The organism is Pseudomonas sp. FBCC-B545, assembly GCF_059134095.1.
In genome coordinates this window covers 2,342,799-2,458,141 of sequence record NZ_CP101441.1, presented here as the reverse complement: position 1 = coordinate 2,458,141, position 115,343 = coordinate 2,342,799, and the positions used below count along the sequence as shown (strand labels likewise).

Genomic DNA, 115,343 nt, shown 5'->3' with positions numbered 1-115,343 from the left:
CTTATGACCAAAAACTAAAAGCCTGGAAAGTATATATCTACGATAAAAAAACTAAGAAGATTGCGGCCGATGGATTCGTCGACAATGAAGACTATGCTGCGAGCAAATTCATCCATAAATTCCGCACCTTTCATAGCAACGGCATGGTTTCGAGTTCTATTGAAATGAGTGCGCAGGGGCAACGTGAAGGAAAAAGCATTGTTCGCCACAAAAACGGAAAAATTGAAAAATCCATAAATTACAATAACGGAATTATCACTGACGGCGAGTACATAACTTACGACCTGACAGGAAAAATCAAGATCCGTGAGCATTATGTAAATGGAGTGCTAAATGGCCCAAGAGTCAAACTGTACGCTAACGGAAATCCTGAATCCATGGAAAAATACTTAGACGGCAGTCGCTCAGGAATATCAAATTATTACTATGAAGACGGCACACTAAAAAATATACAAGATTATGACCGTGGGCAGTTGGATGGCTGGGACGTCAAATACTTCGCAAACGGCGAGACCGAATCACAAACACTCTATAAAAATCAGCGCATTAGAATAAGCCACGAATGGAACATTGACGGCATAAAAGTCAGTCAATGGGAACAAGACGAAAATCATAACCGCCAAGGCGACGACATAGAATGGTATGACAACGGACAAAAAAGAAAGCACTCAATCTATAAAGATGGAAAACTTCATGGAAAGATGCAAGGTTGGTCTGAGGATGGAACTCAACTTTATTCTACCGAATACGCACACGGCGAGAGAAACGGACAATCACGGCAGTGGGGCCGAGACGGGACGTTGATAGAAGACTGCCAATACCAAGCAGGAAAAATTTCAGAGCCGTGTTCGGTGAGACCTCCGCTCTGACTATGCAGGTCTTGGACACGAATAGAGGTTTAATTCGAAAAACTTAGCAATATGCAAAAAACGCCCCGAACCAGTCGGGGCGTTTTTTATTCAGCATGCAGCTTTCAACGGTCAGTCAGCCAACCGCCACGTCGTCCCACCCTTCCCGTCTTCCAACACCACACCCATCGCGGTCAGTTGGTCACGGATACGGTCGGATTCCGCCCAGTCTTTACCAGCCCGAGCAGCCAAACGTGCCTGAATCAGCGCATCCACTTGCGCCGCATCCACACGCCCTTCAGCACCGGCTTGCAGGAAGTCATCGGCTTCCATTTGCAACACACCCAGCACGCTCGCCAGTTCTTTCAGGCGCGCCGCCAGGCCCGCCGCTGCGTCGAGATCAGTCTCACGCAAGCGGTTGATCTCACGCACCATCTCGAACAGCACCGCGCAGGCTTCCGGCGTGCCGAAGTCGTCGTTCATGACTTCGGTAAAGCGTGCCACGAACGTTTCGCCACCAGCAGGTGCCACCGCTGGCAAGCCTTTCAACGCGTGGTAGAACCGCTCCAGGGCGCCCTTGGCGTCCTTGAGGTTGTCTTCCGAGTAGTTGATGGCGCTGCGGTAGTGGCTGGACACCAGCAGGTAACGCACCACTTCCGGGTGGTACTTTTCCAGCACGTCGCGGATGGTGAAGAAGTTGTTCAAGGACTTGGACATCTTCTCGCCATTGATGCGGATCATGCCACAGTGCATCCAGGCGTTGGCGTAGGTTTTGCCGGTGGCGGCTTCGCTCTGGGCGATTTCGTTTTCGTGGTGCGGGAACTCCAGGTCGCTGCCGCCGCCATGAATGTCGAAGGTCTCGCCCAGGCAGCAGGTGGACATCACCGAGCACTCGATGTGCCAGCCCGGACGCCCGGCACCCCAAGGCGACTCCCAGCTTGGCTCGCCCGGCTTGGTGGCTTTCCACAGCACGAAATCGAGCGGATCCTGCTTGGCTTCGTCGACTTCGATGCGCGCACCGATGCGCAGGTCTTCGATCTTCTTGCGCGACAGCTTGCCGTAGCCCATGAACTTGGCGACGCGGTAGTACACGTCGCCATTGCCTGGGGCGTAGGCATAGCCCTTGTCGATCAAGGTCTGGATCATCGCGTGCATGCCGGGGATATGGTCCGTGGCACGCGGCTCCATGTCGGGCTTGAGGATGTTGAGGCGCGCCTCGTCCTCGTGCATGGCGGCGATCATGCGCTCGGTCAGCGCGTCGAACGCCTCGCCGTTTTCGTTGGCGCGGTTGATGATCTTGTCGTCGATGTCGGTGATGTTGCGCACATAGGTCAAGTCATAGCCGCTGAAACGCAACCAGCGGGTCACCAGGTCGAAGGCCACCATGCTGCGGCCGTGGCCAATGTGGCAGTAGTCGTACACGGTCATGCCGCACACGTACATGCGCACCTTGTTGCCATCCAGGGGCTTGAAGACTTCTTTGGTCTTGCTGAGCGTGTTGTAGATCGTTAGCACGATGTTTCCCTTAAGACTTAATCACTGGCCCCACGAATCTCGCAAGGTCACGGTACGGTTGAATACCGGAGCACCAGGTTTCGAGTCCTTGATATCCGCGCAGAAGTAACCTTCGCGCTCGAACTGGAAACGGTCTTCCGGCTGTGCGTCGCCAAGCGATGGCTCGGCACGACAACCAGTGAGTACTTGCAGTGAGTCAGGGTTGATGTTGTCGAGGAAACTCGCGCTGTCTTCAGCCTTCTCGGGGTTCGGCGAGCGGAACAGGCGATCGTACAGACGCACTTCGCACTCGATGCTGGCAGCGGCCGGCACCCAGTGGACCACACCCTTGACCTTGCGGCCTTCAGGGTTCTTGCCCAGGGTGTCCGGATCGTACGAGCAGCGCAGCTCAACGATGTTGCCATCGGCGTCCTTGATCGCTTCGTCCGCACGGATCACGTAGCTGCCGCGCAGGCGCACTTCGCCGTTCGGCTCCAGGCGCTTGTAGCCCTTGGGCGGCTCTTCCATGAAGTCATCGCGGTCGATGTAGATTTCGCGGGCGAATGGCAATTTGCGCACGCCCAGCTCTTCTTTCTGTGGGTGACGCGGCAGTTCGAGGTTCTCGACCTGGCCTTCCGGGTAGTTGGTGATCACGACTTTCAACGGGCGCAGTACGCACATGGCGCGTGGGGCGTTAGCGTCGAGGTCCTGGCGGATGCTGAACTCCAGCATGCCGTAGTCGACCACGCCGTCGGAACGGTTGGTGCCGACCATCTCACAGAAATTACGGATCGACGCCGGGGTATAGCCACGACGACGGAAGCCCGACAAGGTCGACATGCGTGGGTCGTCCCAGCCATGCACGTGCTTTTCATCCACCAGTTGCTTGAGCTTGCGCTTGCTGGTGATGGTGTAGTTGAGGTTCAGGCGGCTGAACTCGTACTGGCGCGGGTGCGCCGGCACCGGCAGGCTGTCCAGGAACCACTCGTACAGCGGGCGATGGCTTTCGAACTCCAGGGTGCAGATGGAGTGGGTGATGCCTTCGATGGCGTCCGATTGGCCGTGGGTGAAGTCGTAGTTGGGGTAGATGCACCACTTGTCACCGGTCTGGTGGTGGTGGGCATGGCGAATGCGGTACATGATCGGGTCGCGCAGGTTCATGTTCGGCGAGGCCATGTCGATCTTGGCGCGCAGCACGCGGGCGCCGTCCGGGAACTCACCGGCGCGCATACGGTTGAACCAGTCCAGGTTTTCTTCCACCGAACGGTCGCGGAACGGGCTGTTCTTGCCTGGCTCGGTCAGGGTGCCACGGTACTCCTTGGCCTGCTCCGGAGTCAGGTCGTCCACATAGGCCTTGCCAGCCTTGATCAGCTCGACGGCCCAGTCGAACAACTGGTCGAAATACTTGGAGGCGTAGCGCACTTCACCGGACCACTCGAAGCCCAGCCACTTGATGTCGCTTTCGATGGCGTCGATGTATTCCTGGTCTTCCTTGGCCGGGTTGGTGTCGTCGAAACGCAGGTGCGTGACGCCACCGAACTCCTGGGCCAGGCCGAAGTTCACACAGATCGACTTGGCGTGGCCGATGTGCAGGTAGCCGTTGGGCTCTGGCGGGAAGCGGGTGACGATCTGCGTGTGCTTGCCCGAATCCAGGTCCGCCTGGATGATCGGGCGCAGGAAGTTGACCGGGACGGCAGGTCCGGCCTTGGAGTTCGAGGTAGGGTCGACAGTGGGCTTGCTCATAGGATCCTTGAACAGACAGGTTCGTGGCCGGGTCAGGCCAGATAAAACAAAGGGCTTATCATAGCCGAAGCTGTCAACCACCTGACAGAGCGCGGTCGAAAACTGCTGCTTTAATTGCTGCTTTAATGACAAGCGCGGTAAAAAACCACCTCGAAATTCCTGCAAGGCACGCTAAACTGCGCGTCTTGGCCCAAGTTTCGCCAAACCGGTCGTGGCGCCCAGGCGTCCAAACCCACGAATTCCCTGAAAAGAGTAGTGAACATGACTCAAGTCAAACTGACCACCAACCACGGTGACATCGTCATCGAGCTGAACACCGAGAAAGCGCCGATCACCGTCGCCAACTTCATCGAATACGTGAAAGCCGGCCACTACGAAAACACCGTTTTTCACCGTGTCATCGGTAACTTCATGATCCAGGGCGGCGGTTTCGAGCCTGGCATGAAAGAAAAGAAAGACAAGCGCCCAAGCATCCAGAACGAAGCGGACAACGGCCTTTCCAACGACAAGTACACCGTCGCCATGGCGCGTACCATGGAGCCGCATTCGGCCTCCGCGCAGTTCTTCATCAACGTCGCCGACAACAACTTCCTCAACCACAGCGGCAAGAATGTGCAGGGCTGGGGTTATGCCGTATTCGGTAAAGTCACCGCAGGTACTGACGTTGTCGACAAGATCAAAGGCGTGTCCACCACGTCCAAGGCCGGTCACCAGGACGTTCCAGCAGAAGACGTGATCATCGAGAAAGCCGAGATCATCGAAGCGTGATATTGCTGATTTCAGACTTGCATCTGGAAGAGGAACGCCCGGATATTACCCGGGCGTTTCTGGATCTGCTCCACGGCCGCGCCCGTGGCGCCCAGGCGTTGTACATTCTGGGGGACTTCTTTGAAGCCTGGATTGGCGACGATGGCATGACCCCCTTCCAGCGTTCCATCTGTGCGGCGTTGCGTGAACTGAGCGACAGCGGCACCCCGATTTTCATCATGCATGGCAACCGCGATTTCCTGATCGGCAAGGCGTTCTGCAAAGCGGCAGGCGCCACCTTGCTCAAGGACCCGAGTGTCGTGCAATTGTATGGCGAGCCTGTGCTGCTTATGCACGGCGACAGCCTCTGCACCCGCGACCTTGGCTATATGAAGCTGCGGCGCATCCTGCGTAACCCGATTGTGTTGTTTATCCTGCGTCACCTGCCTTTGGGCACACGCCACAGGCTGGCGCGCAAGCTGCGCAGTGAAAGCTCTGCCCAAGTGCGCATGAAGGCCAACGATATTGTCGATGTCACCCCTGAAGAAGTGCCGCGGGTGATGCAGCAGTTCGGCGTGCACACCCTGGTCCACGGCCACACCCACCGCCCGGCGATCCACAAGTTGCAGATTGGCGACCAGGCGGCCAAGCGTATTGTGCTGGGGGACTGGGACAAACAGGGCTGGGCGTTGCAGGTGGATGAGCAAGGATTTCAACTGGCGGCGTTTGACTTCGTCAACCCGCAGTTGGCCTTGCCTGGCGCCTGATTCTCAAACACCACTGCTCAATGTGAACAGAGATTAAACTGTGGGAGGGGGCTTGCTCCCAATTGCAGTGGGTCAGTATCAGATGTGTTGACTGACCCACCGCCATCGGGGGCAAGCCCCCTCCCACAGTTTGATTGCATTTCAGCCTTGGCTATCAGTGGCCCGAGGCTGCTGGCCCTGCCTTCGCCGTAAATGGCGGTTTGGCCAGCCACACCAGCAACATCAAGCCCATGAACATCCACCCCAGCAACGTGAAGTAATCCACGGTGGACATCATGTACGCCTGGCTGGTGAGGACCTGGTCCAGTTGCGCGTAGGCCTTCTGCCCTGCTCCACCGAGCGCCTGGATGGCATCACGGGTCGCCGAGTCGTAGGGGGTCATGCTCTCGCTCATGTAGGCATGGTGCTGGTCGGCGCGGCGGATCCAGATCCAGGTGGTCAGCGAGGCCGCGAAGCTGCCGCCCAAGGTACGCAGGAAAGTCGCCAGCCCGGCGCCGTCGGCAATCTGGTGCGGCGGCAGGTCGGACATCAGGATGCTCAGGGTCGGCATGAAGAACAGCGCCACGCCGATGCCCATGAACAGCTGAACCAGGGCGATGTGGGTGAAGTCCACTTCGTTGGTGAAGCCTGCGCGCATGAAGCAGCTCAAGCCAATCGCCAAGAATGCCAGGCCCGCCAGCAGGCGCAGGTCGAACTTGTGCGCGTACTTGCCTACGAACGGCGACATCAGCACCGGCAGGATACCGATCGGTGCCACCGCCAGCCCGGCCCAGGTGGCGGTGTAGCCCATCTGGGTCTGCAGCCACTGCGGCAGGATCAGGTTGATACCGAAAAAGCCCGCGTAGCCGAGGATCAACACGATGGTGCCAATGCGGAAGTTACGGTGCGCGAACAGCCGCAGGTTGACCACCGGGTGCTTGTCGGTCATTTCCCAGATGACAAACACCGCCAGGGCAATCACCGAGATCACCGCACCGATGATGATGAAGTTGGATTCGAACCAGTCCAGGTCATTGCCCTTGTCGAGGATGATCTGCAAGGCGCCGACCCCAACGATCAGGCTCAGCAACCCAACGTAGTCCATTGGCTGGTAACTGGTGACTACCGGGCGTTTCTTCAACTGCGCACGCACTACCATCACCGCAAAGATACCGATGGGCACGTTGATAAAGAAGATCCACGGCCAGCTGTAGCTGTCGGTGATCCAGCCACCGAGGATCGGCCCGGCAATCGGCGCCACCACCGTGACCATCGCCAATAACGCCAGGGCCATGCCGCGCTTGGCGGGCGGGTAGACCGCGATCAACAGCGTCTGCGTCATCGGGTACAACGGCCCGGCGACCAAGCCTTGCAGCACCCGAAAGCCAATCAACTCGGGCATCGAGGTGGAGATGCCGCAGAGGAACGACGCCAGCACAAACAGGATGGTCGCCCACAGGAACAGCTTCACCTCGCCGAAGCGTCGGCTCAACCAGCCGGTGAGCGGCAAGGCAATGGCATTGCTCACCGCGAACGAAGTAATGACCCAGGTGCCCTGCTCTGAACTCACGCCCAGGTTGCCGGAAATGGTCGGCAACGCCACGTTGGCGATGGTGGTGTCGAGCACCTGCATGAAGGTCGCCAGCGACAAGCCAATAGTGGCCATCAACAGGCTGGGTGGCGTGAACGAGGCGTTATTGCTCATCAGCGTTGCGCAGCCTTGGGAGCGGCGACGCTGTTGTCATGGATCAACTGATTGATCATGGCATCGGCCTCGGCCAACTGGCGCTCATACACGTTGGTGGTGAACGACGCCTTTTGCGGCGCCTGTTGCGCCAGCACCGGGCCGCTCTGGTCGTGCAGGTCCACATTCACCACGGTACTCAGGCCCACCCGCAGCGGGTGCTTGGCCAACTCTTCGGCGTTGATATGGATGCGCACCGGCACCCGTTGCACGATCTTGATCCAGTTACCAGTGGCGTTCTGCGCCGGCAACAGGGCGAATGCACTGCCGGTGCCGGCACCGAGGCTGTCGACGGTACCGCTGTACTTCACGTCGCTGCCGTAGATGTCCGACTCGATATCCACCGGCTGGCCGATACGCATGTCGCGCAGTTGGGTTTCCTTGAAGTTGGCATCAATCCACAGCTGGTCCAGCGGGATCACCGCCATCAGCGCGGTACCCGGCTGCACGCGTTGGCCCAGTTGCACGGTGCGCTTGGCCACATAGCCGGTGACCGGCGCGATCAAGGTGCTGCGCGCATTGGCCAGGTACGCCTGACGCAATTGCGCGGCGGCAGCTTGCACGTCGGGGTGCGACGAAATCACCGTGTCATCCACTAGGGCATTGGTGGTTTTCAGTTGTTGCTCAAGGTTGGTCAAGGCGTTCTTGGCCGCGGTCAGGCTGTCGCGGGCGTGAGACAGTTCTTCCTGGGAGATCGCGCCGCCCTGGGCCAGGGTCTTGCGCCGGTTGTAGTTGTCCTGGGCAGTTTGCACGTCGGCTTTCTGTGCATTGACCTGGGCTTTCATGCCATCGACGTTGCTGTACAAGCCGCGCACCTGGCGCACGGTGCGGGCCAGATTGGCCTGGGCACTCTGCAGGCCGACGGCGGCGTCGTTGGGATCGAAATTGACCAGCACCTGGCCTTCATGGACAAGGTCGCCATCGTCGGCGCCGATGCTGACCACGGTGCCGGTGACCAGCGGGGTGATTTCCACCACGTTGCCGTTCACATAGGCGTCGTCCGTGCTTTCATTGAAGCGCCCGTAGAACTCGTACCAGCCCCACACACCCAGGGCACCGAGGATGACGATCAGCGCCAGGCCGATCAGCATGACTTTGCGTTTACGTGGGTTGGTGTCTTTGGGTTGTTCAGTTGCGTTGTTGCTGTCGGCAGTGGCCATGACAAATACCTCAAATTATTCCGTGCGTGTAGCTGGGGTGGTCGCGGCCACGTTGTTGGCGTTGTACCCGCCACCCAGGGCCTGCATCAGTTGAATCGACAGATCGATCTGCGCGGCATTCAAGGTCGCCAGCTGACGCTGGGCCTGCAGCAATTGCTGCTCGATGCTGAGCACATCCAGGTAATTACCGATGCCTGAGCTGTAGCGCTGCACCCCGGTGTCGTACGACTGCTGGGCGATGTCGGCGGCATGTTGCTGGGCCTGGATCTGCCGCCCGGTGTCGCGCAGTTGCGAGAGGGTGGTGCCAATATCGCCCAAGGCTTGCACCAGGGTCTTGTTGTACTGGGCCACGGCCAGGTCGTAATCGGCGTCGCGGGCGTCGAGGTCGGCACGCAGGCGGCCGCCGTCGAAGATCGGCAGCGAAATCGTCGGTGCAATGTTGAAGAAACGACTGGCCGAACCGAACATCGCGTCCCCCAGCAACGACTCGGCCCCGGCGCTCGCGCTGAGGTTGAGGTTGGGGTAGAAGCGGGTCTTGCTTGCGTCGATGTTCTTGCTCGCCGCTTCTACCCGCCAACGTGCGGCAACCAGGTCGGGACGACGGCCGAGCAGCTCGGCGGGCAATACCGAAGGCACGGCGACGGCGCTGGGTTTGAGCACCGCCGGACGGGCCAACTCGCTACCCCGATCCGGGCCTTTGCCGAGCAACACCGCCAGGGCGATCTTGGCGCTTTGCAGTTGTTTTTCCGCGTCGATCAGTTGCGACTGGGAGCTGGCTTCCAGGCTCTCGGTCTGCTGGTATTGATATTCACTGTCGATGCCGGAACTCAGGCGGCGCTTGCTCAGGTCGAGCATCTGGCGGGTGCGCTTGAGGTCGTCGACCGCCAGGTCGCGCACGATATGCGCCTGGCCCAGGTCGCTGTAGGCCTTGGCCACGTTGGCGGCCAGGGTCAGGCGTGCGGCCTGTTGGTCGACTTCTGCGGCGCGGGCCTCGCCCAGGGCGGCTTCCCAGGCAGCGCGCTGGCCACCCCACAGGTCAAAGTTGTAATTGAAGCTGGCGCCGATGTTACGCACCGTCGAGTACGCATCGCCCTGCCCGCGAGGGTCCTGGTCCTTGGCCAGGCGTGATCGACTGACGCCGGCGCTGGCATCCAGGGTCGGCATGCGCGCAGCGTTGGCGGCATAGGCGGCGGCCTCGGCCTGATGGGCACGGGCGTCGGCCACTTGCATGTCGGGGCTGTATTGCAGGGCTTCGGCGATCAGGCTGTCGAGCTGTGGGTCGCCAAGGCTTTTCCACCAGTCGGCGGCCGGCCAGGCGGCATTCGACAGCGTCACACCGCCGAGGGATTTACCGGTTTGCAGGGTGTTGGCGTCGAGGCGTTGGCCTTGAGTGTCGAGACCGCTGTAATTGGCGCAACCGGCCAACGTCATCGCCGCCAGCACCAGGCTGAATGCACGTGTGTTCATGATTTACCTACCCGCTGGATAGTGATGGGGTCACCCGCAGCGATGAGCATTTTCTTCAGGATCCGCTCCAGGGTTTCCAGCTCACCCGCCTCGAGTACGCCGGCCAGCTGGTTGAGGGCCTGGGCGCCGATCTGCGGCAGCATGTCCGCCAGGCGCTGGCCGCCGGCGGTCAGCACCAGCTGCACCTGACGGCGGTCCAGTTCGGAGCGCTTGCGGCTGAGTAAGTCTTTTTGCTCCAGCCGGTCGAGCATGCGCGTCATCGAGCCGCTGTCCAGGGACAGGTTGCGGCACAGCTCGGCCGGGGTGTCGACGCCGAACTGGGCCATGATGATCAACACCTTGAACTGCGCGGCGGTGATGCCGTGGGGTTCCATATGGGTGTCGATGATGCGGTCCTTGAGAATCGCGGCGCGGCCCAGCAACAGGCCGAGGTGGCAGTTGTGGAAGTTATCGGGGGTGAAGTGAGGCATCGAAAGTCACCTTATTACTGCCTAGGCAGTGAATGTGTGACGAGATGTTACTGCTTAGGCAGCGAATGTCAAATGGAATTATTAGGTTGCTTGGTAGTTGGCTGAAGGCTGGAGTGAAATGAAAACCAATGTGGGAGGGGGGCTTGCTCCCGATAGCGGTATATCAGTCAACTTGTTTGTAGCTGACCGATCGCTATCGGGAGCAAGTCGAATCGTCGCACCGCCCCTCCCACATTTTTTTACCGCGTACCGATCAGAAATCGCGCTTGTAGAAGATATCCAGGGAACTGGCTACGCCCGTGGCGACTTCCAGGTACACCTTCTTGCTGAGCAAATAACGCAAGGCAATGGTATTGGCCGGCTCGAACACCCCTACCCCATAACGCAAACTGAGCTTCTCGTTGATCTTGCCGCTGGCTACCACGGCGGTGCTGTTACCGGTGCCCTGGGTGTCGAGGTCGAAGTCCTGGATACCCAGTTTGTTGGCAATATCCGTAGTCACGCCGGCGCTGCCCATCAAACCCAGGCCCAGGGCGGCTTCGGCGAGCATGTTGTTGTCTTCGCCGGTGTTGGTGCGCGAGCGCCCCAGTACCAGGTACGACAGCGCGTCTTCCTGGGCCATGGCCGGTTCGGAGAAGATCTGCGTGGTGGGTTGTTCGGCGCTGCCACTGAGACGAATACCTGCGGTGACCGTGCGGCTGGATTCGGTGACGATGCGTACCGCCTCGATATCCAGAAACGGCTGGTCCAGCGGCCCGGCGAACAGCAGCCGCGCACGGCGCACGTTGAGGCGCTGGCCGTAGGCGCGGTAGCGACCGTCGTTGAGCCACAGTTCGCCACGGGTATCCATGTTGTCGCCGATATGCACATGGCCCTGGACCTTGGCGGTGAGGCCGAAGCCGGCGAAGTTGAGCTGGTCTTCACCCACCTCCACGTCGATATCCATGGCCATGGCCATCGGCGGCTTGCCCTCTTCGGTCTGGCTGCCGATGATCACCGTGTCATCGGAGACCTTGACCGTCGACGGCGGCAGTTCCCGCACGGTGATATCGCCACGGGGGATATGGACCTTGCCGGCAATCGCCAGCTTGTCGTGCTTGAGGCTGATCTTCAGGTCGGGCGCCACTTCCAGCTTGGCATAGGGCTCCACCGTCACCGGCAGTTGCGAGCCCTTGAGGTTGAGATCAACCACCAGCGCGCGGCCCCAGTCGATCTGGCCCTTGAGACTGCCCTGCCCGGCCTTGCCGCTGTGCCAGCCACCGTTGAGCTGCACGCTTTCGCCGGCGATCTGCGCCTGCAGGTTCAGGCCCTCGAGGCTGATGGGCAGTTCTGGCCCGGAGACTTCGCCGTCCACCAGGTTGAGGTTGCCGTTGACCAGGGGTGCGAGCAAACCGCCAGAAATGCGACCACTGCCGTTGAGCTTGCCGTTGAGCGTTTCCACCATCGGCACAAAGGGCCGCGCCACGGCGAGGTCCAGGCCCGTGAGGCTGAAATTGCCGGTAATCGGCTTGTTGCTCGGCAGCGGGTTGATCTGCGCCTGCAACAGCAACTCACCGAGCTTGCCGCCATGGAAGTTGAGCTGGGTGTCGATGCGCTTGGGGTTAAGGGTGGTTTCTAGCTTCAAAGTGTCGTAGGGAAAATCCAACCACTGGCCCTTGTCGCGCACGCGCAGGGTGCCGCCGCTGGCATCCACCGACACCACGCCTTTGGGGCCGCTCTGCGGCAAATCGAGTTGTACGTCGGCGTTGAGCTTGCCCTGCCAGGCGAAGTCTTTGGGCAAGAATGCCGCGAGGCTGTCGATGGGGAATTGCTTGAGGTGGTAGCGCAGCTTCGGCTCGGGCATCAGGCGCTGGTCTTCGCCACACAGGCTGGCGGGGCCGGAGACCCAGCAGTGCGCGCCGAAGGTCAGCTTGCCATCGGCCAGGCGCTCGATCTTCGCCGGGGCTTGCAGGCGCCAGTCCTGGCCGCCGGCTTGTACATCACCGCTGGCCAGACGCCCGCGCCAGTTGCCTTTGTCGAGGTTGCCATCCAACGCCAGGGCCAGCTTGAGCAGTGGGCCGGCGAGGTCCAACTGGACCTTCTGGTTCTTGATATCGCCCTGGGCGCTGGCAGTGAGGTTGCCGACCTGGGTTTCGCCGGCCTGAATGCCACTGGCCTTGAGGTCGAGCCTGGCGCGCTGGGCGTTATCGAGGTTGGCGTCGAGGTTGAGGGTTTGCAGGCGGTTGTCGGCAAATGCCAACTGCTGGCCCTTGAGGTCGAGCTTGCCTTGGGGGGCTTTCAAGGTGCCGGCCACATCGACGCGGCCATTGATTTGCCCGCGCAGTTGCGGCCAGAGCTGGGCCAGGCGCGTCAGCTTGATGTCGATCTGCCCGGCCAGGCGTTGTTGCAGGCTGCCGCTGCCGTTGATGCGGTTGTCACCGAGACGGATATCCAGGTTGGCCAGGGTCCATTGTTCCCCGGCACCTTCGGCCTTGGCCGCCAGCACCGCCGTCTGTCCACGCAGACGACCCTTGAGGTCGAGGTCGGCGTTGAGCTTGAGCTGATCATTTTTGAACTCGCCTTTGCTGCGCAGCGGCCCGGCCAGGGTGCCGGGTAACTCGGCGACCCAGTACGCCGGGTTCAGGGCCGACAGGTCCAGCGCCGTATCCCAGGCAATACCGTCGGCAAATTGCAGGTTCAGGTGGCCTTCGGCCTTGCCTTGGCCGGCGGTCAGCTTCAACTCGGGCAGGAAGACTTGCTTGAGGTCGCCACTGAAGGGCGTGACCAGATTGAATTTGCCGGCCGGGCCGTCGAGGTCGGCCTTGAGGTTGCCGAGGTAATTGCCGTCCTTATAAGAGATTTCTCCGTTGAAGGTGCGCAATGCAACCTGCGGCTCGTCGATCACGGGATACAGGCGGTGCCAGGGGAAGTCCAGCCAGTCGATCCTGGCGTCAGCACTAAAGCCTTGTTGCCAGTCGAGGTTGGCACTGAGCTTGAGGCTTTGCTTGTCGCCGGCATTCAAATCCAGGCCGGCGATCTGCGCGCCCTTGGCGTCGACCTTGCCTTGCAGCTGCAAGTCCACCGGGCCTTTTTCCGCCGGCAGCACGGCCTTGCCCACTAACCGGTAGCCGCTTTTCAGGTCGCCCTCGGCACTCAGGTCCAGTTGGTTGAGTTGCAGGGTGTCAGGCAGATCCGCGCTGGGCTTGAAGGCCTCGGAGGTGATGTGCAACTGCGCCGGCAGGTTTTCCACCAGGGGTTGCAGTTCGCCGCTGAGCTTGGCCGGCAGGTAGCCGCTACTGTCGGCGTCGAGCTTGAGGGTCTTGAGCAGGTCGCCGTCGAGCTTGAGCGCAACCGTCCAGAGTGCACCGCCTGGGGCGTAGGGCAGGCTCAGGTTGCCGCTGGCCTTCAGCGGCCAATCGCCGCTGGGTTGCAGCAGACCGGCAAGGTCCAGCACCAGGCCGTCGCGCTGCAAGTGCACCGAGTCGATACGCAGGCCCATGGCAGTCCAGTGCGCCGCCAGCTGCAGGCTGTTGAGTTCTTCATTGCCGTTAAAAATCAGGCTACCGACGCGAACGTCGCCTAACTGTACGGCAACCGGTAATTTCAGTTCGGGCAGTTGAATCGGCTCGCTGCTGCTCTCTTCGGCGCTGGGTGCGAATTCCAGGCTGACTTGCTCCATATCCAGCTGGTTGATGCACAGGGTCATGCGTAACAGACAACCGGGGGACCAGTTGAATTTCGGCGCCTTCAACTCGACGCGGCTGCCATCCTGCTGCCACAACAGATGATCGGCGCTCCACTGCCCGCCCAGGCGGCCTTGGAAATGCTCCACACTCAAGCCCGGCACCTGACCCAAGGCCCAGCGACTGCCCGCCTGGGTACCCAGTACCGACCATAGCACCAGCAACAGCAAAGCGAGGATGGCGACCAGCACCAGCCCGGCTATTTTCAAACCACGCATCACAGCTCAGGCCCCATGGAAAAGTGCAATCGAACGCCGCCCGGATCTTCGAGGGCATGGGCAAGGTCAAGGCGAATCGGCCCGACTGGCGAGACCCAGCGCACACCAACGCCCACACCGGTTTTCAGGCTGGGGAAGTCCAGGTTATTGAAGGAGTTGCCCTGGTCGACAAAGGTCGCGATGCGCCATTTGTCGGTGATGGAATATTGGTACTCGGCGCTCAAGGCCACCATATAGCGGCCGCCGATGCGGTCGCCGCGGTCGTTCTCGGGCGACAGGGTCTGGTACTCGTATCCGCGCACGCTCTGGTCGCCACCGGCAAAGAAGCGTAACGACGGCGGCACGGATTTGTAGCCGTTGGTGGCACTGCCACCCAATTGCGCACGAGCCAGGAAACGATGGTTGTCCCACAAGGTGGTCAGGCCCTTGATCGTGGCCGTGCCGTAAAGCAGGTTGGTGTCGGACCCCAGCCCCTCCTTCGCGACCTTGGTGTCGAACATCAGCCGGTAGCCATGGTGCGGGTCGATGCGGTTGTCGCTGCGCAGGTAGGAATAACTGACCCCCGGCATCACCAGGTTGCTCAAGCCCGAGTCATTGCCCAGGCGGTACTCTTCGCGCTGGTACTTGAGGGAAATCACCCGCGTCCAACCGCTGGGCAATTTGCTGTGCCATTCCGGGCCGATGGTGAGCAGCTTGCTCAAGGTGTCGGTATTGGCGATCTCTTCATTCTGATAGCCGCCGGCAAAGCGCAATTTGTCGGTGAGCGGTGGGTCGAGGGGGATGTCGTACCACAGGCCGACGTTCTGCCGGGGCGCCGACAACTCGGCTTCCCAACCATAACTATGGCCCTGGGGGTTGACCCAATGCCGTGTCCAGTTGGCTTTGCCCCGTGGGCCCACGTCGGTGGAGTAACCCAGGCCCAGGCCCATGGTGCGCGGCTTGCGGGTTTCCAGCTGCACGGCGACCGGGATTACATCATTGGTCGCGGCGGTGGGGCTGGCATCTACCCTCACGCCTTCGAAGAAGCCGCTGGCTTGCAGGTTCTGGTTAAGTTCGGCGATCAGTTCGGAGTCATACGGCGTGCCGCTGTTGAACGGCACCATGCGTTGCAGCAGTTCTTCATCAAAAGGCGTGTCGCCGCTGAAGCTGACCTTGCCCATGCTGTAGCGCGGGCCGCTGTCGTAAATGAGTTCGATATCGGCCACGCCGGCCTGGGGGTCCACCGCCAGCTTCTGGCTGGTAAAGCGCCCGCTGAAAAAACCGTAGCGCGAAGCCTGGTTCTGGATCAGGCGCTTGGCGTCTTCGTAATGGCCGTGGTTGAGCACCGCGCCGGATTTGAGGTCGTCGCTGGCAGGCACGCGAAAAGCCTTGAGGCTCGCGGCCTGGCCATCGACCCGAATGGTCACGTCGCGCAGATGCACCGGTTCGCCGGAGTCGATGGTGAGCGTCAGGCGCGGGTTCTTCCCGCCCCTTACATCACTGGCGATCCGTGGCTGATAGTAGCCCAGGGCCTGGGCCGCTTTACGCGCCTGCTCCTCGGCGCCGCGGCTGAACCGCAGCAAGGCTTCTTCATCACGATCGCCCACCCCGCCGATATAGCCTTCGATGTTGGCTTTCAACGCGTCGTTTGAGGGTTTGACCCGCACGTCCAATTCGCTTTGCGCGAATGCGCCGCAGCTTGTGAACAGCAGAATCAAGCCGCTGGTAAATCTTCCTGGAAACTTCATAGGCGCGGATGCTACACGAGCTGGGGAGAGTCTTTGAACCCGGATTTGTCTGAATAATTCTGTCTAAGCCGTTGCAGCATGTAACGCCTGGGGATTGGGATGGAAAAACACATGTTCCAGCACCGGGCCTACGGCGACTTCGCCGATCTCTTCATAGCCTTGGCGCTTGTAGAAATCCAGGTAGCGGGAGTTGCCAGTGTCGAGCACCACCCCGGAGGAATGCGGGTCGTCGGCGCACCAATTGTGTACCGCTTCCAATAGTTGCTCACCGAAGTGCTTGCCCTGGAACTGTGGGTGAATACCCAACAGCGGCAATACATGCACCGACTCGCTGGGCAGGCATGCCAGGACCGCCTGATGGTATTCCAGGTAACGCCGCGTGCCGCGCACGCCGGTACTCAGCCACATGCGGATCTGCCACGCCCAACTCTCGGTGATGCCAAGGCGCCGCTGGGGCGGTGCAATCAGGGCGATGCCGATCAGCCGGTCGTTGACGAACAGGCCGATGGCGGGAAGCTTCTGGAAAAAGTGCTGCTTGACCAGTTCGCGCACGGTGGCGCGCACCCGTTGCTCATAACCCGGCCGCTCGGCTTCGAAGATGTAGGCGAAGGTCGGCTCGTGGCGATACGCCTGGTAAAGCAGGGATCGCGCCTCGCGGGAGTAACCGCTATTGAGCAGGCGGATGTCGGCAATGGCCGTCGAAGTGTCTGGCATAACAGTCAATCTCCTGGGCGCCACTCAAACATGGCGTTCTTATGGGTACGAACCTGTACAGCTCCAGTCGTTCCCAGACATTAGCAGCGCATTCACCCGACCGCCACGCTGGCCCCCGCCGGACTTGTCGGCTAGCATCGCCCTTTTGCCAGACTGGACTGCCGACCATGAAAATCGTCTCCTTCAATATCAACGGGCTGCGTGCTCGCCCTCATCAGCTGGCGGCGCTGATTGAAAAGCATCAACCGGACGTGATCGGCCTGCAGGAAACCAAGGTCCACGATGACCAGTTCCCCCTGGCCGAAGTGCAGGCCCTGGGGTATCACGTGTATTACCACGGGCAGAAAGGCCACTACGGTGTGGCCCTGCTCTCGCGCAAAGAAGCCCTGAGCGTGCACAAAGGTTTTGCCAGCGATGAAGAGGACGCCCAGCGGCGTTTTATCTGGGGCACCTTCGCCGATGAAAACGGCCACCCGGTGACCATCATGAACGGCTACTTCCCCCAGGGTGAAAGCCGCGACCATCCGACCAAGTTCCCAGCCAAGCAGCGCTTCTACGCAGACTTGCAGCACCTGCTGGAAAGCCAGTTCAGCAATGACCAGGCGCTGGTGGTGATGGGCGACGTGAACATTTCCCCGGAGGACTGTGACATCGGCATCGGCGCCGACAACGCCAAGCGCTGGCTGAAAACCGGCAAGTGCAGCTTCCTGCCGGAAGAACGCGAGTGGATGGCACGCCTGAAGAACTGGGGCCTGGTGGACAGCTTCCGCCACCTCAACCCGGACGTGGCCGACCGCTTCAGCTGGTTCGACTACCGCAGCCGTGGGTTTGAAGACGAGCCCAAGCGTGGGCTGCGCATTGACGTGATCATGGCGTCCACCGGCTTGGTACCGCGGGTCAAGGATGCCGGGGTGGATTACGATCTGCGCGGGCTGGAGAAGCCGTCGGACCATGCGCCGATCTGGTTGGAACTGAGCTGATAGCAAGCCTGGTGAAGATCTAAATGTGGGAGGGGGCTTGCCCCCGATGACAGTGTGTCAGCCAGCTCATCTGTCGCTGATACACCGCTATCGGGGGCAAGCCCCCTCCCACATTTTGACCGGCTGAGTGTCAGTCACATTGCTGCAATCCAACTGACTTAATCTCGCGGCACTCCCTTTGGCTTAAGAAGGTGCCGGCATGAGGCTGCGCGTTCTGTTCCTGTGCTTTGCGATCTCCCTGCCCGCCGTGGCCGCACCCCTTGCCGTCCCCGACCAAGGCCCAGCGCTGCGCATCCAGGGTTCCAATACCATCGGGGCGGCACTCGGCCCGGCGTTGGTCAAGGGTCTGATGGAGCATCAAGGCCTGCAGGGTGTACACAGCGAGCCGGGTGACGGGGCAAACGAACAACGGGTAGTCGGCAAGACGCGCCAGGGCAAGACCGTGACCATCGAAGTGGCTGCCCATGGTTCCAGCACCGGTTTTGCCGCGCTGAAAAACAACCGCGCCGACCTCGCCGCAGCGTCCCGCCCGATCAAGGACAGCGAACTGATAGACCTCGAATCCCTGGGTGACCTGAAAAGCCCCGAAGCCGAACAGGTGATCGCCATCGATGGCCTGGCAATCATCCTCAACCCGCGCAACCCACTCAATACGCTGAACACCGAGCAACTGGCGCAGATCTTCAACGGCGAGGTCAGCACTTGGGAAGCGCTGGGGGGCATTGGCGGGGCCATTCATGTCTACGCCCGGGATGATCAGTCCGGCACCTACGACACCTTCAAGGAACTGGTGTTGAGCCGACGCGGCAAACCGCTTGCGGGGACCGCACAGCGTTTCGAGTCCAGCGAGGCGCTGTCCGATGCGGTCAGCCATGACCCCCAGGGCATCGGTTTTATCGGCTTGCCCTATGTACGCCAGGCCAAGGCAGTGGCGATTGTCGACGGCGACTCACAACCGATGTTGCCCTTGACCAGCTTGATTGCCACCGAGGATTACCCGCTGTCACGGCGACTGTTCTTTTACCTGCCGCCCTCCTCCCGCAACCCCTGGGCCAAGGCGCTGGTGGACTTCACCCAAGGCAGCAAGGGCCAGGCAATAGTCGCCGCCAATGGCTTTATCGCCCAACAGGTGCAGGCGATTGGCGTGGCGCCACGCCCGTCAATGCCCGACGACTACCAGGCCCTCGCCCGTGACGCCCAGCGCTTGACTGTGAATTTTCGTTTCGAGGAAGGTAGCGCCAGCCTCGACAACAAGGCGCGCCAGGATTTGCAGCGGGTGGTGGCTTATATAAGAAGCCACGGCAAGCTCGATAAACAGGTAACCCTGGTGGGGTTTGGCGATGCCAAGAATGATCCGCAACGTGCGGCGTTGCTGTCGAAGCTGCGGGCTATGGCGGTGCGCCGGGAGCTGGTCAAGAGCGGCGTGGTGCCCAGGGATATCCGCGGGTTTGGCGCGCAGATGCCGGTAGCGGCGAATACGGCGGATGAGGGGCGTATCAAGAATCGGCGGGTGGAGGTCTGGGTGTACTGAGCCTTGGAGTTTGAGGTGTTTGGACTGGCCTCATCGGGGGCAAGCCCCCTCCCACATTGGACCGCATTCTCATGTTGGAAATCGGTCTAGTGTGGGAGGGGGCTTGCCCCCGATTGCAGGCGACGCGGTGCTACTGCCCGCTACGCATCAACTCCCGCGGCACATACTTGCCGATCTCAAACTTGCCAATCGCCGCACGATGCACCTCGTCCGGGCCATCGGCCAGGCGCAGGGTACGTTGCATGGCGTACATATAAGCCAGCGGGAAATCATTGGAGACCCCGGCACCGCCATGGATCTGGATCGCACGGTCGATCACCTTCAAGGCGACATTCGGCGCCACCACCTTGATCTGGGCGATTTCGCTTTTCGCCACTTTATTGCCCACGGTGTCCATCATGTACGCCGCTTTCAAGGTCAGCAGGCGCGCCATGTCGATCTCCATGCGCGAGTCGGCGATCTTGTCGATATTGCCCCCCAGACGCGCCAAAGGCTTGCCGAACGCGGTGCGGCTGACCGAACGTTTGCACATCAATTCCAAGGCGCGTTCGGCCATGCCGACGGAGCGCATGCAGTGGTGGATACGGCCCGGGCCAAGGCGGCCCTGGGCGATCTCGAAGCCACGTCCCTCCCCCAGCAGCACGTTTTCGTAGGGCACGCGCACGTTGTCGAACAGCACTTCGGCGTGGCCGTGGGGCGCGTCGTCGTAGCCGAACACCGGCAGCGGACGCAGGATTTTCACCCCGGGGGTGTCCACAGGAACGAGGATCATCGAGTGCTGCTGGTGGCGCGGTGCATCCGGGTTGCTCAGGCCCATGAAGATCAGGATTTTGCAGCGCGGGTCGCAAGCACCTGACGTCCACCATTTCTTGCCGTTGATTACCCACTCGTCGCCCTGGCGTTCGGCGCGGGCAGCCATGTTGGTGGCGTCCGATGAAGCCACATCTGGCTCGGTCATGGCGAAGGCGGAGCGAATCTCGCCGCGCAACAGCGGCTCGAGCCAGCGTTGTTTCTGCTCTTCGTTGGCGTAGCGCACCAGCACTTCCATATTGCCGGTGTCGGGCGCGGAGCAGTTGAACGGCTCCGGGCCGAGCAAGGACCGGCCCATGATTTCCGCCAGCGGTGCGTATTCAAGATTGGTGAGCCCTGCGCCCAGTTCGGATTCGGGCAGGAACAGGTTCCACAAGCCCTCGGCCTTAGCCTTGGCCTTGAGTTCTTCCATGATGGCGGTGGGCTGCCAGCGATCACCTTCGCTGACCTGGCGCTCGAACACCGGCTCGGCCGGGTAGACGTAAGCGTCCATGAACGCGGTGACACGTTCACGCAGTTCCTGAACCTTGGGCGAATAGGCGAAATCCATGGGCAGCTCCCTTCTCTGAGAGGTTGTTTAGGTCATGCAATCGATGCTAGAACAGCGTTGATAATTTACCTAGCCTATTCTCGGCGTGTATTAACATTCATCACCGATATATGATCGGTGTATGGACATCTAACAATAAGAGCGCAACGAAATGAATCTGAGCAAGGTCGACCTCAACCTTTTCATCGTCTTTGATGCGATCTACACCGAAGCCAACCTGACCCGCGCCGGGCAGATCGTCGGCATCACCCAACCGGCGGTGTCGAACGCCCTGGCCCGCCTGCGCGAGACCTTCAACGACCCGTTGTTCGTGCGCACCGCCCAAGGCATGGTGCCCACGCCCATGGCGCAGAACATCATCGGCCCGGTGCGCAATGCGCTGTCGTTGCTACGGGTGTCGGTGCAGGAAAGCCGAATCTTCAACCCGCAGCAGGCGGCCAAGACCTACCGCATCAGCATGACCGACCTCACCGAGGCGGTGATCCTGCCGCAGCTGTTCCAGCGCCTGCGCCGCCTGGCGCCCACGGTGGTGATCGAGAGTTTCCTGTCCAAGCGCCGTGAAACCACCAAGGAGCTGGCGGCCGGGCGCCTGGATTTTGCCGTGGACGCGCCACTCAACACCGACCCACAGGTGCGCCACGTCAAGCTCATGGAAGACCGCTACGTATGCGCCATGCGCAAGGGCCACCCGATGGCAGGCAAGGATAAATTCAGCCTGGATGACTACCTGTCGCTGACCCATATCCATATCTCCAGCCGCCGTAACGGGTTGGGCCATGTGGACCTGGCCCTGGGCAAGATGGGCATCCAGCGCAAGATCGCCCTGCGTTCCCAGCATTACCTGATGGCCTCCCAGGTATTGCAGCAGACCGACATGGTGATGACCGTGCCCGAGCGCTTTGCCCGCCGCCATGAACTGCACTGGTTCAATTTGCCGGTCAACGACGTACCGCTGGTAGAAACCCACCTGTATTGGCATGAAAGCACCGACCAGGACCCGGCGAACCGCTGGATGCGCGAGCAGATGATCGAGCTATGCCAGCAGGTGACGGCCCATGAAAAGAAACTCGATAAACAACAAGCCTAAAGTTGCAGAAGTCCCCCTGTGGGAGGGGGCTTGCCCCCGATGGGGCGCGCAGCGCCCCTTGACGTTTACGTCAACCTCCAATTAGCTTAGTGCCAAGACCTTTTTGAGCACCGCCATGAGCACCACCTACAGCATCTCCGACCTCGCCCGCGAGCTCGACATCACCACCCGCGCCATTCGCTTCTATGAAGAACAAGGCCTGCTGGCCCCGGAACGCCGTGGCCAGGAGCGCATCTACTCGGCGCGGGACAAAGTCAGCCTCAAGCTGATCCTGCGCGGTAAGCGCATCGGCTTTTCCCTGGCCGAATGCCGCGAGCTGATCGAGCTCTACGACCCCACCGGCGGCAACCAGATCCAACTCAACAGCATGCTGGCCAAGATCGCCGAGCGCCGTGAACAGCTTGAGCAACAGTTGCTGGATATCGAGCAAATGAAGCTGGAGCTGGACACCGCAGAAGAGCGTTGCACTCAAGCCCTCGCGCACACCATCAGCCAAGCCGGCCATTGACCAGAAGGTAACTGCCATGTCCCTCCCCTCACACGTACGCCTGGTGGAAGTCGGCCCGCGCGACGGTTTGCAAAATGAAGCCCAGCCCATCAGCGTGGCGGATAAGGTCCAACTGGTGGACGCCTTGAGCGAAGCCGGGCTGAGCTATATCGAAGTCGGCAGTTTTGTCTCGCCCAAGTGGGTGCCGCAGATGGCCGGCTCAGCCGAGGTGTTTGCACAGATCCAGCGCAAGCCCGGCGTGACCTATGGCGCGCTGGCGCCGAACCTGCGCGGGTTCGAGGATGCGCTGGCGGCCGGGGTCAAGGAAGTTGCGGTATTTGCCGCAGCGTCCGAAGCGTTTTCCCAGCGCAATATCAACTGCTCCATCAGCGAAAGCCTGGCGCGGTTCGCGCCGATCATGGCCGCGGCCAGGCAGCATGGCATCAGCGTGCGGGGGTATGTGTCGTGCGTGTTGGGTTGCCCGTATGAAGGCGCTGTCGCCCCAGAGCAAGTGGCGACCGTCGCTCGCGAACTGTATGCCATGGGCTGTTATGAAGTGTCCCTGGGCGACACCATCGGCACCGGCACGGCGGGGGCAACCCGGCGGCTGTTCGAAGTGGTCGGCGCCCAGGTACCGCGGGACAAACTGGCCGGGCATTTCCACGACACCTACGGCCAAGCCATCGCCAATGTCTACGCCGGCCTGCTGGAAGGCATCCAAGTGTTCGACAGCTCTATCGCTGGTCTCGGCGGTTGCCCCTACGCCAAGGGTGCCAGCGGTAACGTCGCCACCGAGGATGTGCTGTACCTGCTCAATGGCCTGGGTATCGATACGGGTATCGACCTGGAGCGCTTGATTGGCGCGGGCCAGCAGATCAGCAGAGTGCTGGGGCGGCCGAGCGGTTCGCGTGTGGCCAAGGCCCGTAGCGCCGGATGAAGTAGCACAGCTGTGACAATGTGTTACCGCGCGCCTGCTCGGCGGGTAACGCGGGAACAGAATTTAGCGCACATACGTAAAGACATTTCCCACGAAAAAACTAACCTATTGATTTTAAAGACTTTTAAAAAGTTGGCACGGCTTCTGCTATCTCTATGGCATAACAAGAATAAAAAGCACCAAATCTAATAAAAATAAGACGAAACGACTCTGACATAACAAAAACAACACGGCAGAGACGCAGCTAACAGATTTTTTTGGAGAAGATGGCTTCACAGGGTACGGCATGCCGCAACCCGCAACCGGATAGAGAAAAATAAAACTACCTCAGGTAGCTACCCACTGGTTGGATCGTTTACGAAGAAGCAGGTCAGCGTTCAAAAAAATACGTTTGCTCTTGACCCCGGATGGGGGTCGCCAAAAACAGCGGTACGGGCCACGGCTACCAAAAACAACAACAGGCCGCCCCTCAATAATAAGAAAAGAGCACGCAACGACAAATTAAAGGGGACCTTCGGGTCCCCTTTGTGCTGTCTGCACGTGCGGTTTGTTACCCGTACCCTCAAAGCGGCGCGACGGGATTGCCCTGTAGATTGACTCGATCCGGGTGCTGTATGGCATAGCCGGGCAAGGTCGTGATCCCATTCGTACGCAGATCGATCCAGGCCAGGTTGCCAGGCACCTCGACACCTGCCGGGAATACCCTGGTGCCGGTATTTTCCAGATAGAGCCGCTGCAGATCACGCAGGTTGCTAAGGTCCGCGGACCACCCCAACTGCCGGTTATGGGAGAGCTTGAGGGTCTTGAGGCCCTGCATATTCTGCAGGCGTTCACGACTCGGCGCAGTCAGGCGAATGTCATTGCTGCTCAGGTCGAGCCAGGTGATTTGCGCGCCCCCATCGACGAACTCCGGCAAGCGCGTGAGGTTACTGTGGCTGATATCCAGCCAACGCAAGCCGCTGAATGACTGCAAGAAAGGTAAAGAGGCGTCCGAAAGTGACATTCTCGCTAAATCCAGACATTCCACATGGCTCATGTTCGCGGTGATCGGCGGCAAATCACCGACTTGCTCGTCGGCCAAGCGCACGACATACAGCCCACCCTCCTCTTCTCGTAGCTCAGAGCGCATCTGCTCAGGACTCATGGGCAAGTGTGGAGGTGAACGCTGCCAGGCATTCTTGAGAGTATTGACGACCCGGCCCCTTGATCGGCGATAAGTCGTGTCTTCGTCATGCCAGGCGTCCAGTGTCGCCTTCAGTTGCGTGAACTCCTCTTCGAGTTGGTCCATGCGGGCCAAAAACACATCATCGCTGGCGTCTTGCAGCTTCAGCGTCCACTCCACCTCTTCGATGGATTGTGACGGATAGAGCGCTGAGGCTGCCTGTTCGCAGGGAGCGGATCGAATGCCCACAGGACTCAACGGATAGCCGATACGTCCCTCCGCAAGGCGCATGGGCGGTTTATACCCAGGCTTGATCGGCTGCATGCGCAACAACCTGCGCAATTGCTCACAAGGCATCAAAGGCATCTGCTCCAGCGCCTGTTTCAGGCTTGCGCCTCCATCCAACTCGGTCAGTTTCATTGCCGTCCAGTCCTCAGTCGGGACCGCTGACTGTACCGCCCCATAGATATCCGCCTGGGTATTGAATACCGCCAGCTTGGCATCCTGTACTTCATAAAGGTTCCTGGGACCAAACTTGATAAGACGCCGCTTGATCGCGGCGTCCTCCGGCCCCAATGAGTCCAGCAGGCGATCCCCCGCAGGCAACCGCTCGATAACGTCGATACGCAAGCCCGATGGCCAGCCGGGCAGCTTGTCCAGGCTGTGCAGCACCAAGCGTTGCGTGTCGTCATTGCCCAGGGTATTGCGGTACAAGCCCTCATACGCCCGCGCCAGGCGCACCTGCTGTTGATAATGGCGGGCCTCTTCAGCCAGGCGCAGTGGCACGCGATCCTGCTCGGTGAGCACCTGCATTTCGGCGGCGCTGGTTTCGTCCAACAGCTCTTCGACAATCGCCTTGGGTAATGACGGGAATAAGCGCCTGATCGGCCATGCGGCCGCGCTTTCTGCGCGCTCGGCAGCGGCATAGCGCTGGGTAAAGCGTTCGAGTTGATCCGCAGCACGCAGTGCGGGGCGTACGCTGGAGCCTTCTTCAGCCACCAAACGGTCAATCTCGAACCGCTTCAAGGTATCGGCCAATAGCCCCGGCAGTGCTGCCTGATGCACATGCATCCGGCGCAGCGCATCCACCTCGATGCCAGACATTTGCATGATGCGTTTGAGCTTGAGCGGCTGATCCGAAAACCCCTCTGCCATCGGCCCCAAGCGGCGCATCAACTGCGCCTCGGTCAGGGTCAGCGGGATCTCGTGCTCATGAGCCCAAGCCCCGGCGCGCGTGCGGCTTACCCTTGGGGTGAAGGCCGCCGGATCATGCGGATGCAAGATCTTGTAGTCATTGCCCGCGCCAACCTGCTCCACTCGGTAATACGCATTGTCTTCGCGCAGGTACAGGCCGCCTTCATGTTCAATCAGCCCGTCACCATTCACCGTAAGCTGCGCGGGCATCGACACGGATTGCTGGTATGGCCTCAGGTCAGGCGCATGCAGGCGTATGTTGCCATCGGGGCAACGCACATGGGCCAGGCTCTCGACAAAGGCGCTCTTGACCAAGGGCAATAACCTGGCGCCTACAACGGCCGTCGCCGCATTGAAAGCAACGGCTGATACGTGAGCCCACACCGCTTGCTTATCCCCCGCCTCCCACGCCTCAATACCCGATGCGACCTCTTGCAACATTTGCGCCGCGCCGATCACTAACATGACTGGCGCCAGCTCTGGAAAGACCAGTACAGCCGCATTCAGGACATTCAACGCCGTGCTGCCCAACTTGACCAGCCAGGCATTACGCCCACGTGCGTCCGCCGCATCGGTGGAGACGGCCATGGCCCGGGCGTTGCTGCGCATCAGGTCGATTTTTTGCCGGGTATGGTCCTGCCACAACAAGGCGTAGCGCGTTCCGTAACTGGCGGTGAGGGTCCTGATATTTTTCTTGCTTGAGTCAAAGTCTTGAGACTCTGTCGACTGCTCAGCGGGGTCGAGATGCTGCTTGAGCCTGGAAAAAAACGCCCCTTGCCGCTCATAGGGGATGAACTGGCTGAAAAACTGCCGGTAGCTGGCCACGCACAGTCGCTCGACCAAATCAAACTTGAGCGCCTCCAGGTTGGCGTATTCCTTCAACATGCAAACAGGGTCGCCGGGTATAAACGCCAGGCAGGGCTCGCTCAAGAACACCACATTGCCACGTACGGGGTAGTGAATACTCACATGCCCGATGACGATAATTTGTTTAAGCGACTGCCCAAGGACGTTCAAACTCGAAAAGGTAACTGTTTTATCGCGCCATTCCAGATCCTGCTGATTGCTCATCAACTGTTGTATCAGTTGATACGCATCCGGCTGGATATCCCCACGCGCCACCGCGACTTCGGCGGCGAATTGCAGCTGATGCCGGGTCGCACTGACCATAAGATTACGCACGGCCCTGGCCCTGCTCCCCCTGGGGGTTCGAGGGGGGTCCAGTGGACTGATGAACGACTCGACGTGGGCCAGGTACTGCGCACCCAGGTCCAACTCCCGACACAGGCTGGCGAATGCATGAGGCGCTATGGTGACTTTACGGCTAAGCACTTGCGACTGATTGAATGGGCTGCCAGGCGGCTGCTGGTGGAAATCGTAGCGCGTGACGAGGCTGGCGTTCTGGTCGTCGGTCTCAATCGTGTCTTCCAAGGCAAAGTTACCCAGCGCCGCTTCGAGCAGGCTCTCTCCCTGGTAGTAGCAATACCCGGAAGCTTCCAAGCCCCCGACCTTTGAACGATCGGCGGGCATGAACGCCTCACGGGCAAAAAACAGCCGTTTTACGTCATAGTCTGCGGCAAACTTCGTCTTCATCGCCGCCACCAGGAGCGGCTCGGCAAACGTGACCACGCCTTGCAGCCCGTTGAAAATAACATCAAGCCTGTTCAGCGAATTAAAGCTGCGTGCATAAGCGGCACTTAGTGCCGATTGTCTGTCCGGCGAAAGCGCTGCGTACCATGGCGGCATTTCGAACTGCGTCTGTGAAAAGGCCTTCTTGCGTTTCAGGGCGGCGGCGTCATACCAGGAGGGCTGCCGGTCCTGTATAACCCGCGCATGCACGCTCTGCGGCGCTACTGATTGATGGCTGGGAGGTTGATCAAGCTCACTCATTTACCGCATCCATTTGATAGAACAAATGATCAATCTGCGATCATTTGCCCTTCAACCAGCGGTATTCACCTACCCCAGGTTGTCGCGGGCAGCCTCCAACTCCTGGATACTGATCTCGCGCATGCGAAATTTCTGGATCTTGCCCGTCACCGTCATCGGAAACTCGTCCACAAACTTGAAGTGCCTGGGCGTCTTGAAATGGGCGATACGGTCCTTGCACCAGCTCAACAGTTCAAGCTCGTTGGCCACATGACCCGGATGGAACTTGATCCAGGCGACGATTTCTTCGCCATAACGCTCATCGGGGATGCCGATGATCTGCACGTCGGCGACCGCCGGATGGGTGAAGAAGAACTCTTCCAACTCCCGCGGATACACGTTTTCGCCACCACGGATGATCATGTCCTTGTTGCGCCCGGCGATGCACACATAGCCGTGCTCATCCATGGTCGCCAGGTCGCCGGTGTGCATCCAGCCGGCGTCGTCGATGGCCTCGCGGGTACCTTCGGGGTGGTTCCAGTAACCGAGCATCACACTGTAGCCACGGGTGCACAGCTCACCTATCACGCCGCGCGCGACGGTGTTGCCGGTCTCATCGATAATCTTGGTTTCCAGTTGCGGTTGGGTACGGCCCACCGTGGTGACGCGCCGCTCTATATCGTCATCCGCACCGGTCTGCAGTGATACCGGGCTGGTTTCGGTCATGCCATAGGCAATCTGCACTTCACGCATGTGCATTTCGTTGATGACTCGGCGCATCACTTCGATAGGGCACGTCGCCCCGGCCATGATCCCGGTACGCAGGCTGGACAAGTCGAACTCGGCGCGGCGTGGGTGATCGAGCATGGCGATGAACATGGTCGGCACACCATATAAGCCGGTGGCTTTTTCTTCGGCGACGGCACTCAATGTCAGCAGTGGGTCGAAGCCATCGTTGGGATAGATCAGGGTGGTACCGTGGGTGATGCAGCCGAGGTTGCCCATCACCATGCCAAAGCAGTGATACAGCGGCACCGGGACCACCAGGCGGTCCTGCGCAGTCAGGCCCAGGCTTTCGCCGACCATGTAGCCGTTATTGAGGATGTTGTGGTGACTGAGGGTGGCGCCCTTGGGGAAGCCGGTGGTGCCTGAGGTGTACTGGATATTCACGGGCTGGTCGAAGTGCAGGCTGGCCTCGCGGCTGTGCAGTTGCTCGGGCGGGACACCGGCGCCCAGGCCCGACAGCTGCGACCAGGGCATGAAGCCCGGCGGCGGGCTGGGATCGAGGCTGATGAGGCCACGCAAATCTGGCTTCAGCGCCTGGAGCATGGCGTGGTAATCGGAGGTCTTGAACGCTCCGGCGCACACCAGCCACTGGCAGCCGGATTGCTTGAGCACGTAGTCCAACTCACTGCTGCGGTACGCCGGATTGATATTGACCAGGATCACCCCGAGCTTGGCGCTTGCCACCTGACAAATCAGCCACTCGGCGCAATTGGGTGCCCAGATGCCCAGGCGGTCGCCGGTTTGCATGCCCAAAGCCAGGAATGCCCGCGCATGCAGATCAACCGTCTCGGCCAGTTGCCGCCAGGTGTAGCGCCGCAGTTGATGGCGGACCACCAAGGCTTCGCCATCGGGACACTGCGCGGCTGTACGATCAAAGGCCTGGCCGATAGTCATAGCCAGCAAAGCCTTGTCCTGGGAGCCACGGTTGTAGCTCTGATTCGGTTGATGCATAACGACCCCTGTTATCTTTTTTGTAGGTTGACGTATACGTAAACTACGATTGACAGCGCCGTAACGCAAGCTTACGTTAACGTAAAGGTGAGCGCCCTCCCCTGGCGCCCAACCCACACAACAACAAAGCTCACATTAAGGTGCCTGTCCATGAATTACCCGTCCCTGAACTTCGCCCTCGGCGAGACCATCGACATGCTGCGCGACCAGGTGCAGGCCTTCGTAGCCAAGGAGATCGCACCGCGCGCGGCCCAGATCGACATCGACAACCTGTTCCCCGTCGATCTGTGGAGCAAGTTCGGGGACATGGGCCTGTTGGGCATCACCGTGCCGGAAGAATACGGCGGTGCCGGCCTGGGTTACCTGGCCCACGTGGTGAGCATGGAAGAAATCAGTCGCGGTTCGGCTTCAGTGGCGCTGTCCTACGGCGCGCACTCCAACCTGTGCGTCAACCAGATCAACCGCAACGGCAACCACGAGCAAAAACTCAAGTACCTGCCCAAGCTGATCAGCGGCGAGCACGTCGGCGCCCTGGCCATGAGCGAGCCAAATGCCGGCTCCGACGTCGTCTCGATGAAACTGCGCGCCGATAAACGCGGCGACTGCTACGTCCTCAATGGCAGCAAGACCTGGATCACCAACGGCCCCGACGCCAACACCTATGTGATCTATGCCAAGACCGACCTGGAGAAAGGCGCCCACGGCATCACCGCCTTTATCGTCGAGCGCGACTGGAAAGGCTTCAGCCGCAGCAACAAGTTCGACAAGCTGGGCATGCGTGGCTCCAACACCTGCGAGTTGTTTTTCGATGACGTAGAAGTGCCCGAAGAGAACATCCTCGGCGTGCTCAATGGCGGCGTGAAAGTGCTGATGAGCGGCCTGGACTACGAACGCGTGGTGCTGTCCGGGGGCCCTACCGGGATCATGCAAGCATGCATGGATTTGATCGTGCCCTACATCCACGACCGCAAGCAGTTCGGCCAGAGCATCGGCGAATTCCAGCTGATCCAGGGCAAGGTCGCCGACATGTACACCCAGCTCAACGCCAGCCGCGCCTATCTCTACGCGGTGGCCCAGGCTTGCGAGCGCGGCGAGACCACGCGCAAGGACGCCGCCGGGGTGATCCTCTACAGCGCCGAGCGCGCCACGCAGATGGCCCTCGATGCGATCCAGATTCTCGGCGGCAATGGCTATATCAACGAATTCCCCGCCGGCCGCCTGCTGCGCGACGCCAAGCTGTATGAAATCGGCGCCGGTACCAGTGAGATTCGGCGGATGTTGATTGGCCGCGAACTCTTCAACGAAACCCGCTGAAGGAGCGCGTCATGGCCACCCTGCATACCCAGCTCAACCCACGCTCGGCGGAGTTCGCCGCCAACAGTATGGCGATGCGCGAACAGGTCGACGCCCTGCACAGCCTGCTCGCCCATGTGCAACAAGGCGGCGGCACCAAGGCCCAGGAGCGCCACACCTCCCGGGGCAAGTTGCTGCCCCGTGAGCGTATCAATCGCCTGCTCGACCCGGGCTCGCCGTTTCTCGAACTCAGCCAGTTGGCGGCTTATCAGGTGTATGGCGAAGACGTGCCGGCGGCCGGAGTCATTGCCGGCATCGGTCGCGTGGAAGGCGTCGAATGCATGATCGTCGCCAACGATGCCACGGTCAAAGGCGGCTCCTACTACCCGCTGACCGTGAAAAAACACCTGCGCGCCCAGACCATCGCCGAGCAGAACCGCCTGCCGTGCATCTACCTGGTGGACTCCGGCGGCGCCAACCTGCCGCGCCAGGACGAGGTGTTCCCGGACCGCGAGCACTTCGGGCGAATCTTCTTCAACCAGGCCAATATGAGCGCCCAGGGCATCCCGCAGATCGCCGTGGTGATGGGTTCATGCACCGCCGGCGGCGCCTACGTGCCGGCCATGGCCGACGAAGCGATTATGGTGCGCCAGCAAGCCACGATCTTCCTGGCCGGGCCACCGCTGGTGAAGGCCGCCACCGGTGAGGTGGTCAGCGCCGAAGACCTCGGCGGCGCCGATGTGCACTGCAAGATCTCCGGCGTGGCCGACCACTATGCCGACAGCGATGAACATGCCCTGGCCCTGGCTCGGCGCAGCGTGGCCAACCTCAATTGGCGCAAGCAAGGCCAATTGGTGCAACGGCCGCCAGTGGCGCCGCTGTACAGCAGCGAAGAGCTGTACGGTGTGATCCCGGCGGATGCCAAGCAGCCCTTCGATGTACGTGAAGTGATCGCACGGCTGGTGGACGCTTCGGTGTTCGATGAATTCAAGGCGTTGTTCGGTACCACCCTGGTCTGCGGCTTCGCGCATTTGCATGGCTACCCGATTGCGATCCTGGCCAACAACGGCATCCTGTTCGCCGAAGCCGCGCAGAAAGGCGCGCACTTTATCGAACTGGCCTGCCAGCGCGGGATTCCCCTGCTGTTCCTGCAAAACATCACCGGCTTCATGGTCGGCCAGAAGTACGAAGCCGGCGGCATTGCCAAGCATGGCGCCAAGCTGGTGACCGCCGTGGCGTGCGCGAAGGTGCCGAAGTTTACCGTGATTATCGGTGGCAGCTTTGGTGCCGGTAACTATGGCATGTGCGGCCGCGCCTACGACCCGCGCTTCTTGTGGATGTGGCCCAACGCACGCATCGGCGTGATGGGTGCCGAACAGGCCGCCGGGGTGCTGGTGCAGGTCAAGCGGGAGCAGGCCGAGCGCGCAGGCGACGCGTTCAGCGCCGATGAGGAAGCGGCAATCAAGCAACCGATACTCGACCAGTATGAAACCCAGGGCCACCCTTACTACTCCAGCGCGCGCTTGTGGGATGACGGCGTCATTGACCCGTTGCAGACCCGCGATGTGCTGGCCCTGGCCTTGTCCGCCTCGCTGAACGCCCCCATCGAGCCGAGCCGCTTCGGCGTGTTCCGCATGTAACCTGTAGGAACGAGCTTGCTCGCTCCTACAGGAGGCCTCTCATTATCATGGAGCTCCTTGCATGAACGACTTCAACACCCTCGAACTGATCACCGACAGCCGTGGCTTTGCCACGCTGTGGCTCAGTCGTGAAGCCAAGAACAACGCGTTCAACGCCGAGATGATCCGCGAACTGATCATTGCCCTGGACCGGGTGCAAGGCGACCCTTCCGTGCGTTTTTTGATATTGCGCGGGCGCGGCAAGCATTTCAGCGCCGGCGCCGACCTGGCCTGGATGCAGCAATCGGCCGAGCTGGACTACCACACCAACCTGGACGACGCCCGTGAACTGGCGGAGCTGATGTACAACCTGTCCAAGCTGAAAATCCCCACGCTGGCAGTGGTGCAAGGCGCGGCCTACGGTGGCGCGTTGGGCCTGATCAGTTGCTGTGACATGGCCATTGGCGCCGACGACGCGCAGTTCTGTTTGTCGGAAGTGCGCATCGGCCTGGCGCCAGCGGTGATCAGCCCCTTCGTGGTGCAGGCCATCGGCCAACGCGCTGCCCGTCGTTATGCCCTCACGGCCGAGCGGTTCGGCGGCCAGCGAGCACGGGAAATCGGCTTGCTGGCTGAGAGTTATCCGGCCGAAACCCTGGATCAGCAGGTGGACCAGTGGGTCGAAAACCTGCTGCAAAACAGCCCGGCGGCGATGCGCGCCAGTAAGGATTTACTGCGCGAAGTAGGCAACGGTGCCCTCACGCCTGCGCTGCGACGTTATTGTGAAAACGCCATCGCGCGCATTCGGGTGAGCGCCGAGGGCCAGGAAGGTTTGCGTGCGTTCCTGCAAAAACGTGCACCGAGCTGGCAAGCCCAGGAGCCGCGTTCATGAGCACACTCACCACCGTATTGGTGGCCAACCGGGGCGAGATCGCCTGCCGGGTCATGCGCACCGCCAAGGCCATGGGCCTGACCACCGTGGCCGTGCACAGCGCCATCGACCGCGATGCACGCCATAGTCGCGAGGCAGACATCCGCGTCGACCTGGGTGGCAGCAAAGCCACCGACAGCTACCTGCAAATCGACAAACTGATCGCCGCCGCCCACGCCAGCGGCGCCCAGGCGATCCACCCGGGCTACGGCTTCCTCTCGGAAAACGCTGGCTTCGCCCGCGCCATCGAGGCCGCCGGCTTGATTTTCCTCGGCCCGCCCGCCTCGGCCATCGACGCCATGGGCAGCAAATCGGCGGCCAAGGCCCTGATGGAAACCGCCGGCGTACCGCTGGTGCCGGGTTACCACGGCGAGGCCCAGGACCTGGAAACCTTCCGCGCCGCCTGTGAGCGTATCGGCTACCCGGTACTGCTCAAGGCCACGGCCGGCGGCGGCGGCAAGGGCATGAAGGTGGTCGAGGATGTCAGCCAATTGGCCGAAGCCCTGGCCTCTGCCCAGCGCGAAGCGCTGTCATCTTTCGGCAATGGGCAGATGCTGGTGGAGAAATACCTGCTCAAGCCGCGGCATGTCGAGATCCAGGTGTTTGCCGACCAGCATGGCCACTGCCTGTACCTCAATGAGCGCGACTGCTCGATCCAGCGTCGCCATCAAAAAGTCGTCGAAGAAGCCCCGGCGCCGGGCTTAAGTGTCGAGCAACGCAAGGCCATGGGCGAAGCAGCCGTGCGTGCGGCCCAGGCCATCGGTTATGTCGGCGCAGGTACGGTGGAATTTCTGCTGGATGCCCGTGGCGAGTTTTTCTTCATGGAGATGAACACGCGACTGCAAGTGGAACACCCGGTGACCGAGGCAATCACCGGTCTGGACCTGGTGGCCTGGCAGATCCGGGTGGCCCAGGGCGAGGCGCTGCCCATCACTCAAGACCAAGTGCCGTTGATCGGCCATGCGATTGAAGTACGGCTGTATGCCGAAGACCCGGCCAATGACTTCCTGCCGGCCACCGGGCACCTGGCGCTGTACCGCGAGTCCGACCCAGGCCCGGGCCGCCGAGTGGACAGCGGTGTCGAGCAAGGCGACGACGTGTCGCCCTTCTACGACCCGATGCTGGGCAAGTTGATTGCCTGGGGCGAAGACCGTGAACAGGCGCGTTTGCGGTTACTGAGCATGCTCGACGAGTTTGCAGTCGGCGGGCTCAAGACCAACCTGGGCTTTCTGCGACGCATCATCGGTCATCCCGCGTTTGCGGCCGCCGAACTGGATACCGGCTTTATTCCTCGTTATCAGGATGAGCTGTTACCGGCGCCCGGTGCATTAAGCGATGCGTTCTGGCAGGCGGCGGGCTCGGCGTTTATGCAGAGCCTGCCGACGGGCGATGGCCCGTGGGCCAATAACCAGGGCTTTCGTGCGGGCCTGCCGGCCGAGGTTTCGCTGCACCTGAGTTGCAATGGGCAGGATCGGCTGGTGACATTAGCGGGGCACGCGTCACAGCTGTGCGGCGAGCAATTGCTGATCGAGCACCAAGGGGTGCGCCGTGCTCACCTGGCGGTCCGCAGTGCAAGCAGCCTGTACCTGCGTTGGGACGGTGAGATGCATGCGGTCAGCCTGTTCGATCCGATTGCGGCGGTGGAGGCCGGGCAATCCCATCAAGGCGGCCTTACCGCTCCGATGAACGGCAGCATCGTGCGCGTATTGGTAGAGATAGGCCAAACGGTCGAGGCTGGCACTCAACTAGTGGTGCTGGAAGCCATGAAGATGGAACACAGCATCCGTGCGCCCCAGGCTGGAGTGGTCAAGGCGCTGTTCTGCATGGAAGGTGAAATGGTGGCTGAAGGCAGCGCGCTGGTGGAGCTTGAAACGGCCGGCTAGAACTTCGCCGTGGCTTGCACCACTACCCCCAGGATGCGGCAATCCTCGGTGAGCAGCGCCTTGGGGTAAGTAGGATTGAGCGGCACCAGGTAACGCTGGCCGCTTTCTTCCTGCAATTGGCGAAAGGTCGCCTGGGGGCTGCCAGCCCATTGGGCAACCACCAGTTTGCCGGGTTCGGGCTCGATGGCCGGGTCCACCAGGATCATCATCCCGGCACCGATGCTCAGGCCCGTGGGGGCAGTCATGGCATCGCTCGTCACCGGTAGCCAGAACGCCTTGCCTTGAGCGTGGTAATCGGTCAATTCGTAGCGACTCGTTCCATAGGCCGCCCGCTCTTCGCGCAACTCGCACGCCTGCTTCCAGTCGCTGACCGGGTAGCGGAAATACGGGTTGTAGCGTCGTTGCAACGTCGCCTCTGTTGCGGCCCGCTCGCGAATCTCGAGCGCCACTTCCAGGTCCCCCAACCCTAGTTCCGCGAGCACCCGGTTCATGTCCGCCAGGCTCGGTACGCGGCGTTTGTTGAGCCAGTGGCCGACACCGCCCTGGGACATGCCCAGGCGTTCCGCCAGTTCGCCTTGCGTGACCTTGCGGTCTTTCATGTTGGCCTTGACCAATGCTATCCAGTTATCCATGGCGACTGACAATACGGCGCGTATTTTTCAGGGCAATAAACAGTTTGTAGTAATCCATAAAACGACATAAATACGATACGTACTATCATCAAGCCTAAGGATTTCGACACCCACCGGAGTACTGCCGCTTATGACGAACAGCCCGTATCCATTGCCCGAAACACCTGAACACGTTGAATTACACGACATGCACAACAGCGTTGCGGCCCAGCGCGCGCTGGACTATTACTTGAAAGAAGAGATGTCGGCGCCGGCCCGGGATGACGCCATGTTCCTGATCAAACCGGGCATCAGCCAGGAGGAAGCCCTGGTGCATGCCTCGGACCTGTTGCGCAGTGCAGCGGCAACCGCCTATGAATCAGCGTGCAGCCATCAAGGCAATCAACGCGACCTGGCGTTTTCCGTGGTGTATTTGATTGATATGGCCAAGGCGATGGTGGAGCGGTCGTTGCAAGGGCCAGCGGCCAAGGCGAACGCGTGACAGGCGTCAAGGAAAAATATTTCTATCCCACGGATAAAAACATTTGACTTGCAAATGATAATGATTATTATTGGACCCAGCTGATCGCGAGATCAGTCGATAGACCAAGAGACCTTAGGTCGGACTCTTGGAATATCTCCTCATCAGGCTAATCACGGTTTTTGACCCGGCTCTTTGGCCGGGTCTTTTTTTTGCCAGTTTTCCTGGCATGGCTTCAGGCTAATGAAGACTGTGTGTCGCTTGATGGCGCGCATGGTAGCAAAAGACTATCGCCTAAAGAAAGCCACTCGACTGCCCTAGCCCGGATCTTTGCGATTTAGCGCTTGAGAATCAATCTCATAGACTCTAAGCTGCGGCGGCGTCAGGGATGACGCCCCCTCCCTCGTGCAACAATTTTGCATCCAGGTTTTGCCTGAGGCCTGTGTAATATAGCCGCCACATCACTCATATTCAGGCAACCAGACTATGACCGTGGCCTTGACCTCCATCAAGATCAGCACCGACTTCGACAGCGGCAACATCCAGGTCCTGGATGCCAGCGATGCCTATCAGTTGTTGCTGGCAATCAAACCCGATACCCGCAGCGATCACTTCCAATGGTTCCACTTCAAGGCCGAAGGCATGCACGTGGGGCATACCCACACCTTTCGCCTGAGCAACGCGGGTCGCTCGTCCTACAGACATGCCTGGAGCGGGTACAACGCCGTGGCGTCTTACGACCATATCAACTGGTTCCGGGTACCGACGCGTTTCGACGGCGAGATCCTGCATATCACCCTCCAGACCCGGGAAAAACACGTCTGGTTTGCCTATTTCGAACCCTACAGCCGTGAACGCCACGACTGGCTGATCGATCAAGCCCTGAAGTACGCCGGCGTCACCCTGCTCGCCACCGGCAAGAGCGCCGAAGGCCGCGATATCCAACTGCTACGACGGGGCAAAGGGGGCGAAGGTCGCCGCAACGTGTGGATCATCGCCCAGCAGCACCCTGGCGAGCACATGGCCGAATGGTTTATGGAAGGCGTGATCGAACGCCTGCAACAGGACGGCGACGACGAGCTGAAAAAACTGCTGGCCACGGCTGACCTTTACCTGGTCCCGAACATGAACCCCGATGGCGCCTTCCATGGCCACCTGCGCACCAATGCCATGGGCCAGGACCTCAATCGCGCCTGGCAAAGCGCCAGCCAGGAACTCAGCCCGGAAGTCCTGTTCGTTCAGGAACAGATGGAAAAATACGGCGTGGACCTGTTCCTCGATATCCACGGCGACGAAGAGATCCCCTACGTCTTCACCGCCGGCTGCGAAGGCAACCCCGGCTACACACCGCGCATCGAAGCCCTGGAAAAACACTTCCGCCGCCATCTGAGCCACCTGACTCGGGACTTCCAGACCACCCACGGCTACACCCGCGACCTGCCGGGCGAAGCCAACATGACCTTGGCCTGCAACGCGGTTGGTGAAAAGTATGACTGCCTGTCCCTGACCCTGGAGATGCCCTTCAAGGACAACGACGACGCACCCAACCTGCGCACCGGCTGGTCAGGCGATCGCTCGAAACAGCTGGGCAAGGACGTCTTGAGCAGCGTCGCTGATATCGTCGGCCTTTTGCGCTGATTACCTGTGGCGAGCGGGCCGTTCCGCTCGCCACAAAAAACCATCAGTCCTTGGTGCCGGTCATGCTTTGCAAGACACCATCGCGGCGGATCAAACCGTGGAACAACGCCGCCGCCAAGTGCACCAGTACCGTGAGAAACAACAGGTAGGCGAGATAGCCGTGAGCCTTGCGCAACAGCGCAAACAATGGCGCATTCGCCCCGACCAGCGCGGGCAGTTGCACGTTACTGCTGAGCATCACCGGATCACCGGCGGCCGAAATCATCGCCCAGCCCAGCAGCGGCAACACCAGCATCAACGCATACAGCAGCACATGGGAAGCCTTGGCCGCCAACACTTGCCACGCGGGCAAATCCGCTGGCAATGGCGGCTGTCGTGTGCAAAAGCGCACCACCAACCGCACGATCACCAGGGCCAGGATCGCGATCCCCAGCGGCTTGTGCAGGTGGATCAACCACTCATGGCGCTCAGACACTGACGCGGCCAACCCCGCGCCGATAAACAGCATGGCAATGACCATCAGCGCCATCAGCCAGTGCAGCAGACGTGCCAGGGGGGCAAAAAAGCGGGGCTGGGCATTCATGGCTGCGACTCCTGAGGGGCGCTGTGCAACGGGCTGACTTCACCGGCGCGGCGCAGGTACGAACTGGCATACGCGGCGGAGCGGGCAGCCAGCAACGGGTCATTGGAGGCCTCGATGCCGCTGGGCAAAATCAGCGGGTCAAAGTTGATATCGCGGCAATCACCGTCTGCCTGTGGCTGGCTGCTTTGCAGCACCAGGGTGCCGGCGTTCAGCACCCTGTGCTCGCCGGCCCAGGTCTTGCTCGCATCATCCAGCGGGTCGCCGGGGTTGGCCAGGGTCATGTTCAATTGCCAACGCAACGGCCCGACGGCGAGGCGTTGCACCAGATCTTTCTCGAGGAAATCGGCGCCATCCGGCGCAGTATCGCCCGGTGCGTCCTGGCTGAGCGGCACCACGCCCCAGCGCACGGCCTGGCGTTTGCCATCGGCGCTCACCAGGTAAAACGCATTGATGCCGTTATAGGTTTCAGTCGCATAACTGGCCGATGGCTTGGCGGTCTTGACCCACGCCAGGAACGGCGCCGTCTCCGGGTGCGCGGCAAAAAATGCCGGCATATTGGCCGGGTTCGGCTTGCCAGTGGCCGGATCCGGCGCGCCCGCCTTGAGCAACTGATAGAACGCCTCGGGGGTGCCCACCGGGAACACCGGCATGCTGTTCATGCCGGTGCGCCACTGCTGGCCGTTGGCTTGGCTGAACTGCACGGCAAAACTGCGGATCGGCACACTGCTGTCCGGTGCATAAGGGTTGCCACTGGGCAAGGCAAACCGGCCGATGACCGGGGTCTTGGCCGCGCTGAACACTTGGGCACTGGAGTACGCACGCGCCTCGGCACTGCTCTCGAAGTAACCGGCCACGCACACGCCCTTGGCGTGGTTACGGCGAAAGCCTGGGTGTACGCCGTTATTGGTTTCCAGGGCATTGACCAAGGTTTTTGGCCGCAGGCGTTGTGGGTCGAGGGTGCCGTTGACGTAGGCAAATGCCCCAGCGACAACGGCAACCACAGCGCCGATACCCGCCAGACGTACGAGCAGGCTCGTAGTGCTCAATGAAGGACGGGGGGGTGATGAGTGATCTACCATGCAGGAACTCCAGGGCCAGTGGCCTTAGGGTGAAACATAAGGTCGGAGCATTAAGACGAACGCCGATTTGCTCTATTCCCTGACCTTCGAATTATTTTGCGGGCCGTGGAATAACCTTTAACGCCGGACGTCTTTCTAGTCCCAGCGTAGTGACCAGCCAGACACCCATGCATGAACTCGACGAACAGTTACGTGAACTCATCCCCAGGTTGCGACGTTTTGCCGTGTCGCTGACGCGCAACACCAGCAGCGCCGACGACCTGGTGCAGGCAACCCTGGAACGGGCGATCATCGCCTGGGCCGATAAACGTATTGAAGGTGACCTGCACGCATGGCTGTTCTCGATCCTCTACCGGCAGTTCCTCGACGCCCACCGCCGCAGCCGACGCTATGCGCGCATGCTCGAATTCTTCACCGGCCGTGATGACGCGCAGCCTTCGGTGGAACGCACGGTGATGGCCCAATCCACCCTGCAAGCCTTCGACCAGCTCACCGCCGAACAGCGTGCCCTGCTGCTGTGGGTGTCCGTCGAAGGCTTGAGCTATAAGGCCGTGGCCGACATCCTCGACGTGCCCATCGGCACTGTGATGTCACGCCTGTCCCGCGCACGCCAAGCGTTGCGTCAACTCAGCGATGGCGAAATTGCCAGCCCTGCCCTGCGGAGACTCAAATGATCAGCCTGCCCCCCAGCGAACGCGACTTGCATGCCTACGTCGATCACCAATTACTGGAGAGTGACCGCCGCGTGCTTGAAACCTGGCTGGCCAGCCACCCCGAAGTGGCTGCTCAGGTCCAGGCCTGGCAACAGGATGCGCAATTATTGCGTGCGTCTTTAAGCGGCGCCCTGCGACAGCCGAACAACCCGGCACTGGACCCGGCGCTGATTCGCCAGCGTATCAAGCGTCAGTCCCGCCGCCACTTCGCCACCGCGGCGCTGCTGCTGATTGCCGTGAGCCTCGGCGGGATAGGCGGCTGGCAGGCCCGCGAGGCCACCCAGCCGCCGCTATTGCCAATGACCGATGCCATGCAGGCCTACCGCCTGTTTGCCCAGGACGGCATCATGCCCGCCGACTTCAGTGCCGAGGGCAGCGGCAATATGCAGGCCTGGCTCGACCGCTATTTCAATCAAGCCCACCGCCTGCCCGACCTGAGCCAGGCGGGGTTCAAGCCGGTCAGCGGGCGCCTGCTCACCACCGACCAGGGCGCGGCAGCCATGGTGCTGTACGAAGACCCGCAGGGCCGGCGTATCAGCTTCTATATCCGCCCGCCAGGCCCGAACAACGGTTTCCTGCCCCGCGGCAGCCGCAGCGCCGATGGCTTGCAGGCGCAGTACTGGTCGGGCGGCGGCTACAACTACGCGATGGTCAGCCCGGTGGACCAGCCGACCACGGGGTTGATGAAGTTCTAGAAGCCATGTCCAGCATTAGGTTTTCGAGCCAGTTGGCCGCCCCCTACCCTATTGGTCAAATCGCGGTGGGCGCCCTAAAGTAAGCGACCACCGCAACACAGAGTGACTCTATTGGCCGTACTTTCCCTGCTCCAGCGCCTGTTCGCGAAACCATCCAGCGTCTCGGATGCCTCGCCTATCCCGGCGTATTTCCGAAGAACGGCCGAGCAACAGGGCTACACCCTCAGTGAAGGGCAAATGCGGGCGATTACCGCCCTGAATCGCGAAGCCCAACACCTGCTCAACGGCCAAGCCGCCCGTAGCCTGTACCTGCACGGCCCGGTGGGGCGCGGCAAAAGCTGGCTGCTGGACGGGTTCTTCAAGGCCCTGCCCATTGCCGAAAAGCAACGCGTGCACTTTCACGATTTCTTCGCCCGCCTGCACCAAGGCATGTTCCTGCACCGCGGGCATGACGATGCCCTGGCCGTCACCCTGGATCAGCTGCTGGCCGGCTGCCGCGTGCTGTGCTTCGACGAATTCCACGTTCACGATATCGGCGATGCGATGCTCATCCGCCGTTTGTTCAGGGCGCTTTTCCAACGCGACGTGCTAGTGCTAGTGACCTCCAACTATCCGCCCGAGGGGTTGCTGCCCAACCCGCTGTACCACGAACGATTCAAGCCGGTGATCGACCTGATCGCCGCGCGCATGGATGTGCTGGAAGTCAGTTCGCCCCAGGACTTTCGCAGCCTGCCCCAGGCCCACGCACAACAGCGTTTCACCAGCGGCCAGTATGTGTGGCCCGGTACACCGACCCAGCGTGAAAGCCTTAAGCTGCCCACCACGGATTGCCCGGCGCAGCACCTGACGGTCGGCACTCGGCAGCTGCTGTGCCGTGGCCATCAGGCGCGCACCATCGTGTTCACCTTCAACGACCTGTGCGAACAGCTCACGGCGGTCATGGACTACCTGCTGCTGTGCGAGGATTTCGACCACTGGATCATCGACGGCCTGCCGCACCTGGCCGAATGCCCGATTGCCGTGCAGCAGCGGTTCATCAACCTGGTGGACGTGCTCTACGACCAGGACAAACGTCTGACGCTCATCGGCAACCAGCCGCTGGATAAATGCCTGGAAGGTCAGGCCATCGACCTCGCCCGCACTGCCAGCCGCCTGCGCCAGTTGCAAACACCCTGCGCGCAAACCGCCCCCGACCCGGTATCATGAGCGCCTTTTACGCCCCCCATCCGAGTGCCGCGCTGTTCATGACTACCCTCGCCCAACTCAAGGCCGGCCAATTGGCCGGCGCCACGCGCCTGGACCTCGCCTGCGGGCTGACCGAGTTCCCCCGGGAAATCTTCGAACTGGCCGACTCCCTGGAAATCCTCAATCTCACGGGCAACGCCCTGACCAGCTTGCCCGCCGACCTGCATCGCCTGACGCACCTGCGCGTGCTGTTCTGCTCGGACAACGCCTTTACCGAGCTACCGGAGTGCCTGGGCCAGTGCGCGAAACTGAGCATGATCGGCTTCAAGGCCAACCGAATCAGCCACGTGCCCGCCGCCGCACTGCCGCCCCAGTTGCGCTGGCTGATCCTCACCGATAACAGCATCAGCCAATTGCCCGATGAACTGGGTCAGCGCCCGTTGCTGCAAAAGTTGATGCTGGCCGGTAACCAACTGACGCATTTACCGCCAAGTCTGGCCAATTGCGCCAACCTGGAGCTGATCCGCATTGCCTCCAATCGCCTTACACACCTGCCGGATTGGCTGCTGACGCTGCCCAGCCTGACGTGGCTGGCCTACGCCGGTAACCCGGTGGAAATGGCGGTGACCGTGACGGGCGATGATGGGACGCCGAACATTCCTTGGTCTGAACTGGAACTGGGAGAAGTATTGGGCGAAGGCGCTTCCGGGATCATTCACAAAGCAATCTGGAAACCCCAGGCGCTGCCGGTCGCGGTCAAGCTATACAAAGGCACTATCACCAGCGACGGGTCACCGCTGCATGAAATGCACGCCTGCATTGCCGCCGGGCTGCATCCCAACCTGATCAAGGTGCAAGGCCGTGTCATCGGGCACCCGCAGGGTCAGGCGGCATTGGTCATGAGCCTGATCGACCCGAGCTACCGCAACCTCGCGGCCCTGCCTAGCCTGGTGTCCTGCACCCGGGACATCTACGAACCCGATACCCGTTTCAGCCTCGACGTGGCGCTGCGCATGGCACGAGGCATCGCTTCGGTGGCGGCGCACTTGCACCTTCAGGGGATTACCCATGGTGACTTGTATGGCCACAACATTCTGTGGAATGCGACGGGCGATTGTTTGCTCGCAGACTTCGGCGCGGCGTCATTCCATGCCACGACCGACACCTTGGAATCCAGGGCGTTGCAGCGTATTGAAGTGCGCGCATTCGGGGTGTTGCTGGGGGAATTGTTGGAGCGGGGTGAAGGGGCAGTCAGTGAGGATCTGATTGAACTGCAAAAAAGCTGCTGCCAACCCGATGTGTTGGCGCGGCCAAGCTTTGAAGAAATTGAAGGCGTACTGAGCTCTATCTAACACCGCTGGAACAATGTGGGAGTCCCCACCACATCTTCGATGTGACGCTGTCGCGCAGCAAACCAGGGAGTTTGCTCCTGTGGCGGCCTGACAGCCGACCGGGATGTTGGATCAGACCGAGTACATATCCGTTATTTAGGTTACGGCCACTATTGGTTCCGCTTTTACAGCGGGTCACTTTTGAAAAGAGCCCAAAAGTAACCAAAAGGCTCTTGCCGGTATGACTCACCCACATGGGTTACAAATCAGTTCACGCACATAGGTAACAGTTATTAACTAGCACGGTTGACTTCGAGAGGATCTGACCGTGCCCTGGAATGAGCTGAAACCAATGGATCTTAAAGTGATGTTCATAGCCTCTTATCTGGAGGGGAAACACACCTTTAGCAAACTGTGCAGCGACTATGAGATCAGTCGAAAGACTGGTTACAAATGGGTCGAGCGATACGAATCTGAGGGGCCAGGCGGGCTAGAGGAGCGCAGTCGTCGTCGACACAATCAGAGTTATGTAGTGCCTGTTGCCGTCAGGCAGGCAATCATTGAGCTTCGCTCTATCGGAGAAACGACTCCAGGGCCGAAGAAAATCCAGAATGACTTGCTCAAGCGTTTTCCGGATCAGGATCCACCGTCAAAAACGACCATCTACAACATCCTCAAAGCAGCTGACCTGATTACGCCCCAACGCATTCGGCGGCGTGTAGCGGTCTACCCCAAACCCTTGAGCAAGGCGGAAACGCCTAATCAGCTATTCAGCGCTGATTATAAGGGCCAGTTTCTGACAGGCGCGGGGGTTTGGTGCTATCCGCTGACGATCATGGATCACGCCAGCCGTTTCCTACTGGCCTGTCAGAGCATGCCCAGCACTAACTTCAAGGAAACTCAACAGACCTTTGAACGGGTTTTTCGCGAGTACGGTTTACCGGAACGCATCAGGACAGACAACGGCGTGCCATTTGCTAGTACGGGCCAGGCCGGCTTATCGCAGCTGTCGATCTGGTGGCTGCGGTTAGGGATTATTCCTGAGCGAATTGAACCCGGCAGACCAGATCAGAATGGGCGTCACGAACGCATGCACCGAACGCTGAAAAGCACCCTGCCACAACCGCCAGCGACTCCTTGGGAAGCTCAGCAGAAACACTTTAACCGCTTTATGCAGCACTACAATTATGAGCGAGGGCACGAGGCGCTTGATCAAAAAACGCCTGCTTCCTGCTATTCGCCCTCGACCCGGCCTTACCCAGAAAAGCTACCTGAAATGAGTTATCCAAGCCACGTAGAGTGTTACCTGACTGACAGCAATGGAATTATCAATCGATCAGGTCTGCGAATTTACATCGCTAATGTGCTTAAGCATCAGACCATTGGAATGGAGATGATTGGTGATGATATATGGGAGGTGATCTTCGGTCCGGTGATCCTAGGCCGGGTCTATGCTAGAGAGGCAAAGAACGGGTACGTTTCGATAAAAGTGTCACCTATGTAGAGATACTTTTTTGTAACCCATGTGGTTGTCCCGTACATGCCCCACCACTCGGCACCTCGCCCAGGCTCGGTGTGCCCGTAATCCGACATTGATTTGGGGGGCCGCCGCCACGCGCCATCCATGGCGCGGGGCGGCTAAACCGGCATCCCTGCCGGTTTACCCCCCAAATCCCTGTCGAATTCCGGCCAGCGTGGTTTAACGGGGCGCCTAAGATCAAAAACACAGCGAGGCGGCCTTATAGGCGACCTGATCGTTGAAGCTTGCGCGTACCCCTGTGGGAGCTTGCCCGCGAAGGTCGTTAACGATGACGCGGGAAACCAGAAAGAACGCGGCGTTCTCAGGTTTTTCGCGAGCAAGCTCGCTCCTGCAGAAAAGCACGAGCGCCGCCAGCGTATCTGCGATGCGCAGCGAGTCGCTCTTGATCTTGCTTTTGATCTTAGGCGCCCCGTTAAACCACGCTGGCCGAACGCAGGCTTGAAGCCGTGGGCAACTCGGCAGGACGCCGGGTTAGCCGTCCTGGGCCAAGGATGGCCCATGACGGCGGCCCACGGTTTCAAGCCGGAGAGAGGGCACACCGAGCCTGGGCGAGGTGCCGACTGGTGGGGCAAGAGCGTTTTGCTTACTTTGCCGCTTTTGCAAAGTGAGCCGCCGTAAAGGCGGAACCTATAGTAGCCGTTACCTAAGCAACGGATATGTACTCGCCCCAACAACCCAACAACCCGGTCACCTCGTCGAGGTGGCGCCGTCGCGCAGCAACCTGGGCCGACTCCAAAATATCCAGCGTTAAGACTAAATTTTAACTATTTAAAATCAGTAGCTTACTTGAGGCTTTGATAAGAGAGGGCTTGCTCCCGTTAGCGGAGGTTCAGTCAATATCTTCATGACTGACACACTGCATCGGGAGCAAGCCCCCTCCCACATTTTTGACCGCATTTGTCCAGTGGCTAGCCAGCCAGGCCAACAAACATATCCTGCACATCATCATGGTTGTCCAGGCCTTCCAGGAACGCCTCGACTTCGGCCATCTGCTCATCCGTCAAGCCACTGACCGGGTTCTTCGAGAGGTAGCCCAATTTGGCCGACAGCACGGTGAAACCCTGCTCCGGCAAGGCCTTTTGCACGGCATCCAGGTCGGTGGTTTCGGTGATGAACAGGGTGGTGCCCTCTTCTTCACCGTCTTCGAAGTCCTGGGCGCCGGCTTCAATGGCGGCCATTTCCGGATCCGCGTCCGGGGTATCCGGCGAAGCTTCGATCAGCCCGACATGGTTGAAGTCCCAGGCCACCGAGCCAGAAGCGCCCAGTTGGCCCTTGCGGAATGCCACGCGGATTTCCGCGACGGTGCGGTTGATGTTGTCGGTCACGCACTCGACGATCAACGGCACCTGGTGCGGGGCGAAACCTTCGTAGGTCACGCGATGGTACTGCACGGTTTCACCGAGCAGACCGGCGCCCTTCTTGATCGCGCGGTCCAGGGTTTCCTTTGGCATCGAGGCTTTCTTGGCTTGCTCCACCACCAGGCGCAGGTGCGCGTTGGTCGCGGTATCGGCACCGTTACGGGCGGCGATGGTGATTTCTTTCACCAGCTTGCCGAAGATCTTGCCCTTGGCATTGGCTGCCGCTTCTTTATGTTTGACTTTCCACTGTGCGCCCATGACTCACTCTCTACTATCCATGGCGCCGAAACGTCTACTGGCCGGCGCTTTGGGGGCAGAGTTTATAGCGCAAAAACACTCTAATCCACCAAAAAACCGGCCAGGTGCCTCAGGTGCGCAGGGGTTTGCCTGTGACATTGCGATCAGGGACGAAGTCCCCGACCTGGGCCAGTACCGCAGGCCTGGCGTTCCAGTAGGGCATCAGCACCAGGGATGAAAACAGCGCCGCGCCGGCAAAGACGATAAATACCGTGACGGTATCGAAGTAGCCCGGCAGCAAGCCGCCAAGGATCGCCCCCACCGAACCGCAACCATTGACAAAACCTGCCGCCGTGGCGCCGGCCTTGGCGGTGCCGAAGTCGATGGCCGCCGTGCTGCTGATCATCGAATCAGGGCCGTACAGAGTCAGGCCCATCACAAACAACAGAGCCATCACCAACACCACGCTGCCGGTGTGCAGCGCGCCCATGAATAACGCCAAGGCTACGGTCAGCGCCAGCAGGCTAAGCACACAGGCGGGCATGCGCCGGGCGCCGAACAGTTTGTCGGAGGCCAGGCCGATCAGCACCGGCCCGAGCAAGCCGGCCAGCTCGAACGCAGTAGGCACGATGGCCGCGCCAACCTTGCCCACCGACGGCATCTGCTCGTAGACGATCACCGGGCCCCACAACAGGATCGCGTAGCGCGCCGGCTTGAGCAGGAAGTACGCCAGGCCCAGGGTCAACACCGTGCGATTGCGCAGGATCGCACGCAGCGGTTCGAGCACGCTGATGCGCTTTTCAGCAGCAGCCTCTTCGGCGCTCAAGACCGGCTCGGGCTCCACCGCCGGCAAGCCTACATCCTGTGGGGTATTGCGCTGGAACATAAAGAACAGCACGGCCACCACCGCCACCACTGCGGCGCTGGAGATAAACGCCGCGTGCCAACTGCCGATCAGCGTATACGCCCACCAGCCGGCAAACGGCGAAGCGACCAAGCCACCAAAGGCATAGCACGAACTCCACAGCCCCAGCACCCGCCCCCGCTGCTGGGCCGGGAAGAAACTGCCAAGGTTCTTGCACAACCCCGACCAACCGGTGGATTGCGCCAAGCCCTGGATCAGCATGCAGGTGACGAAGATCGGCAAGGTGGCGAACGTGCCCATCACCAGCGCCGCGGCGGCAGAAACCAGCAAGCCGCCGAGCACCACCACCCGTGGCCCGAAGCGGTCGGCGAGCATGCCCCAGGTGAATTGGCCCACGGCGTACGCGGCGAGGTAGAGGCCATCCAGGTTGGCCATCATCATTTTGTCGAGGGGGAAACCCGGGTCGTCACCGATCCCCAGCTTCGCTACGGAAAATGCTTTGCGGGTGAAATAGAAAGCGGCGTACGCCAGCCAGGTGATGGCGAAAATCTGCACGCGCCAACGCTTGATGCTACCCATCGGGATATTCATGGTGGTTCTGACCTCAGGTGTGAGTGTGCCGGCAGAATCGAAAGAAAACGCCTGTTGTTTTTATGGTTGAGCACTGCAATGCGGGGCCGTGGAGGGCGCAACATTGGTCAGATGGGTGCGGTATGCCTGCGCCCATGGCCACCGAGATTGTAGGACTCAACCTACGGCGACTGAGGTGCATCAAAGCAATGGCTGACTAATAGGTAAAATCGATTTATCGTATTTCAAATATAAGCCCAGCTTGTAAGAGGACCTGCCATGTCGGTTTCCCATGCCCAGCTCAAGGCCTTCCACGCGGTGGCCGTCCACGGCAGTTTCACCGGTGCCGCCGAGCGGCTGTTCCTGACCCAGCCGGCGATTTCCGACCAGGTACGCAAACTCGAAGAGCGCTTCGGCGTATTGCTGTTTCACCGCAACAAGCGCTCGGTACGCCTGACCGACCTCGGTGAACGCCTTCTGGGCATTACTCAACGGCTGTTTGTGATCGAGGCCGAAGCCGAGGAATTGCTGCAGGACTCCCGCGCCCTGCTTACCGGCACCCTCACCCTGGCGGTGGATGCCCCGGTGCATGTACTGCCGCAGATTGCGCGCTTCTGCCAGCTGTACCCCGGAATCAGCGTGAAGATCGAAACCGGCAATACCGATGAATCATTGTTTCGCCTGTACAACTATCAGGCTGACCTGGCGCTGCTGGGGCGCGATGTCGACGATGCGCGCCTGTTGTCGCTGCCCTTGCCCGACGACCAGCTCCTGGCGTTTGTCGCACGCAACCACCCTTGGGCCGGACGCGAGTCGATCTGCCTGGCCGACCTCGACGACACACCCTTGGTATTGCGCGAAATCGGCTCGGTCACCCGTCAAACCCTGGAGCAGGAAATGAGCCAAGCCGGCCTGCGCATTCGCCCGGCGATCCAGGTAGAAGGCCGCGAAGCCGCCCGCGAGGCGGTGGTGGTGGGCATTGGCGTGGGCGTGGTGTCGGCAGCCGAGTTCGGCGCCGACGCACGGGTGTACGCCATGCCGATTCGAGATTGCACCCAGCGCATGAAGGAAACCCTGGTGTGCCTGAAGGAACAGAGCTCACGTCGGGTGGTGCGGACCTTTTTGGAAATCGTGCGTGAGAGCCTTCATGCCAATTCGAAAAATGCCTGAATCAAGCGCAGCGAGCGGCGCCGCTCCATGCACCCGAGCATATGCCGGTTGAGCAGCCCATCGCCCAGGATCGGGACCGCTTGCACACGCGGGTCCGGGCTGACCTCCATCGACGACACCACTCCTACCCCCAACTCAGCCGCAACGGCCTCGGTCACGGCTTCACGGCTGTCCAACTCCAGCAGTACCTTGGGCTGCACATGCGCCGCCAGGCAGGCGTCGTCAAAGGTGCGCCGGGTGATGGAGCTGGGCTCGCGCAGCACCATGATCACCTCGTGCAATTGCGTCAGTTGAATGCCTTCGCGCTGGTTTGCCCACGGATGCGCAGCCGGCACCAGCGCGCAAATCCGTGACTCGTCCAAAGGCTGCAAGTGCAGGCCATTACGCGGCTCCACCTCGGTGAGCACCGCCACGTCCGCATGTTCGGACAGCAGCGCCGCCAAGGCTTCCTGGGCATTGCCCAAGCGCAGGTTCACGGTAATGCCCGGGTAGCGCGAGCGCAGGCTGGCGATCATCGGCATCACCAAGTGCGGGCCATCGGCGGCCACTTCCAGGCGTCCAGTGAGCAACTGGCGGTTGGCCTCCAGCATGGTCTGCGCCTCGTCCACCAAACCGAAGATCGCCCGGGTAATGGCCGCCAGGCGCGCGCCCTCCTCGGTCAACTCCACGCGCCGGGCGGTACGGCGCAACAACGGAATCTGGTAGTGCTCCTCCAACGCCTTGATATGCCCGGTCACCGCCGGCTGGCTGATAAACAGCCGAGCCGCTGCCCGGGTAAAACTGCCCTCGCGGGCCACCGCATCGAATGCACGTAGTTGGAACAGGTTCATAGTTATCGGCCTCACTGATAGCTCGCATAACAACAAACAATTTGATTGATAACAAGCCAAACTGCAATTTAGGCGCCGTAGCTTCAACCCCCGATACCTTGCGAGGACTTGAGATGACCACTGCCGCGCCGATCCTGTTGACCCCTGGTCCCCTGACCACATCGAACCGCACCCGCCAGGCGATGATGGTGGATTGGGGCTCATGGGATGACCGCTTCAACCAGCTCACCGCCAGCGTTTGCACGCAGCTGCTGGCGATCCTCAACGGTGCTGACAGCCATCATTGCGTGCCGTTACAAGGCAGCGGCACCTTCGCCGTCGAAGCGGCCATCGGCACGCTGGTGCCCCGCGAGGGTAAGGTGCTGGTGCTGATCAACGGTGCTTACGGCAAGCGCCTGGCGAAGATCTGCGAGGTGCTTGGCCGCGCATTCAGCACCTTTGAAACCGCCGAAGACGCGCCCACCACCGCTGCCGATGTGGATCGCCTGCTGCACGCCGACAGCGCCATCACCCACGTCGCGCTGATCCATTGTGAAACCAGCACCGGCATCCTCAACCCACTGCCGGAGATCGCCCAGGTGGTCAAACACCACGGCAAGCGCCTGATAATCGATGCCATGAGTTCCTTCGGCGCGCTGCCGATCGATGCCCGCGAAGTCCCGTTCGAAGCGTTGATCGCCGCCTCCGGCAAATGCCTGGAAGGCGTGCCGGGCATGGGCTTTGTCTTTGCAGAAAAACATGCGCTGGCCGCTGCCCAAGGCAACTGCCATTCCCTGGCGATGGACCTGTTCGACCAGCACAGCTATATGGTCAAGACCGGCCAATGGCGCTTCACTCCGCCGACCCACGTGGTCGCCGCCCTGCATGAAGCCTTGCTGCAATACGCTGAGGAAGGCGGCCTGCCCGCCCGCCATCAACGCTACGCGGATAACTGCCAGGCACTGCTGGATGGCATGGCCGCACTGGGCCTGCGCAGCTTTCTGCCGGCGGCGATCCAGGCGCCGATCATCGTCACCTTCCACGCACCAAAAGACCCGCGCTACCAGTTCAAGGACTTCTACGAACGGGTCAAGGCCAAGGGCTTCATCCTGTACCCGGGCAAGCTGACCCAGGTGGAAACCTTTCGCGTGGGCTGCATCGGCCATGTCGACGCGGCCGGCATGCGCGCAGCGGTCAAGGCCATCGCCGAGGTGCTGCAAGAAATGGAAGTGTTGGACATTTGACTCCCCCCATTACCACAGGATCTGAACCATGAACTACCAAAACCCCAACACCCTCCAGGCCGTTATCCTCGACTGGGCCGGCACCGTGGTCGACTTCGGCTCCTTCGCGCCCACGCAGATCTTTGTCGAGGCCTTTGCCGAGTTCGACGTGCAAGTCTCTATCGAGGAAGCCCGTGGCCCGATGGGCATGGGCAAGTGGGACCATATCCGCACCCTCTGCGACCAGCCGCAAGTTGCCGAGCGCTACCGCAAGGCGTTCGGCCGCACGCCGACCGATGATGATGTGACCGCCATCTACCAGCGCTTCATGCCGCTGCAGATCGAGAAGATCGCCGAGCACTCGGCGCTGATCCCCGGTGCCCTCGACACCATTGCAGCGCTGCGGGCGCAAGGGATCAGGATCGGCTCCTGCTCCGGCTATCCCAAGCAAGTGATGGACAAGGTCGTGGCCCTGGCCGCCACCAACGGCTATGTCGCCGACCATGTGGTCGCCACCGACGAAGTCCCCAACGGTCGCCCGTGGCCGGCCCAGGCCCTGGCCAATGTGATCGCCCTGGGCATTGATGACGTGGCCGCGTGCGTGAAGGTCGACGACACCGTGCCGGGCATTCTTGAAGGCCGTCGCGCCGGCATGTGGACGGTGGCGCTGACCTGCTCGGGCAATGCCCTGGGCCTGACCCTTGATCAATTCCGTGCCTTGGACAGCGCCACGTTGACCAGCGAGCGCCAGCGTATCGAAGCGATGTTCGAAAGTTCGCGCCCGCATTATCTGATCGACACCATCACCGATCTGCCGGCTGTCATCGCCGAGATCAATGCTCGCCTGGCCCGCGGGGAAATGCCGCAGAGCGACTGACCAGGATCAAGACAACGGCATTTGCAACGAGCGAAGCGCTTGAAACGGGCATACAGTTAACCCACTCCGTCGCCAAAGAACGGAGGCATGCCCTGATGAGAGAGGAACCCAGCAATGCCGTGGAAAAATTCCGATTCACGCTACAGCACCATGTCGATTGCGCTGCACTGGTTGATGGTGGTGCTGCTGGCGGTGGTCTACGCCTGCATTGAACTGCGCGGGCAATTCCCCAAAGGCAGCGGTGCGCGCACGTTGATCGTCGAAATGCACTTCATGCTCGGCCTGACCGTGTTTGTGCTGGTGTGGCTGCGCCTGTTTGCACGCAGCCTGGGAGTCGCGCCGAAGATCGTGCCGGCACCGCCGCAATGGCAGAGCCTGCTGGCGACGCTGATGCACTGGGCGTTGTATGCGTTGATGATCGGCTTGCCGATTGCCGGTTGGTTGATCGTCAGTGCCAAAGGGCATTCGGTGATGTTCTATGGGATGGAGTTACCGCCGCTGATTGCAGAAAACAAGGCGTTGGCCGAGGAGATTGAAAGCTGGCATGTGTTGTTCGGCCAGGTTGGTTATTGGTTGATCGGGTTGCATGCGCTGGCGGGGATCTTTCACCATTATGTGATGCGCGATAACACGGCGCTGCGCATGATACCGGGAAGGCATACACCCGCCGGCTGACAGCTTTTCCCTATAGGAGTGAGTTTGCTCGCCGCCACGAGCAGGGGGTGTTAGGCCCAGGTCTTACATCTCCTGCGAACTACCACAACGTCATTCTCTCTCGACTGACGGCACAAACTAAACATGTCACCTCTGCGCCAGTTAAAAAAACGGCAGACATTACTAATATCCCTATATCAGCTTGAGCGTAACAAGCCACAACGCGCCATAAACCTCAACTCATAATTTTTAGCTATATATAAAATTGCGGAAAATCATAAACCGCTCTTATAGCTACTCGAAATTACTCAGTAGAAAATTGCAAAAAACAACTCTATTTAAAAACTTGAAAACCACAAAAACCCAACTAAATTCTCCAACTACCAATATGCACGTCTGATTTTTCCTACGCAGTCTGGTCAGCAGTAACCAAGTAGCGAAGACGCAATGAATGGGGTCTCGTTATGGAAGAGTTACTTATTCTAGTCGACCAATATGACCGCAAAAAAGGTTGCGCCCCCAAATTAGAAGCCCATCAAAAAGGCCAGTTACATCGCACGTTTTCGATCTTTATTTTCGACCACGCAGGGGCTTTATTGCTACAGCAGCGCGCATTCGGCAAATACCACTCGCAAGGCCTATGGACCAACACCTGTTGCGGCCACCCACGCCCTGGTGAACGGACAAAAGCGGCTGCAGCACGACGCTTGCAGGAAGAAATGGGAATTACGTGCTCTCTGCATAAGGTCTCCACTCTGCTCTATCGAGAGAAAGTTTCAAATCAGCTCATCGAGCACGAGTTCGACCACATATTTGTCGGTATCAGCCGTAGCGACCCCATTGCCAATCCCGACGAAGCACATGCTTGGCGATGGATGAAGCTTTCGCACATTCATACGCAAATCGACGCAACTCCGGGGGCTTTTACTGTCTGGTTCCGCCGAATATTCGAGACCATCGGACTTGCCGGAGTGCTCGCTTGGAAAGAGCTTGCGCCCATCGACCGCTAGGCTGAATTCACGCCCTGCCCCAGTGAACACCCTGCACTGCAACCCAACGATGGCTTCGGTAACGTCATCGCGCAAGGTAACCCAACATTCGATACCTCGACGATCACACAGAATTAACCCTGCATGACGATCAAACATGGCTGGACCAGATGATTGACCTGATCAGCACGGGCACGCACTGAGACATGCCGTCACGGGAATAGCGCTATAACAAGGAGTCCAGCATGTTCGAGCTGCTCAATACCATCGACAACCCGGTTGATTTACGAGCCCTGCATTCGGGAGCGCTTGCGCCTCTGGCAGACGAGCTGCGTGCGTTCATCCTGCATAGCGTTTCACGCACTGGCGGCCACCTCTCGGCGAACCTGGGCACCGTCGAACTGAGCATCGCCTTGCACTATGTATTCGATACGCCCAAGGACCGGATTGTCTGGGATGTGGGCCATCAGGCCTACGCCCATAAAATCCTTACTGGACGCCGTGAAGCCATGGCGAGTATTCGCCAGTTCGGAGGTATTTCCGGATTCCCACGGCGTAGCGAATCAAGCTACGACGCCTTTGGTACCGCGCATGCCAGCACCTCGATTTCGGCGGCGCTGGGCATGGCATTAGCCGCCCGGCTCAAAGGCGAGCATCGTCACTGCGTCGCGGTGGTTGGAGACGGCGCACTGTCGGGTGGCATGGCATTCGAAGCGATGAACAATGCAGGCTTGTATAGCGACTTGCCGCTGCTGGTAATCCTTAATGACAACGACATATCAATTTCACCCTCCGTCGGGGCGTTGCGTTATCACTTGGGTGAACTCAAAGAGCTTGTTGCCCCGGCATCGTTGTTCGAGACACTGGGGTTCAACTATACAGGTCCCATCAACGGTCATGACCTGAATGAATTGGTTTCTGCCCTCTCAGCCGTGCGTAACCTGCGAGGGTCGCAACTGCTACACATCATTACTGAGAAGGGCCACGGCTACTCACCGGCCGCCACTGACCCTGTGCTCTATCACGGCACCGGAAAATTCGAACCCACGCAAGGCATTCTTCCCACCATGCCTGGCAAACCTACCTATACACAGATATTTGGCCAGTGGCTGTGCGACGAAGCGGAAAACGATCCACGTGTCGTCGCCATCACCCCCGCCATGCGTGAAGGCTCAGGGCTGGTCGAGTTTGAGCGACGCTTCCCGAATCGCTACTTCGACGTCGGCATTGCCGAGCAACACGCCCTGACCTTCGCCGCCGGACTCGCCAGCGAAGGCCTGAAGCCGGTAGTCGCCATCTACTCGAGCTTCTTGCAGCGAGCCTATGACCAACTGATTCACGATATCGCCATTCAAAACCTGCCCGTAGTGTTCGCCATCGACCGGGCCGGCATCGTGGGTGCGGACGGCGCCACCCATAACGGGGCTTTCGATATAGCCTATCTGCGTTGCGTGCCCAACCTGACGATTATGTGCCCCGCCGACGAAAACGAATGTCGGCAGATGCTGCACACCGCACTACTCCAGAACGGCCCCACCGCCGTGCGTTATCCGCGCGGGAAAGGCAACTCAGTCGCCGCGCTATCTGCGCTGCCTCCCCTACCGATTGGCAGAGGCGAAGTACGGCGCACCTCAAACCAACCTGCGGGAGATCGCATTGCCATTCTGGCCTTTGGCTCGATGGTTTTGCCCGCCCTTGAGTCAGGCGAAGCACTCGATGCGACAGTAGCCAATATGCGCTTCATCAAACCACTGGATGGCGCACTGATCGAGGAATTGGCCCGCACCCACGATTTGCTGGTGACCATCGAGGAAGGCTGTGTGATGGGTGGCGTGGGCTCTGCGTGCCTGGAGCATCTGGCCGCTATTTTTGGCCTATCACGCCCAACGTTGCAGCTGGGTTTTACCGACGAATTCATCGAGCACGGTCGCCCTGAAGAACTACTTGGTGCCTGTGGTCTTGATGCCGCCGGGATCACCAGTTCAATACAGACATTCCTGGCGCGACAAAGCCTGGAGGTCCCGTTGAATGGCTCTGCCTCACACGCCGATGTGCTGCGAGCCCAAGCATAAAGTGAATACTCACAAGGAGAGCGCCATGAGTACCTCAGTCGAGCAGTACAACCCTGCAGGGGAAAGCCTGACCTATGAAATCATTCAAGGCTCCAGTGTCAATGACTACCAGGAAAAGGTCGTGTACACCTATGGCGATAGTCCTGAGGACTGGCGCAAAGCAATTGGCAACGCCCTTTGGTTCCAGTTCGGTGTTTACGACGACCCACGCTCTGCACAGCCGATCACGCTTGATGAATCGGGCCTGCGTTACTTTGAAAAACAACTGAAACTGGCCGGCCTTGCGCAACCAGGCAACCCTGAAATTAAGCGTATTCTCGATATCGGCTGTGGTTGGGGGACCGTCTTGGTGTATCTAGCTAAGTATTTCCCTGATTGCAGGCACTTGGACGGCATTAATGTCAGCGCACGTCAGCTGGAATACGCAGCCAGACTCCATGCAGATCAAGCTTTATCAGATCGCATTAATTTATACCAATGCAACGCGCAAGATATTGATCTATTACCCTCAATAGAGGAACCCTATGATCTGGTTATTATGCGCGGAGTCATATCTCACTTCCCTAATGATCTATACGAAACAGTAATGAAAAAACTGTCCAAGCAGCTTGCTCCAAACGGTACAATTATCATTTCTGACAACCTCTACAACGTAGAACTTGAAAAATACACTTCCGACACAGCTGACACTGTTGACAGGCTTGCTTGCAAGCACCGAAAGACGCCTGAGTACCTCTCGCGGGTAATTAAGCAAAGCGGATTTGCCATCCAGGACATGCGTATACTACCCGATAACGCTGATGCGACGCACTGGCTACTTAATATAAAAACAAACATTGAGAATAACTTTCCTGGCGGCGTAACTGGCGCACTGGAAGAGCTGCACACAACCTGTGAAAGTTTGTCAGTTGCAATAGTCAAGAATAAAATTTCGATTTACAGCGTGATACTAAAACCTTACTAAGTTTTTACCTCAGGCCATCCAAGCATTTGTCAATACCTCGGAAAAATCCATGAACAACTCACCTGAAAACTTTGTGCACGCTTTGAAAAATTTACCAAAACCTGGCGATACAATATATCACCCTGACTTTAATTTAACGCTAAAACCTATGTGGCACCCGGATCATGAGGCAGTAACCAAGCAGGTCGCACTCACTGACAGCCCCTATATTCTTGCTCACTATGGTAGTCAGAAAGCCGTTGATCACTACTTATCCATGGAAATGACCGCCTATGGTGGTCTCGCATATCCACATACTAAACCTGACAGAATTTACAATTTAGAGCGGATGATGAGTATCACCACGCTGATCGACGATACCACTACCAAGCCCGACATACTCGCCGACCAACAACGGCAAGCTGAACTTCGTCAGCATTATTTCGATGCGATAGCGGGTATCAGGCCTCCTGCGGACTTCCCCATCGCCCAACTACTATATGAGGGATTAGTCCCTATAAAGGACCAGCTATCTTCGAAACCACAGGTGTGGCGTCGCTTGGAAGAGTCGTTAAACACCTTAATCACGAGGCAAACCAACTCCCTGGCGCTTGAGATGGACACACTCACCCTTGAGCGCTACGTGGAGTTACGGCGCATTGATAATTATGGAGAGTGGGCAGCCATGATGACGGAGTATGCAATCGACGTAGATATGACTGACGCACTGGCTACCGATGAATCGCTCGTTACCGTAAGAACCGCGGCTATCGACTCGATCACATTGGTGAACGACCCTTATTCATTTCGCAAAGAAATACATATCGCCGACTCAGTCAACTCCGTGTGGCTGTTCATGCGCCTTGAGGGGCTCACCCTTCAGCAATCGCTAAATAAACTGGCAGTCATCGTCCAGAACAATGAGAAAAAACTGATTGACGCCCGCGACAGGGTTCTCGCCGGCCCCCTAGGAGAACGCAACGACGTACGACAATACCTTACGGAATTGGAACATCTGGCCTCGGGAAATGCAGAGTTCCATGCTGTCAGCACGCGCTATCACGGAAGCGATTTCAAAGGAAAACGCTTTATCTGCGGGGAAGTGACCATCAGGCCATTGCCTTCTACCGATGAGATCGCAGCTGAAGATATTGCAGAGCAGCAGGCCAGCCGTACGAGATGATTTTCGTCCCACATAGGACTCAACATCGAGGGAAAATGTCATGGACGCCCCTGATCACACCAACGAAACTGATCTGTTGTCGTTTCCTTATCCGGACGGCTGGTTTGTGATCGCCACCGCCGATGAGCTCAGGCCCGGAGCAATCATTACCAAGCCGTTCATGGGTAAAGATGTAGTGCTCTATCGAACAAACACTGGTGTGTTACGCGCAGTTGGCCCCTATTGCCCACACCTCGGCGCCCACCTCGGCGATGGAAAGGTTGAGGGTGAGGATATCGTTTGTCCTTATCACAAGTTCGCTTTCGCACCCGACGGCCGATGCGTACGCACCGGATGTGGGGATAAGCCACCCCAGGCTCGGTTGGACAGTCGACATGTCCGGGATTGGAACGGCCTGATTGCCGTCTGGCAGAGTGCGCACGGGCAGCCCCCAGAATGGGAATTACCAGAATTCGATTGGAGCGGTTATTCCGCGCCCATCCAGGGCCTTCGTGTGCTTCCCGGCAGCGTTCAGAATCCGAGCGAAAATGGCTTTGACCCTGCTCACCTCCAACATCTTCATGGCTGGGAGAACGGGGTCTCAAAACTGCAGAAAAATGAGGGCCATCGGCTTGCTCTAACCACCAGTATAACCTTGAAAGGACGTCCAATACGCATCGACGTAGAGCTCCATGGCCTGGGGTTAATGATAGTAGATGTCAATTTGGAACGTGCTGGAATTCAAGCTAAATTCCTGGTTACACCTGCACAAATCGCCCCGTTGAAATGGACCTATCGAGAAAGCATGAAGCTGCATATCGCCTGGTTACGCAAGTGGCCGTCGTGGGCACGAAAAGCCGCATATGCGCTTCTAGCCCCGGCTGTTTATCATTTGTGGTATGTGCGACAGCTGCAACAAGATATCGACATCTGGGAAAAAAGGAGTTTTATTCGCCACCCGAAACCCTCTGCCACCGACGCACCATTGGTCGCTTACCGGCGCTGGGCAATGCAGTTTTACTCAAGCGGGAAAACCACAGGTTCTGATAGCGGCAGTCAGACGCTCTTACATTCCAGAGATATAGCCCGCTCTAGCAAGGGGTAGCCCTCGGCGGCCTTGGAGGCCCCCGGTGTGAACAAAAATCAGGCGCGTGCCGCAAGCAAAGCGTCCGGCCTCGATCTGTTGCTTCAATGCCAGCAGCGCCTTGGCGGTGTAGAGCGGTTCCAGCGGCAACCCGCAGGCCTGTTCAGTGCACTGGATAAACTCGAGCAATACCGGATCGACTTTGGCAAAGCCGCCTCGGCTGGCCTCCAGTAGTTCATAACCGCCCTGCACCAGGGCACTCACATTTCGCGCCACTCCGTGGTCATCCGGTACCGCCATGGCGCCGTAGACTGGATGCGCGCCAGCCTCGGCCAACGCCAACCCGGCCAATGTCGTGCCGGTACCCGCCGCCAACCACCAAGCGTCGTAATCCGCCCAACCGAGGTTGCTCAACTGCACCCGTGCCTGTTCGACCAACACCCCGCAGCCCAGCGCACCAGCCAGCCCACCGCCACCTTCGGGCACCGGATGGAGATGGGGATATTGTTCGCGCCAAGGCAGCCAAAAGCCCGGCTCGTGGCGTGCGCGATAGCCGCCATAACCGAGCCAATGCAGTTGCATGCCGAAGGCCTTGAGGTCGAGCACCGTGGGTGTGTCTTGAGGATGGCCGCGCAACAGACCGACGGTGGGAAAACCAAAGCGCTTGCCCGCCGCCGCCAATGCGTGCAGATGGTTGGAGTAGGCCCCGCCGAGGCTGATAACCCCTTTGTCGCCGATAGCGCGAGCCTGAGCCAGGTGCTCAGTAAGCTTGAACCATTTGTTGCCGCTGATCAGCGGATCGATACGGTCCAGGCGCAGCACGGCCAGCTCGATGCCGTTCAGCCAATCCAGTTGCAAAGGTTCAAGGGGCGCGTGGGGCAGCCAGTCGAAAGGACCCATGTGGGCGCATCTGCATGAAAAAAGGGGCGGTAGTCTAACACCGCCCCTGTTGTCGCCTTATAACTCGGCGGCCAGGCGCGAGCCCTGGTTGATGGCGCGCTTGGCGTCCAGCTCGGCCGCCACGTCGGCACCGCCGATCAGGTGCACGTTCTGGCCGGCGGCGACCAGGCCATCGTGCAATTCGCGCAGCGGGTCCTGGCCGGCGCAGATGACAATATTGTCCACCGCCAGCACCTGCGGTTCGCCCTCGGCGCCGATGCGGATATGCAAGCCTTGGTCATCGATCTTCAAGTACTCGACACTGTTGAGCATCTGCACCTGCTTGTTCTTCAAGCCGGTACGGTGAATCCAGCCGGTGGTCTTGCCCAGGCCGTCGCCGACCTTGGAGGCCTTGCGTTGCAGCAGGAACACTTCACGGGCCGGTGCATGGCGCTCGGGCTTGATCCCTGCCACACCGCCACGCGCTTGCAACTGGATGTCGATGCCCCATTCTTTCCAGAACGCCTCGCGATCCAGGCTGGTGGACACGCCCTGGTGTACGAGGAATTCCGACACGTCAAAGCCGATGCCGCCTGCGCCAATCACCGCTACGCGCTTGCCCACCGGCTTGCGCTCAAGGATCACGTCCAGGTAACTCAAGACCTTGGCGTTTTCGACGCCCGGGATCGCCGGGGTGCGTGGCGCGATACCGGTGGCCAGGATCACCTCGTCATAACCACCCGCCACCAGTTGCTCGACATTCACGCGAGTATTCAGGCACAGCTCGACGTGCGTGGTCTGCAATTTGCGCTTGAAGTAACGCAGGGTTTCAAAGAACTCTTCCTTGCCCGGCACGCGCTTGGCGATATTGAACTGTCCGCCGATCTCGCTGGCGGAATCAAACAAGGTCACCTGGTGCCCGCGCTCGGCGGCCACGGTGGCAGCGGCCAGGCCCGCAGGGCCAGCACCGACGACCGCGATTTTCTTGATCTGCTTGACCGGTAAATAATTGAGCTCGGTTTCATAGCAGGCCCGCGGGTTGACCAGGCAGGTGGTCAGCTTGCCGCCGAAGGTGTGGTCCAGGCACGCCTGGTTGCAGCCGATGCAGGTGTTGATTTCATCAGCACGCCCGGCCGCGGCCTTGTTGACGAACTCCGGGTCGGCGAGAAACGGGCGCGCCATCGAGACCATATCGGCATCGCCTTCGGCCAGGATCCGCTCGGCGACTTCCGGGGTATTGATGCGGTTGGTGGTGATCAGCGGGATCTGCACCGCGCCGCGCAATTTGGCCGTGACTTTGCTGAACGCGCCACGGGGCACCTTGGTGGCGATCGTCGGGATACGCGCTTCGTGCCAACCGATACCGGTGTTGATAATGGTCGCGCCGGCCTGCTCGATAGCCTTGGCCAACTGCACGACTTCTTCCCAGACGCTGCCACCTTCCACCAGGTCGAGCATCGACAAGCGGAAGATAATGATGAAATTCGGGCCTACGGCTTCACGCACACGGCGCACGATTTCCACCGCCAGGCGCATGCGATTTTCAAAGCTGCCGCCCCAGCGGTCGGTGCGGTGGTTGGTGTGGGCAGCGAGGAACTGGTTAATGAAGTAGCCTTCCGAGCCCATGATTTCCACGCCGTCGTATTCGGCGACCTGAGCCAGCAACGAGCAGGTGACGAAATCCTGGATCTGCTTCTCGATGCCCTCTTCATCCAGCTCCCTGGGCTTGAACGGGTTGATCGGCGCCTGGATCGCGCTGGGTGCCACCTGCTTGGGGCTGTAGGCGTAGCGCCCGGCATGGAGGATCTGCATGCAGATCTTGCCACCCGCCTCGTGCACGGCCTGGGTGACAATCTTGTGTTTCTGCGCTTCTTCGTCAGTGGTCAGCTTGGCGGCACCGGCGTACACACCGCCCTCATCATTCGGACCAATGCCACCAGTGACCATCAGGCCCACGCCGCCACGGGCGCGCTCGGCAAAGTAGGCCGCCATGCGCTCGAAACCACCGGTTTTTTCTTCCAGGCCAGTGTGCATCGAGCCCATCAGGGTACGGTTGCGCAAGGTGGTGAAACCCAGGTCCAACGGGGCCAGCAGGTGCGGGTAGGCAGCAGCGGTCATGGTACAGCTCCACAACGGATCATCACGGGACGTGGCGCACTCGAACGGCGTGCCATCGGTTTATGTCCCACAGACTAAGAGCCAGTGGACCACCGCTCAATGACTGAAACTGACAAGTTATTGATCCAAATGCACAGCGCCCCTTGGCAAGCCGCGCCATGGGCCCTACCCTAGTCGCGAACCCTGTACCTGGTCTGTTGTCTGTTGCCCATGCGTAAACTTCTAGCGTTCACCGTCACCATGGCCCTGGTTGCCGCCCTCGCCGCGTATCTGGTCTGGACCCAGGAGCGCCCCGTGGCGCATTACCTGTCAGACCTGCGCATCACCCTCGCCGTCAATGAGGGCCAGCCGGCCGAGCGTGGCAACCTGCTGGGCATCCAGCCGGAGCTGTTCCCCGCCGACTACCAGAGCCTGGAACGCCTGCACCTGAAACTGGCGGCCTACCTGCAAAACGCGCGTAACCTGGGCCTGATCAACCCCAAGACCATCGTGGTGCTGCCCGAACATATCGGCACCTGGCTGATGCTCAGTGGCGAAAAAAACGAGCTGTACCAGGCCGCGCATCTGAAGGACGCCATGCACTGGCTGTCGATCAGCAACCCGCTGCCCTTCATGCGCGCCTGGATCAGCGCCACCGGTGACAACCGCATGGACGACGCGTATTTGCGCATGAAAGCCCCGGCCATGGCGCAAGACTACCAAGTGCTGTTCGGCGGCCTGGCCAAGGAGTTCGGCGTGACCCTGGTGGCCGGTTCCATCGCCCTGCCCAACCCGACTGTCAGCCAGGGGGTGCTGCAGGTAGGCCACGGCGCGCTGTACAACGCCAGCCTGGTGTTTGCCGCCGATGGCTTGCCATTGGGCCAGCCGCAGCGCCAGCTCTACCCGATCTACGATGAACGCGGATTTATCGCGCCAGGAGATGAAAACACCCTCAGCGTGGTCGACACGCCCGCCGGGCGCCTGGGCATTCTGGTAGGCAGCGACAGCTGGTACCCGGACAACTACCGCAAGCTCAACGAACAGGGTGCGCAACTGGTCGCGGTGCCAGCCTTTGTCACCGGGCGCGACACCTGGGACCGCCCATGGCGTGGCTTCAAGAGCGTGTCGACGCCTGCTGAAGTCAGCCTCAAGCCCGAAGAAACCAGCGAGGGCGCCGCCTGGCGCCGCCTGACCCTGATCAGCCAGCAACCCGTCAGCCAAGCCACGGCGGGCATGAGCGTATTTTTACGTGGGCAGTTCTGGGACCTGGGCAGCGCCGGCCAGAGCTTTCTCAGCAGCAACGGGCAAGTGTTCGCCGACAGCGATGCCCGCGGTGCGCGCCTGCTGAACATCTGGTTGTAGCCCTTGAAGCCGGTGCGCCTGGGGGATCTGTCGGTGGGCTTCGTGCACACCCTGGCCGACGCCATCCACAGCCACGGCCTGGACCCGCAACCGCTGCTGCTGCAATACGGCCTCGATCCGGCGCGCCTGGCCGAGGCCGGCGCACGCTTATCAATCCCGCGCTATATGCGCCTGGGTCACGCGGCCATCCAACTGACCGGCGACCCGGGCCTGGGCCTGCGCATGGGCCAGCTCAGTCGCTTGAGCCAGGCTGGCCTTGCCGGCGTCACCGCCGCCCAGGCACCCAATGTGCGCGAAGCAGCGCGCGCACTGACACGCTTTGAAGCGCTGTACGGCTCCAATTATCGCGGGCAATCGAGTTTTCACGAGGATGCCAAGGGCGCTTGGCTGCGGTTCTATTCCATCAGTCCCTACAACGCCTATAACCGCTTTGTCGTCGATTCGATCATCGCCGGTTGGCTGCAGCAACTGTCTGGCCTGGCGCAGCAGCCGGTGCAGGCGCAACGGATCGAAATCGAATTCCAAGCGCCGGACTACCACGAACAATACAGCGTGCTGGGAGACGGCCTGGTGCACTTCGGCGCCGACGCCAATCAACTGCGCCTCAGCCAACCGACCCTGGCCCTGCGCAACCCACAGCATTGCCCCAGCACCTGGCACCTGTTGTTGCAGTTGTGTGAGAGAGAGTTGGAGCAGTTGACCCGCACCCGCAGCCTGCGCGAACGCATTACCCAGTTGCTCGGGCCGATGCTCAATGGGGGCCGGGAGCCCGACCTGGAAGAGGTGGCGGCACGCTTGAAGCTGCCGACCTGGACGCTGCGGCGCAAACTGGCCGAGGAAGGCACGCAATTTCGCGCCATTCTCAACGACACCCGCCGCGACCTGGCCATGACCTACATTCGCGACACGGAGCTGGCATTCGGCGAAATCGCCTACTTGCTCGGTTTTGCTTCGGCCCAAGCCTTCCAGCGGGCCTTCAGGCGCTGGAACAACCAGACCCCAGGGGAATTTCGCCGCAGTCAGCGGCATTCCACCTGAAGTCGGTTTTACAGCTCGGTGGCATCGTCGGCGGGATCCAGGGGATCCAGCTCGAATGCCTGGTACTCCAGCAATTCTTCCTGGTATTCGTCCATGGTGAACTCCTTCTTGAATTGAAATCGATTGCAGATAAATGACCAGCGAACCCAGCCTAAAGTGCCGTCATGACGAAAAAATGTCGACGTGATGACATTCCGGCATTTCAAGGTTAAACGCGCCAGGGTCGGGATGATTTAACCGCGAGGCTTTTCAAGTGCAATTGCAATCATTGCAAATGCAACCACATTTCCATTAGGGTACGAGCATCCGTTGAAAGGAGCTTCGCCCCATGCCTGCTTCCACCGCGCATTCTGCGCTGCGCTGCATCGACGCACTCGACACCGCCGCCAGCCCGGGCAGCTCGCCGTTGTATACGGTCATGACCATGGCCAATACCCTGGAATCCAGCCGAGAAGCCTGGGTGATCCGCGGCCAGTCACGCAGCCGCCGCGTGGGCAACTGGCCCACTTGGTTTGCACGCAATCGCGGCGAAAAACCTTTGCTCTACCTGCACAGCGCGACATCGTCGGCACAGCTGTGTGCACTGTCGGACCAGACCGCCCAGCGCGGCATCTTGTGCAATGACATCGAAAACCAGCCCTCCCCATGGCCCAAGGGCGCGCACCCGTCGCTGCCGTTGTGGCTGGCGACCCATCCACGCTGCACACCCTACGATCCCGCCTCGGGTGACGAAGCCCGGGCGATTGTGCTGGCGGGGCTGCGCACGCTGTACGTCGACGGGCAGCCGGGCTTTTATTACCTGGCGCTGCATGATCAGGACGCTAGCACCACGCTGGATAGTCAGGACCGTGCAGACGCCCACAAAGGCATGTATCCGATCCAACGTGGCCAAGTGGGAGATGTGCGCCTGCTCGGCGCTGGCCGGGCGCTTGAAGAAGTCATGCTCGCCGCTCGGTTGCTGGCACAGGACTGGAATATCACGGCGCAGGTATGGAGCTGCCCCAGCTACACACGGCTGGCCCGTGAGGCGGCGGCGGCCGAGCGCTGGAATCGCTTGCACCCCCTGGCCCCCAGGCGCAGTTGCCATCTGCGTGAGTGCCTGGCGGGAAATACAGCGCCGGTGATTGCAGTGACCGGCTATCCGCAGGCGATTGTCGATCAGTTGAGGGCGCACGTGGATACGCGGTTTATAGCGTTGGGCGCGGGATCGGTGCAGGCGACGGCGCCGAGCCGGTATTGGGTGGTGGTATCGGCGCTCAAGGCGTTGGCGGAACAAGGACGGATCGATGCACTAGACGTGAAGAAGGCAATGGCCCGCTACCCACTTGGATGAGCTGGAATGTTCGGGCTTGCATTGGCTTTTCATTGTTGCTCAGCGCTTGCCGCGGCTGCGGGTCGGCACGCCCGCCGCCATCGCAAGCCCGGCGGTGCGCTCCAGGGCATCGGCAAACGCCTGGCGCTGCCCGGGTTCGATCTGCGACAGGAACAGCTCGTCCACGGTGCTTTCGTAGATCTTCCACATTTTTTTGCGCAACACCCGGCCGGCGTCCGTGATCGAGGCAAACGCCGCACGACCGTCGCCGTCGGAACGCGAGCGCACCACCAGGCCGTCCTTTTCCAGGCGGTCTACCAGACGCGTGAGGTTGTAGCGCTCGATGGCCAGCACATCGGCCAATTCGTGCATGCGACGGGTACCGTCGGGCCCGCTCTCCAGGCCCCACAAGGCGTCGTACCAGGCATACGGCGGCAGATCGACCGCGGCCAGCCGCCGCTCGATTTCACGGATGACCGTCCTGTGGGCCCTGACAAAACGGAACCAGACATCCGGTTCTTTCGACGACATGCAACACCATCCGGGGGATTTCAAGAAGGTTGCAATAGTAGCTCATCCCGCGCTAGATTCCGTCATGTAGTTGCAATTGCAACTACATTGGCGTCACTCCCACAAGGAGCTCACCGCTTGAATCTGCCTACCCTGGAGCCTCACATGACCTCGAATAACACAGCAAGACTCGACGATGATCCACAGGAAACCCGCGAATGGCTGGAGTCCATCGAATCGGTGCTATCCACCGAAGGCCGCCCCCGCGCCCATTACCTGATCGATCAGTTGCTGGATTTCGACGTTGCGCGCCATGGCGACTTCTACGGGCGGGTCACCACTCCCTACGTCAACAGCATCCCGGTCGAACGCCAACTGCCCTACCCCGGCAACCTGGATATCGAGCGTCGCACCAATGCGTTTATCCGCTGGAACGCCATGGCCATGGTCTTGCGCGCAGGCAAACACTCAGGTGTGGGTGGGCATATCGCCACCTATGCATCAGCGGCGGTGTTGTATGACGTCGGCTTCGATCATTTTTTCCGTGGCCGAACCGACACGTTCGACGGCGACCTGGTGTACATCCAGGGCCACTCCTCCCCAGGCATCTACGGCCGCGCCTACCTGGAAGGCCGCATCAGCGAAGCCCAGCTCGACAACTTCCGCCGCGAGGCCGGCGGCGAGGGACTGTCTTCCTACCCTCACCCACGGCTGATGCCCGATTTCTGGCAATTTCCCACCGTGTCCATGGGCCTTGGGCCGATTACCGCCGCCTACCAGGCGCGGTTCATGCGTTACCTGGAGTTTCGCGCCCTCAAGCAACACCAGGGCCGCAAGGTCTGGGCATTCCTCGGCGATGGCGAAATGGACCAGCCGGAATCCCTGGCCGCCATCTCCCTGGCAGGCCGCGAAAAACTCGACAACCTGATCTTCGTGGTCAACTGCAACCTGCAACGCTTGGACGGCCCGGTGCGCGGCAATGCCAAGGTGATTCAAGAGTTCGAGAGCCTGTATCGCGCCGCCGGTTGGAATGTGATCAAGGTGATCTGGGGCGGCGGTTGGGACGCACTGCTGGAAAAGGACCAAAGCGGCCTGCTGCGCCAACGCATGATGGAGTGCGTGGACGGCGACTATCAGAACTACAAATCCCAGAATGGCGCTTATGTGCGTGAACACTTCTTTGGCAAATACCCGGAGTTGCTGGCGCTGGTTGCGGACATGTCCGACGACGATATCTGGAAACTCTCACGGGGCGGGCATGACCCGGACAAGGTCTACAACGCCTACGCCGCCGCCGTGCGCCACAAGGGCCAGCCCACGGTGATTCTGGCCAAGACCGTGAAGGGTTTTGGCATGGGTGAAGCCGGCGAAGGCCAGAACATCAACCATCAGCTGAAGAAGATGGGCGCCGAGGCGGTAAAAGCCTTTCGCGACCGCTTCGGCCTGGAAGTCGCCGATGACCGGCTCGACGAAATCCCTTACCTCAAACCCGCCGCCGACAGCGAAGAAGCTCGCTACTTCGCCGCAAGACGCCAAGCCCTGGGCGGCTATGTACCGGCGCGCCACACGGCTGCCGCCCCCCTGCAGATCCCCGAACTGAGCGCGTTTGCCACCCAACTCAAAGACACCGGCGAACGCGCCATCTCCACCACCATGGCCTTTGTGCGCATCCTCGGCACCCTGCTCAAGGACCCGCACCTGGGCAAGCTGATCGTGCCCATCGTGCCGGATGAGTCGCGTACCTTCGGCATGGAAAGCCTGTTTCGCCAGATCGGCATCCACTCCGCCGTCGGGCAGCTCTATACCCCACAGGACGCTGGGCAATTGAGCTACTACAAGGAGAGCAAGGATGGACAGATCATGCAGGAAGGGCTGAATGAATCCGGCGCCATTTCTTCGTGGATCGCGGCGAGTACGTCCTACAGCAATCATGGCCTGATGACTGTGCCGTTCTACATTTTCTATTCGATGTTCGGCTTCCAGCGCGTTGGCGACCTGGCCTGGGCCGCGGGTGATGCACGTGCGCGCGGCTTCCTGCTGGGTGCCACGGCCGGGCGCACCACGCTGATGGGCGAAGGCTTGCAGCACGACGACGGGCACAGTCATATCCTGGCGTCGGTGATTCCGTGCTGCGTGGCCTATGACCCAACGTTTGCCTACGAGCTGGCGGTGATTATTCGCGAGGGCATGCGGCGCATGTATGTCGAGCAAGAGGACATCTATTACTACATCACCCTGCTCAACGAAAATTACCCGCACCCAGCGATGCCCGACGGCGTTGAAGAAGGAATCCTCAAGGGCATGTATCCGCTGAGCACCCACCCGCAAGCGCAGGTGCAGCTGATGGGCAGCGGCTCGATCTTGCGCGAAGTGATCGCCGCAGCCGAGCTGCTCGCCAAGGATTTCGCCGTGCACAGCGATGTCTGGAGCGTCACCAGCCTGACCGAGCTGCGCCGTGACGGACACGCCGCCGAGCGCTGGAACCTGCTGCACCCGCAAAGCGAGCCGCGCCAGAGCTATGTCGAAAGCTGCCTCGCCGGAAAAACCGGAGCAGTGGTGGTAGCGACCGACTACATGAAGTTATTCGCCGACCAGATTCGCCCTTTCGTGCACGGTCGCCGTTTCGTCGCACTGGGCACCGACGGGTTCGGGCAGTCGGATACCCGCGAAACATTGCGCGAGTTTTTCGAGGTCGACCGCCACTTCATTGTTCTGGCGTCCTTGAAAGCACTGGCGGATGACGGTGTGATTGGCCGGGACAAAATCGCCCTGGCCATCAGCCGCTACGGGATCAACGTCGACAAGGTGGATCCCGTAGCCGTCTGAGTCACTGCGCAGGCGCTGGCAGGGGCGGAATCGCCTCTGTCGGTGCCGGCAGGCTGGGGTTGCTCGGCGCCGGCGCAGGCTCGGTTACCGGTGTCGGAGCCGGCGCAGGTTCCGGCGCCGGCTCTGGGATCGGCGCGATCGGCGCGGCCTCAGGTGGCGGCGCAAGAGGTTGCGCGGCGGCAGGCTGCGGTGTGTCCTGCGGCGCCTCGACCTTCTCGGCTACCGGAGCGGCCTTGGGTTCGGGCATGCCCAGGTCAGCCTTGGGCTTTTCGGGAATATGCTCGGCCTGCTTCACCTCCTGGGGCAGGAACACATCCACCAGGGCGAAGTACCGTTCGTAGAACTTCGGCGCCGAGACGGTCTCACTCGCCACCTTCACCATCGAGTCATCGGTGGAGCCAATCGGCATCGACACCGAACCCAGTACACCCACGCCCAGGCTGGCGGAGTTGTTGACCTTCTTCAACGCATAGCGATCCTGCAAGGCATTGGCAAACATCGTCGAGTGATGGCTGCCCTTGCCATCTGCGGCACACACCACATTGAAGCTGATCTGCAGGTGGGTCTCGCCGGTCTGCTGGAAACTCTTGTTGCCGGCCACCAGTTTCGGATCGCTGCTGGTGATGATGTAACCCTGGCTCAGCAACGCACGGCGCGCCGCTTCACAGGCGGCCACGTCGCTGACCGGGTAGTCACGGGAAAACGTACCGGAGTCATCGAAATTCTCGTGTTCATAGATAGCGGTCTTGGGTGACGAGCAACCCGCTGCGCCCGCCAGCACCAGCGCCAACCCGAGGCTGCGCAAGTGAAATGATGTCGACATTGAAAATCCTGAGGAAAACGGTCCGGACGGTATTGTGCAACAGAACGAGCCTTGGAGGCGCGCATTCCTGTCGGTAAAACGTCACCGGCTCAGGGAACCGCGTCGGTAGGAAAAAGCCCGGCACACATATGGTCGATGAATACCCGCAGTTTGGCCGAGGCATGGCGACTGGCCGGCCACAACAACCAGAAACTGCCGCGGTGCTCGAGATGCTCGTCCAGCACTCGCTGTAATTGCCCCTTGCTTACCGCCTGGTTGACCATGTAGTCCGGCAGGCATGCAATACCGAGACCTTCCTGCACCACATGATAGAGCGACTCGATGGTGGTACTGACCAATGGCGTGCGCAGGCTCGGCTCCGTTGAGCCCGGAACCTGACGCAGGGGCCAGGGCTCCAGCTTGCCGGTGGCGCAGAATTTATGCCGCAGGCAGGCGTGGTGATCCAGGTGTTGCGGCTGACTTGGAATGCCGTGCTGCTCAAAGTAGCCGGGTGTGCCGACGAGAACCAATTGGTAGTGCCCCAGATGGCGCGCCATCAACCGCGAATCTTCCGGTTTGCCGGTGCGAATCACCGCATCGAAGCCCTCTTCGATCACGTCCACCATGCGGTCGGAAAAATCCACGTCCAACTCGATTTCCGGGTAGGCACGCATAAAGTCGCTGATCACCGGCATCAACAAACCACGCACCTGGGGCACGCTGATACGCAACTTACCCCGAGGCGTGGCGCTGGCCTGGGTCAATTCCTGTTCGGCCGCCTCCACTTCCGCCAGGATGCGTCGCGAGCGCTCCAGGAACAGCGCGCCCTCACTGGTCAGGGTGATACTGCGGGTGCTGCGATGAAACAGCCTGACGCCCAGGCGCTCTTCCATCCGCGCGATACTTTTGCCTACCGCCGAAGATGACACACCCAATATCCGACCCGCCGCGGTAAAGCTGCATGTGTCCGCGACCTGTACGAATACCGAGAGACTGCCGAGGTTGTCCATGGTGATGCCTTGGCTGATTAAGGACAACAACGTCCGATAAGTTCGGAACCTTAGCCTGTTTTTCCGCACGCCGCAGCCCCCTACCCTGTCTCCTTGCCCCTTCAAGGAGAACCCCATGAACGACAGCCCTTTATTGGCCGGTACTGCCCCCCAGCATGAGGCCCTACCCCTGGCAGGCTTGCTGGACCTGGCCTCGGCTGGCTTTATCACCATTCTTACCGAAGCGATGCCCGCCGGATTGCTGCCGCAAATGAGTGCAGGGCTGGGCGTGTCCCAGGCCCTGGTCGGGCAGTTGGTGACGCTCTACGCCCTCGGCTCGTTACTTGCGGCCATCCCCCTGACGCTGCTGACCCGGGGCTGGCGCAGACGTCCCCTGCTATTGATTGCCATTGGCGGCTTTGCCTTGGTCAACAGTGTTACCGCGTTTTCCAGCCACTACGGCCTGACCTTGATCGCACGCTTTTTCGCGGGTGTGTTCGCTGGGCTGCTGTGGGCACTGCTGGCGGGTTACGCCAGCCGCATGGTTGCGCCGCACCTGCAGGGCCGGGCGATTGCCGTGGCCATGCTGGGCGCGCCGCTGGCCTTGTCCCTCGGCGTACCTGCCGGCACGTTGCTGGGTACGCTGGTGGGTTGGCGCACCAGTTTCGCCATCATGACCGGCCTGACCCTGTTACTGCTGGTATGGGCGCGCTGGCAACTGCCGGACTTCGCCGGTGAACCGGCAAGCAAGCGCCTGGGCTTGCATAAGGTACTGACCTTACCGGGCATACGTCCGGTGCTGTGGGTGACCCTTACCTACGTGTTGGCCCACAACATCCTCTACACCTACATCGCGCCGCTCCTGGTGCCGGCCGGGATTGGCGGCGACATCGACAGGGTATTGCTCGTGTTCGGCTTGATGGCCTTGTTGAGCATCTGGCTGGTAGGCATCTGGATTGACCGGCATCTACGGCTACTGACCCTCATCAGTTGTGCGATGTTCGCCGTGGCCGCCTTGCTGCTTGGCCTCTGGATCAGCTCGCCAATCAGCCTCTACATCAGCGTGGCGTTGTGGGGCCTGGCGTTCGGTGGCCTCGCGGCCCTGTTGCAGACCGCCCTGGCCAGGGCGGCGGGCCACTCGGCCGATGCCGCGCAATCAATGCTGGTCACAGTGTGGAACCTGGGCATTGCCGGGGGAGGATTGGCAGGTGGTTTGTTGCTGCAAAGCTTCGGTGTCGAGGTATTCCCATGGGCAGTTTTAGGCCTGATGGCCCTGGCGGTGGGCGCAATCCTGGGTAAGACAAAGCACGCACCATGACAAGTTTGTTTACAACTTATTCATCAGCTTCCTATCATCCCCCTGGGTGCGTCGCTGCATAAAGTACGGCGCAGGTTAAAAGCCAAGCATTGGTCGGGCCGCCAATGGAGATTTGTCGTGCCTGATAAACACCCTGCGATCCCTCGCCCTCAACGTCTGGCTGAGGGCGCGCTGTCTGCCCTTGAGCGCTTTTCCCGTATCGAAGCCGTCAGCGGTATCGTCCTGCTGCTGGCGGCCATTGCGGCGCTGATCTGGGCCAACAGCCCCGCCGCGGCGACCTACGAGCACTTCTGGAACACGCCCATCACCCTGGGGCTGGGCGACTACAGCGTCTCACGCTCCCTGCACTTTCTGGTCAATGATGGGCTGATGACCATCTTCTTCCTGGTGGTCGGTGCCGAGATCCGCCAGGAAATCAAGGACGGTGCCCTCGCCAACCTCAAGCTCGCCACGCTGCCGCTGGGCGCGGCGTTGGGCGGCGTGCTGATGCCAGCGCTCATCTACACCCTGCTCAACCACGGCACTGCCGCCGCGAGTGGCTGGGCCGTGCCCACCGCGACCGACATCGCCTTTGCCGTGGGCGTGCTGGCGTTGCTGGGCAAATCGATTCCCAGTGGCGTGCGTATTCTGCTGCTGGCCCTGGCGATCATCGATGACATCGTGGCGATCCTGATCATCGCGATCTTCTTCACCGCCAGCCTCGACTACATGGGTTTGGTGATTGCTGCAGGCGGGCTGGCCCTGGTGCTGGTGTTTCAGCGCATGGGCATCGGCAAGGCCGCGATCTATCTGCTGCCAGGCGCGATTGTCTGGTTTGGCCTGCTCAAGACCGGCGTGCACCCTACCCTCGCCGGGGTCATCCTTGGCTTGATGACGCCGGTCAATTCCAAGCCCACCACTGAACGTCCGCTGGAGACCATCGAACGCACGTTCAACGAACTGATGGAACGCTTCTCGCAACCGGCGCAAGGCGCACAGCAGGTTGCCCAGCCCCTCAAGCAACTGCGCGAAGCCCAACGGGAAATATTAACGCCGGTACAACGGGTGCAATCGGCACTGCACCCATGGGTAGCATTCGGCGTGATGCCGCTGTTCGCGCTGGCCAATGCCGGAGTGAGCCTGGACGGTTTCAACCTGGATGACTCGCTGGCCCACGGTGTGTTCATGGGTGTCATCTTCGCCCTGGTGCTCGGCAAGCCGTTGGGCGTGATGCTGGCGAGCCTGGCCCTGGTCAAGCTCAATATCTGCAAGCTGCCCGATGGTGTGACCTGGACCGGGGTGGGCCTGGTAGGCCTGTTGGCGGGGATCGGTTTCACCATGTCGATCTTTATCTCTTCCCTGGCCTTCTCCGACCCGGCCCTGCTGTCGGCTGCCAAACTGAGTGTATTGGCCGCTTCAACCCTGGCGGCGGTGATCGGCCTGACCTGGGGCAAGCTCAAGTTTGCCGGCAAGCCTACTTAAGGCGAATTCAGCAGCGCTTTATCGAGGGCAAAAAAAAACCCCGGCCTTTTCAGGACGGGGTCTTTTTATTCAGGCCGGCATCAATACTTCTTGATGTCTGCCTGGGTTTCCAGCTGCTTGCGGTACGCCGCGAAGTCCTGCTGGCCGATACGGGAAGCGAGGAAGCGACGGTATTGCGCCTTTTCTTCGTCCGTAGGCGCTGCCGCTTCGTTGACACCGTTCAAGCGCACGATCACCAGGCTGCCATCGCGCAGGGTCACGGTGGCGAAGGTCGGCTTGTCCTTGGCCGCAGGCTTGGGCATGCGGAACAGGGCTTGCAGCACGGCCGGGTCGATGGATTCCTGACCACGGGTCGCCGCTTCGGTGACCTTCCAGGCTTGGCCGTCAATCGGCTGGTCCAACGCGGTCTTGCCATCGCGCAGGCTGGCGATCAACTCGTCGGCATGGGCCTTGGCAGCAGCGCTCGCGCGCTCCTTGGTCATCTGTGTGCGAATGGCGGCCTCGACCTTCTCGAGCGGCAGTTGGGCCGGCTTGAGATGCTCCTTGGCACGCAGCACGATGATGGTTTCCGGGTCCAGTTCGATGGCGCTGCTGTTGGCACCTTCATCCAGCACTTCCGGGCTGAACGCGGCGGTGACCACGGCACGGTTGGCCGCGACGCCTTCGCCACCTTCGCGGCCAAACGGCGCGGAGGTATGGACGGTCAGTTTCAGGTCAGATGCCGGCTGGGCCAGGTCGGACGCTTCAAATGCCGCATCTTCCAATTGCTTGGTCGCTTCGACAAACCGCTGTTCTACCTGCTGGGTCTTGAGCTCGCGGGTCAGCTTGTCTTTCAGGCTGGCGAACGATGGCACCTCAGGTGCTTCAACTCCCAGCAACTTGATCAAGTGCCAACCGAAGGCACTGCGCACCGGCGCCGATACCTGGTCTTGCTTCAAGCCGTACAAGGCGGTTTCGAAGTCCGGATCGTAGACGCCCGGACCGGCAAAGCCCAGGTCGCCGCCATTGTTGGCCGAACCTGGATCCTGGGAGAACTCCTTGGCCAGGGCTTCGAACTTCTCACCCTTGGCCAGGCGCGCCTGGATCTCTTCGATCTTGGCCTTGGCTTGCGCCTCGGTGACCTTGTCGTTGACTTCAATCAGGATGTGCGCGGCACGACGCTGTTCAGCGAGGTTGGCGGTTTCCTTCTCGTAGGCAGCCTGCAATTCATCGTCCTTGACGGTGACCTGGTCGAAGAACGACGACTTCTTCAGCTCCAGATAGTCGATGACCACCTGGTCCGGTGTCATGAACTCCTTGGCGTGCTGGTCGTAGTAAGCCTTGACCTCGTCATCGGTGAGTTTCACCGCCGCAGGGTCAGCCTTGATATTGACGGTGGCGAAATCGCGGGTCTGCTTTTCCAGACGGGCGAATGCCAGCACCTCGGCGTCGGTCACGAAACCGCTGCCGGCGATACCTGCGCGAACCTGGCCGATCAGCATTTCCTGGGTCAGCATCTGACGGAATTGCATACGGCTGTAGCCCAGCTGACGGATCACCTGGTCAAAGCGTTCGGCGCTGAACTTGCCGTCCACCTGGAATTCCGGCGTCTGCAGGATCACCTGGTCCAGTGCCGCTTCCGAGAAGCCGAACTTGGAATCAGCAGCGCCTTGCAGCAGCAGCTTGCGATCGATCAGGCCCTTGAGGGCCGCGTCGCGCAGCAGTTTTTCGTCCAGCAGGGAAGCGTCGAAATCCTTGCCCAGCTGTTGCATCAGCTGGCGCCGTTGCATGTCGACGGCCTGGCTCAATTCGGTCTGGGTGATTTCCTCACCGTTGACCTTGGCCACGTCCTGCTTGTTGTTACCCGAAGCCTGGAAAATAGCCTCGATACCGGTGAACGCCATCAATGCGACGATGATCCCGATAATGGTCTTGGCAATCCAGCCTTGTGAATTGTCCCTGATATTTTGCAGCATGCGTCCCCCAGAAACGGTTGAACTTCAAATTTAGGCAACCGTGGAGCGTGGGTAGAGTCCGGATAGAAGAAAGGCGCATCCGAGGATGCGCCTTCTCGTAACTGGCGGAGCGGACGGGGGTTAGAACCCACACCCCCGGCATGGCGACCCAATGGATATGTGGGTCAGCTGCCGCTCCGCTGCCAGGCCAGACCTGCGTCTAACCCGGGTAGGTAAGGCAAGAACGAAGCTTAGTTAACTGCTTCTTTCAGGGCTTTACCGGCTTTGAAACCTGGTTTCTTGGCAGCAGCGATTTGCAGTGCTTTACCGGTCTGTGGGTTACGGCCAGTGCGAGCTGGGCGATCGGTCACAGAGAAAGTACCGAAGCCTACCAGTACCACGGAGTCGCCGGCCTTCAGAGCGCCAGTGACGGATTCGATTACTGCGTCCAGCGCACGGCCAGCAGCAGCTTTCGGGATATCAGCGGATGCGGCGATAGCATCAATCAGTTCCGACTTGTTCACTCTAAGTCCCCTTATATATCTATTGAGTATGATTCTAAGTTTTTTGGTAAAAGCAAAAACCAGTGCTGAATGGCCTACAGACACTTAAGAGCCGCTTTATAACAAGGGCTCTAAAAAGCTGTCAAGGAAGCCCCCAGGCTTTAACACATTAATGCGTGCTAATTCTTTCCTTGGAATCGGACTCGCGTTTTTCGTCCTTCGCGACTATCTCCGGAGCCACATCCGGCAAGGGCTCCGGCGCGTATTGCAGCGCAATTTGCAGGACCTCGTCAATCCATTTAACCGGTTTAATCTGAAGATCCTGCTTGATGTTGTCAGGAATTTCCTTCAAATCGCGAACATTCTCTTCAGGAATGATCACCGTCTTGATTCCACCCCGGTGTGCAGCAAGCAATTTCTCTTTCAGACCACCGATAGCCAATACTTGGCCACGCAGGGTAATTTCCCCGGTCATTGCCACATCGGCGCGCACAGGAATCCCGGTCAATGCCGACACCAGGGCCGTGCACATGCCTACGCCAGCGCTGGGGCCGTCCTTCGGGGTCGCCCCTTCCGGCATGTGGATATGGGTGTCGTGCTTCTCGTGGAAGTCCAGGGGGATGCCCAGGCTGCGGGCGCGGCTGCGCACCACGGTCTGCGCGGCCGTAATGGATTCGACCATCACATCACCCAGGGAGCCGGTCTTGATCAATTGGCCTTTGCCCGGAATTACCGCGGCTTCGATGGTCAGCAATTCGCCACCCACCTGGGTCCACGCCAGGCCAGTCACCTGCCCCACCTGATCCTGCTGCTCGGCCAAGCCGTAGCGGAATTTCTTCACACCCAGGAAGTGTTCCAGGGAGTCAGCCACCACCTTCACGGAGAAGCGTTTTTCCAGGGCGTGTTCCTTGACCGCCTTGCGGCAGATCTTCGCGATCTGGCGTTCGAGGCCCCGCACGCCGGCCTCGCGGGTGTAGTAACGCACGATGTCGCGGATCGCCTCGACGTCAAATTCGATCTCGCCCTTCTTCAGGCCGTTGGCTGAAATCTGCTTGGGCGCGAGGTATTTGACCGCGATGTTGATCTTCTCGTCTTCGGTGTAGCCCGGCAGACGAATCACCTCCATCCGGTCCAGCAACGCTGGCGGAATGTTCATGGAGTTGGAGGTGCACAGGAACATTACGTCGGACAGGTCGTAGTCGACTTCCAGGTAATGGTCGTTGAAATTGTGATTCTGCTCTGGATCGAGGACTTCAAGCAGCGCCGACGCAGGATCGCCACGCATGTCGCTGCCCATTTTGTCGATTTCATCGAGCAGGAACAGCGGGTTGCGCACACCCACTTTTGTCATCTTTTGAATCAATCTTCCTGGCATCGAACCGATGTAGGTACGGCGATGACCACGGATTTCCGCCTCGTCACGCACGCCGCCCAGGGCCATGCGCACAAACTTGCGGTTGGTGGCGCTGGCAATCGACTCCGCCAGGGAGGTTTTACCTACACCTGGAGGGCCGACCAGGCACAACACCGGGCCGCGGATTTTCTTCACGCGCTTTTGTACGGCGAGGTACTCGAGGATGCGTTCCTTGACCTCTTCAAGGCCGTAGTGGTCGGCATCTAGGATCTCTTCGGCACGGGCCAGGTCCAGGCGCACCTTGGTCTGGGCCTTCCACGGCACCTGTACCAGCCAATCGATATAGGAGCGCACCACGGTGGCTTCGGCCGACATCGGCGACATCTGCTTGAGCTTGTTCAGCTCAGCGGTGGCCTTGGTCAAGGCGTCTTTCGGCAGGCCAGCGGCGTCGATACGCTTTTTCAGCTCTTCGATTTCGTTGTGGCCTTCCTCACCGTCACCGAGCTCTTTCTGAATGGCCTTCATCTGCTCATTCAGGTAGTACTCGCGCTGGCTGCGCTCCATTTGTTTCTTCACGCGGCCGCGGATGCGCTTCTCGACCTGCAACAGGTCGATTTCGCCATCGAGCAGCGCCAGCACATGTTCGACACGTGCCGGCAGGTCGATGATTTCGAGGATGTCTTGCTTCTGCTCGATTTTCAGCGCCATGTGCGCCGCCATGGTGTCGACCAGACGGCTTGGCTCATCAATGCTGTTGAGGGAAGACAGGACTTCAGCCGGGACTTTCTTGCCCAACTGCACATACTGCTCGAACTGCGAGAGCAGGCTGCGTACAAATACCTCGGACTCACGCTCCGGGGCCTCGACTTCTTCAATCAGCGCCACTTCGGCGCGCAGGTGGCCGTCCACCTCCATGAAACGCTCTACCGCGCCGCGCTGCTCGCCTTCTACCAGTACCTTGACGGTACCATCGGGCAACTTGAGCAATTGCAATACAGTCGCAACGGTGCCGACGCGATACAGGGCGTCTTCGCCTGGATCATCATCAGCTGGATTCTTCTGGGCCAACAGCAGGATTTGCTTGTCGCCCGTCATCGCGGCCTCGAGGGCTTCGATAGACTTCTCGCGCCCCACGAACAGCGGGATAACCATGTGCGGATAGACGACGACATCACGCAACGGCAGGAGAGGCAATTCGATGGTTGTCTTCATGATTTCGCCTCTATGACAGTTGAAAAGTAAGCTTGAAACCAAGATGGGGGTTCGATGCAAAAAAAACAAGCTCAATGCCAGCAGTTAAACGCATGAATAACCGCGAATTTAACCACTGCCTTGAGAAACCACCCCAAAAAAACAAGGGGCCCCTGAAGGCCCCTTGCTTGTACCGCTGGACGCTTACGCGTCTGGCGCAGCCTTGGCAGCCGGCTCACTGTTTTCGTAGATATACAGTGGCTTGGACTTGCCTTCTATAACGCTTTCGTCGATCACCACTTTACTCACCTCGGACTGCGAGGGGATTTCGTACATGGTGTCGAGCAGCACGCCTTCGAGAATCGAACGCAGGCCACGTGCACCGGTCTTGCGCTCCAGTGCCCGTTTGGCCACCGATTTGAGTGCGTCGGTACGGAACTCGAGGTCTACACCTTCCATCTCGAACAGCTTGGCGTATTGCTTGGTCAATGCGTTTTTCGGCTCGGTGAGGATCTGAATCAGAGCAGCCTCATCCAGCTCGTCCAACGTGGCCAGGACCGGCAGACGGCCAACGAATTCCGGGATCAGACCGAACTTGACCAGATCGTCAGGTTCGACTTCACGCAGGGACTCGCCCACCTTCTTGCCTTCTTCCTTGCTGCGCACTTCCGCGCCGAAACCAATGCCGCCACGGGTGGAGCGCTGCTGGATAACCTTCTCCAGGCCAGAGAACGCACCGCCACAGATGAACAGGATGTTACGCGTGTCAACCTGAAGGAATTCCTGCTGCGGGTGCTTGCGGCCACCCTGGGGCGGTACGGAAGCAACCGTGCCTTCGATCAGTTTCAACAGGGCCTGCTGCACGCCTTCACCGGAAACATCCCGGGTAATCGACGGGTTATCGGACTTGCGCGAAATCTTGTCGATTTCGTCGATATAGACAATACCCATCTGGGCCTTTTCTACGTCGTAGTCACACTTCTGCAGCAGTTTCTGAATGATGTTCTCGACATCTTCACCCACGTAGCCAGCCTCGGTGAGGGTGGTGGCGTCGGCAATGGTGAACGGAACGTTCAACAGGCGAGCGAGGGTTTCTGCAAGCAGGGTTTTACCCGAGCCTGTAGGACCGATCAGCAAGATGTTGCTCTTGCCGAGTTCGACTTCGTCGCCTTTCTTGTCACGCTGGTTCAGGCGCTTGTAGTGGTTGTACACCGCTACGGCCAGAACCTTCTTTGCACGCTCTTGACCAATCACATACTGGTCAAGGATGCCGCTGATTTCTTTCGGCGAAGGTAATTTATGCGCGCTGCTCTCGGCCTGGGCTTCCTGCACCTCCTCGCGGATGATGTCATTGCACAGGTCGACGCATTCGTCGCAGATAAACACCGAGGGGCCGGCAATCAATTTGCGTACTTCATGCTGGCTTTTGCCACAGAAGGAGCAATAGAGCAGCTTGCCGTTGTCCTCGCCGTTGCGGGTGTCAGTCATTCGTTCGATCCAAATCCGATAGGCTTGCAACACAAGATGAAGGCTTATGCGGGCTTTTTCAAGCCCGCCAGTGGTCGGACATGCCGACCAGCCCTATTTTGAGCGGCTTAATTAAGCGGGGCGCTTGTCGATCACTGCGTCGATCAACCCGTATTCTTTCGCGGCTTCAGCGCTCATGAAATTGTCACGGTTGGTATCGCGCTCGATTTCTTCCAGGGTGCGCCCGCTGTGCTTGGCCATCAGCGTGTTGAGACGCTCGCGGATGAAGAGGATTTCCTTGGCATGGATTTCGATATCCGACGCCTGGCCCTGGAAACCGCCCAGTGGCTGGTGAATCATCACACGCGAGTTCGGCAGGCAGTAACGCTTGCCCTCGGCACCTGCGGTCAGCAGGAACGCGCCCATGCTGCAGGCCTGGCCGATACAGGTGGTCGATACGTTTGGCTTGATGAACTGCATGGTGTCGTAGATCGACATGCCCGCGGTCACCGAACCACCCGGCGAGTTGATGTAGAGATGGATGTCCTTGTCCGGGTTTTCCGCTTCAAGGAACAGCAGTTGCGCACAGATCAGGTTGGCCATGTAGTCCTCTACCGGGCCCACCAGAAAGATCACTCGCTCCTTGAGCAGGCGCGAGTAGATGTCGTAGGCGCGTTCGCCACGAGCGGACTGCTCGACAACCATCGGGACCAGGCCGCCTGCGGCCTGGATATCAGAGTTCTGCTGAATATAGGAATTACGGAACATGCTCTGCAGTTACTCCCAAATAGTCATGTCTTGAAAACGCATAAGCCAGCGCGAGGCTGGCTTATGGTTGAATTTCCAACGAGTTGGACAATCAGTCGGCTTGTGCTGCTTCCGCCGGTTTGACTGCTTCTTCGTAAGAGACCGCTTTATCGGTCACCTTAGCCTTCTGCAGAACAGTATCCACAACTTGTTCTTCCAGCACAACCGAACGTACCTCGTTCAGCTGCTGGTCATTCTTGTAGTACCACGCCACAACCTGCTCAGGCTCCTGGTAGGCCGAAGCCATTTCCTGGATCATTTCGCGAACACGGTCTTCGTCTGGCTTGAGATCAAACTGCTTGACCACTTCAGCCACGATCAGGCCCAGCACAACGCGGCGCTTGGCTTGCTCTTCGAACAGCTCGGCCGGCAGTTGGTCAGGCTTGATGTTGCCACCAAACTGCTGCACAGCTTGTACGCGCAGGCGATCCACTTCGTTGGACAACAGGGCCTTAGGCACTTCGATCGGGTTGGCGGCCAGCAGACCGTCCATGACCTGGTTCTTGACCTTGGATTTGATCGCCTGGCGCAGCTCACGCTCCATGTTCTTGCGAACTTCGGTGCGGAAGCCTTCGATGCCGGTTTCCTTGATACCGAACTGAGCGAAGAATTCTTCGTTCAGTTCTGGCAGCTTAGGCTCGGAAACGCTGTTGACGGTCACGGTGAACTCGGCGGCTTTGCCGGCCAGGTCCAGGTTCTGGTAGTCAGCAGGGAAAGTCAGGTTCAGCACGCGCTCTTCGCCGGCCTTGGCGCCAACCAGGCCGTCCTCGAAACCCGGGATCATGCGGTTGGAACCCAGTACCAGCTGGGTGCCCTTGGCGGAGCCGCCAGCGAAGACTTCGCCGTCAACCTTGCCAACGAAATCGATGTTCAGCTGGTCCTCGTTCTGGGCAGCGCGGTCGGCCACTTCAAAACGGGTGTTCTGCTTGCGCAGGATTTCCAGCATGTTGTCCAGGTCCGAATCAGCCACTTCGGCGCTCAGGCGCTCGATGGCGATACCGTCGAAACCGGCCACTTCGAACTCTGGGAACACTTCGAATACGGCAACGTATTCCAGGTCCTTGCCCGCTTCCAGGGACTTGGGCTCGATCGAAGGCGAGCCAGCCGGGTTCAGCTTCTGCTCGACAACGGCTTCGTAGAAGGAAGCCTGGATCACGTCACCTACAGCTTCCTGGCGCGCATCGGCACCAAAACGACGCTTGATTTCGCTCATCGGCACTTTGCCTGGACGGAAACCAGCGATCTTGGCCTTCTGGGCAGTCTGCTGCAGACGCTTGTTGACCGCAGTCTCGATACGCTCTGCCGGCACGGTGATGCTCAGGCGGCGCTCGAGAGCAGTAGTATTTTCAACAGAAACTTGCATGGATATTCCTCGTTGCACAGACGTTAGCCGGCCATTTCCGACCCCAATCAAGGGCATGCATTCTAGTGGGTCAAACTCAAGAAGTCACCCTACTGAAAATACACCGGAAAACCGCCGGCAATTTATCGGTACGAAGGCACTGATGTACCTCGCCCCGGTGACAAATACAGCCAATTGCGCCAGGGCCCTGCGCCGCCTCTTTATATATAGAAGGCGAAGCCGTTCATCTCCCTGACGACCCGTCCTGCGAACAGAGCGGGCAAGCAGCGCGCATCATCGAGATACACAAATACGATGAAATGCCCTGCCGATGCGGCCCAGTATCTGCAACCGCCGAATATTCAAACCCCTGAAACCAAAAAAGGCGCCAGACTGTTAAATCTGGCGCCTTTCGAATATGGGGTGGACGAAGGGGATCGAACCCTCGACAACGGGAGTCACAATCCCGTGCTCTACCAACTGAGCTACGCCCACCATATTGCGTTAACAAAGAAACCAAACCACTTCTTCTTTGTCGAGCCCTACTGGCCTGACAGCCAAGTAAAGCTTAATTGGTGCGGATGAAGAGACTCGAACTCTTACGCCTCGCGGCGCTGGAACCTAAATCCAGTGTGTCTACCAATTCCACCACATCCGCGCTTGAAGCTCTTAAAGCAAAGGCGCCAGATGATTAATCTGGCGCCTTTCAAAATATGGGGTGGACGAAGGGGATCGAACCCTCGACAACGGGAGTCACAATCCCGTGCTCTACCAACTGAGCTACGCCCACCATATAGCGCTACTTGTGCCAAAGCTGCCTAATGGCGCACCCGGCAGGACTCGAACCTGCGACCATCCGCTTAGAAGGCGGATGCTCTATCCAGCTGAGCTACGGGCGCCTTATTAATCTGTACTCTTGGAGGATTACAAACTAAGTGCTTCCAGCCTTGCAGGACAACTATTCTGCTCGACCTTCTTAACCAGTGCTAGGCTGTGCCCGACAAGTGCGACGAATAGTATAGATGCCCCGGAAACCCGTCAAATCTTTTTTGAAAAAAACTGATTTTATTTAAGGGGTTAGGGCAATTTGCAGACCAAGCGCCTTTGCCCTCGCGCCTTGGCGTGCGAGAATGCGCGCACTTTTCTTCCCCCTCTCGATGGTTAATCACGCGTAATGACTGCACAACTTATCGACGGCAAATCAATCGCCGCCAGCCTGCGCCAGCAGATCGCCAAACGAGTCACCGAGCGCAGCCAGCAAGGCTTGCGCACGCCGGGCCTCGCGGTGATCCTGGTCGGCAGCGATCCTGCCTCTCAGGTTTATGTCTCGCACAAGCGTAAAGACTGTGAAGAGGTCGGCTTTATATCCAAGGCCTATGACTTGCCTTCCGAGACCACCCAGCAGGCCCTTACCGACCTGATCGACGGCCTCAACGAAGACCCGGCGATCGATGGCATCCTGCTCCAACTGCCATTACCCGAGCATCTGGACGCCTCCAAGCTGCTGGAGCGTATCCGCCCGGACAAAGACGTCGACGGTTTTCACCCTTATAACGTAGGCCGACTGGCCCAGCGCATCCCGCTGCTGCGCCCCTGCACACCCAAAGGCATCATGACCCTGCTGGAAAGCACCGGAGTCGACCTGTACGGCCTCGATGCCGTTATCGTCGGCGCATCCAATATCGTCGGTCGCCCGATGGCCATGGAGCTGCTGCTGGCCGGTTGCACTGTGACTGTTACCCACCGTTTCACCAAGGATCTGGCCGGTCATGTCGGCCGTGCCGATCTGGTGGTAGTGGCCGCCGGCAAGCCAGGGCTGGTCAAAGGTGAATGGATCAAGGAAGGCGCCATCGTCATCGACGTGGGCATCAACCGCCAGGACGACGGCAAGTTGGTTGGCGACGTGGTGTATGAAACCGCCCTGCCCCGCGCCGGCTGGATTACGCCGGTACCCGGCGGTGTCGGCCCGATGACCCGGGCCTGCCTGCTGGAAAATACCCTGTACGCTGCGGAAAGCCTGCACGGTTAATAACCAGGCGTAATGAAGAAGCCCTGCCTTATCGCGGGGCTTTTTATTGCCCGCGAAAAAACTGTTTTTTGTTAGTTTTTAAGCACTTTCGTCTGGTTCTAGAAGAACATTCGACAGTTCTTCATCCATACTCCTAAAATGTAACGCCATTTATCATAAAACCCGTTCCCAGACGGTATTTCTTACTTTTTAGCGAGTTCATCCGCGTGAAAATTCGTCTCTCTATTGTCAGCCTGTTTTTCGCTTTCACAGGCACCTTCGCCCACGCCGCCGAATCCACCCTGGCCCCGCGTGACGCCTCCAAGCTGCAAATTGCCTCCGGCAGCGCCATGCTGGTCGACTTGCAGACCAATAAAGTCATTTATTCCAGCAACCCCGACGTGGTGGTACCCATCGCTTCGGTAAGCAAGCTGATGACCGGCCTGATCGTCCTCGAAGCCAAGCAGAACATGGACGAGTACATCGACATCAACATCACTGACACGCCAGAGATGAAAGGCGTGTTCTCGCGGGTAAAGATCGGCAGCCAGATGCCACGCAAGGAGATGCTGCTGATCGCGCTGATGTCCTCGGAAAACCGCGCTGCGGCAAGCCTGGCCCACCACTATCCGGGTGGCTACGCGGCCTTCATCGCGGCAATGAACGCCAAGGCCAAGGCCCTGGGCATGACCAGCACCCACTATGTCGAGCCCACTGGCCTGTCGATTCATAACGTGTCGACCGCCCGCGACCTGAGCAAGCTACTGGCTTATGCGCGCAAATTTCCAATGCTGAGCCAACTGAGCACCACCAAGGAAAAAACTGTGGCGTTCCGCAAACCCAATTACACCTTGGGCTTTTCCAATACCGACCACCTGATCAACCGCGCCAACTGGGACATCAAGCTGACCAAGACCGGCTTTACCAACCAGGCCGGGCATTGCCTGGTGCTGGTGACCAGCATGGGCAACCGCCCGGTTTCGCTGGTGATCCTGGATGCCTTTGGCAAGTTCACCCATTTTGCCGACGCCAGCCGCATTCGCAGCTGGGTCGAGACCGGCAAAGGCGGCGCGGTGCCGGACGTAGCGTTGCGCTACAAGGCTGACAAGAATCTGAAGAACCGGGGGAATGCGGTAGAGGTTCGCCGCTAACCTCACCAGCATTACTGAAGCACCGCAAACCAAATGTGGGAGGGGGCTTGCTCCCGATAGCAGTGTGCCAGGCTATAAAACTTATCCTGATAGACCGCTATCGGGAGCAAGCCCCCTCCCACATTTTTACTTGCGCTCTGCCAGGACCTTGAGCGCCTGCGCTGCCGCTTGCTCCTGCCCCGCCTGGGCCGTTGCATTCGCCGCATCACGCCAGCGCTGCGCATCCACATTCGCCGGCAACTGGCTCGGCCGCTGAGTCAGGATGGCCCAGTGCCCCGCACTCTTCCACGCCGACTCGAAGTCACTGAACCCCATGGTCAATCGGCGCTCGTTCCCGGAACGCAGCAACACCGTACTCTTCTGCTGGTTGAACCCCACCACCACGACATAGCGCGCCCCGGACCAGAAGCTGGAGTTGATTCGCGCCATTACCGGGTAACCTGCCGCCACCTGGGCAAGCAGCGCAGGCAGCTTGGCATCCAGCGGGTAGACCATCAGCCCGTATTCACGGGCCAATACCTGCATGTTGCGTTCAAGACCCGCCTCAGCGCCAGGAAGACGCAGCGGTTTATCCAAAAGCCCGGGTGTCATGACAATGCCTTGTTGCGACAGCATGCTGGCCAATGCCGTAGGACCGCTCTGATAAGCCTCGCTGCGGAAGGTCGGCACGCCGTTGAGTTCGACGCGCTCTGGCAGGCCAGGCAGTTTCGAGGGCTGGCTGGAACAGGCCACGAGCCCCAGGGTAACGGCCAGCAGCAGTGAGGTTCTAATGTTCGACCGTGTACACAATTTTTTGACTCTCTTGATCAACTGCCGGTGAAGGCCCCGATCATAGGGCGCTCTGCGACGTGGGTATAGCCCACTGAGCTAGTAAAGCCTTGCTGATAGAGCAAAGAAGTTGGACAGACTCGACCATTGGTCAATAGCACGCAACCGCCGTGTAGCTAGACTGTCCATTGAGAAGACTGTGTGTGCCCCAAGGGGCGAAAGGAGGCCCGAATGAGCCTTGCTACGACGATTTTCCTGTTGATCTGTGGTTGGCTGGCGGTCGCCGCCGCCATGCTGTGGGGCGTAATGCGCGTGACCCGCCGGCATCATCACCCCCAGGTTAAACCCGCAGCCCCCGCCAAGCCTTCCAAGGCGACGGCGCATCACGCCTAACCCGGCATGCAATTGAAGTCCTGGGTCGCCGCGATTTCCTTGCCGTGCCCATCCTCTAGGGTTGCACGCACTGTGGTGCCCAGGCTCGACTCCACCAGGGTGTAGTGTTCACCTGCCTTGAAATGCTTGTACTCGATCCGGCCCTGGCAATCCTGCTGGTTGTCGTCGCCTGGCTCCTCTTCAAATAACGTTACATCCAGGCGATGGTCCCCCGGGGTCACTTCAAAATAGCGGCCATCATCCACGCGCTTGCCGTCGACCCGTTCGGCCATCAGGTCATTCGGCGCTTCTTCCTTCAAGCCGATCCAGGCTTCGCTGGGGTCAGCCTTGGGGATTGGACCGGCGCAGGCCGAGAGCAACAATACAACGCCAAGTGCGGGAATCAACAACAGTGGTTTAAGTGACATGGCAGGGCTCCAAAGGCATCAAAAAAAGGGGGTATCCGATGGCTGACAAGCTTGATCAGCCCGCCTTTGTAGAACAAATGAATACATATGAAACGATCTTCAGCCGTTAACTAAATCTTCCTTCACCTGGCTGAAAGGTGCGTGTTAGGTGGGTCGGGCAAGACTGCCGGGGTTTGCAACCCTGCTTTTCTCGGAGATTCACGCATGCTCGGGCTGGTAAAGACCGCACTGCAAAAGCCGTACACGTTCATCGTGTTGGCCATATTCATCTGCATCATCGGGCCCATGGCTGCCCTGCGCACGCCTACTGACGTGTTCCCCGATATCGGTATCCCGGTGGTCGCCGTGGTCTGGCAATACAACGGCCTGTCCCCGGACGCCATGGCCGGGCGGGTGATCTACACCTACGAACGCTCCTTGAGTACCACCGTCAACGACATCGAACATATCGAATCGCAATCGCTGCCCGGCATGGGCATCGTCAAGATCTTCTTCCAGCCCGGCGTCGATATCCGCACCGCCAACGCCCAGGTCACGGCGGTGTCACAAACCGTGCTCAAGCAGATGCCACCGGGCATTACCCCGCCGCTGATCCTCAACTACAGCGCCTCCACGGTGCCGATCCTGCAAATGGCGTTCTCCAGCCCCAGTCTGTCCGAAGCCAGGATCCGCGACCTGGTACAGAACAATATCCGCCTGCCCCTGAGCGCCCTGCCCGGCCTGGCCATGCCCACGCCGATGGGCGGCAAGCAACGGCAGATCACCCTCGACCTTGACCCGCAGGCCCTGGCCGCCAAAGGCTTATCGGCCCAGGACGTGGGCAATGCCCTGGCGTTGCAGAACCAGATCATCCCGGTGGGCACCGCCAAGCTCGGCCCCAACGAATACACGATTTTGCTCAACAACAGCCCCAAGGCGATCGATGAGCTCAACGACCTGCCGATCAAGACCGTCGATGGTGCGCTGATCACCATCGGCCAAGTGGCCCACGTGCGCGACGGCTCGCCACCACAGACCAACATCGTGCGCGTCGACGGTCATCGCGCCGTACTGATGCCGGCGCTGAAAAACGGCAGCATCTCCACCCTGTCGATCATCGACGGCATCCGCCAGATGCTGCCGCGCATCAACGAAACCCTGCCGCCTTCACTGAAAACCTCACTGCTGGGTGACGCTTCGGTGTTCGTCAAGCAATCGGTGGGCAGTGTGGCCCAGGAAGGCATCATCGCCGCGTTGCTGACCAGCGCGATGATTCTGCTGTTCCTCGGCAGCTGGCGCTCGACCCTGATCATTGCCGCGTCGATTCCCCTGGCGGTACTGTCGGCCATTGCGCTGCTGGCGGTCAGCGGGCAAACCCTCAACGTGATGACCCTCGGCGGGCTGGCGTTGGCGGTGGGGATCCTGGTGGACGACGCCACAGTGACCATCGAAAACATCAACTGGCACCTGGAACAAGGCAAGGCGGTGAAGGCTGCGATCCTCGACGGTGCCGCACAAATCGTCGGCCCTGCGTTCGTCTCGCTGCTGTGCATCTGCATCGTGTTCGTGCCGATGTTCTTGCTGCAAGGCATCGCCGGTTATCTGTTCCGGCCGATGGCCCTGGCGGTGATCTTCGCCATGGCCAGTTCGTTCATCCTCTCGCGCACCCTGGTGCCGACACTGGCGATGTTTCTGCTCAAGCCGCACACACCGGAGCCAGGTGTTGGGCATCATCCTGAAGATGCGTTCATCAGCCACCATGAAGGTGAGCAGCACAAGCAGCCGCGCAATGCCGCGCTGCAAGCCGTGTTGAATTTCCAGCAAGGTTTCGAGCGCCACTTCTCGAATATCCGCGACACCTACTATGGCTTGCTGACGTTGGCCCTGGGTCATCGCAAGCGCTTTATCGTGGGTTTTCTGGCCTGTGTACTCGCGTCATTCCTGCTACTGCCAAGCCTGGGCCAGGAATTTTTCCCAGCCACCGATGCAGGAGCCCTGGCGCTGCACGTGCGTTTGCCGCTGGGCACGCGCATCGAGGAAAGCGCCGCGGCCTTCGACCGCATCGAAGCGCGGATCCGTGAAGTGATCCCCGCCGAAGAACTGGACACCATCGTCGACAATATCGGCATCCCGCTCAGCGGCATCGACATGGCCTACAGCAGCAGCGGCACCATTGGCCCGCAAGATGGCGACATCCAGGTCACCCTGAAAAAAGACCATGCGCCCACTGCCGACTACGTGAAAAAACTGCGTGAAGCCCTGCCGCAGAGTTTCCCCGGCAGCCACTTCGCCTTCCTGCCGGCCGACATCAGCAGCCAGATCCTCAACTTCGGCGCGCCGGCCCCGCTGGATGTAAAAATCTCCGGGCGCAGCGATGAAGAAAACCGCGCCTACGCAGTGGAACTGGAGCGGCGCCTGCAACATGTGCCGGGCATCGCCGACCTGCGTATCCAGCAGTCCACTGGCTATCCCTCATTGCAGGTGAATGTCGACCGCATGCGCGCCAATGGCCTGGGCATCACCGAGCGCGACGTCACCAACAGCATGGTCGCCTCCCTCGCAGGCAGCTCGCAAACCGCACCGACCTTCTGGCTTAACCCGGCCAATGGCGTGTCCTATTCCATTGTCGCTGCCACCCCGCAATACCGCCTCGACAGCTTGCCGTCCCTGGAAGCGCTGCCGGTGACCGGCGCCGATGGCCAGTCGCAGATCCTTGGCGGCGTGGCCACCATTTCCCGTGTGCAAAGCCCGGCGGTGGTCACCCACTACAACATCGAACCGACCCTGGACCTGTATGCCAACGTACAAGGCCGCGACCTCGGCGGCGTCGCCCGCGACGTGCAAAAAGTCCTGGATGACACCGCCGCCATGCGCCCCAAGGGCGCGACGATCAGCCTGCATGGGCAGATCGATGCGCTGCATGAGGCGTTCAGTGGCTTGAGTTTCGGTTTGCTCGGCGCGGTGGTGCTGATCTATCTGCTGATCGTGGTCAATTTCCAATCCTGGGCCGACCCCTTTGTGATCATCACGGCCTTGCCGGCTGCACTGGCGGGCATCGTGTGGATGCTGTTCCTCAGTGGCACCTCTTTGTCGGTGCCGGCCCTTACCGGAGCCATCTTGTGCATGGGCGTGGCTACCGCCAACTCGATCCTGGTGGTGAGCTTCTGCCGTGAACGCCTGGCCGAACATGGCGATGCATTGAAGGCTGCGCTTGAGGCGGGCTACACACGCTTCCGCCCGGTGTGCATGACCGCTCTGGCGATGATCATCGGCATGCTGCCCCTGGCGATTTCCGAGGAGCAAAACGCCCCGCTCGGCCGTGCGGTGATCGGCGGCCTGATTTTCGCCACCCTCGCCACCCTGTTGTTTGTTCCCGTGGTCTTCAGCCTGGTCCACGGTCGTCACCCTACTCGCGCTGCAGCTGGAGAAACCGCACATGTCGTCTGATCAAAAACCCTCGCGCAAGCGTCTGATGCTCATGGGTGCCGGCGGCCTGACGTTGGCCGCCCTGTTGGTCGCCAGCGGCCTGCACGCCCGCACGCTGCACGCACAATCGGTCACCGCCTGGACCGAGGCCGCCGCCATCCCCCAAGTGATGGTGTTTCAACCCAAGCAGAACGCCGCCGGCGATACCCTGCGCCTGCCCGCGCACCTCGAGGCCTGGAGCAAGGCGCCGATCCATGCGCGGGTCAGCGGTTACTTGAAGGACTGGAAAGTCGACATCGGCAGCCAGGTCCAGGCCGGGCAGATCCTCGCCGAAATCGACAGCCCCGACCTTGATCAACAACTGGCCCAGGCCCATGCGCGGCTGATCCAACAACAAGCGAATGCGCGCCTGGCCGCCACCAGCGCGACCCGTTGGCAAAACCTGCTGGCCAGCCACTCGGTATCGCGCCAGGAGGCCGATGAAAAAACCTCCAACGCCGCGGCGGCCAAGGCCAACGCCCAGGCCGCCGCTGCCGACTATGCGCGACTGTCGGCGCTGGAAAGCTACAAGACCATTCGGGCGCCATTCGCCGGCACCATTACTGCGCGCAACACCGATATCGGCCAGTTGATCAAGGCCGATACCGACAGCGACCCTGAGCTGTTCAACATTGCCGACACTCACCAGTTGCGCCTGTATGTGCCGGTGCCGCAGAACTATGCAGCGGTGATCCATCCTGGCCTGGAAGCCGAGCTGACCGTGCCCGAACACCCTGGCGAGCACTTCAAGGCGCGCCTGATCGGTGACTCCACCGCCATCGACCGCCGCTCCGGCACCCTGCTTGCCCAGTTCGTCGCCGACAACCCCAACGGCGAACTGCTGCCCGGCGATTACGCCGAAGCCACCCTGCCGATCCCGGCCGATACCCATGGCGTGAGCATCCCGGCCAGCGCCTTGATCTTCCGCGCCCAGGGCACCCAGGTTGCGGTGCTGGACAAGCACAATCATGTGCACTTGCAAGCCATTCATATCGGCCTCGACCTGGGCGAACGCCTGGTGATCGACCAAGGCCTGAAGCCCGCCGACCGCATCATCGACAACCCGCCTGACGCCCTGCGCGAAGGCGACCCGGTGCAACTGGCTGACGCCTCCGGAGGTGCCCATGCGCCCAAGGCTTAAACCCCTCGCCGCACTGATGCTGCTGGCATTGCAGGGGTGCTCGATGGCGCCCACCTACACAATGCCAAGGGTGGACCTGCCGACTCATTACCGCGAACAGACCAGCGACGGCCCGTGGCACAGCGCACAACCTTCCGACCAATTGGCGCCCGAATGGTGGAAGCTCTACAACGACCCAACCCTGGATAACCTGCAACAGCGCCTGCTCCAGGCCAACCCCGACCTGGCGGCAGCGCTGGCGCATTTCGACGCGTCCCAAGCGTATGCCAGCCAGTTGCATGCCGGCCTGTTCCCGCAAATCACCGCCAGTGCACAACCGCTGCGCCAGCGACAATCGGATTCGCGACCGTTGCGGGGGAGCACGCAGCCGTCGGTGTACAACAGCAACACCGCCGGCTTTTCCCTGAGCTATGACCTCGACCTGTGGGGCAAAATCCGCAACCAGGTGGCTGCCGGAGATGCCCAGGCGCAAGCGTCCGCGGATGACCTGGCGGTGGCGCGATTGAGCCTTCAACATCAATTGGCGAGCTTGTATGTGCAGCTCAATGGGTTGGATGCACAGGGCCGGATACTCGACAGCTCACTGGAGGACTTCCGCCAGGCGCTACAGCTGACCCGCAACCGTTATGAAGGCCAGATTGCTTCGGAGCTGGACCTGACCCGCGCACAAAACCAACTGGCGCAAGCCAAGGCCGAACGCGATGAAGTGCGTGGGCAACGCAACCTGACCGAGCATGCCATTGGTGAATTGGTGGGGTTGGCGGCCAGCGATTTTTCATTGCCGCCCAGCCCCCAGTTGCTTGCGTTGCCAGGGGTTCCGTCGCAGTTGCCGAGCCACCTGCTGCAACGCCGCCCGGACATCGCCGCGGCGGAACGACGGGTGTTTGCGGCCAACGCGAATATCGGCGTGGCCAAGGCCGCGTGGTATCCGGATTTCAGCCTGACTGGGTTGATTGGCGGGCAAACCCAAGGCGTGGGTAACGTGCTGTCTGCAGGCAATCGCTATTGGGCGCTGGGGCCGCTGGTGAATCTGCCAATCTTTGATGGCGGGCGGTTGAGTGCCAACGAACGCCAAGCCAGGGCCGAGTTTGAAGAGGCATCGGCGCAGTACCGTAGTCAGGTGTTGAAAGCCGTGAGAGAGGTCGAAGATAACCTGGGCCAGCTAAGGGATTTGCAGCAGCAAGCGCAGGATGAACAAGCGGCGGCGGATGCGGCACGGCATACCCAAGCCCTGGCGATGAACAGCTATCAGGCCGGGGCCGTGAGTTACCTGGATGTGGTCACCGCCCAGACAGCGGCGTTGCAGGCGCAGCGGACATTGCAGGCAGTGCAGACGCGGCAGTTGCAGGCGAGTGTGGGACTTGTGACCGCACTCGGCGGCGGCTGGCAGCCTGGGGCCTGACATCATTCTGTTCCTGATGGCGGTGAGTCAGTCAATGATGCTGTGATTGAAACACCGCTATCGGGAGCAAGCCCCCTCCCACAAGGGACCTGCGCCAGAAACATAAAGTACAAACACCGCAGAGCCAATGTGGGAGGGGGCTTGCTCCCGATAGCGTCCTTCCAGACACATCCTGCCAAAAGCCTGCCCACCAGCTTCTTGCTCTGCGACCTAGCCTCTCTAGACACATCTGAGAGGGCCAGGGAATGGCAAATCTACCGGCTTCACACCGCCTGCGCATCGGTCGATTCAGCGAGCCGAATCGCATCTACCTCATCACCACCAACACCTATGAACGCCTACCCATCTTCAGCGACTTTTATCTCGGTCGCCTGGTGGTCTGGCAATTTCGCATCGCCCAGTACCAAGGGCTGGCGAACTCTCTGGCATGGGTGATCATGCCCGACCACTTTCATTGGATCATCGAGCTGCGAAAAGGCTCGCTGGCGGATTTGATATGTCAGGTGAAATCGAAAAGCACGCGCACCGTGAATGGTGCAAGCGGCCGTAAGGGGCGGTTGTGGCAGGAGAGCTTCCATGACCGTGCCCTGCGCAAGGAAGATGACTTGGTGAAAATGGCACGGTATGTGGTGGCCAATCCATTGCGAGCGGGGTTGGTCGAGCGCATTGGCGACTACCCACTGTGGGATGCCATCTGGTTGTAGCGGCGCAATTCAAATGTGGGAGGGGGCTTGCTCCCGATAGCGGTGGTTCAGTTAATACACATGTACCTGACACACCGCTATCGGGAGCAAGCCCCCTCCCACATTTTTACCGCGTTTCAGGCCGCCAGCTTGCCACTGGCAATGGCTGCTGATGCCGCCACCATCGCCCTTAACAACACCGCACACCCCGCCGCCAAATCATCCGGCGTGGCGTTCTCGATTTCGTTATGGCTGATGCCACCTTCACACGGCACGAAGATCATCCCCGCCGGGCCCAATTCGGCGACGAAGATCGCGTCGTGCCCTGCCCCGCTGACGATATCCATGTTCGACAGGCCCAGGCTGTTGGCCGCATCGCGCACGGCATCGACACAGCCTTTGTCAAAGTACAGCGGCGGGAAATCGGCGGTGGGTTCCATCTCGTAAGTCAGCCCATGTTTGGCACAGGTGTCATCGATCACCTGGCGTACCTGGGCAATCATCGAATCCAACCGCGCAGGTTCCAGGTGACGGAAGTCGAGGGTCATGCGCACTTCACCGGGAATCACGTTGCGCGAGCCCGGATACGCCTGCAGGCAACCCACGGTACCGCATGCATGCGGCTGGTGCCCCAGCGCGGCCGCATTCACCGCTGCCACCACCGCCGCCGCGCCCACCAGGGCATCCTTGCGCAGATGCATCGGTGTCGGCCCCGCATGGGCTTCCACGCCACGCAGTTTCAGGTCGAACCACTTTTGCCCCAGGGCGCCGAGCACCACGCCGATGGTTTTCTTTTCATCCTCCAGGATCGGCCCCTGTTCGATATGGGCCTCGAAATAGGCACCGACCTTATGCCCACTCTCAGGACGGGTGCCCGCGTAGCCAATCGCGTTCAATGCCTCGCCGACACTGACGCCATCTACATCGACCTTGGCCAAGGTATCGGCCAGGCTGAACTTCTCGGCGAACACCCCGGAGCCCATCATGCAAGGCGGGAAACGCGAACCTTCTTCGTTGGTCCACACCACCACTTCCAGCGGCGCCTCGGTTTGGATCTTTAAATCGTTGAGCGTGCGTAACACTTCCACACCGGCCAACACACCAAAGCATCCGTCGAACTTGCCGCCGGTGGGCTGGGTGTCGATGTGGCTGCCGGTCATCACCGGGGGCAGGTCGGGATTACGGCCCGGGCGGCGGGCGAAGATATTGCCGATGCCGTCGACGGTCACTGTGCAACCGGCCGCTTCGCACCACTGTACGAAGAGGTCGCGGGCCTTGCGGTCGAGGTCGGTAAGGGCCAGGCGACACACCCCGCCCTTGGGGGTGGCGCCGAGTTTGGCCAGGTCCATCAGCGACTGCCACAGACGGTCGCGGTTGATGTGCTGATGGGTCGATTGCAGAACGTCGATAGCAGCGTTCATGGGGATCTCCTCAGTCTGTATTTCTTATGATTGCAACAGGTGGAACGCGGTCCAAATGTGGGAGGGGGCTTGCTCCCGATTGCGGTGGGCCAGTCACACATGCATTGGCTGAATGACTGCTATCGGGAGCAAGCCCCCTCCCACATTTGGTTTGCATTTCACATTCACTGCAACGGTGATTTGGCAGCCACTGGGTTGGTCGCACGCTTGGCATTCAAGCCGTAATACAAAACTCCACCCAACGCCGAACCGGTAAACCAGCCATAGCTGTAGAACCAGCTGAACGCATCGCTGCCCAGGGACAGCAGCGTCAGCACCACCGGCACGCCAAAGGCGATAAAACCGCTCCAGTTCCAGGCCGGGTACACGTCATCGCGGTACAGCCCCGCCAGGTCCAGCTGCTGTCTGCGGGTAATGAAATAGTCCACCACCATGATCCCGGCAATCGGCCCCAGCAGGCTCGAATAGCCCAGCAGCCAGTTGGAATACACGGTCTCCAGGCTCACATCGGAAACGATCAAGCCGAGTTTTTTCAGCAGCTCATGGGCCATCAGTGCCAGCCCGACCAGGCCGGTCAGGATCACCGCCGTGGTGCGGTTGATCAGCTTGGGCGCAATGTTCTGGAAGTCGTTGGTGGGCGAGACAATGTTCGCCGCCGTGTTGGTGGACAAGGTGGCGACAATGATCAGCGCCATCGCCACGGCCACCCATACCGGGCTCTGGATATGGCCTATCAGGGTCACCGGGTCGGAGACGCTGACCCCCACCAGTTTTACCGAGGCGGCGGTCATGATCACGCCGAGGGCGGCGAACAGGAACATGGTCAGCGGCAAGCCGAAAATCTGCCCGAGGATCTGGTCTTTCTGGCTCTTGGCGTAGCGGCTGAAGTCGGGAATGTTCAGCGACAAGGTAGCCCAGAACCCCACCATCGCCGTCAGCCCCGCCATGAAATAGCCGGTGAGGCTCGCGCCTTCGGGGCGCTTGGGTGGGATCGCCATCAGCTCGCTGAGGGATACATTCGGCATCGCCCACACCAGCAGGCCAACCCCCACGGCCACCAGCAGCGGCGCCGACAAGGTTTCCAGGCGCTTGATCGACTCTGCGCCACGCAGCACCACCCACAGGTTCAGGCACCAGAAGATCATGAAACCGATTACCTCGCCGGTGCCACCGAGGGCCTTCCAGCCGTCGAAAATCGAACCCAGGAACAGGTGGATCGCCAGCCCGCCGAACATGGTCTGGATACCAAACCACCCACAGGCCACCAGCGCACGGATCAGACACGGCACGTTGGAACCAAGGATGCCAAAGGACGAACGCAGCAGCACTGGAAACGGAATGCCGTACTTGGTGCCTGGAAACGCGTTGAGGGTCAGCGGGATCAGCACCACGAGATTGGCCAACAGGATCGCCATCAGCGCCTCGCCCACCGACAGCCCGAAATATGCGGTGAGCACACCGCCCAGAGTGTAGGTGGGCACGCAGATCGACATGCCGACCCACAGCGCGGTGATGTGCCACTTGTTCCAAGTGCGCTCGTGCACCTTGGTGGGTGCCATGTCGTGGTTGTAGCGAGGGCTGTCGAGGACGTCGGGGCCGGCGTCGAGTTCGTACAGGCCGTTGCGCTCGATGACTTGCGATCTGTTCTGTTGCATGGCCGCTCCACGGTGTTTTTAAAATTATTTTTGCTCACCTGCACGTTGTGTCCAGGTGGCCGGAGTACCGCGTAAACAACATGACATCACGGGCTCCTGCCAGCCGCCACTGCACTCAATTACCGTGCCGACAACCCAACTTGAACCCGCACCGCTTATATAAGCTGCTGATGTTATTCAACTTTCAGATTGCATCCTGATAACTGTCCACGTTAAGCAGGCTCCATAACGGGAAGTTATCCGAAGCGTTCGGACTCAATCTGGTGCAACACAATTATTTTTATTTTCCGACGCCGTCAAGAGGCATATCTCAAGCGCCTGATTTGCAATAAGAAATGTTGCTTATAAGCAGAACCTGTCAAGTGCGTCAAAACGGTGAGGCAATGCTACATTTTGGTGAATTTATAATTTTTACCATATAAATCAGCAGTTTAATGTCAGAAAAAGCTGAGGAAAAATCTTCTTGCCCAATCCAAAAACTCGGGCTAGTTTCTATTCCTGTCACCGATGACAGGAATTAACCGACCATCGGCATGCAGCATTACAACACTTAGAACTGGCACAAGCCGGTCAAGCCTGTGAGGAACTCGACATGTCGCTGTTGATCCGTGGCGCCACCGTTATTACCCATGATGAAAGTTACCGCGCCGATGTTTTATGCGCAGGCGGTCTAATTCGCGCCATTGGCACGGATCTGGATATACCCGCCGGCACTGAAATACTCGATGGCAGCGGCCAATACCTGATGCCGGGCGGCATCGACCCCCACACCCATATGCAACTACCCTTCATGGGCACCGTGGCCAGTGAAGACTTTTTCAGTGGTACGGCGGCGGGTCTGGCCGGTGGCACCACATCGATCATCGACTTCGTGATTCCCAACCCGCAGCAATCGCTGATGGAAGCGTTTCACCAGTGGCGCGGCTGGGCAGAGAAGTCCGCCTCCGACTACGGCTTTCATGTGGCAATCACCTGGTGGAGCGAACAGGTACGCGAAGAAATGGCCGAGTTGGTCAGCCATCACGGCATCAACAGCTTCAAGCATTTCATGGCCTACAAAAACGCGATCATGGCTGCCGACGACACCCTGGTGGCCAGCTTCGAGCGCTGCCTGGAGCTGGGCGCGGTGCCCACCGTGCATGCCGAAAACGGCGAGTTGGTGTACCACCTGCAACGCAAGCTGATGGCCCAGGGCATCACCGGGCCGGAAGCGCATCCGCTGTCGCGTCCATCCCAGGTGGAAGGCGAAGCGGCCAGCCGGGCGATTCGTATTGCCGAAACCATCGGTACTCCGCTGTACCTGGTACATGTGTCGACCAAGGAAGCGCTGGATGAAATCACCTATGCCCGGGGCAAGGGCCAGGCGGTCTACGGCGAGGTGCTCGCCGGCCACTTGTTGCTGGATGACAGCGTCTACCAGCACCCCGACTGGCAGACCGCCGCCGGCTATGTGATGAGCCCGCCGTTCCGCCCACGCGGGCACCAGGAGGCTCTATGGCACGGCCTGCAATCGGGCAACCTGCACACCACCGCCACCGACCATTGCTGCTTCTGCGCCGAACAAAAAGCCGCCGGGCGTGACGATTTCAGCAAGATTCCCAACGGCACCGCCGGCATCGAAGACCGCATGGCGCTGCTGTGGCACGAAGGCGTCAACACAGGGCGCCTGTCGATGCAGGAGTTCGTTGCGCTGACCTCCACCAACACCGCGAAGATCTTCAACCTCTACCCGCGCAAAGGCGCGGTGCGCGTAGGTGCCGACGCCGACCTGGTGCTGTGGGATCCGCAAGGCACGCGGACGATTTCCGCCAAGACCCACCACCAGCAGGTCGACTTCAACATCTTCGAAGGCAAGACCGTACGCGGCGTGCCGAGCCATACCATCAGCCAGGGCAAGCTGGTCTGGGCCGATGGCGACCTGCGCGCCGAACGTGGCGCCGGGCGCTATGTGGAGCGGCCGGCGTATCCGTCGGTGTTTGAGCAGTTGAGCAAGCGGGCGGAGCATTCCAGGCCGGTTGCTGTGAAGCGCTGAAACCGCCATCGGGGGACAAGTCGAATCGTCGCACCGCCCCTCCCACATTTGATCGGGTTCACATAGATCCAGTGTGGGAGGGGACTTGCCCCCGATGAGGCCAGTACAGCCAACAAAAATGCCCACATAGAGGCAATCCAAAAAAACCGTGAGGCCACCACCGTGATCCAGACCCTGACCCACCTCCCCCACCCCCGCGAAGACGGGGCCACCCTCGCCAGCCAATTCACCGACCTGGCACCGCCCCTCAACGCCCGCCAGGCCCAACTGGAAGCCTCGCGCTGCCTGTACTGCTACGACGCGCCTTGTGTGAATGCGTGCCCCAGTGAGATCGACATTCCGTCGTTCATCCGCAATATCCACACCGACAACGTCCAGGGTGCCGCGCAGAAAATCCTTTCGGCCAACATCCTCGGCGGCAGTTGCGCCCGGGTCTGCCCGACGGAGATCCTCTGCCAGCAAGCCTGCGTGCGTAACAACGCCGAAGAATGCGCCCCGGTGCTGATCGGCCTGCTGCAGCGCTACGCCATCGACAACGCGCACTTCAGCGCACACCCGTTCCAGCGCGCCGCACCCACCGGCAAACGCATCGCCGTAGTCGGCGCCGGGCCAGCGGGCCTGGCCTGTGCCCATCGTGCCGCATTGCACGGCCATGACGTGGTGATTTTCGAAGCCCGGGAAAAAGCCGGTGGCCTGAACGAATACGGGATCGCCAAGTACAAACTGGTGGATGATTTTGCCCAGAAGGAACTGGATTTCCTCCTGCAGATCGGCGGCATCGAAATCCGCCACGGCCAGCGCCTGGGCGACAACCTGAGCTTGAGCGAACTGCACCAACAGTTCGATTCGGTGTTCCTCGGCCTTGGCCTGGCGGCCAGCAAACAGCTCGGCTTACCCCACGAAGAGGCCCCGGGCCTACTCGCCGCCACCGACTACATCCGCGAACTGCGCCAGGCCGATGACCTCAGCAAATTGCCCCTGGCCGACCGCTGCATCGTACTCGGCGCCGGCAATACCGCCATCGACATGGCCGTGCAAATGGCCCGCCTCGGTGCCCGGGATGTGAACCTTGTGTACCGCCGCGGCCTGGCAGACATGGGCGCGACCCACCACGAACAGGACATCGCCAAAGCCAATCAGGTGCGGTTGTTGACCTGGGCCCAGCCCGAAGAAGTGTTGCTCGATGATCAGGGACGCGTACGCGGCATGCGTTTCGCCCGCACCCGCCTGGACAACGGGCGCCTGCAGCCCACTGGCGAAACCTTCGAGCTGGCCGCCGACGCGATTTTCAAGGCCATCGGCCAAGGGTTTGACGGCGACGCGTTGCACGACCCATTGGCCCAGCAACTGCACCGCGTGGGCGAGCGCATCTTCGTCGACGAACAGCTGCGAACCAGCATCCCTGGCGTGTATGCCGGCGGTGATTGCGTCAGCCTCGGCCAGGACCTCACCGTCCAGGCCGTGCAACATGGCAAGCTGGCCGCCGAGGCCATGCACGCCCAACTCATGCTGAATGTGGAGGCTGCGTAATGGCCGATCTCTCGATTGTATTCGCCGGTATCAAGGCCCCCAATCCATTCTGGCTGGCCTCCGCGCCCCCCACCGACAAAGCCTATAACGTGGTCCGCGCCTTCGAAGCCGGCTGGGGCGGCGTGGTGTGGAAAACCCTGGGGGAAGACCCCGCGGCGGTCAACGTGTCGTCGCGTTACTCGGCGCATTACGGCGCCAATCGCGAAGTGCTGGGCATCAACAATATCGAACTGATCACCGACCGTTCCCTGGAGATCAACCTACGGGAAATCACCCAGGTCAAAAAGGACTGGCCCGACCGTGCGCTGATCGTGTCGCTGATGGTGCCATGCGTTGAAGAATCCTGGAAAAACATCCTGCCCCTGGTGGAGGCCACCGGCTGCGACGGCATTGAACTGAACTTCGGCTGCCCCCACGGCATGCCCGAACGCGGCATGGGCGCCGCCGTCGGCCAGGTGCCGGAGTATGTGGAGCAAGTAACTCGCTGGTGCAAGACGTATTGCTCGCTGCCGGTGATCGTCAAGCTCACGCCGAACATCACCGACATCCGCGTGGCGGCGCGGGCGGCGTATCGCGGCGGTGCGGATGCGGTGTCGCTGATCAACACCATCAACTCCATTACCAGCGTGGATCTGGAACGCATGGTCGCCCTGCCGATGGTCGGTACCCAGAGTACCCATGGCGGTTACTGCGGCTCGGCAGTGAAGCCGATTGCCTTGAACATGGTGGCTGAAATTGCCCGTGATCCACAGACCCAGAGCCTGCCGATCTGCGGTATCGGCGGTATCGGCAACTGGCGCGATGCCGCGGAATTCGTCGCTTTGGGTTGCGGCGCGGTACAGGTGTGCACGGCGGCAATGCTGCATGGCTTCAGGATTGTGGACGAGATGAAGGACGGGCTGTCGCGGTGGATGGACAGCCAGGGTTACACCAGTCTGCAGGCATTTTCGGGGCGGGCCGTGGGTAACACTACAGACTGGAAGTACCTGGATATCAACTACCAGGTCATCGCCAAGATTGACCAGGCGGCGTGTATCGGCTGTGGGCGTTGCCACATTGCTTGTGAGGATACTTCGCACCAGGCGATCGCCAGTTTGAAGCAGGCAGATGGCACGCATAAGTACGAAGTGATTGATGATGAGTGCGTGGGCTGCAACCTGTGCCAGATCACCTGCCCGGTGGCGGACTGTATCGAGATGGTGCCGATGGACACCGGCAAGCCGTTTTTGAATTGGACGCACGACCCACGCAATCCTTATCGCGAGGCTGTGTAGGCCTTTTAGACCGCTATCGGGGGCAAGCCCCCTCCCACAGTGGATCTATGTGAATCTGATCAAATGTGGGAGGGGGCTTGCCCCCGATGAGGCCCTCAGCCTCACGACAAGACTCAAGGCTCCAACCCAATCCCCCGCAAAATCACACTGGTCACGGTCTGGATCGCCTTCTCGAACTGCATGTCCGACAACGGCTGGTGGTCGTTCAGGATCTTCACCTGATGATCAAAGTCGGCATAGTGCTGGGTCGAGGCCCAGATCATATACAGCAGGCTCGAAGGCTCCACCGGCAGGATGCGTTTGTCTTCCACCCACTGGCGAATCTTCGCCTCCTTCATCTTGGCCCAGTCGTACAGGCTTTCATCCAACGCCTCGCCGAGGGTTGGCGCGCCGTGGATGATTTCATTGGCCCAGACCTTGGAGCCATAGGGTCGCGTCCGCGAGCGCTGCATCTTGGCGCGGATATAACTGCTGAGCACCACCCGCGGGTCGTCGAAGGTCTCGAAGCTCAGAGCGTCCTGCTTCCACAGCTCGAGCAGGTCGAACAGCACCGCGCTGTACAGCTCGCTCTTGGTGGTGAAGTAGTAATGCAGGTTAGAGCGCGGCAGTTGCACCTCTTCGGCGATGTCGGCCATGGCGGTGCTGCCATAGCCTTTTTCAGCGAAGACTTTTTCTGCGGCCAACAGGATTTTCTCGACGTTGACTCGACGAATTCCACTCTTGTGATTGCCCATAAGGGCTCCCTGACAACAACACGGCCTAAAGACTACCATCGGCTCTAGATCGGGGCGACAGGCGCGGTGCAAACTTCGTACACTGCTTGTCCTTCCCATTGATTGGTATTGAACAATGTTGATCAAGAAAGCCCTGACCACCGTCACTTTGCTGGCATCCCTGCTGGGCGCTTCGGCAGCGTTTGCCCACGCCCACCTCAAGAGTGCAGAACCAGCGGCCGACAGCAGCGTCGCCGCGCCGAAAGACCTGCGCCTGACCTTTACCGAGGGCGTCGAAGCCACCTTTACCAAAGTATCCCTGAGCAAGGACGGCACCGAAATCGCCATCAAGGGCCTGGAAACCCCGGACGCCGACAAAAAAGTCCTGGTGGTGACTCCCGCTGCACCGCTCGCGGCAGGCAATTACAAAGTGGTATGGAACGCGGTGTCGGTCGACACCCACAAGAGCAACGGTGAATACAGCTTCAAGGTCGGCCAATAACCCATGGCAACGCTGCTGGTGCTGTGCCGCTTCCTGCATTTCGTCGTGGTGCTGTTAATGTTCGGGGCCTGGGTGTTCAGGCCCTGGCTGCTCGGCACTCAAAGGCAGCCGGCACTGGACCGGCAATTGCTGCGCATCACCCGTGGCCTGGCCTGGGTGGGGCTCGGTTCCGGCCTGGCGTGGTTGCTGCTGATCACCGCCAGCATGGCGGGCAGTTGGGACGCAGCGCTGCAACCGGCCACCGTCCAACTGGTGCTGGGCAAAACCTTCTTCGGCCAAGTGTGGACCTGGCATCTGCTGCTGAGCCTGCTGCTGGTGATCGCGCTGATCAAGCCCTGGCCAGCCTTGCGCTTACCGCTGATCAGCCTGCTGCTGGTGACCCTGGCACCTGTGGGCCACGGCGCCATGCTCGACGGGCTGAGTGGGCAATTATTGATCCTTAATCAGGTGGTGCACCTGGTGTGTGTAGGCGCCTGGCTGGGTGGTTTGCTGTTGTTGGTGCTGATCCTCAAGCGTCCGCAGGACCACCGGCTGGAGCCTGTGCTGCGACGCTTCAGCGGCGTCGGTTATGGCTTGGTCGCCGGCTTGCTGGTAACCGGCTTGATCAACGTGCGCGTACTCACCGGGCAACTATGGCCCACGCCGTTGTTCAGTGGTTTTGCCCTGATTCTGTTGATCAAGGTGATGCTGGTACTGGGCATGTTGACGCTGGCGCTGCTGAACCGGTTGCGCCTTGATCGCTGCGAGCAGCGGCTGTGCAGCTTGAAGGCCAGTGTGATGGTGGAGTGGCTGCTGGGGGTCTGCGCTGTGGCCGCCGTTTCACTCCTTGGCACCCTGCCGCCGATGGTCCTGGCGGGATAAAAAACCAAGTCTGACTCGGTCAAATGTGGGAGGGGGCTTGCTCCCGATAGCGGTGTAGCAGTCATATCATCTGTGACTGATACACCGCTATCGGGAGCAAGCCCCCTCCCACATTGACCCTGCCCGCTTTAGATCAGGCCATACCCAGTCATCGTATAACTTCTGCTTGACACTCCCCAAAAACCCCGTAAATATCCCGCTCAATGTTGTACGACGACGTATAACAAATAATAAAAACAACAAAAGAAAGGGAGCCTCACTGTGAGTCAATTCGCCCGCAATTGCTCTGCGCGCCTGGGCCTTATCAGCCTCGGTAGCCTGGCCGTCACCCTGCCCCTGGCCGTCCAGGCCGAAGGTTTTATCGACGACGCCAAGGCCACGCTCAACCTGCGCAACGCCTACTTCAACCGCAACTTCACCAACCCGACCAACCCCCAGGGCAAGGCCGAAGAGTGGACGCAGAACTTCATTCTCGACGCCAAGTCGGGCTTTACCCAAGGCACCGTGGGCTTCGGGATCGATGTGCTGGGACTGTATTCGCAAAAACTCGATGGCGGCAAAGGCACCGCCGGTACCCAGTTGCTGCCGGTGCATGACGATGGCCGCCCCGCCGATAACTTCGGCCGCCTGGGCGTGGCGCTGAAGACCAAGCTGTCGAAGACCGAATTGAAGGTGGGCGAATGGATGCCGGTGCTGCCGATCCTGCGTTCCGATGATGGCCGCTCCCTGCCCCAGACCTTCCGTGGCGGCCAGGTCACGTCCAATGAGATTGCCGGCCTGACCCTTTACGGCGGCCAGTTTCGCGGCAACAGCCCGCGCAACGACGCGAGCATGGAAGACATGTTCATGAACGGCAAAGCTGCCTTCACCTCGGACCGTTTCAACTTCGGTGGCGGCGAATACACCTTCAATGACAAACGCACCCAGGTTGGCCTGTGGTACGCCGAACTCACCGATATCTACCAGCAGCAATACCTCAACCTCACCCACAGCCAACCCGTGGGCGACTGGACCCTGGGCGCCAACCTCGGCTTCTTCAACGGCAAGGAAGACGGCAGCGCCCTGGCCGGTGACCTGGATAACAAGACCGTGTCCGCCCTGCTCTCAGCCAGATACAACGGCCACACCTTCTACGTCGGCCTGCAGAAGCTCACCGGCGACAGCGTGTGGATGCGCGTCAACGGCACCAGTGGCGGCACCTTGGCCAACGACAGCTATAACGCCAGCTACGACAACGCCAAGGAAAGATCCTGGCAGTTGCGCCATGACTTCAACTTCGTGGTGCTCGGCGTCCCCGGGCTGACCCTGATGAACCGCTATATCAGTGGCAGTAACGTGCACACCGGGGCGATCACCGATGGCAAGGAATGGGGACGCGAATCGGAGCTGGCCTACACGGTGCAAAGTGGTGCGTTGAAGAACCTCAACGTGCGGTGGCGCAACTCCACCATGCGCCGGGATTTCAGCAATAACGAGTTTGATGAGAACCGGATATTTGTCAGCTATCCGATTTCACTGCTTTAAATGTGCCAGAGCTTTTGTAGGAGCGAGCTTGCTCGCGAGAAACCTATGGGCACCGCGTTTATTCAGTAACCACGCGTTATCGTTAACGTTTTTCGCGAGCAAGCTCGCTCCTACTGGAAGGGCGTTGACAATACAGGGAATCCCTAACACTATTTCAAGATAGTCATACGACAACCTACAACAAAAACTGGAATACCCATGACCACCACCACGCCCGCTCCCTTCAACCGCCTGCTGCTCACTGGCGCTGCCGGTGGCCTCGGCAAAGTCCTGCGCGAACGCATGCGTCCTTACGCCAAGGTCCTGCGCCTGTCGGACATCGCCGACATGGCCGCCGCTGCCGGCGCTCACGAAGAAGTACAGCCCTGCGACCTAGCCGATAAACAAGCCGTGCACCACTTGGTGGAAGGCGTCGACGCCATCCTGCACTTTGGCGGCGTATCGGTGGAGCGTTCCTTCGAAGAAGTCCTCGGCGCCAATATCAGCGGTATTTTCCATATCTACGAAGCCGCCCGCCGCCATGGGGTCAAGCGTGTAATCTTCGCCAGCTCCAACCATGTGATCGGCTTCTACAAGCAGGGCGAACAACTCGACGCCCACTCCCCTCGCCGTCCGGACAGCTACTACGGCCTGTCCAAGTCCTACGGCGAGGACATGGCCAGTTTCTACTTCGACCGCTACGGCATCGAGACCGTGAGCATCCGCATCGGCTCCTCGTTCCCGCAACCGCAGAACCGCCGGATGATGCACACCTGGTTGAGCTTCGATGACCTGACCCAGTTGCTCGAGCGCGCGCTGTATACGCCCAACGTCGGCCACACCGTGGTGTACGGCATGTCGGCGAACCTCGACACCTGGTGGAACAACCGCTACGCCGCGCACCTGGGCTTTGCTCCCAAGGACAGCTCCGAAATGTTCCGCGCCCAGGTCGAAGCCCAGCCACCGGTCGCCGCCGATGACCCGGCCGCGGTCTACCAGGGCGGGGCTTTTTGCGCGGCAGGGCCGTTCGGTGACTGAGTGCACAGCAACCCAAGGGAATGAGTGGCCATGAGCGCTGAATTGATTGTCGACGCCCGCAACGCCGTGGGCGAATGCCCGGTGTGGGTACCCGAAGAAAACGCCTTGTATTGGGTGGATATCCCCAACGGCAGCCTGCAACGCTGGGACGCCGCCACCGGCTACCTCAGCGCGTGGAAGGCCCCACAGATGCTCGCCTGCATCGCACGTACTCAAGCGGGCAACTGGGTGGCAGGCATGGAAACCGGCTTCTTTGAACTGACCACCCATAATGACGGTAGCCTCGACACTACACTCTTGGCCGGTGTCGAACACCCGCGTCCGGACATGCGCCTGAACGATGGTCGCTGTGATCGCCAGGGCCGTTTCTGGGCAGGAAGCATGGTGCTGGACATGGGCTTGAACGTGGCCAAGGGCATTCTTTACCGCTATGCGTCCGGGGCCGCGCCCCACGCGCAACTGGATGGCTTCATCACCCTCAACGGCCTGGCCTTCAGCCCCGATGGCCGCACGATGTACGCCTCGGATTCGCATCCGCAGGTGCAGCAGGTGTGGGCCTTCGACTACGACACCAACACCGGCACGCCCTCCAATCGCCGCGTGTTTATCGATATGAACCACTTCCCCGGCCGCCCCGACGGCGCTGCCGTGGACGCCGAGGGCTGCTATTGGATCTGCGCCAATGACGCCGGGCTGATCCACCGTTTCACCCCCGAGGGCCGCCTGGATCGTTCCCTCAGCGTACCGGTGAAAAAACCCACCATGTGCGCCTTTGGCGGCAGCCGCCTGGACACCCTGTACGTCACCTCGATTCGTGACGATGCGAGCGAACAGTCGGTGTCCGGCGGCGTATTCGCGCTCAACCCGGGCGTCAAGGGACTGGCCGAACCGTACTTCATCCTCTAGCTGTACTGCTGTGCCTTGAATACAACAATAACAAGACAGGAGTGACACCCCATGGACTTCAAACGCACCTTGCTCGCCGCCGCACTCATCACCCTCAGCAGCGCCGCCCACGCGTTGGAAATCAAGTTTGCCGACATCCACCCCGCCGGCTACCCCACCGTGGTCGCCGAAGAAAACATGGGCAAGGCCCTTACCAAAGCGAGCAACGGCGAACTGACCTTCAAGTACTTTCCCGGCGGTGTGCTCGGCTCCGAGAAAGAGGTGGTCGAACAGGCCCAGGTCGGCGCAGTCCAGATGACCCGCGTCAGCCTCGGCATCGTCGGACCGGTGGTGCCGGATGTGAACGTGTTCAACCTGCCGTTTGTGTTCCGTGACCAGGCGCATATGCGCAAGGTCATTGATGGCGAGATCGGCGACGAAATCCTCGCCAAGATCACCGACTCCGAGTTCGGCCTGGTGGCCCTGGCCTGGATGGATGGCGGCACGCGCAACCTCTACACCAAGAAGCCGGTGCGTAAGATCGAAGACCTCAAGGGCATGAAGATCCGTGTGCAAGGCAACCCGCTGTTTATCGACGCCTTCAACGCCATGGGCGCCAACGGCATCGCAATGGACACCGGCGAAATCTTCAGCGCCTTGCAGACCGGGGTCATCGACGGTGCGGAAAACAACCCGCCGACCTTGCTGGAACATAACCACTACCAGAACGCCAAGTACTACACCCTTACCGAGCACCTGATTCTGCCCGAGCCTATCGTGATGTCGAAAATCACCTGGAACAAGCTCACGCCAGCGCAGCAGGACATGGTCAAGCAAGCCGCCAAGGCCGCCCAGGCCGACGAGCGCGTGCTGTGGGACGCCAAGTCCGCCAGCAGCGAAGAGAAACTCAAGAAGGCCGGCGTGGAGTTTATCAGCGTCGACAAAAAACCCTTCTATGATGCCACCGCCCAGGTGCGCGCCAAGTACGGCGCACCTTATGCAGACATGATCAAGCGCATCGACGCCGTTCAATAACCTCCCTGCTCCCTGCATAAGGCCCGGCGCGGTCGGCATCGACGCGCCCGGTCACGGTGAACGCCATGAAGAATCTACTGCTGCGCATCAACGACCGTATCTACATGACCTGCATCTGGGTTGCCGGCCTCTCGGTCCTGGGGGTGGCGCTGATCATTCCCTGGGGCATCTTCGCTCGCTACATCCTCGGCACCGGCTCCAGCTGGCCGGAGCCCACTGCGATCCTGCTGATGCTGGTGTTCACCTTTATCGGCGCCGCCGCCAGTTACCGCGCCGGCGCACATATGTCGGTGGCGATGGTCACCGACCGCCTGCCCCCCGCCCAACGCCGCATCGTCGGCATCTTCTCGCAACTGTTGATGGGCACCATCTGCCTGTTCATGACCCTCTGGGGCACCAAGCTGTGCCTGTCGACCTGGAACCAGTTCATGAGCGCGATCCCCACCCTGCGCGTGGGCATCACCTACATGCCGATCCCCATTGGCGGCCTGCTGACCCTGATCTTTGTGGTGGAAAAACTCCTGCTCGGGGACCAGAGCAACCGGCGCGTTGTGCGCTTCGACCTGGTGGAAGAAAGCGAAGGGGCTGCCTGACTATGGACGCATTGATTCTGTTGGGCAGCTTTATCGCCCTGATCCTGATTGGCATGCCGGTGGCCTACGCCCTCGGGCTGTCGGCGCTGATCGGCGCGTGGTGGATCGACATTCCCTTCCAGGCCTTGATGATCCAGGTGGCGGGCGGGGTGAACAAGTTTTCGCTGATGGCGATTCCGTTCTTCGTGTTGGCCGGCGCAATCATGGCCGAGGGCGGCATGTCGCGGCGCCTGGTGGCGTTTGCCGGGGTGCTGGTGGGCTTTGTGCGTGGCGGCCTGTCCCTGGTCAACATCATGGCCTCGACGTTTTTCGGCGCGATTTCCGGCTCGTCGGTGGCCGATACCGCCTCGGTCGGTTCGGTGCTGATCCCGGAAATGGAACGCCGTGGCTACCCGCGGGAGTTCGCCACGGCGGTGACCGTGAGTGGCTCGGTACAGGCGCTGCTGACGCCGCCCAGTCACAACTCGGTGCTCTACTCCCTGGCTGCCGGCGGCACGGTGTCGATCGCCTCATTGTTCATGGCCGGCGTGGTGCCGGGCCTTTTAATGAGCGCGTGCCTGATGGTGCTGTGCCTGATCTTCGCAAAAAAGCGCAACTACCCCAAGGGCGAAGTCATCCCGCTCAAGCAGGCGCTGAAAATCTGCGCTGATGCGCTCTGGGGCCTGATGGCCATGGTGATTATCCTTGGCGGCATCTTGTCAGGCATCTTCACCGCCACCGAGTCCGCGGCCATCGCGGTGCTGTGGGCGTTCTTCGTCACCATGTTCATCTACCGCGACTACAAGTGGAGCGAGCTGCCCAAGCTGATGCACCGCACGGTGCGCACCATTTCCATCGTGATGATCCTCATCGCCTTCGCCGCCAGCTTCGGCTACATCATGACCCTGATGCAGATCCCAGCGAAGATCACCACGCTGTTCCTGACCCTGTCGGACAACCGCTACGTGATCCTGATGTGCATCAACGTCATGCTGCTGTTGCTCGGCACGGTAATGGACATGGCGCCGCTGATCCTGATCCTCACGCCGATCCTGATGCCGGTGATCCTCGGCATCGGCGTTGACCCGGTGCACTTCGGCATGATCATGCTGGTCAACCTCGGCATTGGCTTGATCACGCCTCCAGTGGGCGCGGTATTGTTCGTCGGCGCGGCGGTGGGCAAGGTCAGCATCGAGAAAACCGTGACCGCCCTGCTGCCGTTCTATGCGGTGCTGTTTCTGGTGTTGATCGCCGTCACCTACATCCCGGCGTTGTCGTTGTGGTTGCCGCACTTGGTGCTGTAACCCGAACGTCAGAACAGAGGTGAGCAAATGTGGGAGGGGGCTTGCTCCCGATTGCGGTGTGACAGTCACTACAGATATGACTGATCCACTGCTATCGGGAGCAAGCCCCCTCCCACATTTTGCTCTGCACTGTGTCAGTGTCAGGGCGGTGAGTTTTTGAGGCGCCCGGCAGTATCGATACTCACCACCACCGACAACCCCGGCCGCAACCGCTCACTCTCGGCCTGATCCGGATCCACGGTAATCCTCACTGGCACGCGCTGGGCGATCTTGACGAAGTTGCCGGTGGCGTTGTCGGCCTGCAACAGGCTGAACTCGGACCCGGTTGCCGGTGAGATGTGCTGCACCGTGCCATGGAATTTGCGATGGTTCAGCGCGTCCACGGTGAAGGTCACCGGCTGGCCCACCTGCACATTGTCCATCTGGGTTTCTTTCATATTGGCGATCACCCACAGCTGCTTGGGCACCAGGGCCATCAATTGCGCGCCGGAATTGACGTAGGCCCCCAGACGCACGCCGATCTGCCCGAGCTGGCCGTCGCGGGGGGCGGTGATGCGGGTGTTGGACAAATCGATCCGTGCCAGCTCCACCGCCGCCTCGGCACTCGCCACTGCTGCCTCCAGGGAGCCGCGATTGACGATGACGGTCTGCAGGTCCTGGCGGGCAATTTCCAGGCTGGCCTGGGCCTGGGCCACGGCGGCGATGGTCTGGGCATTGGCGGCGCGGGTCACGTCCAGCTCGCGCTTGGACACAGAGCCGTCGCTGATCAGTTCTTCGTTGCGGCGCAAGTCAGCGGTGCTTTTGCGCGCCTGGGCCTGGCTATCGACCAACGCGGCCTGGCGCAGCTTGATAGTTGCTTCGGCGCTGTTGCGTTGCTGCACCACATTGGCCAGCGACGCCTTCTGCACCGCCAGTTGCGCCAGGGCCTGGTCCAGGCGCTGCTTATAAATACGGTCGTCCAGGCGCACCAGCAGATCACCGGCCTTCACATACTGGAAGTCCTGCACCGGCACTTCGAATACATAGCCGCTGAGCTGCGGGCCGATAATCGTCACCTGCCCGCGCACAAGGGCATTCTCGGTGGTCTCCACCGCGCTGCTGAACGGTGGCAACTGCCAGGCATACAGCACGATCAACACACCGATGATGGCAATCGCGGCAAAGCCCAGGGACGAGACGATACGCACCCGCAGGGAACGCGGCTCAGTCACCGTGGCGCCGGGGGGCGTGGTGCCTTCCGGGGTCGCGGCGATGGCGTTGGTGGTCGTGGTGGTAGAAGTCGGTTCGGTCATGAAGAAGCGCCGCTGGGTTGAACGGGAGGGGTTGCTGCCTTAGTGGTGCTCATCAGCCACAAGCTGCGGGTAAAGATCCAGAGCATGGTCAGGATCGCGATAATCGCGATCAGCATGAAGACATCGTTGTAGGCCATTACGTTCGCCTCACGGGTGGCCGCCGTGGCCAGGCTGCGAATACCCATGAGGTTGCGCAACTCCGGGTCGGCGACGATCCCGCCATAGGCCGAACCGCCGCTCTGCACCCGCGCCGCTACACGTGGATCGATCAGGGTCAGGTGCTCGACGATCATGCTCGAGTGATATTTCTCGCGCACGATCTGGAAGGTGCCGAGCAAGGCCGCGCCGATCAGGCCGCCGAGGTTCTGGCAGATCCCGAACATCACCGAGAAACTCACCAGGTTGCGTGGGTTGGTCAGTACGTTTTTAGTGCCCAGTACCATGGTCGGCCCAAGGAAGAACGTGCCGCCAAAGCCTAGCAGGAACTGGCTGATGTAGAGGTTTTGCGGACGAGTCAGGTTGCTGGAGAAACTGTCCATCACCGAGCCTGTGGCCATCAGCGCCAGGGAAATCACCAGGGGCATCAGCAGGTGCGCCGGGTTGATCGTCAACGCGCTGACCGCCAGCCCGGCAATCGCGCCGGCCAGCATCACCACATACAGGGTGTGCATCTGCTGGTAGCTCATGTTGAGCATTTGCATGAACCCCACCGCACCGGTGGATTGCTCGGACAGCACCATGCGAATGAGCACAACCGCCAAGGCCAGGCGAATCATCGCGCCGCTGCCCAGCCAGCGCGTCATCAGCATCGGGTTGCTGCGGTTATGCTCGATGGCCAGCCCCGTCATGATCAGCACCAGGGAACAGGCCGAGGCCACGCCGATCCAGGGTGCTTCCAGCCACCAGTCGATACGCCCCAACGACAGCACCGCGCAGAGCAAGGCCACGCCGCTGGCGAGGATGGCGAAGGTGAGAAAATCGAGTTTTTCAAAGGTCTTGAAGCGGTCGCCGGGCGGCAGCTTGAGCAGGAACACACAGCCCAGGCAGATCAAGGCCAGGCCCAATTCGAACAGGTACAACCCGCGCCATTCGGCGATCTGCAGCAAGTCTTCAGAGAACAATCGCGCCAACGGTAACGCAAGCTGCGCGGTGCCCAAGCCGAGCACCAGGGCTTTCAAACGCCACTTCGCCGGGAACGCCTGGATCATGTAGTACAGGCCCAGTGAACTCAGTGCCGCACCGACCATGCCATGGGCGGCGCGCACGGCGATAGCCGAGTTGAGGTCGTTGACAAACAAATGCCCGAAGGTCACCAGCGCATAGAGCACCAGGAACACCTCGGTAAACGCGCGCAGGCCGAACTGCTGGCGAAACTTCACCAGCAGCAGGTTCATGCACACGTTGGTCATTACATAGGCGGCCGGCAGCCAGGCCATTTCCGCAGTGGTCGCGCCGAGGGCGCCTTGCAGGTATTGCAGGTTGGCGATGACCAGGGCGTTGCCCAGGCCACCGGTGATCGCCACCAGCACTCCGACCATCGCGTACAGCCAGCGCTTGTGGGTAGGGTGCAGCGGCGTCGACGGCGAACCGGGCAGGCTCGGGCGCTCGTGGGGCTGCCAGCTGTGGGGGGTGTATTTGTCCATTCGGTGACCTAGATGACCCGACGGGTGAAGTCGGTAAAACCATTACTCAGGCACAGTAAACCTGAGCGGCGGTCATCTTGCCATCTCGGACGTATCGGTAAGCCCCCATCCAGCCAGTCACACGCTGCTTTCTGTGCTCGACGACATGCGCATTCCAATCAGATCCAACCGAGCCAACTCCAATAAGTGGCCGCAAACACTAACATCAACCCGTAACCAATCAACGTCACCAGGATCCCCACCTTGGCAAACTGCCGCGCCGTAAACGTTCCGGTGCCCAAACACACCATATTCTGCGGCGCATTGATCGGCAGGATAAACCCGTAGCTCATCACAAACCCCAGCAGCATCGTCATCCCCAACCGATTGAACTCCGCCGGCAAGGTCTGCAACACCGCGATCAATATAGGCAGCAACGCCGAGGTCAGCGCCGTCGCACTGGCGAACCCCAGGTGGATCACGATCAAAAACGCCGCCAGGATTGCAAACACTCCTAACGGCCCGACAAGGCCCAACCCGGTATGCGTCACCACCTGCGAGCCCAGCCATTGCCCAGCCTGGGTGGTCAGCAGTGCGGTACCCAGGCTGATACCCACGCCGAACACAATCACAGTGCCCCACGGGATGCGCGACTGCACATCCTTCCAAGTCATCACACCGATGCCCGGCAGCAGCAAGAAGACCAGACCTGCATAGGTCGTCGAAGTGGTGTCAAACGCGTGCAGGCGGCCTTCGGTGGCCCAGGCCAGCAACAGCAACACCGAGACCGCCAACAGGCGCTTCTGCGGTCCGGTCATCGGGCCGATGTCCACCAACGATTGGGCCACCGCTTCCTTGCCGCCAGGAATGCTGTCGGTTTCCGGCGGCAGCAACTTGATCACCAGCAACAGCAATACCGCCGACATGATCACTGCCCACGGCGCGCCGGCGATCAGCCAGTCGATCCATGACACGCGCTGGCCGAGCATCTTGTCCATAAAGCCCACGGTCAGCAGGTTCTGTGCAGCGGCGGTCTGAATCCCGACGTTCCAGATGCTGGTGCCCTGGGCCACCACGATCATCAGCCCAGCGGCGATGTTCGAGCGTTTGTCGACGCCAAACGCGGCGACCACTCCCATCATGATCGGCACCACGCAGGCACTGCGCGCCGTGGCGCTGGGTACAACGAGGCTGAGCAGGATAGTCACCGCAATCGCCCCCAGCAAAATACCGCGCGTGCTGGTGCCGACCCGGGTCAGGGTCACCAGGGCGATGCGCCGGTCCAGGCCCGTGTGGGTCATGGCCGCAGCTATGAACAACGCTCCCGCCACCAACGCCAGCGCCGGATTGGAGAAGCCAGTGAGCGCCATGCTGATGGCCGGGCTGGAGCCGATCAGGTGCGTGGGATCCTGCAGCGACGGCGCAGTGCCCAGCAGAAACGCCATGAGCGAGGTGATCATGATCGCGCTGGCTTCATAAGACACCGCCTCGGTGATCCACACCACCACGGCAAACGCGAGGATCGCCAGCATGCGATGCCCGGCCACCGGCAGGTCGGCGGGCAGCGGCAACAGCAGGACGCCGACCATCACCAGCACGCCGACCACCAGGCCCAGGGGTAATTTGAAGGATGCCGTGGTTATTGCCGGGGCGCTCATGGGGGGGTCTCCGTCGGCCTGTTAATCAGGCAGACACCATGGACCCATTCGCCGCAGCAGGTGTTGACGGGCATCAACGCACCATGCCGCCGCCCTCACCCGAAGAGATTCAGCGCAATGCGTTAGCCAGCATTCCAACCGCGACCACCACACACAGGCTGGCAAAACCCACCTGCAAGCTGCGTGCAGGAATCACCGAACACAACCGCCGCCCGGCCAGCATGCCGACGATGCTTGCGCCGATAAATACCCAGCCTACAGGCTCGATGCTAACCCCGGCATGAAACGCCCCCACTACGCCGATCAGGGAAAGCAGGCTGACCACCATCAACGAAGTCGCGACGATCCCACGCATTTGCACGTCGGTCAGTTGCTTGAACGCCGGCACGATCAGGAAGCCGCCGCCCACGCCAAGCAACCCCGAGACCGCGCCGGTCACCGCACCCAAAGCAGCCAGGGTGGCCGTGCATTTGGCCGTCCAGGCCAGGCGCCCGGTCTGCTGGTTGAGCATACAGTTCTTCTGGCCCCATGAGGCCGAGCCATGGTCGCTTGGCCCGGCTTCGGCTTTCTCGCGCCGCAACATGCGCCAAGCCACCATCACCATCAAGGCACTGAACAAACCCATCAGCAGTTGCTCCGACAATTGGTGGGCGACGAACACGCCCAGCGGCGAAAACAATGCGCCCAGCAATGCGATCAACAGCGCAGCGCGATAACGCACCAGCCCATGGCGCAAGCCATCAATGGCGCCCACTGCCGCCGCCGCGCCTACTGCGAGCAGCGACACCGGGGCGGCCTGGGTCATGCTCAAGCCCAGCCCCAGCACCAGTGCCGGCACCCCGAGGATGCCGCCGCCGGCGCCGGTCAGGCCCATGACCAGGCCCATCAATACACCCAACACACTGGCCAGCAGCATTCAGTCCACCTTGCTCAGGCGGGTCAGCCACTCGCGGCCCTTGAGCATGCCGTTCCAGTAGAACCACGGCAGCAGCGTGGCCTTGAGGAACCACATGGAGCGGCGCGCCCGGGTCGGGTCGAGGGGAAAGGTCGGCAGCAGCTTGCCGCCGTAGCCGAACTCGGCGAGTACCACCTTGCCCTTCTCCACCGTCAGCGGGCAGGAG

92 protein-coding genes and 4 tRNA genes (2 of these 96 cut by a window edge) are annotated in these 115,343 nt (G+C 60.2%); 52 read left to right on the top strand and 44 right to left on the bottom strand.

Features of this window, described 5'->3' with window-relative positions; genetic code table 11:
• Nucleotides 1-869 carry the 3' portion of a toxin-antitoxin system YwqK family antitoxin gene (locus NMB39_RS11420; protein ID WP_057024289.1) on the top strand. 493 nt of this gene lie to the left of the window's left edge, so the window shows 869 of its 1,362 coding nt (coding positions 494-1,362); the start codon falls outside the window, past its left edge; it ends in the stop codon at nucleotides 867-869.
• Between the two features lie 111 nt (nucleotides 870-980).
• Here NMB39_RS11420 and cysS read toward each other — a convergent pair whose 3' ends face one another.
• Complete coding sequence (gene cysS, locus NMB39_RS11415; RefSeq protein ID WP_056846579.1) at nucleotides 981-2,363, bottom strand: cysteine--tRNA ligase; 1,383 nt, start codon at nucleotides 2,361-2,363, stop codon at nucleotides 981-983.
• Nucleotides 2,364-2,384: 21 nt separating this feature from the next.
• On the bottom strand, nucleotides 2,385-4,085 hold the full coding sequence (locus tag NMB39_RS11410) for a glutamine--tRNA ligase/YqeY domain fusion protein (protein ID WP_198720894.1): 1,701 nt from the start codon (nucleotides 4,083-4,085) through the stop codon (nucleotides 2,385-2,387).
• A gap of 261 nt (nucleotides 4,086-4,346) precedes the next feature.
• Here NMB39_RS11410 and NMB39_RS11405 point away from each other — a divergent pair, with 261 nt between their 5' ends.
• Together NMB39_RS11405 and lpxH are read left to right on the top strand one after the other, a co-directional pair.
• The gene (locus tag NMB39_RS11405) at nucleotides 4,347-4,853 is read left to right on the top strand and encodes a peptidylprolyl isomerase (RefSeq protein ID WP_057024286.1); all 507 of its coding nucleotides are present in this window, start codon (nucleotides 4,347-4,349) and stop codon (nucleotides 4,851-4,853) included.
• Nucleotides 4,850-5,599, top strand: coding sequence for a UDP-2,3-diacylglucosamine diphosphatase (gene lpxH / locus NMB39_RS11400; RefSeq protein ID WP_057024285.1), 750 nt, complete (start codon nucleotides 4,850-4,852; stop codon nucleotides 5,597-5,599). Before NMB39_RS11405 ends, lpxH begins: the two co-directional genes overlap by 4 nt.
• 154 nt (nucleotides 5,600-5,753) lie before the next feature.
• On the opposite strand, the gene NMB39_RS11395 is transcribed toward lpxH, so the two are convergent.
• The 7 genes from NMB39_RS11395 to NMB39_RS11365 all read right to left on the bottom strand — a co-directional run bounded on the left by NMB39_RS11395 (nucleotide 5,754) and on the right by NMB39_RS11365 (nucleotide 16,800).
• Nucleotides 5,754-7,283 carry a DHA2 family efflux MFS transporter permease subunit gene (locus NMB39_RS11395; protein WP_046068674.1) on the bottom strand — a complete coding sequence of 510 codons (1,530 nt, stop codon included), beginning with the start codon at nucleotides 7,281-7,283 and terminating at the stop codon, nucleotides 5,754-5,756.
• On the bottom strand, nucleotides 7,283-8,482 hold the full coding sequence (locus NMB39_RS11390; protein ID WP_198720892.1) for an HlyD family secretion protein: 1,200 nt from the start codon (nucleotides 8,480-8,482) through the stop codon (nucleotides 7,283-7,285). Before NMB39_RS11390 ends, NMB39_RS11395 begins: the two co-directional genes overlap by 1 nt.
• 15 nt (nucleotides 8,483-8,497) lie before the next feature.
• A complete protein-coding gene (locus NMB39_RS11385; protein ID WP_494339221.1) occupies nucleotides 8,498-9,949 on the bottom strand; it encodes an efflux transporter outer membrane subunit in 1,452 nt (483 codons plus the stop codon).
• Nucleotides 9,946-10,419 carry a MarR family winged helix-turn-helix transcriptional regulator gene (locus NMB39_RS11380; RefSeq protein ID WP_057024282.1) on the bottom strand — a complete coding sequence of 158 codons (474 nt, stop codon included), beginning with the start codon at nucleotides 10,417-10,419 and terminating at the stop codon, nucleotides 9,946-9,948. The genes NMB39_RS11385 and NMB39_RS11380 overlap by 4 nt, the downstream gene beginning before the upstream one ends.
• Before the next feature lie 253 nt (nucleotides 10,420-10,672).
• Nucleotides 10,673-14,359, bottom strand: coding sequence for a translocation/assembly module TamB domain-containing protein (locus NMB39_RS11375; protein ID WP_494339222.1), 3,687 nt, complete (start codon nucleotides 14,357-14,359; stop codon nucleotides 10,673-10,675).
• Nucleotides 14,359-16,086: an autotransporter assembly complex protein TamA gene (locus NMB39_RS11370; protein WP_494339223.1), complete on the bottom strand. Its 1,728-nt coding sequence runs from the start codon at nucleotides 16,084-16,086 to the stop codon at nucleotides 14,359-14,361. The genes NMB39_RS11375 and NMB39_RS11370 overlap by 1 nt, the downstream gene beginning before the upstream one ends.
• A 63-nt stretch (nucleotides 16,087-16,149) precedes the next feature.
• The gene (locus NMB39_RS11365) at nucleotides 16,150-16,800 is read right to left on the bottom strand and encodes a GNAT family N-acetyltransferase (protein ID WP_046068680.1); all 651 of its coding nucleotides are present in this window, start codon (nucleotides 16,798-16,800) and stop codon (nucleotides 16,150-16,152) included.
• A gap of 167 nt (nucleotides 16,801-16,967) precedes the next feature.
• On the opposite strand from NMB39_RS11365, the gene xthA reads away from it, so the two are divergent.
• Both xthA and NMB39_RS11355 read left to right on the top strand, forming a co-directional pair.
• Complete coding sequence (gene xthA, locus NMB39_RS11360) at nucleotides 16,968-17,780, top strand: exodeoxyribonuclease III (RefSeq protein ID WP_043049966.1); 813 nt, start codon at nucleotides 16,968-16,970, stop codon at nucleotides 17,778-17,780.
• Nucleotides 17,781-17,979: 199 nt separating this feature from the next.
• Nucleotides 17,980-19,311, top strand: a complete 1,332-nt coding sequence (locus tag NMB39_RS11355) for a substrate-binding domain-containing protein (protein WP_494339224.1) — start codon at nucleotides 17,980-17,982, stop codon at nucleotides 19,309-19,311.
• A gap of 130 nt (nucleotides 19,312-19,441) precedes the next feature.
• Here NMB39_RS11355 and NMB39_RS11350 read toward each other — a convergent pair whose 3' ends face one another.
• Nucleotides 19,442-20,671: an acyl-CoA dehydrogenase gene (locus NMB39_RS11350; protein ID WP_043049964.1), complete on the bottom strand. Its 1,230-nt coding sequence runs from the start codon at nucleotides 20,669-20,671 to the stop codon at nucleotides 19,442-19,444.
• A 151-nt stretch (nucleotides 20,672-20,822) separates the two neighbouring features.
• Between NMB39_RS11350 and NMB39_RS11345 the strand changes: the two genes are divergently transcribed.
• The 3 genes from NMB39_RS11345 to NMB39_RS11335 all read left to right on the top strand — a co-directional run bounded on the left by NMB39_RS11345 (nucleotide 20,823) and on the right by NMB39_RS11335 (nucleotide 23,182).
• Nucleotides 20,823-21,758 carry a LysR family transcriptional regulator gene (locus NMB39_RS11345; RefSeq protein WP_056846586.1) on the top strand — a complete coding sequence of 312 codons (936 nt, stop codon included), beginning with the start codon at nucleotides 20,823-20,825 and terminating at the stop codon, nucleotides 21,756-21,758.
• 115 nt (nucleotides 21,759-21,873) lie between these two features.
• Nucleotides 21,874-22,266 carry a MerR family transcriptional regulator gene (locus tag NMB39_RS11340; RefSeq protein ID WP_043049962.1) on the top strand — a complete coding sequence of 131 codons (393 nt, stop codon included), beginning with the start codon at nucleotides 21,874-21,876 and terminating at the stop codon, nucleotides 22,264-22,266.
• A gap of 16 nt (nucleotides 22,267-22,282) precedes the next feature.
• Nucleotides 22,283-23,182, top strand: a complete 900-nt coding sequence (locus NMB39_RS11335; RefSeq protein ID WP_057024278.1) for a hydroxymethylglutaryl-CoA lyase — start codon at nucleotides 22,283-22,285, stop codon at nucleotides 23,180-23,182.
• A 562-nt stretch (nucleotides 23,183-23,744) separates the two neighbouring features.
• Here the strand turns inward: NMB39_RS11335 and NMB39_RS11330 are convergent.
• Together NMB39_RS11330 and NMB39_RS11325 are read right to left on the bottom strand one after the other, a co-directional pair.
• Nucleotides 23,745-27,428, bottom strand: coding sequence for a dermonecrotic toxin domain-containing protein (locus NMB39_RS11330; protein WP_494339225.1), 3,684 nt, complete (start codon nucleotides 27,426-27,428; stop codon nucleotides 23,745-23,747).
• Between the two features lie 69 nt (nucleotides 27,429-27,497).
• Nucleotides 27,498-29,144, bottom strand: coding sequence for an AMP-binding protein (locus NMB39_RS11325; protein ID WP_494339226.1), 1,647 nt, complete (start codon nucleotides 29,142-29,144; stop codon nucleotides 27,498-27,500).
• A gap of 150 nt (nucleotides 29,145-29,294) precedes the next feature.
• Here NMB39_RS11325 and NMB39_RS11320 point away from each other — a divergent pair, with 150 nt between their 5' ends.
• The 4 genes from NMB39_RS11320 (at nucleotide 29,295) to NMB39_RS11305 (ending at nucleotide 34,867) form a co-directional block, all read left to right on the top strand.
• Nucleotides 29,295-30,458, top strand: coding sequence for an isovaleryl-CoA dehydrogenase (locus NMB39_RS11320; RefSeq protein WP_494339227.1), 1,164 nt, complete (start codon nucleotides 29,295-29,297; stop codon nucleotides 30,456-30,458).
• 11 nt (nucleotides 30,459-30,469) lie between these two features.
• On the top strand, nucleotides 30,470-32,077 hold the full coding sequence (locus NMB39_RS11315; RefSeq protein WP_494339228.1) for a carboxyl transferase domain-containing protein: 1,608 nt from the start codon (nucleotides 30,470-30,472) through the stop codon (nucleotides 32,075-32,077).
• Nucleotides 32,078-32,138: 61 nt separating this feature from the next.
• Nucleotides 32,139-32,945 (top strand): gamma-carboxygeranoyl-CoA hydratase, encoded by an 807-nt coding sequence (locus NMB39_RS11310; protein ID WP_046068688.1) that lies wholly within the window; start codon nucleotides 32,139-32,141, stop codon nucleotides 32,943-32,945.
• Nucleotides 32,942-34,867: an acetyl/propionyl/methylcrotonyl-CoA carboxylase subunit alpha gene (locus NMB39_RS11305; RefSeq protein WP_494339229.1), complete on the top strand. Its 1,926-nt coding sequence runs from the start codon at nucleotides 32,942-32,944 to the stop codon at nucleotides 34,865-34,867. The genes NMB39_RS11310 and NMB39_RS11305 overlap by 4 nt, the downstream gene beginning before the upstream one ends.
• Here NMB39_RS11305 and NMB39_RS11300 read toward each other — a convergent pair.
• Nucleotides 34,864-35,499, bottom strand: a complete 636-nt coding sequence (locus tag NMB39_RS11300; RefSeq protein WP_057024271.1) for a LexA family protein — start codon at nucleotides 35,497-35,499, stop codon at nucleotides 34,864-34,866. The genes NMB39_RS11305 and NMB39_RS11300 overlap by 4 nt on opposite strands.
• Nucleotides 35,500-35,629: 130 nt before the next feature.
• Between NMB39_RS11300 and NMB39_RS11295 the strand changes: the two genes are divergently transcribed.
• Both NMB39_RS11295 and NMB39_RS11290 read left to right on the top strand, forming a co-directional pair.
• Nucleotides 35,630-35,980, top strand: coding sequence for a DUF6124 family protein (locus tag NMB39_RS11295; RefSeq protein WP_494339230.1), 351 nt, complete (start codon nucleotides 35,630-35,632; stop codon nucleotides 35,978-35,980).
• A gap of 465 nt (nucleotides 35,981-36,445) precedes the next feature.
• A complete protein-coding gene (locus tag NMB39_RS11290; RefSeq protein ID WP_046068692.1) occupies nucleotides 36,446-37,597 on the top strand; it encodes a M14 family metallopeptidase in 1,152 nt (383 codons plus the stop codon).
• Between the two features lie 43 nt (nucleotides 37,598-37,640).
• Here NMB39_RS11290 and NMB39_RS11285 read toward each other — a convergent pair whose 3' ends face one another.
• Together NMB39_RS11285 and NMB39_RS11280 are read right to left on the bottom strand one after the other, a co-directional pair.
• On the bottom strand, nucleotides 37,641-38,180 hold the full coding sequence (locus tag NMB39_RS11285) for a cytochrome b (RefSeq protein ID WP_057024268.1): 540 nt from the start codon (nucleotides 38,178-38,180) through the stop codon (nucleotides 37,641-37,643).
• Nucleotides 38,177-39,259: a catalase family peroxidase gene (locus NMB39_RS11280; protein WP_494339231.1), complete on the bottom strand. Its 1,083-nt coding sequence runs from the start codon at nucleotides 39,257-39,259 to the stop codon at nucleotides 38,177-38,179. Before NMB39_RS11280 ends, NMB39_RS11285 begins: the two co-directional genes overlap by 4 nt.
• Before the next feature lie 167 nt (nucleotides 39,260-39,426).
• On the opposite strand from NMB39_RS11280, the gene NMB39_RS11275 reads away from it, so the two are divergent.
• From NMB39_RS11275 to NMB39_RS11255, 5 genes are all read left to right on the top strand, one after another.
• Nucleotides 39,427-39,933, top strand: a complete 507-nt coding sequence (locus NMB39_RS11275; protein ID WP_494339232.1) for a sigma-70 family RNA polymerase sigma factor — start codon at nucleotides 39,427-39,429, stop codon at nucleotides 39,931-39,933.
• On the top strand, nucleotides 39,930-40,667 hold the full coding sequence (locus tag NMB39_RS11270) for an anti-sigma factor family protein (RefSeq protein WP_494339233.1): 738 nt from the start codon (nucleotides 39,930-39,932) through the stop codon (nucleotides 40,665-40,667). The genes NMB39_RS11275 and NMB39_RS11270 overlap by 4 nt, the downstream gene beginning before the upstream one ends.
• A 111-nt stretch (nucleotides 40,668-40,778) precedes the next feature.
• Nucleotides 40,779-41,873, top strand: coding sequence for a cell division protein ZapE (gene zapE / locus NMB39_RS11265; RefSeq protein WP_494339234.1), 1,095 nt, complete (start codon nucleotides 40,779-40,781; stop codon nucleotides 41,871-41,873).
• A gap of 38 nt (nucleotides 41,874-41,911) precedes the next feature.
• On the top strand, nucleotides 41,912-43,204 hold the full coding sequence (locus NMB39_RS11260) for a protein kinase (protein ID WP_494340598.1): 1,293 nt from the start codon (nucleotides 41,912-41,914) through the stop codon (nucleotides 43,202-43,204).
• 307 nt (nucleotides 43,205-43,511) lie between these two features.
• Nucleotides 43,512-44,687, top strand: coding sequence for an integrase core domain-containing protein (locus NMB39_RS11255; protein ID WP_494339235.1), 1,176 nt, complete (start codon nucleotides 43,512-43,514; stop codon nucleotides 44,685-44,687).
• Between the two features lie 944 nt (nucleotides 44,688-45,631).
• Here the strand turns inward: NMB39_RS11255 and NMB39_RS11250 are convergent.
• Nucleotides 45,632-46,339, bottom strand: coding sequence for a YebC/PmpR family DNA-binding transcriptional regulator (locus tag NMB39_RS11250; RefSeq protein WP_005789254.1), 708 nt, complete (start codon nucleotides 46,337-46,339; stop codon nucleotides 45,632-45,634).
• Between the two features lie 109 nt (nucleotides 46,340-46,448).
• Nucleotides 46,449-47,774 carry an MFS transporter gene (locus NMB39_RS11245; RefSeq protein ID WP_057025249.1) on the bottom strand — a complete coding sequence of 442 codons (1,326 nt, stop codon included), beginning with the start codon at nucleotides 47,772-47,774 and terminating at the stop codon, nucleotides 46,449-46,451.
• Nucleotides 47,775-48,032: 258 nt separating this feature from the next.
• Here NMB39_RS11245 and NMB39_RS11240 point away from each other — a divergent pair, with 258 nt between their 5' ends.
• The gene (locus NMB39_RS11240; RefSeq protein WP_057025248.1) at nucleotides 48,033-48,923 is read left to right on the top strand and encodes a LysR substrate-binding domain-containing protein; all 891 of its coding nucleotides are present in this window, start codon (nucleotides 48,033-48,035) and stop codon (nucleotides 48,921-48,923) included.
• Here NMB39_RS11240 and NMB39_RS11235 read toward each other — a convergent pair.
• Entirely contained in the window at nucleotides 48,899-49,753 is an 855-nt protein-coding gene (locus NMB39_RS11235) for a LysR substrate-binding domain-containing protein (protein ID WP_057025247.1), read from the bottom strand. The two genes, NMB39_RS11240 and NMB39_RS11235, sit on opposite strands and share 25 nt — an antisense overlap.
• 113 nt (nucleotides 49,754-49,866) lie before the next feature.
• Between NMB39_RS11235 and NMB39_RS11230 the strand changes: the two genes are divergently transcribed.
• The 8 genes from NMB39_RS11230 (at nucleotide 49,867) to NMB39_RS11195 (ending at nucleotide 58,757) form a co-directional block, all read left to right on the top strand.
• Nucleotides 49,867-50,976 (top strand): 2-aminoethylphosphonate--pyruvate transaminase, encoded by a 1,110-nt coding sequence (locus tag NMB39_RS11230; RefSeq protein ID WP_057025246.1) that lies wholly within the window; start codon nucleotides 49,867-49,869, stop codon nucleotides 50,974-50,976.
• A gap of 28 nt (nucleotides 50,977-51,004) precedes the next feature.
• The gene (phnX, locus tag NMB39_RS11225) at nucleotides 51,005-51,832 is read left to right on the top strand and encodes a phosphonoacetaldehyde hydrolase (RefSeq protein ID WP_057025245.1); all 828 of its coding nucleotides are present in this window, start codon (nucleotides 51,005-51,007) and stop codon (nucleotides 51,830-51,832) included.
• Nucleotides 51,833-51,946: 114 nt separating this feature from the next.
• The gene (locus NMB39_RS11220; RefSeq protein ID WP_057025244.1) at nucleotides 51,947-52,507 is read left to right on the top strand and encodes a cytochrome b; all 561 of its coding nucleotides are present in this window, start codon (nucleotides 51,947-51,949) and stop codon (nucleotides 52,505-52,507) included.
• 443 nt (nucleotides 52,508-52,950) lie between these two features.
• Nucleotides 52,951-53,496, top strand: a complete 546-nt coding sequence (gene idi / locus NMB39_RS11215; protein WP_494339236.1) for an isopentenyl-diphosphate Delta-isomerase — start codon at nucleotides 52,951-52,953, stop codon at nucleotides 53,494-53,496.
• A 224-nt stretch (nucleotides 53,497-53,720) separates the two neighbouring features.
• Nucleotides 53,721-55,547 carry a 1-deoxy-D-xylulose-5-phosphate synthase gene (gene dxs / locus NMB39_RS11210; RefSeq protein WP_057025242.1) on the top strand — a complete coding sequence of 609 codons (1,827 nt, stop codon included), beginning with the start codon at nucleotides 53,721-53,723 and terminating at the stop codon, nucleotides 55,545-55,547.
• A 25-nt stretch (nucleotides 55,548-55,572) separates the two neighbouring features.
• The gene (locus NMB39_RS11205) at nucleotides 55,573-56,511 is read left to right on the top strand and encodes an SAM-dependent methyltransferase (protein ID WP_494339237.1); all 939 of its coding nucleotides are present in this window, start codon (nucleotides 55,573-55,575) and stop codon (nucleotides 56,509-56,511) included.
• Nucleotides 56,512-56,560: 49 nt separating this feature from the next.
• The gene (locus NMB39_RS11200; protein WP_494339238.1) at nucleotides 56,561-57,673 is read left to right on the top strand and encodes a terpene synthase family protein; all 1,113 of its coding nucleotides are present in this window, start codon (nucleotides 56,561-56,563) and stop codon (nucleotides 57,671-57,673) included.
• A 40-nt stretch (nucleotides 57,674-57,713) separates the two neighbouring features.
• A complete protein-coding gene (locus NMB39_RS11195) occupies nucleotides 57,714-58,757 on the top strand; it encodes a Rieske 2Fe-2S domain-containing protein (RefSeq protein ID WP_494339239.1) in 1,044 nt (347 codons plus the stop codon).
• Here the strand turns inward: NMB39_RS11195 and NMB39_RS11190 are convergent.
• Nucleotides 58,719-59,636 (bottom strand): 1-aminocyclopropane-1-carboxylate deaminase/D-cysteine desulfhydrase, encoded by a 918-nt coding sequence (locus tag NMB39_RS11190; protein ID WP_057025238.1) that lies wholly within the window; start codon nucleotides 59,634-59,636, stop codon nucleotides 58,719-58,721. The two genes, NMB39_RS11195 and NMB39_RS11190, sit on opposite strands and share 39 nt — an antisense overlap.
• A gap of 57 nt (nucleotides 59,637-59,693) precedes the next feature.
• Nucleotides 59,694-61,733 carry an oxidoreductase gene (locus tag NMB39_RS11185; protein ID WP_494339240.1) on the bottom strand — a complete coding sequence of 680 codons (2,040 nt, stop codon included), beginning with the start codon at nucleotides 61,731-61,733 and terminating at the stop codon, nucleotides 59,694-59,696.
• Nucleotides 61,734-61,943: 210 nt separating this feature from the next.
• Here NMB39_RS11185 and NMB39_RS11180 point away from each other — a divergent pair, with 210 nt between their 5' ends.
• Together NMB39_RS11180 and NMB39_RS11175 are read left to right on the top strand one after the other, a co-directional pair.
• Nucleotides 61,944-63,074, top strand: coding sequence for a carbon-nitrogen hydrolase family protein (locus tag NMB39_RS11180; RefSeq protein ID WP_057025236.1), 1,131 nt, complete (start codon nucleotides 61,944-61,946; stop codon nucleotides 63,072-63,074).
• Nucleotides 63,075-63,077: 3 nt separating this feature from the next.
• Nucleotides 63,078-64,112 (top strand): AraC family transcriptional regulator, encoded by a 1,035-nt coding sequence (locus NMB39_RS11175; protein WP_057025235.1) that lies wholly within the window; start codon nucleotides 63,078-63,080, stop codon nucleotides 64,110-64,112.
• A gap of 8 nt (nucleotides 64,113-64,120) precedes the next feature.
• Here NMB39_RS11175 and NMB39_RS11170 read toward each other — a convergent pair whose 3' ends face one another.
• Nucleotides 64,121-64,318 carry a hypothetical protein gene (locus NMB39_RS11170; RefSeq protein ID WP_124356201.1) on the bottom strand — a complete coding sequence of 66 codons (198 nt, stop codon included), beginning with the start codon at nucleotides 64,316-64,318 and terminating at the stop codon, nucleotides 64,121-64,123.
• 122 nt (nucleotides 64,319-64,440) lie between these two features.
• Between NMB39_RS11170 and NMB39_RS11165 the strand changes: the two genes are divergently transcribed.
• Nucleotides 64,441-65,445, top strand: a complete 1,005-nt coding sequence (locus tag NMB39_RS11165; RefSeq protein WP_494339241.1) for a transketolase-like TK C-terminal-containing protein — start codon at nucleotides 64,441-64,443, stop codon at nucleotides 65,443-65,445.
• A 39-nt stretch (nucleotides 65,446-65,484) separates the two neighbouring features.
• Here the strand turns inward: NMB39_RS11165 and NMB39_RS11160 are convergent, their stop codons facing one another.
• Complete coding sequence (locus NMB39_RS11160) at nucleotides 65,485-65,955, bottom strand: MarR family winged helix-turn-helix transcriptional regulator (RefSeq protein WP_367236105.1); 471 nt, start codon at nucleotides 65,953-65,955, stop codon at nucleotides 65,485-65,487.
• Nucleotides 65,956-66,099: 144 nt separating this feature from the next.
• On the opposite strand from NMB39_RS11160, the gene aceE reads away from it, so the two are divergent.
• On the top strand, nucleotides 66,100-68,760 hold the full coding sequence (aceE, locus tag NMB39_RS11155; RefSeq protein WP_494339242.1) for a pyruvate dehydrogenase (acetyl-transferring), homodimeric type: 2,661 nt from the start codon (nucleotides 66,100-66,102) through the stop codon (nucleotides 68,758-68,760).
• A 1-nt stretch (nucleotide 68,761) separates the two neighbouring features.
• On the opposite strand, the gene NMB39_RS11150 is transcribed toward aceE, so the two are convergent.
• Nucleotides 68,762-69,583 (bottom strand): DUF2242 domain-containing protein, encoded by an 822-nt coding sequence (locus tag NMB39_RS11150; protein ID WP_494339243.1) that lies wholly within the window; start codon nucleotides 69,581-69,583, stop codon nucleotides 68,762-68,764.
• An 89-nt stretch (nucleotides 69,584-69,672) separates the two neighbouring features.
• Nucleotides 69,673-70,572: a LysR family transcriptional regulator gene (locus NMB39_RS11145; RefSeq protein ID WP_494340599.1), complete on the bottom strand. Its 900-nt coding sequence runs from the start codon at nucleotides 70,570-70,572 to the stop codon at nucleotides 69,673-69,675.
• Between the two features lie 115 nt (nucleotides 70,573-70,687).
• Between NMB39_RS11145 and NMB39_RS11140 the strand changes: the two genes are divergently transcribed.
• Nucleotides 70,688-71,869, top strand: coding sequence for an MFS transporter (locus NMB39_RS11140; RefSeq protein ID WP_494339244.1), 1,182 nt, complete (start codon nucleotides 70,688-70,690; stop codon nucleotides 71,867-71,869).
• A 117-nt stretch (nucleotides 71,870-71,986) separates the two neighbouring features.
• The gene (nhaA, locus tag NMB39_RS11135; protein ID WP_494339245.1) at nucleotides 71,987-73,330 is read left to right on the top strand and encodes a Na+/H+ antiporter NhaA; all 1,344 of its coding nucleotides are present in this window, start codon (nucleotides 71,987-71,989) and stop codon (nucleotides 73,328-73,330) included.
• A gap of 80 nt (nucleotides 73,331-73,410) precedes the next feature.
• Here nhaA and NMB39_RS11130 read toward each other — a convergent pair whose 3' ends face one another.
• The 10 genes from NMB39_RS11130 to NMB39_RS11085 form a co-directional block, all read right to left on the bottom strand.
• Entirely contained in the window at nucleotides 73,411-75,285 is a 1,875-nt protein-coding gene (locus NMB39_RS11130; RefSeq protein WP_124412597.1) for a SurA N-terminal domain-containing protein, read from the bottom strand.
• A 230-nt stretch (nucleotides 75,286-75,515) separates the two neighbouring features.
• Nucleotides 75,516-75,788 (bottom strand): HU family DNA-binding protein, encoded by a 273-nt coding sequence (locus tag NMB39_RS11125; protein WP_003174819.1) that lies wholly within the window; start codon nucleotides 75,786-75,788, stop codon nucleotides 75,516-75,518.
• Nucleotides 75,789-75,936: 148 nt separating this feature from the next.
• On the bottom strand, nucleotides 75,937-78,333 hold the full coding sequence (lon, locus tag NMB39_RS11120; protein ID WP_306958297.1) for an endopeptidase La: 2,397 nt from the start codon (nucleotides 78,331-78,333) through the stop codon (nucleotides 75,937-75,939).
• Between the two features lie 183 nt (nucleotides 78,334-78,516).
• On the bottom strand, nucleotides 78,517-79,800 hold the full coding sequence (gene clpX, locus NMB39_RS11115) for an ATP-dependent Clp protease ATP-binding subunit ClpX (RefSeq protein WP_017136464.1): 1,284 nt from the start codon (nucleotides 79,798-79,800) through the stop codon (nucleotides 78,517-78,519).
• Between the two features lie 111 nt (nucleotides 79,801-79,911).
• A complete protein-coding gene (gene clpP, locus NMB39_RS11110) occupies nucleotides 79,912-80,547 on the bottom strand; it encodes an ATP-dependent Clp endopeptidase proteolytic subunit ClpP (RefSeq protein ID WP_057025225.1) in 636 nt (211 codons plus the stop codon).
• Between the two features lie 91 nt (nucleotides 80,548-80,638).
• The gene (gene tig / locus NMB39_RS11105; RefSeq protein WP_034120380.1) at nucleotides 80,639-81,949 is read right to left on the bottom strand and encodes a trigger factor; all 1,311 of its coding nucleotides are present in this window, start codon (nucleotides 81,947-81,949) and stop codon (nucleotides 80,639-80,641) included.
• Between the two features lie 398 nt (nucleotides 81,950-82,347).
• A tRNA-His gene (locus NMB39_RS11100) sits at nucleotides 82,348-82,423 on the bottom strand.
• Nucleotides 82,424-82,501: 78 nt separating this feature from the next.
• Nucleotides 82,502-82,586, bottom strand: a tRNA-Leu gene (locus NMB39_RS11095).
• 56 nt (nucleotides 82,587-82,642) lie between these two features.
• Nucleotides 82,643-82,718 (bottom strand) — tRNA-His (locus NMB39_RS11090).
• 32 nt (nucleotides 82,719-82,750) lie between these two features.
• Nucleotides 82,751-82,827, bottom strand: a tRNA-Arg gene (locus NMB39_RS11085).
• A gap of 275 nt (nucleotides 82,828-83,102) precedes the next feature.
• Between NMB39_RS11085 and folD the strand changes: the two genes are divergently transcribed.
• Both folD and pbpG read left to right on the top strand, forming a co-directional pair.
• Complete coding sequence (gene folD / locus NMB39_RS11080) at nucleotides 83,103-83,957, top strand: bifunctional methylenetetrahydrofolate dehydrogenase/methenyltetrahydrofolate cyclohydrolase FolD (protein WP_057025224.1); 855 nt, start codon at nucleotides 83,103-83,105, stop codon at nucleotides 83,955-83,957.
• Between the two features lie 206 nt (nucleotides 83,958-84,163).
• Nucleotides 84,164-85,087, top strand: coding sequence for a D-alanyl-D-alanine endopeptidase (pbpG, locus tag NMB39_RS11075; RefSeq protein ID WP_057025223.1), 924 nt, complete (start codon nucleotides 84,164-84,166; stop codon nucleotides 85,085-85,087).
• Between the two features lie 126 nt (nucleotides 85,088-85,213).
• On the opposite strand, the gene NMB39_RS11070 is transcribed toward pbpG, so the two are convergent.
• A complete protein-coding gene (locus tag NMB39_RS11070; protein ID WP_057025222.1) occupies nucleotides 85,214-85,876 on the bottom strand; it encodes a peptidase C39 family protein in 663 nt (220 codons plus the stop codon).
• 210 nt (nucleotides 85,877-86,086) lie between these two features.
• On the opposite strand from NMB39_RS11070, the gene NMB39_RS11065 reads away from it, so the two are divergent.
• Entirely contained in the window at nucleotides 86,087-86,248 is a 162-nt protein-coding gene (locus NMB39_RS11065; RefSeq protein ID WP_164484828.1) for a hypothetical protein, read from the top strand.
• On the opposite strand, the gene NMB39_RS11060 is transcribed toward NMB39_RS11065, so the two are convergent.
• A complete protein-coding gene (locus tag NMB39_RS11060) occupies nucleotides 86,245-86,655 on the bottom strand; it encodes a PA0061/PA0062 family lipoprotein (RefSeq protein ID WP_124356202.1) in 411 nt (136 codons plus the stop codon). The two genes, NMB39_RS11065 and NMB39_RS11060, sit on opposite strands and share 4 nt — an antisense overlap.
• 204 nt (nucleotides 86,656-86,859) lie before the next feature.
• Between NMB39_RS11060 and NMB39_RS11055 the strand changes: the two genes are divergently transcribed.
• The 4 genes from NMB39_RS11055 (at nucleotide 86,860) to NMB39_RS11040 (ending at nucleotide 93,346) form a co-directional block, all read left to right on the top strand.
• Complete coding sequence (locus tag NMB39_RS11055) at nucleotides 86,860-90,081, top strand: efflux RND transporter permease subunit (RefSeq protein ID WP_494339246.1); 3,222 nt, start codon at nucleotides 86,860-86,862, stop codon at nucleotides 90,079-90,081.
• A complete protein-coding gene (locus NMB39_RS11050; protein ID WP_494339247.1) occupies nucleotides 90,071-91,240 on the top strand; it encodes an efflux RND transporter periplasmic adaptor subunit in 1,170 nt (389 codons plus the stop codon). The genes NMB39_RS11055 and NMB39_RS11050 overlap by 11 nt, the downstream gene beginning before the upstream one ends.
• Nucleotides 91,224-92,642 (top strand): efflux transporter outer membrane subunit, encoded by a 1,419-nt coding sequence (locus NMB39_RS11045; protein WP_494339248.1) that lies wholly within the window; start codon nucleotides 91,224-91,226, stop codon nucleotides 92,640-92,642. The genes NMB39_RS11050 and NMB39_RS11045 overlap by 17 nt, the downstream gene beginning before the upstream one ends.
• A gap of 245 nt (nucleotides 92,643-92,887) precedes the next feature.
• Nucleotides 92,888-93,346 (top strand): REP-associated tyrosine transposase, encoded by a 459-nt coding sequence (locus tag NMB39_RS11040; protein WP_198719648.1) that lies wholly within the window; start codon nucleotides 92,888-92,890, stop codon nucleotides 93,344-93,346.
• 116 nt (nucleotides 93,347-93,462) lie between these two features.
• Here NMB39_RS11040 and NMB39_RS11035 read toward each other — a convergent pair whose 3' ends face one another.
• The gene (locus tag NMB39_RS11035; protein ID WP_057025217.1) at nucleotides 93,463-94,746 is read right to left on the bottom strand and encodes a Zn-dependent hydrolase; all 1,284 of its coding nucleotides are present in this window, start codon (nucleotides 94,744-94,746) and stop codon (nucleotides 93,463-93,465) included.
• Between the two features lie 164 nt (nucleotides 94,747-94,910).
• Nucleotides 94,911-96,401, bottom strand: a complete 1,491-nt coding sequence (locus NMB39_RS11030) for an NCS1 family nucleobase:cation symporter-1 (protein WP_367236770.1) — start codon at nucleotides 96,399-96,401, stop codon at nucleotides 94,911-94,913.
• Between the two features lie 592 nt (nucleotides 96,402-96,993).
• On the opposite strand from NMB39_RS11030, the gene hydA reads away from it, so the two are divergent.
• From hydA to preA, 3 genes are all read left to right on the top strand, one after another.
• Complete coding sequence (hydA, locus tag NMB39_RS11025; protein WP_046068728.1) at nucleotides 96,994-98,433, top strand: dihydropyrimidinase; 1,440 nt, start codon at nucleotides 96,994-96,996, stop codon at nucleotides 98,431-98,433.
• A 162-nt stretch (nucleotides 98,434-98,595) separates the two neighbouring features.
• Nucleotides 98,596-99,963: an NAD(P)-dependent oxidoreductase gene (locus NMB39_RS11020; RefSeq protein ID WP_494339249.1), complete on the top strand. Its 1,368-nt coding sequence runs from the start codon at nucleotides 98,596-98,598 to the stop codon at nucleotides 99,961-99,963.
• Entirely contained in the window at nucleotides 99,963-101,237 is a 1,275-nt protein-coding gene (preA, locus tag NMB39_RS11015) for an NAD-dependent dihydropyrimidine dehydrogenase subunit PreA (protein WP_057025213.1), read from the top strand. The genes NMB39_RS11020 and preA overlap by 1 nt, the downstream gene beginning before the upstream one ends.
• 113 nt (nucleotides 101,238-101,350) lie before the next feature.
• Here the strand turns inward: preA and NMB39_RS11010 are convergent, their stop codons facing one another.
• Nucleotides 101,351-101,971: a TetR/AcrR family transcriptional regulator gene (locus NMB39_RS11010; RefSeq protein ID WP_043048725.1), complete on the bottom strand. Its 621-nt coding sequence runs from the start codon at nucleotides 101,969-101,971 to the stop codon at nucleotides 101,351-101,353.
• A 115-nt stretch (nucleotides 101,972-102,086) separates the two neighbouring features.
• Between NMB39_RS11010 and copC the strand changes: the two genes are divergently transcribed.
• From copC to NMB39_RS10970, 8 genes are all read left to right on the top strand, one after another.
• Nucleotides 102,087-102,452, top strand: a complete 366-nt coding sequence (gene copC, locus NMB39_RS11005) for a copper homeostasis periplasmic binding protein CopC (protein ID WP_057025212.1) — start codon at nucleotides 102,087-102,089, stop codon at nucleotides 102,450-102,452.
• 3 nt (nucleotides 102,453-102,455) lie between these two features.
• Nucleotides 102,456-103,313, top strand: a complete 858-nt coding sequence (copD, locus tag NMB39_RS11000; RefSeq protein ID WP_057025211.1) for a copper homeostasis membrane protein CopD — start codon at nucleotides 102,456-102,458, stop codon at nucleotides 103,311-103,313.
• A 261-nt stretch (nucleotides 103,314-103,574) separates the two neighbouring features.
• Nucleotides 103,575-104,837: an OprD family porin gene (locus NMB39_RS10995; RefSeq protein WP_494339250.1), complete on the top strand. Its 1,263-nt coding sequence runs from the start codon at nucleotides 103,575-103,577 to the stop codon at nucleotides 104,835-104,837.
• A 198-nt stretch (nucleotides 104,838-105,035) separates the two neighbouring features.
• The gene (locus NMB39_RS10990; RefSeq protein WP_057025209.1) at nucleotides 105,036-105,854 is read left to right on the top strand and encodes an NAD-dependent epimerase/dehydratase family protein; all 819 of its coding nucleotides are present in this window, start codon (nucleotides 105,036-105,038) and stop codon (nucleotides 105,852-105,854) included.
• A 30-nt stretch (nucleotides 105,855-105,884) separates the two neighbouring features.
• A complete protein-coding gene (locus NMB39_RS10985; protein WP_494339251.1) occupies nucleotides 105,885-106,760 on the top strand; it encodes an SMP-30/gluconolactonase/LRE family protein in 876 nt (291 codons plus the stop codon).
• 51 nt (nucleotides 106,761-106,811) lie between these two features.
• Nucleotides 106,812-107,774, top strand: a complete 963-nt coding sequence (locus tag NMB39_RS10980; protein WP_057013476.1) for a TRAP transporter substrate-binding protein — start codon at nucleotides 106,812-106,814, stop codon at nucleotides 107,772-107,774.
• 65 nt (nucleotides 107,775-107,839) lie between these two features.
• Nucleotides 107,840-108,367: a TRAP transporter small permease gene (locus NMB39_RS10975; protein ID WP_043048734.1), complete on the top strand. Its 528-nt coding sequence runs from the start codon at nucleotides 107,840-107,842 to the stop codon at nucleotides 108,365-108,367.
• Between the two features lie 2 nt (nucleotides 108,368-108,369).
• On the top strand, nucleotides 108,370-109,650 hold the full coding sequence (locus NMB39_RS10970; RefSeq protein WP_043048735.1) for a TRAP transporter large permease: 1,281 nt from the start codon (nucleotides 108,370-108,372) through the stop codon (nucleotides 109,648-109,650).
• A gap of 140 nt (nucleotides 109,651-109,790) precedes the next feature.
• Here NMB39_RS10970 and NMB39_RS10965 read toward each other — a convergent pair whose 3' ends face one another.
• The 5 genes from NMB39_RS10965 to NMB39_RS10945 form a co-directional block, all read right to left on the bottom strand.
• The gene (locus NMB39_RS10965; RefSeq protein ID WP_043048736.1) at nucleotides 109,791-110,942 is read right to left on the bottom strand and encodes an HlyD family secretion protein; all 1,152 of its coding nucleotides are present in this window, start codon (nucleotides 110,940-110,942) and stop codon (nucleotides 109,791-109,793) included.
• The gene (locus NMB39_RS10960) at nucleotides 110,939-112,585 is read right to left on the bottom strand and encodes an MFS transporter (protein ID WP_494339252.1); all 1,647 of its coding nucleotides are present in this window, start codon (nucleotides 112,583-112,585) and stop codon (nucleotides 110,939-110,941) included. The genes NMB39_RS10965 and NMB39_RS10960 overlap by 4 nt, the downstream gene beginning before the upstream one ends.
• Before the next feature lie 158 nt (nucleotides 112,586-112,743).
• Nucleotides 112,744-114,222 carry a DASS family sodium-coupled anion symporter gene (locus NMB39_RS10955; RefSeq protein WP_494339253.1) on the bottom strand — a complete coding sequence of 493 codons (1,479 nt, stop codon included), beginning with the start codon at nucleotides 114,220-114,222 and terminating at the stop codon, nucleotides 112,744-112,746.
• A 109-nt stretch (nucleotides 114,223-114,331) separates the two neighbouring features.
• Nucleotides 114,332-115,138 carry a sulfite exporter TauE/SafE family protein gene (locus NMB39_RS10950; RefSeq protein WP_494339254.1) on the bottom strand — a complete coding sequence of 269 codons (807 nt, stop codon included), beginning with the start codon at nucleotides 115,136-115,138 and terminating at the stop codon, nucleotides 114,332-114,334.
• Nucleotides 115,139-115,343: the end of an NAD(P)/FAD-dependent oxidoreductase gene (locus NMB39_RS10945; RefSeq protein ID WP_494339255.1), read on the bottom strand. 1,040 nt of this gene lie beyond the right edge of the window; 205 of the gene's 1,245 nt are visible here — the last part of the coding sequence; the start codon falls outside the window, past its right edge; it ends in the stop codon at nucleotides 115,139-115,141.

Coding starts and splice junctions, on each gene's coding strand:
- NMB39_RS11275 (WP_494339232.1), top strand. CDS start 39,427: ATGCATGAACTCGACGAACAGTTACGTGAACTCATCCCCAGGTTGCGA.
- NMB39_RS11295 (WP_494339230.1), top strand. CDS start 35,630: ATGACGAACAGCCCGTATCCATTGCCCGAAACACCTGAACACGTTGAA.
- NMB39_RS11250 (WP_005789254.1), bottom strand. CDS start 46,339: ATGGGCGCACAGTGGAAAGTCAAACATAAAGAAGCGGCAGCCAATGCC.
- NMB39_RS11145 (WP_494340599.1), bottom strand. CDS start 70,572: ATGGACAACCTCGGCAGTCTCTCGGTATTCGTACAGGTCGCGGACACA.
- dxs (WP_057025242.1), top strand. CDS start 53,721: ATGTTCGAGCTGCTCAATACCATCGACAACCCGGTTGATTTACGAGCC.
- NMB39_RS11375 (WP_494339222.1), bottom strand. CDS start 14,359: ATGCGTGGTTTGAAAATAGCCGGGCTGGTGCTGGTCGCCATCCTCGCT.
- NMB39_RS11290 (WP_046068692.1), top strand. CDS start 36,446: ATGACCGTGGCCTTGACCTCCATCAAGATCAGCACCGACTTCGACAGC.
- folD (WP_057025224.1), top strand. CDS start 83,103: ATGACTGCACAACTTATCGACGGCAAATCAATCGCCGCCAGCCTGCGC.
- NMB39_RS10955 (WP_494339253.1), bottom strand. CDS start 114,222: ATGAGCGCCCCGGCAATAACCACGGCATCCTTCAAATTACCCCTGGGC.
- copD (WP_057025211.1), top strand. CDS start 102,456: ATGGCAACGCTGCTGGTGCTGTGCCGCTTCCTGCATTTCGTCGTGGTG.
- NMB39_RS11165 (WP_494339241.1), top strand. CDS start 64,441: ATGCCTGCTTCCACCGCGCATTCTGCGCTGCGCTGCATCGACGCACTC.
- NMB39_RS11365 (WP_046068680.1), bottom strand. CDS start 16,800: ATGCCAGACACTTCGACGGCCATTGCCGACATCCGCCTGCTCAATAGC.
- NMB39_RS11245 (WP_057025249.1), bottom strand. CDS start 47,774: ATGAATATCCCGATGGGTAGCATCAAGCGTTGGCGCGTGCAGATTTTC.
- NMB39_RS11395 (WP_046068674.1), bottom strand. CDS start 7,283: ATGAGCAATAACGCCTCGTTCACGCCACCCAGCCTGTTGATGGCCACT.
- NMB39_RS11330 (WP_494339225.1), bottom strand. CDS start 27,428: ATGAGTGAGCTTGATCAACCTCCCAGCCATCAATCAGTAGCGCCGCAG.
- idi (WP_494339236.1), top strand. CDS start 52,951: ATGGAAGAGTTACTTATTCTAGTCGACCAATATGACCGCAAAAAAGGT.
- NMB39_RS11050 (WP_494339247.1), top strand. CDS start 90,071: ATGTCGTCTGATCAAAAACCCTCGCGCAAGCGTCTGATGCTCATGGGT.
- NMB39_RS11380 (WP_057024282.1), bottom strand. CDS start 10,419: ATGCCTCACTTCACCCCCGATAACTTCCACAACTGCCACCTCGGCCTG.
- NMB39_RS11305 (WP_494339229.1), top strand. CDS start 32,942: ATGAGCACACTCACCACCGTATTGGTGGCCAACCGGGGCGAGATCGCC.
- NMB39_RS11205 (WP_494339237.1), top strand. CDS start 55,573: ATGAGTACCTCAGTCGAGCAGTACAACCCTGCAGGGGAAAGCCTGACC.
- NMB39_RS11065 (WP_164484828.1), top strand. CDS start 86,087: ATGAGCCTTGCTACGACGATTTTCCTGTTGATCTGTGGTTGGCTGGCG.
- NMB39_RS10980 (WP_057013476.1), top strand. CDS start 106,812: ATGGACTTCAAACGCACCTTGCTCGCCGCCGCACTCATCACCCTCAGC.
- preA (WP_057025213.1), top strand. CDS start 99,963: ATGGCCGATCTCTCGATTGTATTCGCCGGTATCAAGGCCCCCAATCCA.
- NMB39_RS11140 (WP_494339244.1), top strand. CDS start 70,688: ATGAACGACAGCCCTTTATTGGCCGGTACTGCCCCCCAGCATGAGGCC.
- NMB39_RS11150 (WP_494339243.1), bottom strand. CDS start 69,583: ATGTCGACATCATTTCACTTGCGCAGCCTCGGGTTGGCGCTGGTGCTG.
- NMB39_RS10990 (WP_057025209.1), top strand. CDS start 105,036: ATGACCACCACCACGCCCGCTCCCTTCAACCGCCTGCTGCTCACTGGC.
- phnX (WP_057025245.1), top strand. CDS start 51,005: ATGAACTACCAAAACCCCAACACCCTCCAGGCCGTTATCCTCGACTGG.
- NMB39_RS10985 (WP_494339251.1), top strand. CDS start 105,885: ATGAGCGCTGAATTGATTGTCGACGCCCGCAACGCCGTGGGCGAATGC.
- NMB39_RS11280 (WP_494339231.1), bottom strand. CDS start 39,259: ATGGTAGATCACTCATCACCCCCCCGTCCTTCATTGAGCACTACGAGC.
- NMB39_RS11260 (WP_494340598.1), top strand. CDS start 41,912: ATGACTACCCTCGCCCAACTCAAGGCCGGCCAATTGGCCGGCGCCACG.
- NMB39_RS11325 (WP_494339226.1), bottom strand. CDS start 29,144: ATGCATCAACCGAATCAGAGCTACAACCGTGGCTCCCAGGACAAGGCT.
- NMB39_RS11190 (WP_057025238.1), bottom strand. CDS start 59,636: ATGGGTCCTTTCGACTGGCTGCCCCACGCGCCCCTTGAACCTTTGCAA.
- NMB39_RS11195 (WP_494339239.1), top strand. CDS start 57,714: ATGGACGCCCCTGATCACACCAACGAAACTGATCTGTTGTCGTTTCCT.
- aceE (WP_494339242.1), top strand. CDS start 66,100: ATGACCTCGAATAACACAGCAAGACTCGACGATGATCCACAGGAAACC.
- NMB39_RS11200 (WP_494339238.1), top strand. CDS start 56,561: ATGAACAACTCACCTGAAAACTTTGTGCACGCTTTGAAAAATTTACCA.
- NMB39_RS11045 (WP_494339248.1), top strand. CDS start 91,224: ATGCGCCCAAGGCTTAAACCCCTCGCCGCACTGATGCTGCTGGCATTG.
- NMB39_RS11055 (WP_494339246.1), top strand. CDS start 86,860: ATGCTCGGGCTGGTAAAGACCGCACTGCAAAAGCCGTACACGTTCATC.
- NMB39_RS11130 (WP_124412597.1), bottom strand. CDS start 75,285: ATGCTGCAAAATATCAGGGACAATTCACAAGGCTGGATTGCCAAGACC.
- NMB39_RS11180 (WP_057025236.1), top strand. CDS start 61,944: ATGCGTAAACTTCTAGCGTTCACCGTCACCATGGCCCTGGTTGCCGCC.
- NMB39_RS11385 (WP_494339221.1), bottom strand. CDS start 9,949: ATGAACACACGTGCATTCAGCCTGGTGCTGGCGGCGATGACGTTGGCC.
- NMB39_RS10950 (WP_494339254.1), bottom strand. CDS start 115,138: ATGCTGCTGGCCAGTGTGTTGGGTGTATTGATGGGCCTGGTCATGGGC.
- NMB39_RS11320 (WP_494339227.1), top strand. CDS start 29,295: ATGAATTACCCGTCCCTGAACTTCGCCCTCGGCGAGACCATCGACATG.
- NMB39_RS11370 (WP_494339223.1), bottom strand. CDS start 16,086: ATGAAGTTTCCAGGAAGATTTACCAGCGGCTTGATTCTGCTGTTCACA.
- NMB39_RS10960 (WP_494339252.1), bottom strand. CDS start 112,585: ATGGACAAATACACCCCCCACAGCTGGCAGCCCCACGAGCGCCCGAGC.
- NMB39_RS11350 (WP_043049964.1), bottom strand. CDS start 20,671: ATGGATTTCGCCTATTCGCCCAAGGTTCAGGAACTGCGTGAACGTGTC.
- NMB39_RS10970 (WP_043048735.1), top strand. CDS start 108,370: ATGGACGCATTGATTCTGTTGGGCAGCTTTATCGCCCTGATCCTGATT.
- NMB39_RS11160 (WP_367236105.1), bottom strand. CDS start 65,955: ATGTCGTCGAAAGAACCGGATGTCTGGTTCCGTTTTGTCAGGGCCCAC.
- NMB39_RS11345 (WP_056846586.1), top strand. CDS start 20,823: ATGAATCTGAGCAAGGTCGACCTCAACCTTTTCATCGTCTTTGATGCG.
- NMB39_RS11390 (WP_198720892.1), bottom strand. CDS start 8,482: ATGGCCACTGCCGACAGCAACAACGCAACTGAACAACCCAAAGACACC.
- hydA (WP_046068728.1), top strand. CDS start 96,994: ATGTCGCTGTTGATCCGTGGCGCCACCGTTATTACCCATGATGAAAGT.
- NMB39_RS11315 (WP_494339228.1), top strand. CDS start 30,470: ATGGCCACCCTGCATACCCAGCTCAACCCACGCTCGGCGGAGTTCGCC.
- NMB39_RS11285 (WP_057024268.1), bottom strand. CDS start 38,180: ATGAATGCCCAGCCCCGCTTTTTTGCCCCCCTGGCACGTCTGCTGCAC.
- clpX (WP_017136464.1), bottom strand. CDS start 79,800: ATGACTGACACCCGCAACGGCGAGGACAACGGCAAGCTGCTCTATTGC.
- NMB39_RS11220 (WP_057025244.1), top strand. CDS start 51,947: ATGCCGTGGAAAAATTCCGATTCACGCTACAGCACCATGTCGATTGCG.
- NMB39_RS11340 (WP_043049962.1), top strand. CDS start 21,874: ATGAGCACCACCTACAGCATCTCCGACCTCGCCCGCGAGCTCGACATC.
- NMB39_RS11230 (WP_057025246.1), top strand. CDS start 49,867: ATGACCACTGCCGCGCCGATCCTGTTGACCCCTGGTCCCCTGACCACA.
- NMB39_RS10975 (WP_043048734.1), top strand. CDS start 107,840: ATGAAGAATCTACTGCTGCGCATCAACGACCGTATCTACATGACCTGC.
- xthA (WP_043049966.1), top strand. CDS start 16,968: ATGAAAATCGTCTCCTTCAATATCAACGGGCTGCGTGCTCGCCCTCAT.
- lon (WP_306958297.1), bottom strand. CDS start 78,333: ATGAAGACAACCATCGAATTGCCTCTCCTGCCGTTGCGTGATGTCGTC.
- NMB39_RS10965 (WP_043048736.1), bottom strand. CDS start 110,942: ATGACCGAACCGACTTCTACCACCACGACCACCAACGCCATCGCCGCG.
- NMB39_RS11030 (WP_367236770.1), bottom strand. CDS start 96,401: ATGCAACAGAACAGATCGCAAGTCATCGAGCGCAACGGCCTGTACGAA.
- NMB39_RS11310 (WP_046068688.1), top strand. CDS start 32,139: ATGAACGACTTCAACACCCTCGAACTGATCACCGACAGCCGTGGCTTT.
- NMB39_RS11060 (WP_124356202.1), bottom strand. CDS start 86,655: ATGTCACTTAAACCACTGTTGTTGATTCCCGCACTTGGCGTTGTATTG.
- NMB39_RS11235 (WP_057025247.1), bottom strand. CDS start 49,753: ATGAACCTGTTCCAACTACGTGCATTCGATGCGGTGGCCCGCGAGGGC.
- NMB39_RS11040 (WP_198719648.1), top strand. CDS start 92,888: ATGGCAAATCTACCGGCTTCACACCGCCTGCGCATCGGTCGATTCAGC.
- NMB39_RS11035 (WP_057025217.1), bottom strand. CDS start 94,746: ATGAACGCTGCTATCGACGTTCTGCAATCGACCCATCAGCACATCAAC.
- NMB39_RS11185 (WP_494339240.1), bottom strand. CDS start 61,733: ATGACCGCTGCTGCCTACCCGCACCTGCTGGCCCCGTTGGACCTGGGT.
- NMB39_RS11405 (WP_057024286.1), top strand. CDS start 4,347: ATGACTCAAGTCAAACTGACCACCAACCACGGTGACATCGTCATCGAG.
- clpP (WP_057025225.1), bottom strand. CDS start 80,547: ATGTTCCGTAATTCCTATATTCAGCAGAACTCTGATATCCAGGCCGCA.
- tig (WP_034120380.1), bottom strand. CDS start 81,949: ATGCAAGTTTCTGTTGAAAATACTACTGCTCTCGAGCGCCGCCTGAGC.
- NMB39_RS11335 (WP_057024278.1), top strand. CDS start 22,283: ATGTCCCTCCCCTCACACGTACGCCTGGTGGAAGTCGGCCCGCGCGAC.
- NMB39_RS11240 (WP_057025248.1), top strand. CDS start 48,033: ATGTCGGTTTCCCATGCCCAGCTCAAGGCCTTCCACGCGGTGGCCGTC.
- NMB39_RS11010 (WP_043048725.1), bottom strand. CDS start 101,971: ATGGGCAATCACAAGAGTGGAATTCGTCGAGTCAACGTCGAGAAAATC.
- NMB39_RS11355 (WP_494339224.1), top strand. CDS start 17,980: ATGAGGCTGCGCGTTCTGTTCCTGTGCTTTGCGATCTCCCTGCCCGCC.
- copC (WP_057025212.1), top strand. CDS start 102,087: ATGTTGATCAAGAAAGCCCTGACCACCGTCACTTTGCTGGCATCCCTG.
- NMB39_RS11410 (WP_198720894.1), bottom strand. CDS start 4,085: ATGAGCAAGCCCACTGTCGACCCTACCTCGAACTCCAAGGCCGGACCT.
- NMB39_RS11270 (WP_494339233.1), top strand. CDS start 39,930: ATGATCAGCCTGCCCCCCAGCGAACGCGACTTGCATGCCTACGTCGAT.
- NMB39_RS11300 (WP_057024271.1), bottom strand. CDS start 35,499: ATGGATAACTGGATAGCATTGGTCAAGGCCAACATGAAAGACCGCAAG.